Annotated in this window: 98 protein-coding genes (2 of these 98 running past the window's edge); 52 read left to right on the top strand and 46 right to left on the bottom strand. The window is 63.0% G+C overall.

Going from position 1 to position 115,343, the window contains the following annotated elements; translation table 11 throughout:
• Positions 1 to 1,277: the 3' portion of a glutamate--cysteine ligase gene (locus AAFP32_RS15460; RefSeq protein ID WP_350269880.1), read on the top strand. Its footprint begins 202 nt before the window's first position; the window shows 1,277 of its 1,479 coding nt (coding positions 203-1,479); its start codon lies beyond the left edge, outside the window; its stop codon occupies positions 1,275 to 1,277.
• 29 nt (positions 1,278 to 1,306) lie between these two features.
• On the opposite strand, the gene AAFP32_RS15455 is transcribed toward AAFP32_RS15460, so the two are convergent.
• A complete protein-coding gene (locus AAFP32_RS15455; RefSeq protein WP_350269879.1) occupies positions 1,307 to 1,603 on the bottom strand; it encodes a cupin in 297 nt (98 codons plus the stop codon).
• 126 nt (positions 1,604 to 1,729) lie between these two features.
• Here AAFP32_RS15455 and AAFP32_RS15450 point away from each other — a divergent pair, with 126 nt between their 5' ends.
• Genes AAFP32_RS15450 through AAFP32_RS15440 form a run of 3 tightly spaced genes read left to right on the top strand, consistent with a single transcriptional unit; the run spans position 1,730 to position 4,494 of the window.
• On the top strand, positions 1,730 to 2,302 hold the full coding sequence (locus AAFP32_RS15450) for a peroxidase-related enzyme (RefSeq protein WP_350269878.1): 573 nt from the start codon (positions 1,730 to 1,732) through the stop codon (positions 2,300 to 2,302).
• Between the two features lie 9 nt (positions 2,303 to 2,311).
• Entirely contained in the window at positions 2,312 to 3,517 is a 1,206-nt protein-coding gene (locus AAFP32_RS15445) for a pyridoxal phosphate-dependent aminotransferase (protein ID WP_350271510.1), read from the top strand.
• Positions 3,514 to 4,494, top strand: coding sequence for a DMT family transporter (locus AAFP32_RS15440; RefSeq protein WP_350269877.1), 981 nt, complete (start codon positions 3,514 to 3,516; stop codon positions 4,492 to 4,494). The genes AAFP32_RS15445 and AAFP32_RS15440 overlap by 4 nt, the downstream gene beginning before the upstream one ends.
• Before the next feature lie 16 nt (positions 4,495 to 4,510).
• On the opposite strand, the gene AAFP32_RS15435 is transcribed toward AAFP32_RS15440, so the two are convergent.
• The 3 genes from AAFP32_RS15435 to AAFP32_RS15425 form a co-directional block, all read right to left on the bottom strand.
• Entirely contained in the window at positions 4,511 to 4,870 is a 360-nt protein-coding gene (locus AAFP32_RS15435) for a metalloregulator ArsR/SmtB family transcription factor (RefSeq protein WP_350269876.1), read from the bottom strand.
• Between the two features lie 100 nt (positions 4,871 to 4,970).
• The gene (locus AAFP32_RS15430) at positions 4,971 to 5,951 is read right to left on the bottom strand and encodes an ABC transporter substrate-binding protein (RefSeq protein WP_350269875.1); all 981 of its coding nucleotides are present in this window, start codon (positions 5,949 to 5,951) and stop codon (positions 4,971 to 4,973) included.
• 3 nt (positions 5,952 to 5,954) lie between these two features.
• Positions 5,955 to 6,542 (bottom strand): peptidoglycan-binding protein, encoded by a 588-nt coding sequence (locus AAFP32_RS15425; RefSeq protein ID WP_233429470.1) that lies wholly within the window; start codon positions 6,540 to 6,542, stop codon positions 5,955 to 5,957.
• Between the two features lie 174 nt (positions 6,543 to 6,716).
• Here AAFP32_RS15425 and AAFP32_RS15420 point away from each other — a divergent pair, with 174 nt between their 5' ends.
• The 5 genes from AAFP32_RS15420 (at position 6,717) to AAFP32_RS15400 (ending at position 11,159) form a co-directional block, all read left to right on the top strand.
• Entirely contained in the window at positions 6,717 to 6,932 is a 216-nt protein-coding gene (locus AAFP32_RS15420) for a hypothetical protein (RefSeq protein WP_145996986.1), read from the top strand.
• Positions 6,933 to 7,083: 151 nt separating this feature from the next.
• The gene (locus AAFP32_RS15415) at positions 7,084 to 7,797 is read left to right on the top strand and encodes a HEAT repeat domain-containing protein (protein ID WP_350269874.1); all 714 of its coding nucleotides are present in this window, start codon (positions 7,084 to 7,086) and stop codon (positions 7,795 to 7,797) included.
• A 162-nt stretch (positions 7,798 to 7,959) separates the two neighbouring features.
• A complete protein-coding gene (locus AAFP32_RS15410) occupies positions 7,960 to 9,015 on the top strand; it encodes a MerR family DNA-binding transcriptional regulator (RefSeq protein WP_350269873.1) in 1,056 nt (351 codons plus the stop codon).
• Positions 9,016 to 9,024: 9 nt separating this feature from the next.
• Complete coding sequence (locus AAFP32_RS15405; RefSeq protein WP_350269872.1) at positions 9,025 to 10,506, top strand: LssY C-terminal domain-containing protein; 1,482 nt, start codon at positions 9,025 to 9,027, stop codon at positions 10,504 to 10,506.
• Between the two features lie 131 nt (positions 10,507 to 10,637).
• Complete coding sequence (locus AAFP32_RS15400; protein ID WP_350269871.1) at positions 10,638 to 11,159, top strand: SRPBCC family protein; 522 nt, start codon at positions 10,638 to 10,640, stop codon at positions 11,157 to 11,159.
• A 63-nt stretch (positions 11,160 to 11,222) separates the two neighbouring features.
• Here the strand turns inward: AAFP32_RS15400 and AAFP32_RS15395 are convergent, their stop codons facing one another.
• Positions 11,223 to 13,154: an acetate--CoA ligase gene (locus tag AAFP32_RS15395; RefSeq protein WP_350269870.1), complete on the bottom strand. Its 1,932-nt coding sequence runs from the start codon at positions 13,152 to 13,154 to the stop codon at positions 11,223 to 11,225.
• A 200-nt stretch (positions 13,155 to 13,354) separates the two neighbouring features.
• On the opposite strand from AAFP32_RS15395, the gene AAFP32_RS15390 reads away from it, so the two are divergent.
• A complete protein-coding gene (locus AAFP32_RS15390; protein WP_350269869.1) occupies positions 13,355 to 14,095 on the top strand; it encodes a hypothetical protein in 741 nt (246 codons plus the stop codon).
• 29 nt (positions 14,096 to 14,124) lie between these two features.
• Here the strand turns inward: AAFP32_RS15390 and AAFP32_RS15385 are convergent, their stop codons facing one another.
• The 4 genes from AAFP32_RS15385 to AAFP32_RS15370 all read right to left on the bottom strand — a co-directional run bounded on the left by AAFP32_RS15385 (position 14,125) and on the right by AAFP32_RS15370 (position 20,163).
• Positions 14,125 to 15,093, bottom strand: coding sequence for an NAD-dependent epimerase/dehydratase family protein (locus tag AAFP32_RS15385; RefSeq protein WP_350269868.1), 969 nt, complete (start codon positions 15,091 to 15,093; stop codon positions 14,125 to 14,127).
• A gap of 9 nt (positions 15,094 to 15,102) precedes the next feature.
• Positions 15,103 to 17,907, bottom strand: a complete 2,805-nt coding sequence (locus tag AAFP32_RS15380; RefSeq protein WP_350269867.1) for an alpha/beta fold hydrolase — start codon at positions 17,905 to 17,907, stop codon at positions 15,103 to 15,105.
• A gap of 7 nt (positions 17,908 to 17,914) precedes the next feature.
• Entirely contained in the window at positions 17,915 to 18,943 is a 1,029-nt protein-coding gene (locus AAFP32_RS15375) for a 3-oxoacyl-ACP synthase III (RefSeq protein WP_350269866.1), read from the bottom strand.
• Between the two features lie 128 nt (positions 18,944 to 19,071).
• A complete protein-coding gene (locus AAFP32_RS15370; protein WP_350269865.1) occupies positions 19,072 to 20,163 on the bottom strand; it encodes a hypothetical protein in 1,092 nt (363 codons plus the stop codon).
• A 214-nt stretch (positions 20,164 to 20,377) separates the two neighbouring features.
• Here AAFP32_RS15370 and AAFP32_RS15365 point away from each other — a divergent pair, with 214 nt between their 5' ends.
• On the top strand, positions 20,378 to 21,181 hold the full coding sequence (locus tag AAFP32_RS15365) for a 3-oxoacyl-ACP reductase (protein WP_350269864.1): 804 nt from the start codon (positions 20,378 to 20,380) through the stop codon (positions 21,179 to 21,181).
• Positions 21,182 to 21,382: 201 nt separating this feature from the next.
• Here the strand turns inward: AAFP32_RS15365 and AAFP32_RS15360 are convergent, their stop codons facing one another.
• The 4 genes from AAFP32_RS15360 to AAFP32_RS15345 all read right to left on the bottom strand — a co-directional run bounded on the left by AAFP32_RS15360 (position 21,383) and on the right by AAFP32_RS15345 (position 25,389).
• The gene (locus AAFP32_RS15360) at positions 21,383 to 22,348 is read right to left on the bottom strand and encodes a hypothetical protein (protein ID WP_350269863.1); all 966 of its coding nucleotides are present in this window, start codon (positions 22,346 to 22,348) and stop codon (positions 21,383 to 21,385) included.
• Between the two features lie 264 nt (positions 22,349 to 22,612).
• Positions 22,613 to 23,182 carry a dienelactone hydrolase family protein gene (locus AAFP32_RS15355; protein WP_350269862.1) on the bottom strand — a complete coding sequence of 190 codons (570 nt, stop codon included), beginning with the start codon at positions 23,180 to 23,182 and terminating at the stop codon, positions 22,613 to 22,615.
• Positions 23,183 to 23,247: 65 nt separating this feature from the next.
• Positions 23,248 to 24,831, bottom strand: a complete 1,584-nt coding sequence (locus tag AAFP32_RS15350; protein ID WP_350269861.1) for an FMN-binding glutamate synthase family protein — start codon at positions 24,829 to 24,831, stop codon at positions 23,248 to 23,250.
• A 162-nt stretch (positions 24,832 to 24,993) separates the two neighbouring features.
• On the bottom strand, positions 24,994 to 25,389 hold the full coding sequence (locus tag AAFP32_RS15345; RefSeq protein ID WP_350269860.1) for a TM2 domain-containing protein: 396 nt from the start codon (positions 25,387 to 25,389) through the stop codon (positions 24,994 to 24,996).
• A 160-nt stretch (positions 25,390 to 25,549) separates the two neighbouring features.
• Between AAFP32_RS15345 and AAFP32_RS15340 the strand changes: the two genes are divergently transcribed.
• Both AAFP32_RS15340 and AAFP32_RS15335 read left to right on the top strand, forming a co-directional pair.
• A complete protein-coding gene (locus AAFP32_RS15340) occupies positions 25,550 to 26,830 on the top strand; it encodes an MFS transporter (protein WP_350269859.1) in 1,281 nt (426 codons plus the stop codon).
• A gap of 32 nt (positions 26,831 to 26,862) precedes the next feature.
• Complete coding sequence (locus AAFP32_RS15335; RefSeq protein WP_350269858.1) at positions 26,863 to 27,720, top strand: enoyl-CoA hydratase-related protein; 858 nt, start codon at positions 26,863 to 26,865, stop codon at positions 27,718 to 27,720.
• 34 nt (positions 27,721 to 27,754) lie between these two features.
• Here AAFP32_RS15335 and AAFP32_RS15330 read toward each other — a convergent pair whose 3' ends face one another.
• Positions 27,755 to 28,453 (bottom strand): NUDIX hydrolase, encoded by a 699-nt coding sequence (locus AAFP32_RS15330; RefSeq protein WP_350269857.1) that lies wholly within the window; start codon positions 28,451 to 28,453, stop codon positions 27,755 to 27,757.
• Positions 28,454 to 28,741: 288 nt separating this feature from the next.
• Here AAFP32_RS15330 and cls point away from each other — a divergent pair, with 288 nt between their 5' ends.
• Complete coding sequence (gene cls, locus AAFP32_RS15325) at positions 28,742 to 30,238, top strand: cardiolipin synthase (protein WP_350269856.1); 1,497 nt, start codon at positions 28,742 to 28,744, stop codon at positions 30,236 to 30,238.
• A 186-nt stretch (positions 30,239 to 30,424) separates the two neighbouring features.
• Here the strand turns inward: cls and AAFP32_RS15320 are convergent, their stop codons facing one another.
• Positions 30,425 to 30,829, bottom strand: a complete 405-nt coding sequence (locus AAFP32_RS15320; protein ID WP_101620590.1) for a hypothetical protein — start codon at positions 30,827 to 30,829, stop codon at positions 30,425 to 30,427.
• A gap of 182 nt (positions 30,830 to 31,011) precedes the next feature.
• Positions 31,012 to 32,034 (bottom strand): agmatine deiminase family protein, encoded by a 1,023-nt coding sequence (locus AAFP32_RS15315; RefSeq protein WP_350269855.1) that lies wholly within the window; start codon positions 32,032 to 32,034, stop codon positions 31,012 to 31,014.
• 253 nt (positions 32,035 to 32,287) lie between these two features.
• Here AAFP32_RS15315 and AAFP32_RS15310 point away from each other — a divergent pair, with 253 nt between their 5' ends.
• The 3 genes from AAFP32_RS15310 to AAFP32_RS15300 all read left to right on the top strand — a co-directional run bounded on the left by AAFP32_RS15310 (position 32,288) and on the right by AAFP32_RS15300 (position 35,667).
• On the top strand, positions 32,288 to 33,463 hold the full coding sequence (locus tag AAFP32_RS15310; protein WP_350269854.1) for a CoA transferase: 1,176 nt from the start codon (positions 32,288 to 32,290) through the stop codon (positions 33,461 to 33,463).
• Positions 33,464 to 33,761: 298 nt separating this feature from the next.
• On the top strand, positions 33,762 to 34,553 hold the full coding sequence (locus tag AAFP32_RS15305; RefSeq protein ID WP_101620593.1) for a DUF5819 family protein: 792 nt from the start codon (positions 33,762 to 33,764) through the stop codon (positions 34,551 to 34,553).
• On the top strand, positions 34,543 to 35,667 hold the full coding sequence (locus tag AAFP32_RS15300) for an HTTM domain-containing protein (RefSeq protein ID WP_350269853.1): 1,125 nt from the start codon (positions 34,543 to 34,545) through the stop codon (positions 35,665 to 35,667). The genes AAFP32_RS15305 and AAFP32_RS15300 overlap by 11 nt, the downstream gene beginning before the upstream one ends.
• A gap of 126 nt (positions 35,668 to 35,793) precedes the next feature.
• Here the strand turns inward: AAFP32_RS15300 and clpB are convergent, their stop codons facing one another.
• Both clpB and AAFP32_RS15290 read right to left on the bottom strand, forming a co-directional pair.
• Positions 35,794 to 38,394, bottom strand: a complete 2,601-nt coding sequence (gene clpB / locus AAFP32_RS15295) for an ATP-dependent chaperone ClpB (protein WP_350269852.1) — start codon at positions 38,392 to 38,394, stop codon at positions 35,794 to 35,796.
• 227 nt (positions 38,395 to 38,621) lie between these two features.
• Positions 38,622 to 40,199: a Na+/H+ antiporter gene (locus tag AAFP32_RS15290; RefSeq protein ID WP_350269851.1), complete on the bottom strand. Its 1,578-nt coding sequence runs from the start codon at positions 40,197 to 40,199 to the stop codon at positions 38,622 to 38,624.
• 158 nt (positions 40,200 to 40,357) lie between these two features.
• Between AAFP32_RS15290 and AAFP32_RS15285 the strand changes: the two genes are divergently transcribed.
• A complete protein-coding gene (locus AAFP32_RS15285) occupies positions 40,358 to 41,137 on the top strand; it encodes an enoyl-CoA hydratase (RefSeq protein ID WP_350269850.1) in 780 nt (259 codons plus the stop codon).
• Positions 41,138 to 41,214: 77 nt separating this feature from the next.
• Positions 41,215 to 42,147: an NAD(P)-dependent oxidoreductase gene (locus AAFP32_RS15280; RefSeq protein ID WP_350269849.1), complete on the top strand. Its 933-nt coding sequence runs from the start codon at positions 41,215 to 41,217 to the stop codon at positions 42,145 to 42,147.
• A gap of 41 nt (positions 42,148 to 42,188) precedes the next feature.
• Here AAFP32_RS15280 and AAFP32_RS15275 read toward each other — a convergent pair whose 3' ends face one another.
• From AAFP32_RS15275 to AAFP32_RS15235, 9 genes are all read right to left on the bottom strand, one after another.
• Positions 42,189 to 43,001 (bottom strand): SDR family oxidoreductase, encoded by an 813-nt coding sequence (locus AAFP32_RS15275; RefSeq protein ID WP_350269848.1) that lies wholly within the window; start codon positions 42,999 to 43,001, stop codon positions 42,189 to 42,191.
• A 2-nt stretch (positions 43,002 to 43,003) separates the two neighbouring features.
• Positions 43,004 to 44,824 (bottom strand): FAD-binding dehydrogenase, encoded by a 1,821-nt coding sequence (locus tag AAFP32_RS15270; protein ID WP_350269847.1) that lies wholly within the window; start codon positions 44,822 to 44,824, stop codon positions 43,004 to 43,006.
• Positions 44,825 to 45,218: 394 nt separating this feature from the next.
• Positions 45,219 to 46,157, bottom strand: coding sequence for a prephenate dehydratase (gene pheA / locus AAFP32_RS15265; protein WP_101620598.1), 939 nt, complete (start codon positions 46,155 to 46,157; stop codon positions 45,219 to 45,221).
• Complete coding sequence (locus AAFP32_RS15260) at positions 46,154 to 46,969, bottom strand: glycosyltransferase family 2 protein (RefSeq protein WP_101620599.1); 816 nt, start codon at positions 46,967 to 46,969, stop codon at positions 46,154 to 46,156. Before AAFP32_RS15260 ends, pheA begins: the two co-directional genes overlap by 4 nt.
• Positions 46,970 to 47,044: 75 nt before the next feature.
• On the bottom strand, positions 47,045 to 47,923 hold the full coding sequence (locus tag AAFP32_RS15255) for a DUF5926 family protein (RefSeq protein ID WP_350269846.1): 879 nt from the start codon (positions 47,921 to 47,923) through the stop codon (positions 47,045 to 47,047).
• A gap of 57 nt (positions 47,924 to 47,980) precedes the next feature.
• Positions 47,981 to 48,898, bottom strand: a complete 918-nt coding sequence (locus tag AAFP32_RS15250; RefSeq protein WP_350269845.1) for a RelA/SpoT domain-containing protein — start codon at positions 48,896 to 48,898, stop codon at positions 47,981 to 47,983.
• A 121-nt stretch (positions 48,899 to 49,019) separates the two neighbouring features.
• Positions 49,020 to 49,604, bottom strand: coding sequence for a hypothetical protein (locus AAFP32_RS15245; RefSeq protein ID WP_350269844.1), 585 nt, complete (start codon positions 49,602 to 49,604; stop codon positions 49,020 to 49,022).
• A 98-nt stretch (positions 49,605 to 49,702) separates the two neighbouring features.
• Positions 49,703 to 50,149 (bottom strand): hypothetical protein, encoded by a 447-nt coding sequence (locus AAFP32_RS15240; protein ID WP_350269843.1) that lies wholly within the window; start codon positions 50,147 to 50,149, stop codon positions 49,703 to 49,705.
• Between the two features lie 309 nt (positions 50,150 to 50,458).
• Positions 50,459 to 51,250: an exodeoxyribonuclease III gene (locus tag AAFP32_RS15235; protein WP_101620603.1), complete on the bottom strand. Its 792-nt coding sequence runs from the start codon at positions 51,248 to 51,250 to the stop codon at positions 50,459 to 50,461.
• 152 nt (positions 51,251 to 51,402) lie between these two features.
• Between AAFP32_RS15235 and AAFP32_RS15230 the strand changes: the two genes are divergently transcribed.
• Together AAFP32_RS15230 and AAFP32_RS15225 are read left to right on the top strand one after the other, a co-directional pair.
• The gene (locus AAFP32_RS15230) at positions 51,403 to 52,227 is read left to right on the top strand and encodes a thioesterase family protein (protein WP_350269842.1); all 825 of its coding nucleotides are present in this window, start codon (positions 51,403 to 51,405) and stop codon (positions 52,225 to 52,227) included.
• The gene (locus tag AAFP32_RS15225; protein ID WP_350269841.1) at positions 52,224 to 52,997 is read left to right on the top strand and encodes an SDR family NAD(P)-dependent oxidoreductase; all 774 of its coding nucleotides are present in this window, start codon (positions 52,224 to 52,226) and stop codon (positions 52,995 to 52,997) included. Before AAFP32_RS15230 ends, AAFP32_RS15225 begins: the two co-directional genes overlap by 4 nt.
• Before the next feature lie 328 nt (positions 52,998 to 53,325).
• Here AAFP32_RS15225 and AAFP32_RS15220 read toward each other — a convergent pair whose 3' ends face one another.
• From AAFP32_RS15220 to AAFP32_RS15200, 5 genes are read right to left on the bottom strand one after another with little or no spacing between them, the layout of a single operon-like run.
• Entirely contained in the window at positions 53,326 to 53,910 is a 585-nt protein-coding gene (locus AAFP32_RS15220; protein ID WP_350271509.1) for an alkaline shock response membrane anchor protein AmaP, read from the bottom strand.
• A gap of 5 nt (positions 53,911 to 53,915) precedes the next feature.
• Complete coding sequence (locus tag AAFP32_RS15215; RefSeq protein WP_101620607.1) at positions 53,916 to 54,485, bottom strand: DUF6286 domain-containing protein; 570 nt, start codon at positions 54,483 to 54,485, stop codon at positions 53,916 to 53,918.
• On the bottom strand, positions 54,482 to 54,850 hold the full coding sequence (locus AAFP32_RS15210) for an Asp23/Gls24 family envelope stress response protein (protein WP_350269840.1): 369 nt from the start codon (positions 54,848 to 54,850) through the stop codon (positions 54,482 to 54,484). Before AAFP32_RS15210 ends, AAFP32_RS15215 begins: the two co-directional genes overlap by 4 nt.
• A 4-nt stretch (positions 54,851 to 54,854) precedes the next feature.
• Positions 54,855 to 55,037, bottom strand: coding sequence for a hypothetical protein (locus tag AAFP32_RS15205; RefSeq protein WP_350269839.1), 183 nt, complete (start codon positions 55,035 to 55,037; stop codon positions 54,855 to 54,857).
• Between the two features lie 14 nt (positions 55,038 to 55,051).
• On the bottom strand, positions 55,052 to 55,519 hold the full coding sequence (locus AAFP32_RS15200) for an Asp23/Gls24 family envelope stress response protein (RefSeq protein WP_350269838.1): 468 nt from the start codon (positions 55,517 to 55,519) through the stop codon (positions 55,052 to 55,054).
• A 162-nt stretch (positions 55,520 to 55,681) separates the two neighbouring features.
• On the opposite strand from AAFP32_RS15200, the gene AAFP32_RS15195 reads away from it, so the two are divergent.
• From AAFP32_RS15195 to AAFP32_RS15185, 3 genes are read left to right on the top strand one after another with little or no spacing between them, the layout of a single operon-like run.
• Positions 55,682 to 56,245, top strand: coding sequence for an RNA polymerase sigma factor (locus tag AAFP32_RS15195; RefSeq protein WP_350269837.1), 564 nt, complete (start codon positions 55,682 to 55,684; stop codon positions 56,243 to 56,245).
• Positions 56,242 to 56,736: a hypothetical protein gene (locus AAFP32_RS15190; RefSeq protein WP_350269836.1), complete on the top strand. Its 495-nt coding sequence runs from the start codon at positions 56,242 to 56,244 to the stop codon at positions 56,734 to 56,736. Before AAFP32_RS15195 ends, AAFP32_RS15190 begins: the two co-directional genes overlap by 4 nt.
• The gene (locus tag AAFP32_RS15185) at positions 56,729 to 57,106 is read left to right on the top strand and encodes a hypothetical protein (protein ID WP_350269835.1); all 378 of its coding nucleotides are present in this window, start codon (positions 56,729 to 56,731) and stop codon (positions 57,104 to 57,106) included. Before AAFP32_RS15190 ends, AAFP32_RS15185 begins: the two co-directional genes overlap by 8 nt.
• Before the next feature lie 130 nt (positions 57,107 to 57,236).
• Here the strand turns inward: AAFP32_RS15185 and AAFP32_RS15180 are convergent, their stop codons facing one another.
• Positions 57,237 to 57,515 (bottom strand): GlsB/YeaQ/YmgE family stress response membrane protein, encoded by a 279-nt coding sequence (locus AAFP32_RS15180; RefSeq protein WP_350269834.1) that lies wholly within the window; start codon positions 57,513 to 57,515, stop codon positions 57,237 to 57,239.
• 339 nt (positions 57,516 to 57,854) lie between these two features.
• On the opposite strand from AAFP32_RS15180, the gene pyrE reads away from it, so the two are divergent.
• From pyrE to AAFP32_RS15160, 4 genes are all read left to right on the top strand, one after another.
• Positions 57,855 to 58,421, top strand: a complete 567-nt coding sequence (gene pyrE / locus AAFP32_RS15175; protein WP_350269833.1) for an orotate phosphoribosyltransferase — start codon at positions 57,855 to 57,857, stop codon at positions 58,419 to 58,421.
• Positions 58,422 to 58,588: 167 nt separating this feature from the next.
• Positions 58,589 to 59,470, top strand: a complete 882-nt coding sequence (locus AAFP32_RS15170) for an ABC transporter ATP-binding protein (protein ID WP_350269832.1) — start codon at positions 58,589 to 58,591, stop codon at positions 59,468 to 59,470.
• On the top strand, positions 59,470 to 61,050 hold the full coding sequence (locus AAFP32_RS15165) for a sodium ABC transporter permease (protein ID WP_350269831.1): 1,581 nt from the start codon (positions 59,470 to 59,472) through the stop codon (positions 61,048 to 61,050). Before AAFP32_RS15170 ends, AAFP32_RS15165 begins: the two co-directional genes overlap by 1 nt.
• Positions 61,047 to 61,676: a TrmH family RNA methyltransferase gene (locus AAFP32_RS15160; protein WP_350269830.1), complete on the top strand. Its 630-nt coding sequence runs from the start codon at positions 61,047 to 61,049 to the stop codon at positions 61,674 to 61,676. Before AAFP32_RS15165 ends, AAFP32_RS15160 begins: the two co-directional genes overlap by 4 nt.
• A gap of 362 nt (positions 61,677 to 62,038) precedes the next feature.
• Here AAFP32_RS15160 and AAFP32_RS15155 read toward each other — a convergent pair whose 3' ends face one another.
• The 3 genes from AAFP32_RS15155 to AAFP32_RS15145 all read right to left on the bottom strand — a co-directional run bounded on the left by AAFP32_RS15155 (position 62,039) and on the right by AAFP32_RS15145 (position 64,948).
• Positions 62,039 to 63,187 carry an acyl-CoA dehydrogenase family protein gene (locus AAFP32_RS15155; RefSeq protein ID WP_101643544.1) on the bottom strand — a complete coding sequence of 383 codons (1,149 nt, stop codon included), beginning with the start codon at positions 63,185 to 63,187 and terminating at the stop codon, positions 62,039 to 62,041.
• Positions 63,188 to 63,226: 39 nt separating this feature from the next.
• A complete protein-coding gene (locus AAFP32_RS15150; protein WP_350269829.1) occupies positions 63,227 to 64,420 on the bottom strand; it encodes an acyl-CoA dehydrogenase family protein in 1,194 nt (397 codons plus the stop codon).
• A 339-nt stretch (positions 64,421 to 64,759) separates the two neighbouring features.
• Entirely contained in the window at positions 64,760 to 64,948 is a 189-nt protein-coding gene (locus tag AAFP32_RS15145) for a hypothetical protein (protein WP_350269828.1), read from the bottom strand.
• Positions 64,949 to 65,142: 194 nt separating this feature from the next.
• Between AAFP32_RS15145 and AAFP32_RS15140 the strand changes: the two genes are divergently transcribed.
• From AAFP32_RS15140 to AAFP32_RS15100, 9 genes are all read left to right on the top strand, one after another.
• A complete protein-coding gene (locus AAFP32_RS15140; protein ID WP_350269827.1) occupies positions 65,143 to 67,728 on the top strand; it encodes a LuxR C-terminal-related transcriptional regulator in 2,586 nt (861 codons plus the stop codon).
• Entirely contained in the window at positions 67,725 to 70,382 is a 2,658-nt protein-coding gene (locus tag AAFP32_RS15135) for a LuxR C-terminal-related transcriptional regulator (RefSeq protein WP_350269826.1), read from the top strand. The genes AAFP32_RS15140 and AAFP32_RS15135 overlap by 4 nt, the downstream gene beginning before the upstream one ends.
• Positions 70,383 to 70,667: 285 nt before the next feature.
• Positions 70,668 to 71,750: an ATP-grasp domain-containing protein gene (locus tag AAFP32_RS15130; RefSeq protein ID WP_350269825.1), complete on the top strand. Its 1,083-nt coding sequence runs from the start codon at positions 70,668 to 70,670 to the stop codon at positions 71,748 to 71,750.
• Positions 71,751 to 71,821: 71 nt separating this feature from the next.
• The gene (locus AAFP32_RS15125; protein WP_350269824.1) at positions 71,822 to 73,066 is read left to right on the top strand and encodes a hypothetical protein; all 1,245 of its coding nucleotides are present in this window, start codon (positions 71,822 to 71,824) and stop codon (positions 73,064 to 73,066) included.
• Between the two features lie 241 nt (positions 73,067 to 73,307).
• The gene (locus AAFP32_RS15120; protein WP_350269823.1) at positions 73,308 to 75,992 is read left to right on the top strand and encodes a helix-turn-helix transcriptional regulator; all 2,685 of its coding nucleotides are present in this window, start codon (positions 73,308 to 73,310) and stop codon (positions 75,990 to 75,992) included.
• 202 nt (positions 75,993 to 76,194) lie between these two features.
• Positions 76,195 to 77,307 carry a sugar transferase gene (locus AAFP32_RS15115; protein ID WP_350269822.1) on the top strand — a complete coding sequence of 371 codons (1,113 nt, stop codon included), beginning with the start codon at positions 76,195 to 76,197 and terminating at the stop codon, positions 77,305 to 77,307.
• Between the two features lie 17 nt (positions 77,308 to 77,324).
• Complete coding sequence (locus tag AAFP32_RS15110; protein ID WP_350269821.1) at positions 77,325 to 77,912, top strand: hypothetical protein; 588 nt, start codon at positions 77,325 to 77,327, stop codon at positions 77,910 to 77,912.
• 176 nt (positions 77,913 to 78,088) lie between these two features.
• Positions 78,089 to 79,741 carry a polysaccharide biosynthesis tyrosine autokinase gene (locus AAFP32_RS15105; RefSeq protein WP_350269820.1) on the top strand — a complete coding sequence of 551 codons (1,653 nt, stop codon included), beginning with the start codon at positions 78,089 to 78,091 and terminating at the stop codon, positions 79,739 to 79,741.
• Positions 79,738 to 80,376: a low molecular weight phosphatase family protein gene (locus tag AAFP32_RS15100; protein WP_350269819.1), complete on the top strand. Its 639-nt coding sequence runs from the start codon at positions 79,738 to 79,740 to the stop codon at positions 80,374 to 80,376. Before AAFP32_RS15105 ends, AAFP32_RS15100 begins: the two co-directional genes overlap by 4 nt.
• A gap of 94 nt (positions 80,377 to 80,470) precedes the next feature.
• Here AAFP32_RS15100 and AAFP32_RS15095 read toward each other — a convergent pair whose 3' ends face one another.
• The gene (locus AAFP32_RS15095) at positions 80,471 to 81,712 is read right to left on the bottom strand and encodes a lipopolysaccharide biosynthesis protein (RefSeq protein ID WP_350269818.1); all 1,242 of its coding nucleotides are present in this window, start codon (positions 81,710 to 81,712) and stop codon (positions 80,471 to 80,473) included.
• Positions 81,713 to 82,003: 291 nt separating this feature from the next.
• On the opposite strand from AAFP32_RS15095, the gene AAFP32_RS15090 reads away from it, so the two are divergent.
• Positions 82,004 to 83,464, top strand: coding sequence for a polysaccharide biosynthesis tyrosine autokinase (locus tag AAFP32_RS15090; RefSeq protein ID WP_350269817.1), 1,461 nt, complete (start codon positions 82,004 to 82,006; stop codon positions 83,462 to 83,464).
• Positions 83,461 to 84,555 carry an EpsG family protein gene (locus AAFP32_RS15085; protein WP_350269816.1) on the top strand — a complete coding sequence of 365 codons (1,095 nt, stop codon included), beginning with the start codon at positions 83,461 to 83,463 and terminating at the stop codon, positions 84,553 to 84,555. Before AAFP32_RS15090 ends, AAFP32_RS15085 begins: the two co-directional genes overlap by 4 nt.
• Positions 84,556 to 84,594: 39 nt before the next feature.
• Here AAFP32_RS15085 and AAFP32_RS15080 read toward each other — a convergent pair whose 3' ends face one another.
• Both AAFP32_RS15080 and AAFP32_RS15075 read right to left on the bottom strand, forming a co-directional pair.
• Positions 84,595 to 85,668, bottom strand: a complete 1,074-nt coding sequence (locus AAFP32_RS15080) for a glycosyltransferase family 2 protein (protein WP_350269815.1) — start codon at positions 85,666 to 85,668, stop codon at positions 84,595 to 84,597.
• Entirely contained in the window at positions 85,658 to 86,728 is a 1,071-nt protein-coding gene (locus AAFP32_RS15075) for a glycosyltransferase (RefSeq protein WP_350269814.1), read from the bottom strand. Before AAFP32_RS15075 ends, AAFP32_RS15080 begins: the two co-directional genes overlap by 11 nt.
• A gap of 323 nt (positions 86,729 to 87,051) precedes the next feature.
• Between AAFP32_RS15075 and AAFP32_RS15070 the strand changes: the two genes are divergently transcribed.
• From AAFP32_RS15070 to AAFP32_RS15055, 4 genes are read left to right on the top strand one after another with little or no spacing between them, the layout of a single operon-like run.
• Positions 87,052 to 88,983 (top strand): SDR family NAD(P)-dependent oxidoreductase, encoded by a 1,932-nt coding sequence (locus AAFP32_RS15070; RefSeq protein WP_350269813.1) that lies wholly within the window; start codon positions 87,052 to 87,054, stop codon positions 88,981 to 88,983.
• On the top strand, positions 88,980 to 90,113 hold the full coding sequence (locus AAFP32_RS15065) for an aminotransferase class I/II-fold pyridoxal phosphate-dependent enzyme (RefSeq protein ID WP_350269812.1): 1,134 nt from the start codon (positions 88,980 to 88,982) through the stop codon (positions 90,111 to 90,113). Before AAFP32_RS15070 ends, AAFP32_RS15065 begins: the two co-directional genes overlap by 4 nt.
• Positions 90,110 to 91,111, top strand: coding sequence for an LCP family protein (locus tag AAFP32_RS15060; protein WP_350269811.1), 1,002 nt, complete (start codon positions 90,110 to 90,112; stop codon positions 91,109 to 91,111). Before AAFP32_RS15065 ends, AAFP32_RS15060 begins: the two co-directional genes overlap by 4 nt.
• Entirely contained in the window at positions 91,108 to 93,372 is a 2,265-nt protein-coding gene (locus tag AAFP32_RS15055) for a LuxR C-terminal-related transcriptional regulator (protein ID WP_350269810.1), read from the top strand. The genes AAFP32_RS15060 and AAFP32_RS15055 overlap by 4 nt, the downstream gene beginning before the upstream one ends.
• 61 nt (positions 93,373 to 93,433) lie before the next feature.
• Here the strand turns inward: AAFP32_RS15055 and AAFP32_RS15050 are convergent, their stop codons facing one another.
• The 4 genes from AAFP32_RS15050 to AAFP32_RS15035 all read right to left on the bottom strand — a co-directional run bounded on the left by AAFP32_RS15050 (position 93,434) and on the right by AAFP32_RS15035 (position 99,970).
• The gene (locus AAFP32_RS15050; protein WP_350269809.1) at positions 93,434 to 95,188 is read right to left on the bottom strand and encodes an FAD/NAD(P)-binding protein; all 1,755 of its coding nucleotides are present in this window, start codon (positions 95,186 to 95,188) and stop codon (positions 93,434 to 93,436) included.
• 1,325 nt (positions 95,189 to 96,513) lie between these two features.
• Complete coding sequence (locus AAFP32_RS15045) at positions 96,514 to 98,220, bottom strand: ABC transporter permease (protein ID WP_350269808.1); 1,707 nt, start codon at positions 98,218 to 98,220, stop codon at positions 96,514 to 96,516.
• On the bottom strand, positions 98,217 to 99,236 hold the full coding sequence (locus AAFP32_RS15040; protein ID WP_350269807.1) for an ABC transporter ATP-binding protein: 1,020 nt from the start codon (positions 99,234 to 99,236) through the stop codon (positions 98,217 to 98,219). Before AAFP32_RS15040 ends, AAFP32_RS15045 begins: the two co-directional genes overlap by 4 nt.
• Entirely contained in the window at positions 99,233 to 99,970 is a 738-nt protein-coding gene (locus tag AAFP32_RS15035) for a TetR/AcrR family transcriptional regulator (protein WP_101643499.1), read from the bottom strand. Before AAFP32_RS15035 ends, AAFP32_RS15040 begins: the two co-directional genes overlap by 4 nt.
• Before the next feature lie 93 nt (positions 99,971 to 100,063).
• Here AAFP32_RS15035 and AAFP32_RS15030 point away from each other — a divergent pair, with 93 nt between their 5' ends.
• Positions 100,064 to 100,204, top strand: coding sequence for a hypothetical protein (locus AAFP32_RS15030; RefSeq protein WP_350269806.1), 141 nt, complete (start codon positions 100,064 to 100,066; stop codon positions 100,202 to 100,204).
• Positions 100,205 to 100,359: 155 nt separating this feature from the next.
• Here AAFP32_RS15030 and AAFP32_RS15025 read toward each other — a convergent pair whose 3' ends face one another.
• Positions 100,360 to 101,679 carry an MFS transporter gene (locus AAFP32_RS15025; protein ID WP_350269805.1) on the bottom strand — a complete coding sequence of 440 codons (1,320 nt, stop codon included), beginning with the start codon at positions 101,677 to 101,679 and terminating at the stop codon, positions 100,360 to 100,362.
• 166 nt (positions 101,680 to 101,845) lie between these two features.
• On the opposite strand from AAFP32_RS15025, the gene AAFP32_RS15020 reads away from it, so the two are divergent.
• Both AAFP32_RS15020 and fbaA read left to right on the top strand, forming a co-directional pair.
• On the top strand, positions 101,846 to 103,729 hold the full coding sequence (locus tag AAFP32_RS15020; protein WP_350269804.1) for a BCCT family transporter: 1,884 nt from the start codon (positions 101,846 to 101,848) through the stop codon (positions 103,727 to 103,729).
• A gap of 259 nt (positions 103,730 to 103,988) precedes the next feature.
• Complete coding sequence (gene fbaA / locus AAFP32_RS15015; protein WP_101643492.1) at positions 103,989 to 105,011, top strand: class II fructose-bisphosphate aldolase; 1,023 nt, start codon at positions 103,989 to 103,991, stop codon at positions 105,009 to 105,011.
• 143 nt (positions 105,012 to 105,154) lie between these two features.
• Here the strand turns inward: fbaA and AAFP32_RS15010 are convergent, their stop codons facing one another.
• Positions 105,155 to 106,693, bottom strand: coding sequence for an alanine/glycine:cation symporter family protein (locus AAFP32_RS15010; protein WP_350269803.1), 1,539 nt, complete (start codon positions 106,691 to 106,693; stop codon positions 105,155 to 105,157).
• 331 nt (positions 106,694 to 107,024) lie between these two features.
• On the opposite strand from AAFP32_RS15010, the gene AAFP32_RS15005 reads away from it, so the two are divergent.
• The 4 genes from AAFP32_RS15005 to AAFP32_RS14990 all read left to right on the top strand — a co-directional run bounded on the left by AAFP32_RS15005 (position 107,025) and on the right by AAFP32_RS14990 (position 112,756).
• Positions 107,025 to 108,656 carry an ABC transporter substrate-binding protein gene (locus AAFP32_RS15005; RefSeq protein ID WP_350269802.1) on the top strand — a complete coding sequence of 544 codons (1,632 nt, stop codon included), beginning with the start codon at positions 107,025 to 107,027 and terminating at the stop codon, positions 108,654 to 108,656.
• A 190-nt stretch (positions 108,657 to 108,846) separates the two neighbouring features.
• A complete protein-coding gene (locus AAFP32_RS15000; protein ID WP_350269801.1) occupies positions 108,847 to 109,938 on the top strand; it encodes an ABC transporter permease in 1,092 nt (363 codons plus the stop codon).
• Positions 109,938 to 110,969 (top strand): ABC transporter permease, encoded by a 1,032-nt coding sequence (locus AAFP32_RS14995; RefSeq protein ID WP_350269800.1) that lies wholly within the window; start codon positions 109,938 to 109,940, stop codon positions 110,967 to 110,969. The genes AAFP32_RS15000 and AAFP32_RS14995 overlap by 1 nt, the downstream gene beginning before the upstream one ends.
• The gene (locus tag AAFP32_RS14990; protein WP_350269799.1) at positions 110,969 to 112,756 is read left to right on the top strand and encodes an ABC transporter ATP-binding protein; all 1,788 of its coding nucleotides are present in this window, start codon (positions 110,969 to 110,971) and stop codon (positions 112,754 to 112,756) included. Before AAFP32_RS14995 ends, AAFP32_RS14990 begins: the two co-directional genes overlap by 1 nt.
• A 300-nt stretch (positions 112,757 to 113,056) precedes the next feature.
• Here the strand turns inward: AAFP32_RS14990 and AAFP32_RS14985 are convergent, their stop codons facing one another.
• Positions 113,057 to 113,719 (bottom strand): TetR/AcrR family transcriptional regulator, encoded by a 663-nt coding sequence (locus tag AAFP32_RS14985; protein ID WP_101620759.1) that lies wholly within the window; start codon positions 113,717 to 113,719, stop codon positions 113,057 to 113,059.
• A gap of 354 nt (positions 113,720 to 114,073) precedes the next feature.
• Between AAFP32_RS14985 and AAFP32_RS14980 the strand changes: the two genes are divergently transcribed.
• Both AAFP32_RS14980 and AAFP32_RS14975 read left to right on the top strand, forming a co-directional pair.
• Positions 114,074 to 114,676, top strand: a complete 603-nt coding sequence (locus AAFP32_RS14980; RefSeq protein WP_350269798.1) for an NAD(P)H-dependent oxidoreductase — start codon at positions 114,074 to 114,076, stop codon at positions 114,674 to 114,676.
• Positions 114,677 to 114,869: 193 nt separating this feature from the next.
• Positions 114,870 to 115,343, top strand: partial view of a 3-hydroxyacyl-CoA dehydrogenase gene (locus tag AAFP32_RS14975; RefSeq protein WP_350269797.1) — the 5' portion only. Its footprint extends 288 nt past the window's final position; 474 of the gene's 762 nt are visible here — the first part of the coding sequence; the start codon lies at positions 114,870 to 114,872; its stop codon lies beyond the right edge, outside the window.

Here is a 115,343-nt window from a genome sequence, read left to right as displayed (position 1 = left end):
AGCACCTCGGCGACGAATACCAGTCCGAGATCGGCGGCTTCAACCTCGAACTCAACCATCCTGTGCTGCAGGTCGCCGGGCGCGGACTCAAGACTCTGGAGTCCGGAGTCGCACATCGGCTGGAGAGGGCCCAGAAAGCCGCCGAGGCGGAAGGGCTGAAGGTCGCATCGATCGGAACGCTGCCGACGCTTTCGACCCAGTTCCTCACCGAGTCGACGTGGATGACCGATGAGAACCGGTACGCGGCTCTGAGCAATTCGGTTATCGATGCGCGCGGCGAATACGTTCGCATCGAACTCGACGGTGAGGAGAAGTACAAGCACGAGTTCTCCGACATCGCGCCCGAAGCCTCATGCACTTCGATGCAGCTGCATCTGCAGGTCGCGCCCAACAAATTCGCCGAGGCGTGGAACGCGTCTCAGGCGATCGCTGCAGCACAGGTCGCAATGGGCGCGAACTCCCCTCTGTTCGTCGGCCGCAGGCTTTGGCACGAATCCCGGATCCCCGTGTTCAGCCAGTCCATTGACACCCGAACCCCGGAACTGGTCAATCAGGGGGTACGTCCGCGGGTGTGGTTCGGTGAACGCTGGATCACGAGCGTATTCGACCTCTTCGAGGAGAACGTCCGCTACTTCCCGCCGCTGCTGCCGGAGATCAAGGACTTCGTCGAGTTCAGCTCGGCCGATGCCCCGAAGCTCTACGAACTCAATCTGCACAATGGCACAGTGTGGCGCTGGAACCGGCCGATCTACGATTCCTCCGACAGCGGAGCGCATATCCGCGTGGAGAACCGACTGCTGCCGGCTGGTCCCACACCGGTCGATATGGTCGCCGACGCCGCCTTTTACTACGGTCTCGCAGAGTTCCTCGTCGGAGAGAACCGCCCCGTGTGGTCGCGGATGTCCTTCCGCGAGGCCGAGGAGAACTTCTTCGCCTGCGCAAAGGACGGCATCAATGCCCGCGTGACCTGGCCGAAGATCGGGCACATCGACGTCGCAGACCTCGTCCTCGACGTTCTCATTCCGCAGGCGCGCAGGGGACTGAACCGACTGGGCATCGACAAGGACGTCATCGAAGAGTACATGTCGATCATCGAAGGGCGAGCCGAACTGCGTGCCAACGGAGCGACCTGGCAGCTGCAGATGCTTGACCGCCTGGCCCCGAACAGTGACCCGGACTCACCGGAGCGCCGAGAAGGGCTCAAAGCGATGATGGACGCCTACGTGAAGAACCAGGCCTCAGGCGAGCCCGTCCACACCTGGGACGTGCCCGCCTAAGCACTGCTATCTCGGCGATTCTGCCTGAGTCAGAGGCGTTCGATTTCGACGAAGACGACATCGGCGGTACCGCCGGGGTTCGAGACTTCATGCTCAGCACCTGCGGCACGGGTGTAGCTGATTCCTGCTTCGAGTTCGGCGTTGATCTGCGTGCCGTCCGAGTTCTTCACAACCATCGTGTCGGTGACCATGGGCACGACGACGTATTCGTACTCGTGCTTGTGCATCGGGATGACGCCATCGGGTTCGATCGTCCATTTCGTTGCTCGGAAGACTCCGTTGTCGAGCTGAACCTCGCCGGTCGAGCCGGTGTTCTCGTCGCTCATGATTGACACTCCTTATGATCGTCATCGATGGTCTGCACCTCACCCTAGCCCTCAGCACGGCGGCATCCCAGCCCGGTACGTGACCCGGGGCACACAGGAAGCGCGTCGACGGTTAGCATGAGCAGTATGCGTTACCCACTGGCTGACATCGACGATGTCGAAGACGATATCCGCGAAACCATCCTGGCCGTGTCCGAGAAGTCGGGCTTCGTGCCCAACGTCTTCCTCTCCTTGGCCCGCCGCCCCGCGGAGTTCCGTGCCTTCTTCGCCTACTACGACGCTCTCATGGAGAAGGAGACAGGGAACCTGACCAAGGGAGACCGGGAGATGATCGTCACGGCCACCTCGGCGGTCAACAACTGCCTCTACTGCGTCGTCGCGCACGGAGCCGTGCTGCGGATCATGGAGAAGAAGCCCTTGGTCGCGGACCAAGTGGCTGTCAACTATCGGCAGGCCGACATCACCGACCGCCAGATGGCGATGCTCGACTTCGCAATGACGGTCTGCACAGAGCCCTGGGCGCTCGGTGACGCTGATTTCGCAGCCCTGGCCGAACACGGATTCGACGACGAAGATGCCTGGGACATCGGTGCGATCACCGGATTCTTCGGCCTGTCCAACCGGATGGCCCACATCGGTTCGATGATGCCCAACCCCGAGTTCTACCTCATGGGACGCGTCCCACGCGAGAGGAAGTGACCAATGACCATGAATACCCAAATGAGCGCACCCCGCGTCTCTGATCGAGCCGGCCTCGTCCAGCCCTTCGCCGCCATGGACATCGTGTCCAAAGTCCAAGAGATGTCGCGCTCGGGTCGGGACACCATCGCCATGTGCTTGGGTGAGCCGACCCAGGGTGCGCCGGGACCGGTGCGCAGGAGGGCTGCCGAGGTGATCACCGACGGCACGAACCTCGGCTACTCCCCGATCTTCGGCATCCCCGAACTGCGCGCAGCCATCGCCGGGCATTACCGCGACTGGTACGGCGTCGAGGTGCCCACCGAACGCATCGCCATCACCACGGGCTCCTCCGGTGCCTTCCAGACGGCCTTCCTGACCTGCTTCGATGCGGGTGATCGCATCGCGCTCGCCCGCCCGGGCTACGGCGCATACAAGAATATCCTCGCCGCTTTGAACTGCGAGACCGTCGAACTCGACTGCGGTGGAGACCACGGCTTCCAACCCACTGTCGAACTCCTCGAGCAGGCACACGCGAAGGCCCCACTCAAGGGGCTCATGCTCGCATCGCCGGCGAATCCGACGGGCACGATGATTTCAGGCGACCACCTCGGCGAACTCGTCTCCTGGTGCGCCGAACACGGCGTGCAGGTGATCTCTGACGAGATATACCACGGCATCAGCTACATCGGCACGCGTGGTGAGACCGCGTTGGCCCACGATGACAATGCCATCGTCATCTCCTCGTTCTCGAAGTACTGGGCGATGACCGGGTGGCGGCTCGGTTGGGCGATTCTGCCCGAAGAGCTCACGCACGCTGCCCAGAACGTGACCGGAAACCTGTCGCTGTGTGCCCCGGTCCCCGCACAGCATGCGGCCGTGGCTGCCTTCACCGAAGAGTCCTACGCTGAATGCGAAGCGGCGGTCGAATCCTTCGCCCGCGCCCGCAAGCACGTTCTCGACGCCACTGCTGACCTGGGGTTTACCGATATGGCGCCGCCCGATGGGGCGTTCTACATGTATGCCCGCATCGACGAGATCCTGCAGCGGTCCGGCGCCGGTATCGTCACCGCGACCGATTGGTGTCAGGTGCTCCTCGAAGCCACCGGAGTCGCCCTGGCCCCGGGTGATGACTTCGATTCCTTCAACGGGCCCCGCTCGGTGCGGCTGTCGTTGGCCGTCGGCGCGGACAAGACCGCCGAGGCGCTCGACCGGATCCTCGACTTTATGAGATGACTCCGAACTCGGCCGCGGCCCACGACGGGGGACCGTTTGCGGACCCATCTGTGTCTTCGCGCTCACCAACCGCCTCAGATCCGCTCTCGCCCACTGGTCTGCCGACGTTGGGCATCATCGTCTCTGCGCTGCTCCTGGGCTCGGCGGGCCTGTTCGTCATCCTCGCCGAGGCTAGTGCCCCGACTGCGGCATTCCTGCGCTGTTGGATCGCTGTCATCGTCCTGGCACCCCTGGCCATCCTCGAACTCCGGCATCATGGGCTCCTGCCGTCCAAGGCACTCGTTGTCGCAGCGGTCTCGGGTGCGGCTCTGGGCATTGACTATGTGCTGTGGGCCCAGAGCGTCCTTGATGCGGGAGTCGGTGTCTCTACGGTGCTCATCAGCGTCCAGGTCATCGTGTTTCCGGCACTGGTGTGGGTCTTCGGAGGATCGCGCCCGGGCTGGTTGTTCATCGCGTGCATCCCCGTCATGATCATCGGCATGCTGCTGACCGGAGGCGTCTTCGGTGCCGATGCGGGAGCCGCGAACCCGGGGCGTGGTGCGGTCTTCGGAGTGCTGTCTGGAATTCTCTACGGCGTCTACATCTTCGGCATCCATCACTGTCGGAAGGCGGCACCGAACTTCGTGGTCGCACCCGTGGCTGTAGGCACCGTTGCGGCGGGAGTGATGACGGCGATCGCCGGTGTCGCACTCGGCGGGCTCGATTTCGACCTGGGCTGGGACGGGTGGGCGTGGATGGTGGCGTTGGCCGTTTTCGGCCAGGCACTGTCATGGGTGCTGTTGAGCATTTCGAGTCCGCTGGTGACGGTGCCGCGAACGGCTGCTCTCATGCTGCTCCAACCGCTGTCGGCCGTGGTCCTGGGCGCGCTCATCGGCGGAGAGCGACTGCAGCCGGCACAGTGGATCGGTGCGGGGCTGGTCGTCATCATCGTCTGGGTCGTCGGCGGTGGCCCGGAGGCGCTGCGCAGGAGGCGGTGACTTATTCAGGTACCACTCAGTGCTCGTGACCTTCGACGGTATGGGCCAGGGCATCGAGGATGATGTGGGCGACGTGGTCGTCCTTGAGCGAATAATAGGCTTCGCGGCCGATCCGGTTGACCTCGACGAGGTGGAGGCCGCGCAGGAACTTCAGATGCTGAGACACCAGGGGCTGCGAGAGCTCGGTGGACTCGACGATGTGTGTCACTGTCGCCTCACCGTGGGCGAGGACCAGCAGCATCTTCAGCCGCGACGTCGTGGCCAGTGCTTTGAACAGATCGGCGGTCTCTGAGATGGCTTCGAGATTGTCCTCGGGGTTGCGCAGGAGCTGCTCAACTGCGGCATTGACCGGGGTGGGATCTGAAGTGGAGGCCATGGATAGAGATTACCGGAAATTCTGCGCCGAACCCGCGTCTGCATCACAGCGGGCGGACACGCTGTAGGCACGCGGGCGACGAAAGACTCGCTCCCAGAGCTCAGAGGACGCCCTGTTCGGCCTTGCCCAGATCGTCGGGGAAGCCCTGCAGCAGCCAGTCATAGCTCAATGGCGACAGGTTGGTCAGGGCTGCGAACGTGTTGTCATCGAGCACGGTGTAGTGCTTGCCGCGGATGACCTTGACTTCCCGATAGAACGGATCCTCCAGCTCGTCTTCGTCCAGCATCGTCTGCCCGACATCGGGGAAGTGGATGAGGAGGACATCGGCATCGAGCTGGTCGACCTGAGGCTTCGTGACCGAATGCTTCTTGGCAGAGTAGTCCTCTGCCGCGGAGTTTTGGAACATGCCGATGCCGGTGAAGAAGCTGTCGTCGCTGCCCGAATACGACAGGTAGTCGATGGAATCGGCTGTGACGTCGGCGCGGGCATAGGTCGTGTCTTCGAATTCGAGGTGGTGGGCGGCGACCTCCTCGGCCTCAGCGTTGATGTCATTGACGCTGGACTCAGCCTCTTTCGCCTTGTTCAATGCAGTGGCGACGGCGGCGGTGCGATCGGTCCACGTCGCATCGTCTTCGGCGGCAACGACGGGCGCAATATCGGAGAGCTCGTCGAAATGCTCTGCGACATCGTCGAGACCGGTGGCGAGGATGACATCGGGTTGTGCTTCGCGGATCGCCTCGACATCTGGACCCTTCTCCGCGTCATACAGGGCCGGAGTGTCCCTGCCGGCATCATCAAGGGCCTCTGCGGCCCAGGGGCTGGCCTTCTTGTCTGACAGCGCCGGTGCGACGACCGGATCCTCGCCGAGCGCCACGGCGATGTCGAAGTCAATGGAACTGGTCACAGCGATCTTCTCCGGCTGTGCTGTGATCGTGGCACTGCCATAGGGGGAGTCGACGGTCTGCGGGTAGGGGCCGTTGGCGTGGCTTGCCTGATCGGGAAGTAGTGAGCATGCGCTGAGCGACAGGGCCGTGCCCAGTCCCAGCACGGCCAGGGTCAGTGGCTGGTGTGCAGTTCTCACCGTTCAGCTTAGGGCTTCGACGTCGTTCTGAGTGCCGATGAGGTCGTCGGCCAGGGACTCCCACTGCTCATAGGCATCAGGCAGACCGGATCGCTGTACGGCCTGTGCTGCTTCGGTGGGGCTCATCGTGTGCCAGTCTTCGATCTGCTCGAGACCAGGGTTCTCGATGTCCGGGTTGATTCCGTAGAAGGACTTCGTGGCGTAGATGGGATCGTTGAGGTGCTCCGGTTCGCCCCAGCCCTGCGAAGGGCGCTGCTGGAACAGGCCGATCGAGTCGCGGTCACCCGAGTCGAGGTTCCGCAGCGAGGATTCCTGGAGTGCGGTCATGAGGGCGATTCTGATCGCCCGGTCGTCGAAGTCCCCACCACGGCCGATGCCGATGATGAGTCGGGCATTGTCGATCTGCTGCTCGGTCAGTTGATTCACTGAAGCCATCTGCATCTGCCTGAGCGTAGTCGAACCGAAGGAGACAGGTGAATTGACGATGATGACGGCGGCGACGACCAGGGCCATCACCGCTGCCCCGAAGCCGATCAGGGCACCACGAAGCACGGACCGAGATCCGTTGCGGTGTCGAGTCTGTCCAGCCATGAATATAACGATAATGCAACAAACTGACGGATGCATGTGCCCACGCCGTGCCTCTTGTCACAGGACGGTCACGGAAATGAATTCCTTTGGGTGGTCCGACGGTGACGCTTCGTGTTCCAACTCTGCGTCATTGTGTGGGGATGTGTCCGTGGGGACGCCGTTTAAGATCGGACTATGGTCTTTGTGAGACGACGCAACCCGAGATCCCGACTCTTCGGGTGTCTGGTGGGTGTGATCGCGGTGGTCACCATGGTGATCGTTGTCATCGCCGTCGTCGCCACGGTGGTCATTGTGGGCGCTGGCAGCGACGGTTCGGGTGAGGGCTCGAGCGGTGATGGTGCACCAAGCAGCGCGCCGGCCTCCAGCGGGCACTGGTCGAACGGCGGGTGAGTGGTCGGGGCGGCTCATTTCTCGGCACTGGTGCCGACGACTGATCTCTGCACAGGATGACGCGGATCCCATGAACTTTGCCTGTCATCTCGAACCGGCTTGACCTTGACACGATGTCAGGGCCTTCACTGGTTTCAAGGAGGTGGACACCATGACCAATCCACACAGCACCGATACATCCGCGCAGCACGTCTCGCAGCCCCAGGTGAAACAGGAGCTCGTCATCGCAGCGCTGTCATCGCCGAATCCACAGCAGCGACTGCAGGCGGCGCTGTCCGTCGGAATCGCAGCCGAGGACCGCCACCTCGGCGTTCTCATCCAGCGGAGCGGAATCGAGCCGGACTTCTTCGTCCGTGACATGCTCACCTGGGCAATCACTCGGATGCCTGCCGAGGCGACCGTTTCGCTGCTCATCGCCGAGCTGGGCTCCGATGTTCCGCAAGCCCAGAGTCAGGCACTGCACACATTGTCGAAGATCGGTGACCCTCGCGGCTGGGAGGCCATGGACCCGGGAGTCATCGGAGACGGGCTGATCGCTCATTCCGACACCGAGGTGGCCCGCAGTGCGTGGAGGGCCGCCGTGGCACTTGTTCCCGGTAGTGACCGAGAGCGGTTGGCCTTGTCCCTGGTCGCACAGCTTGGACTGGGCGACATGGAGACGCAGAAGAGCCTGAGTCGAGCCATCGTCTCCCTGGGTGAGGACCTCGTGTCAGTGCTCGATGGAAGACTGCAGGCAGAGGAAGAAACAGTGCGGACACACGCCATGGCGACCCGGGACATGTTCACCGATCCGGACGCCGGTTTCGCTCACGCCTTGAGCGAAGCCAAGCGCATGGTCGCACTGGGGTCCGAGGAGTCAGCATAGGTCGACTGTGGGAAGGGTCGACCGAGGTGGTGCTGCCCGGGCGGGGCAAGCTCGCGCAGCGCTGCGTGCGACACCTCGGGCTCCTTCCTCATGAGCCGGGTGCGTTGATGATGGAGCCACGACAGCGTGACCTGTCTATAGTGGAAACGGGAGGGGGTGCTGATGCTGATCGGCGAAGTGGCCAAAAGGTCAGGCGTGAGCGCCCGGATGCTGCGGCACTACGAATCCCTGGGTCTGATCGAACCCAGTGAGCGCACCTCGAGCGGGTACCGGGAGTACTCCGCACCCGATATCGGGCGAATATTCCATGTCGAAGGGCTGCGCAAACTTGGCATGTCGCTGGCAGAGATCGGAACCCTTCTCGGTGATCCTGCGTTCGATCCCGGTCGTCTGATTCGCGAGCTGGTTGAGACGTCGAGGACACGCATCGCGGTCGAACAGCAACTGCTCTCCCACCTCGAGCGAATCGACCGCCTCCACCATGCCGACGGTGAAGCTCTGCTGCTGACCATCGATCTCATGCGCTCCCTCGAATCCGGCGACGTCATCCAGCGGCACAAGGCGGCACTGGGCAGCGGCGTCGACGGAACTGTACCCGTCGAGTCCCTGTCCGCAGCCGTTCTCAACGAGTCTGTGCTCAATGCCGCCGGAGCCATGCGCTGGGCCCTGGCACAGTCGGGACCTGAGGCGGTCCGCTACTTGGCGAAGGGAATGGACGACCTTTCCGTCGCGGTCCGTCGCAACGCACTGCAGGCGCTCGACGAGATCCGCCGCACTACTGCGAAGGAAGAGCTCGGGCCCGTGGCTGAGGCGACCATCACCGCATCCCTGCGCTCCGGCCTCGGTGATACGGACCTTCAGGTGCGCAGCGGCGCCGCACTCATATTAGGGCAGATGGGGGATCCTGTTGCAGTCTCGGATCTGCTCGAAATCGCGATGGACGGACCCAAGGACATCGAGGCCGCGGAGGCGCTTGCCGCCTTCGTCAACGAGGCCCCGGAGGACGGGCAGCGTGCTGAGGTCGCGACACGGATCATGTCGGATCTGCGTCGGCATGCCCGGTCGCCAGAGGCGAGGGTGCGGTTCCGAGTGCTGCAGGTCCTGATCGAGATTCCGGGCGCCGAGGTCGATGACTTCATTGCCGAACTCAGCTCCGATGAGAGCCTCGAGGTCGCAGCGACGGCGACCGCGACCCTGAACCGCCGCCGCGATCACTAAGCTTGGCCCATGACCTCTGGAACTGCGACGCCCGAATCAGGCCCCGATTTGGGGCACGGCGGCTCGGGTGCCTCCCCGAAGAGACGGCAGCGGCAGTCATTCGCATTCCGGCGCCACCGTTTCACCGTCACCGGGGTCCTCGACTATCTCTTCTTCCTCTTCGGAGGTGCCTCGTCAACGTGGTTGGCGATGCTGATCCTGTTCAAAGGGTTTTCTCTGGGGTGGTGGCAGGTGCTGACCCTGCTTGTGTTCTGGGGAGTGGTCTCGTACTTGGCGCTTCCGCGGCTGCATCGCATCCTCTCTCAGATCTACGTTCCGAACTACTTCATCGGTCGAGCTCGGACCTCGGACGGATTGCTCGGTGACCCGGTCAACCTCGCATGGCGCGGCGATGAGACGCAGATCCATCACGCCATGAAGGCTGCCGGCTGGATTCTTGCCGATGACATCACGCCGGCCTCAACCTGGGAGATCATCAGATCCACTCTGACCAGGCGGAGCTATCCCAAGGCGCCGGTGTCGCCCCTGCTGCTGTTCGGCAGGCGGCAGGACTTCGCCTATCAGCAGGAGGTCGACGGCGACCCGGGTCAGCGCCACCATGTGCGGTTCTGGAAATGTCCCACCGGATGGATGCTGCCCGGTGGGCATCAGGCGGACTGGTTGGCGGCGGGCACGTATGACAAGAGCGTCGGGATCTCGCTGTTCACATTGCAGTTCACTCACAAAATCGAAGAGAACACCGATGTCGAACGTGACTACATCGTTGACACGGTGGCTTCGACCGATGACGCGATCGTCGTCCAGCATATCCAGGACTTCTCGACCGGTTACCATTCACGCAACGGCGGCGGGGATGCGATCATCACGGACGGGGATCTGCCGATCATCGAAGCCACGGAGGTGGTTGCCGACGAGTCCGACTCTCCCGACCGGCTCGAACTGGCGCTCGATGCGACCCAGATCTACGCCGATGCACGGTCGGTCAGAGAGGTGACGAGGACCCTGTGGCACAGGCGGCCCCTGCAGACCGTCGTCGGTGCCGCACTCGTCCTGGTCCTGCTCATCTTTCAGGCGTGGGATGTGCTGGGCACAGTGCTTGACTGGGACGGACTGCGCACCGAGGTCGTGGACAGCAGTGCTGACATCGAAACCTTCGGCGGCGAAACGGCAACACGGATCGTGGCGGGAGCTCTCATCGGAGCCAGCCTCCTCATCGGCTGCCTGCAGGTGATCGCGAGCATCTCCGTGTTCCGGGGCAGCAATCGGGCTCGACTGTGGATCCTGACCCTCTCCACGGTGTCCGTGATCGTGTCGATGACGAACTACTTCACCGGAGACCGCGACCTCGCGACCAACATGTACGCACTGATGACGATTGCCATGCAGGTCGCCGTGATGCTGTCGCTGTCAAGCGATTCTTCGCGGCTGTTCACTCGTTTCAGCACCGCAGAGCTGCGAGCCGAACGTCAGGAACGGGCACTCGAGGACTGAGTGCATGTCAATTCAGGATTCGATGGCACAAAAGTTCGCGGACTGGGCAGGCTGTGTATCCTGACAGCGACTGCATTTCGGTGGCGCGAACCTGCTATCGGAACCGGACCCCAGCGAAGAGGCGGAACCCCATGACCGAACCGACATCCAACTCATCTGCTTCCGGCGATGGAGCCAGTGCCTCCGACGCCTCAATCTTCGACACGATCGACCCGGCTCTCAAAGTGGTCAGTGCGGAAATCGAGATCGCCGCACCCGCCTCGGAGATCTTCGAGCTCATCGCGGACCCAGTCCGGCAACCCGAATGGGACGGCAACGACAACCTGGGCACAGCCGCTCAGGGGCAGAGGCCGACCAGTGCCAGCGGGTCCTTCATCACCACTCTGAGCAAGGGCGTGGACCGCGAGAACCACATCGTCGACTTCGAGGAGGGCAGGCTCATCGCCTGGAAGCCCTCCGAAGTCGCCGGTGAACCGTTCGGCCAGAAATGGACGTGGGAGATCGAAGCAAGAGGCGAACGCTCAAGTCTGGTTCGCCAAACCTATGACTGGACCGAGTTGAGAGACCCCCAGCGACTGCCACGCGCGCAGTCGACGACGACCGAGAGGCTGCTGGCGTCGCTTGAGGGGCTCAAAGCACTCGCCGAAGGCTGAACCGAACCGCTCCTCACCGAGGCCAGCCATCTGCCAGCCATCTGCCAGGCGTGAGACGAGTGCTCAGCCTTGCTGGAGCACAGACTCCAGGGCCTCGAGCACCGCAGGGTCCTCGATCGTCGAGGGCACGGCCGGTGAGTCGACTCCGTCGGCGATCTCCCGCATCGTCTTGCGCAGGATCTTCCCCGACCGAGTCTTCGGCAGGGCAGAGACGATATCGACCTGTTTGAACGCGGCGACGGGGCCGATCTCCTTGCGCACCAGCGCCACGAGCTCGGCGATGATCGTGTCCGGATCGGCCACCTCGGCGGAATCGCCGAGAACGACCAGCGCGCGCGGGCTCTGTCCCTTCGTGTCATCGTGAACACCGATCACAGCGGTCTCCGTGACCGCAGGATGGGAGGCGATGACGGCCTCGATCACACCCGTGGACAGGCGGTGGCCGGCGACGTTGATGACATCGTCGGTGCGGCCCATGACGAAGACGTATCCGTCTTCGTCGAGGTACCCCGAGTCACCGGTGAGGTAGTAGCCGTCGAATGCTGATAGATATGAGGACACGAATCTGGAGTCATCGCCCCAGACGGTGGTCATCGTTCCCGGCGGCAGGGGCAGCTTCATGACGATGAGGCCCTCCTCGCCGGCTGGCATCGGTTTCCCGGAAGGATCGAGGACTTCGACATGGAAGCCCGGTACCGGCTTCGTCGGGGATCCGGCCTTGAGCGGGAACTGGGTGAGGCCGAGTGGATTGGCCGCGATCGGCCAGCCGGTCTCCGTCTGCCACCAGTTGTCGACGACGGGGATGTCCCGTCCTGTCGCCTCGGCGAGGATGTTCGTCGTCCACTCATAGGTGTCCGGGTCGAGGCGTTCACCGGCCAGGAATGAGGCTCGCAGGCTGGATAGGTCGTACTTCTTGATGAGTTCACCGTTCGGGTCTTCCTTGCGGACGACGCGCATGGCTGTCGGGGCCGTGAAGTGGACGTTGACCCCGTGGTCTTCGATGATTCGGAAGAAGGTGCCCGCATCGGGGGTGCCGATCGGTTTGCCCTCGAATAGGACCGATGTGACTCCGGCCAAGAGCGGGGCGTAGACGATGTAGGTGTGGCCGACGACCCAGCCGACGTCGGAGGCGGTGAACATCGTATCGCCGGGGTTGAGACCGAAGATGGTGGGCATCGAGAACGCCGATGCCACCGCGTAGCCGCCGGAGTCGCGCACGATGCCCTTCGGTTTGCCCGTCGTGCCGGAAGTGTAGAGGACGTAGAGTTCGTCGGTGGCCTTGACGGTGACCGGATCTATGCCTTCGGGAGTGTTCGCGAGCAGTTCGGCGTAGTCGACATCGTTCTCACTCATCTCGCAGCGGTGCTCGTCGCGTTGGACGATGACGGTGAACTCGGGCTTGTTCGCAGCGATGTCGATTGCCTCGTCAACCATGGGCTTGTATTCGAGTATGCGGCTCTTCTCGACCCCGCAGGAGGTGGAGATGATGGCTTTCGGGGAGGTGTCGTCGATGCGAACGGCCAACTCGTTGGGCGCGAAGCCGCCGAAGACCACCGAATGAATCGCGCCGATGCGAGCGCAGGCGAGCATGGCGACGGCGGCTTCGGGGACCATTGGCATATAGATGATGACCCGATCGCCCTTGACCACGCCCTTGTCAGACAGAGCTCTGGCGAAGCGGGAGACCTCGCCGAGGAGTTCCGAGTATGTGATCGTACGAATCGTGTCGGTGACAGGCGAGTCATAGATGATGGCCGCCTGATCTCCGCGCCCGGCTGCCACATGGCGGTCGACGGCGTTGAAGCACATGTTGAGTTCGCCGTCGGGGAACCACCGGTAGATCGGGGCGTTGGCGTCATCGACGGCCCGAGTCGGTTCGGTGACCCAATCGATGTGCCTCGTGGCCTGGTTGAGCCAGAACTCTTCAGGATCGGCATCGATGGCAGCGATGACATCGTCGTAGCTTGGGGATTGGTCCTGTGCGATCGTGTTCATGGTTCCATTGTGACGCATGGCACGTGACCTGCCGAGGAGGGTGGAGGATCGTGTGTGGTCCCGGTCGGTTGTGTACGAGTCGTTTCTGCACTGAAGACGATGTCGTTGACCATGCTCGTCGGCAGCAGACACGGGTGTGTCACGACAGGTATTGTGGCGGCTTTCGGTGATTGCCTGCGTTGACAGGGCACAATGGGGGCATGAGATATCTTGTTGCATTCGTCATCGGCATCGGCGCTCTGTTCGGGGTCAATTCCTTCACCGGAATCTTCTCGATGCCGCGCCCCTGGGGTTCGCTGTCGATGGGCGCCACCGTCGGAATCACGATGGTAGTCGTTCTCCTGATCTGGGAAGTCGTCAAACCCAGCCATAAGGATGCCGCACGGGCAAAGCCGGCGATGAGCGAGGAGGAGCGTGCGACTGCACGCGCCGAGCGTCGCTCTCGCTTAGCCGCCGAAGCGGGTGTGAGCCTCGACGACAACGAATCAGACGACAGAGCCACGGCGCCGAAGACAGAAGATACGGGCGCCGAGGCGAAGACTGCAGCTCAGACCACTGTGCCAGAAGCGAATTCGGCCGATGAGACTCCTGTGGCAGCGGCCCCGCCGGTGCGCTCGGCAGGGGAGGACGACACGTCAGCGGAAGCTGGGGAGTCTTCGATCGAGGCAGAGCCGGATGACGGTGACGATTCGCGAGACCAGCTGAACGAGAACGACGTCGCCCAGGACGAGGCGGAGACTCTTGACGAGCCGGAGACTCTTGCACCCGAGGAGTACGACGAACAGGCAACGGGATCATCACTGGAGAGCCCTCCGACCGGAGAGCCGGGAGTCTCCGTCGACTCGCTGGAAGACGCAGAGTCGGCAGGCACCGATGGGGCCTCCGATGATGATCCCGCAGGCGACGAGTCCACGGCCGAAGAACCCAACTCGAAACGCTAAGCGCCGCGAGGTCCGTGCGCCGACTGCACCTATTTCGTGTAGTGAGCGGCGAGGAGCTCTAGCCCCTCCTCGATGCTGACCCGCGGCTTCCACCCCAGAACCTCCTGGGTGCGCCGCTGGTCGAACCAGTGCGCCGTTGAGAGCTGCTCGGCCAAGAACCTCGTCAGGGGCGGCTCGTCATCATGCTCGCCCAGATCCCACAGTTTCTCCACGACCGAACCGGCCGCCAGCGCAGGACCCACGGGAATGCGCAGTTTCGGCACCTCAGCGCCACCGGCGATGGCGATCCGTGACATGAGCTCCCCGATGGGGCGCGGCTGACCGTTCGTCACCACCAGCGACTCACCGTGCGTGGATGCGACGGCGTCGACGGCCGCAACGATCGCCTCGACCGCATTGTCGACGAACAGAGCGTCGACGAGCGGGGCACCCGATCCGAGCACCGGCATCCGGCCGGCCCGAGCACGATCGATGACACGTTCCGTCAGCTGCGTGTCACCGGGGCCCCACATCAGGTGCGGGCGCAGGACGAGGACCTTGAAGTCCTCAGAATCGGCAGCCAGGGCGATGAGTTCACCGGCGGCCTTCGTTCGCGCGTACTCACCGCGCGCCAGCTCGGGTGAGGCGGGACCTGCACCCTCGCCGATGATCGAGTCGCCGGTGTGGGCCACCGACGGGGAAGAGATGTGGATCAGACGCTGCACACCGGCTGCCACAGCAGCATCGACGAGGGTGCGCGTACCTCCGATGTTCACGGCCTCGAACTCACTGGGGTCGCCCATCATCGATACCTTCGCCGCCAAATGCACAACCGCCTCGGCGCCGGTGAGGGCTTCGGCGACACTGCTCGGATCGGTGACCGACCCGATGACGTCGTGGGCACCTGTCACCGAGGAGGGCCGGCGCTGCAGAGTCGTGACCTGGTGGCCGCCGGCCACCAGTGCGCGAGCGACGGACGAACCCAGGAGTCCGGAGGCGCCGGTGACGGTGATCTTCATAGGAACTCCTCAGACCTTGGTGCGCACCGAACCGCCGGACAGGACGTGATCGGTCCAGGTCGCCAGGCGGGATCGGTCGATCTTCGAATTGTGGCGGATGTCGGTCGGGAACATGGGGGCGACGAGGACCGCGGTGAGGTCGTGACCGAGAACCTCGGCAACCAGCTCCCGCAGCCTCGACGTCAGGTCCAGCGGTGCCAGACCGGGGGAGAGATCGGTCCCTTCAGCGTCGAGGACAGCCACCAGCGACTGCGTTCCGGCCGGGCCGATGCCCACGATCGAAGAGCGACTGACCTGCTCGTCGGAATCGATGAGGGCCTCAAGGCCACCGGGGCCCACCGGTCCGCGAGGCGTGGTGACCGCATGCTGCAGACGACCTTCGAGCCAGACGCGGCCCGCGGCGTCGATGTGGCCGATGTCGTTCGTCCGGTGCCATGTCCGACCCTCCAGGTCATCCCGAGCCGAGGCAGCAGTGGTGGCCCAGAGGTTGTCGTAGCCGGACTTGATATGGGCGGCGCTGACGACGAATTCACCCAAGTGACCCTGAGCATCAACGCCTCGTTCCAGCACATCTGCAGCCGAACCTGAGTCGTCGATCGGGGCCAGCGCCAGTTCGACGCCGTCGATGGGTCGGCCCACGCACACGCCGAGGTTGGGCGTGGCATCTGCCGCCCTGACACCGGCATGGTCGATGTCGGTGAGCAGGAGGCCCTCGGTCATCCCATACGGGGAGTGGATGCTCGCGTTCGGGAACACCTCGGCGATGGAATCCATCAGTCCCAGGGGCACGGGTGCCCCCGCAGAGAGCACGAGTTCGACCCGTGCACATGCGGCCTTCTGCTCCTCATCCAGGTCGGAGGCAGTGGCCGCGACGTTCTTGTACGCGGCGGGTGAGGCGAAGACCATCGTGGAATGACCGGCGATGATCGCATCGGAGATGGCGCTGGCTGTCAGCGTCTTCGGTTTGGTCACAGACATGTCCGGAGTCACCGAGGTGGCCCCGATGGCCGGTCCCAGAAGGGCGAAGGGCGGGAAGCCGGCGACCAGGCCGGTACCTTCGCGTACGTCGAAGACTCGGGTCAGAACTGCCGCGAGGGCGGAGATGTCGCCGTGGGTGTAGCGCACGCCCTTGGCTGGTCCCGTCGATCCGGAGGTGAAGAGGATCGCCGCATCGTCGGTGGCTGCCGGAGTGGGCAGCTGCGCGTGGTGTGTGGTGCGCGAGAGTGCTGTCAGGCTGGTCTCGACCTTGAATAGTTTGGCCGCCACCGAGCCCAAAGGGGACACGGAGATGCGGCGGCCCGGCCAGTTGAAGGCACGGGCAAGGCCGAGTCCCGGCAGTTCCCCGATGATCCACTGCGGATCCGCCGAGCTCGTCGCCCGGGTCATGCCCTTCGGCCCGAGCCCGGCATCGGCGACGACGGCGACTGCGCCGATCTTCAGGCAGGCGTAGAGGGCCGCGGTGAGGTTGTTGCCGGGCGGGACGAGCATGGAGACTCGATCGCCGGGACGCACGCCGAGTTCGAGCAGACCGCCCGCGATGCTCGTCGTCACGTGCCAGAGGTGGCGCCAGGTGATCTGCTGCACCGGGGTCTGTGCGAAGTCCACCGAGGCGATGGCTTCGTCATCGTGGCGTGCGTCGAGGATCGATGTCACCCCACGGGCAGGGGCGGCGGTCGCGTTCTCTGCAACGGTTGCCTCAGACGCAGCGGTCGCGTCCGAAGGGGCATTCGCTCCGGTGCCGCCGGCGGGGAATCGTGTCTCAAGCCAGTCGGTGACGACGCCGGCCACGTCGTAGTCCTCGCTGACCAGGTGCGAGCCCAGTTCGAAGCGGTGCACGTCGGCCTGGGGCAGGCGCTGACGCAGATCGCGCAGATAGCGCTCAAGGAAGACCGGGTCCTTCGGTCCCCACACCAGGAGGGCAGGATGATCGAAGGCCGCGATGTCGGCGCCCACGCGCTGCAGCTCGGAATAGGACGGGTGGCTCTCATCGACGGGGATGTCGGCGACGAAACCACCGATCCCGTGGCGTCGGGAGGCACTCTCATACGGGGAGCGGAACGCATCCTTGATCTCGGGATCGAGATCGCCGAGGCTCATCGTCACCCGCAGGAACCCGTCGGTGACCACAGTGGCAGTCGGCAGCATGGGTCCGGCCAATGTTGCCCGCAGAGGTGCTGGGATCGGCGCATCCTCGGGTTGGTGGACGGCCGTGTTCAGGCTGATCGAGGCGGACACGCGATCGGCGTTGCGTGCTGCCCACCCCAGGGACAGGACGCCTCCCCAGTCATGACCGATCGTCACGATCGGATGTTCGGCGGATGCAGCTGTGTCGGCGGACGCAGCCCCGTTGCGCCCGGTGCTCGCGGCGTCTGCAACCCCGTCCTGGGGCGCGGCACTGCTTGCCACCTCGGCGAGAAGAGGGGTGACGACGGCGTCGAAGTCATCGATGCGCTGGGACATGCGGCGCACCTCGGCGCCGTGAGGAGTTGGCAGCGAATTATGGGCCAGCCGCTCGGAGAAGCCCATGTCGAGCTGGTCGGGGGCGATGAGCCGCCACACACGTCCACCGGACCGGGCTGTGTCCACAGTCGCCTGGGCAAGGTGTCGCCACAGGTACGACCAGGTCGGATTGCCGTGGAGTGCAAGTATTGTGCCGCTGGGTTCGAACCCGTTGGTGCGCAGCACCTCGAGGGTGTCGAGGACGTGGAAGGAATGAGGTCCCTCGGGTGTCTTGGCCTCGACGATTCGGGACCAGGCGGGGTCCCACTCGGGCAGCTTCGGGGGAGCCTGAGCCGGCCGTGCAGGAAATCTCATTGAACCTCTACCACTCGATTTCGGTCATTGCGGTGTTGAGTCCCGACCCGACTCCCATGCACAGGATGCGGTCGCCGCGTTTGAGGTGTGATGCCTCACGGCTGAGCGTGATCGGCAGGGAAGCCGGTCCCACATTGCCCAGTTCAGGATAGGTGACCGGAATTCGATCGGGATCGAGATTCGCGGCGTTCGTGATCGAATTGACGTGTACGTCGGAGACCTGGTGCATGATGTAGCGATCCATCTCGCGCCAGTCCCATCCATCTTCATGGGCTTCCTCCCACGCGGCGACGACGAGTTCCATGCCCCCGGCCAGCAGGCCCTTGGTGTCGGTGAACATTCCGTTGTGATCCCCCACGCACAGTTCGTGGTGCTGAGTGGCGGCCCGGGTGATGCCGCCGAGGATGCGGTGGCCGTTCGGATGCTTGTCGGCCGGCCCGAGGACCGCGGCGGAGGCACCGGATCCCAGCGTCAGGGAAGCGAACTCGTTGAGGTATTCCTCGCGGCTGATGCCCGGGCGGGTCAGCCGACGCAGCGTGGCCTCCTGGACGCGGGAGGCGTCTTCACCGGCGACAACGAGTGCGTATTCGATCTGGCCGGCGTCGATCATGTTCGCGGCCAGGGTCATTCCGTTGACGAAGCCCAGGCAGGCGTTGGCGATGTCGAAGTTCATCGCCCGCGAGCCCAAGCCGATGCCGGCGTGGACGCCGACGGCCACGGAGGGTTCGAGGTGCTCACGCGTGACCGAAGTGTTGACCATCAGTCCGATCGAGTCGGGGGAGACCCCAGCCTCGGCGAGGGCCTTCTTGCCGGCGGCGATCGCGCCATCGGCGAACTGGCTCGGCTCATCCCAATTGCGGCGTGCGTTGACACCGGCGACGCGTTGGAGAAGACCAGTGGGCAGATTGAGGGTAGACAGGGTATCGGCGAGGCGCTCGTCGAATTCTTGAGAGGTCACAACGTTGGGGGCGAGGATCTCGGTCAGGCCGAGAAGCGCCACGTTCGAGTGCCGGAATGTTGCGTTGCCATTCGCCAATTGAGGTTCTCATCCCTTTGCGGGTCGTTCGTCGTCGTCTGCTGAGGGCCGATGCGACGCGCCCTTGAGGTGCGCCGCGACGGAGGAAGTCCGGAGACTATCTTATATCCCCGAGGCTGAATTGTTTCTCAGCGAGTGAACCAGGTGAATCCGTCATAGGCCATTCCGGTCGCGCAGAGGACCGCGATCCCGGCCAGAATGATCGACGTCACCGTATGCGAGACCTTCGAGGATTGGAAGCGAACGGCACGCGAATGGGACATGGGGCGGTCGGTGACGAAGCGTCCGAACTGAACGAAGATGCGCCAGTCCATGACGTCGATGAGCGACTTCGCTGCCAGAGTGAAGACGATGATGCAGCCGACGCCCATGAGGAGAAGGAAGATGAAACCCATGAACCCGAACTCGCGGAAGAACTCGACGACGCGATCGGCGATGGCGGTGGCGAAACCGGTGAATCCTTCGCTGAAGGGCAGCGCGTCGAAGGAATCGGTGATGCGGCCCAGGGTGAATCCGTCGCGCTCGGTCTGCTCTGCGCCGATGAACATGGCGACAGCGGCGGCCAGGGCCACGAGGAGGTTGATGATCGTGATCGTCGAATTGTCCGGCCAGAATTCGAGGGACTTCAGCGTGTAGATTGATGCCAACGCCACGCAGATGATCGCACCGGCCAAGGCGCCGACCGTAGCGGGGAGGAGCAGATTGTTGAAGAACACGAACGCGATGACGGCGATGAGGGCGGCGCCGAAGATATACGTGAACACCGCCAGAGTGTCACCGTTGGACGAGGTGGCCGCGCGACGGTTCGCCTCGATCATCTGCCCCGACTGCCCGATGTTGTCTCTCAGCTCCGCCTTTGTGGCGCGCGAATCGGTGTCGGCCCCAGTCGCCGGCAGCACACGAGTCTCGTCTTCGCTCATGCCATAGACGCGTTCGGGCTGATTGTAGGAGCGAGTCGACTGGTCGTAGGCCTGAGTCGGCTGGTTGTAGGCGCGCGTTGGCTGGTCGTAGGAGCCGCCTCGTGGTCGTGCGCCCGGCCCCGAGCCCTGCTGGCTGTGCCCACCGGGGCCGTGCCCGGGCTGTTGCGGCGTCTGCCCACCCTGGGGTCGACGCTGCGGAGCCGGTTGCCATCTGCCGATTCGAGACGCGATGAGGTAGACGATGAGCACGACGAGTGCTGCAAGGACTCCGATTGAGATGCTGGCGCCGAGCTCGCTCATGAGGGACTTCCTGGGGATGGACAACGATGGTCGTGTGCTCAGTCTAAGGAGGATTGGCCAGGTAATCACGTTTGAGCGCCGCAACATACCCGGTGGAGGGCGAAGTCGCGCCCGCGAATGGAATCGGTGCCGCACCGCGCGGGTAGGGTGAGATCACGACCGGATATGACCTCGGCATCGTCGAGGACCGCCCAGCATTCGAAGGAGAATCGCGATGAGCAACGCCCAGGCATTCACGACATCGGCCATGCCCTTGGACCAGCAGATCGTCCTCATCACCGGGGCCGGACGCGGGGTTGGATCATCAATCGCGAAGGCCTTCGCCCATGAGGAATCGGCGCTTGTCATCAACTATCGCTACTCCGTCGAAGCCGCGGAGGAGCTCGCCGAGGCGGTCCGTGCCCGAGGCGGACGTGCCGTGGCCGTCGAGGCCGATGTCACCGACTCGCGAGCCGTCGATGCGATGTTCAGGACGGCGCAGGAGGAGTTCGGGGCTCCCGTATCGACCGTGGTCAACAATGCCCTCGTCGATTTCTCCTTCAACGGTGACGAAAGGCAGCCGGCGGATGAGATCGACTTCTCCGATTTCACAGATCAGTTCCGTGGTGCCGTCGGTGCCGCCCTCAACACCGTCCAGGCCGCGATGAGCGGATTCCGCAAGATCGGCTCCGGGCGGGTCATCAACATCGGTTCCAACCTCGTCCAGAACCCGGTCGTGCCCTACCACGACTACACCGCAGCCAAGGCGGCGCTGCTGTCGCTGACCAGGACCTTTGCTAAGGATCTAGGGCCGTCCGGGGTTCGGGTGAACATGGTCTCCGGCGGTCTGCTGCGCACCACAGATGCCTCCTCGGTGACCCCGGAGGAGGTCTTCGACCAGATCGCGGCACAGACTCCGCTGGGTCATGTGACGACTCCGGAGGAATTCGCCTCGGCGGTGGTGTTCTTCGCTTCACCAGCCTCACGTGCGGTGACGGGCCAGAACCTCGTCGTCGACAACGGGCTGGTGATGGACTGAAACGATAGCGTCCGACCTCCCTGAGCGATAGCGCCCGGGTGCCACCCTCAGCTGTCGACCTCAGCTGTCGACCTCAAGCCAGGAGCGATTTCGCACCCGCCAGATACCCGGCGATCATCGCCCGCGCCACGTCGAGGGCAGACCTCACCGCCGAGGGCAGACCTCACCGCCGAGGACCGAATTCACCGTCGAGGGCCGACCTCAGGTAGTCTGCCCTCGATGGTGCGGTCGGCTTTCGGCAATGTGCTTCTTTATCGCAGAAAACATGTCACTGCGGAACAGGTCGGCCCAGACCAAATTGAACACCGTGAAACCGGCATTGGTGAGTCGCATGTGCCGAGCGTGGTTGTCCTTGCTTGCTCGATCCGGTCCATTCTCGTTGAGGTAGTACTTCCCCAGTCCATGGAACTCCACGATTAGGGGGAGTCTTGCGTGTTTGAAGTCGCATCTGCCGAGAAATTTCCCTGCGCGATCGTGCGCCGTCACCTGCGGGATCATGTCTGGGATGGAGAATCTGTGGAATTTCACCGCACAGAGTGACTCGCCCTGGGACTCGTGCAGCGGATCAGACAGTTCAAGGCCTTGTTTCGCAGCTCTGCAGCCTCTTCGACGAATCTTCATCTGATCGAGAAGCTCAGGCTTGCTGATATCCCTGACCCGAAGGGCCTCGGAGATCATCGGGACCGATATCTCCAACGGGTAGTCGTGAGCGATATCGGAGAGCGTGCGCGACAGATCTGTGACGGCAAATTCGCCGACGGTGGTTCGGTCTGCCAGCGGAACCGTGCGGTCGTAGATGCGCAGCGTCGTGAAGTTCTCATGATATCCGCGGCGGATGATCTCAGCTTGGTCGGTCGCCGGGAAGGGCGGATAAATGCCGTGAATCAGTGCAGCAGAGATGTGGGAGTAGACGTCACCGGAGCGGAGTTCATCCAGTCGCGAGCGAATCAAAGGTTTGAGGCTTTCACTTCGATCTCGGATGTCACCGAAGGCCTGGGGATATGCGATCGGCTCGGCGGTGGCAGACGAGTGCAGAATGGCATGTTGCGGTGAACTGCAAGGACGGGCCACGGCATAATGCCCACGCCGAATCTTTCGCAGACAACATTGCTGCGCCCGGCGGACATCGTCGTCGGTCAAGCCGAATCTGAGCAGATCCTGCTTCATGTAAACCTGAACCATTTAACGATAATGACATCAAGACGCATTAAACGCAATGAAAAGGCACGAAACGACACTAAGGAGTTCGCCGATTCCGCCCTGCCTGCGGCCACGCAATCGCCGAGAGCAGACCGCAGCGGCGACGGGCGACTTCAGGGAGTCGGCCTTGGCCGCTGCGGTCGGCCCTCGGCGCTGCGATCTGCTCTCGAAGTTGATTGCTTGGTTGCTTGGTTGCTTGGGTGGTTCTTTGGGTGGGGCGAGTCGTGGGAGTCAGACCCGTTCGAGGAACGCCAGACTGCGGTCGAGGAGCAGCTGCGCACTGTCCTCGCGATAGTCGTCGACCAGTGGGTCGCTGAAGAGATGGGTCGCTCCCGGGTAGAGGAAGTACTCCGCCTGGGCACCTGCTCGGGCGGCTGATTCCATCAGGGTCTCCGGTGTTCCCGCATCCCGCCACTCGTCGTCGACGGCGAAGTGGATCTGGACGGGCACATCCTCCTGCCACCGTGTCGGCTTGGGGAAGCCGCCACCGTGGAAGAGGAGCGCACCGCGTGCACGTGAATCGTTCTTGCCCATCTGCTGGGCGATGCCGGCCCCGAGTGAGAGGCCGGCGAACACAATCTCATCCGGCAGATCAGCACACGCCGCGGTCACCCGATCGACGAGCCGTGAGAACCCGACCTCTTGCGCGTGGCCGACCCCTGCATCGGCCGAGGTGAACGTGTGCCCCTCATAGAAGTCGGGGGCGACCACGCCATGGCCCGCAGTGGTGTAGCGCTCGGCGATCGCATCGATGCCGGGAGTCTTGCCCAACGCGGAATGGAGCAGAACGAGGGTTGTCATGGCGGTCTCCTGTCTCGTCAGTTGAATCCAGTTCGGGCCGTAGCTCGGGCAGCAGCTCGGCTGACTCAGCGGCTGTGGCCGTGCGGGATGGCGAAGGAGTCGGCTTGGGCCGTCTTCCAGTCATCGGCCCAGTCGTCGGGAGCGCCGTTGAGCAGTTCGCCGGGCTTGAGCCAGTCGTAGAGTCGGGCATAGGACCACGACTCGGACGCCGAGACGTTGCGGCGCAGCATCGTGGGCTCCAGCTCATTCGGGTGTGTTGCCCCCATTGATGCCATCAGGCGCACAGCCTCGGCGACGGTGCTCTCATGGTAGTTCTTCACACGGGTCGACTTGTCGGGGACATCGATGGCGCGGGCCCGGCGAGGATCCTGCGTGGCTACGCCGACGGGGCACTTGCCCGTGTGGCAGACCTGAGCCTGGATGCAGCCGACGGCCATCATCATGGCACGGGCCGAGTTCGTGAAATCCGCGCCCTGGACGAGGCGCTTGACGATATCGGAGCCGCTTGCGATCTTCCCGGACGCGCCGACCTTGATCTGATCGCGCAGACCCGCACCCATGAGCGCATTGTGCACGATCATCAGGCCCTGCGTCAGCGGCAGGCCGACGTGGTCCTCGAACTCCAGTGGTGCCGCACCGGTGCCGCCCTCGGAGCCGTCGACGATGATGAAGTCCGGCGTGATCCCGGTTTTGACCATCGCCTTGCAGATGGCGAGGAACTCGGTGCGCGAACCCACGCAGAGCTTGAAGCCGGCGGGCTTGCCGCCGGAGAGCTCGCGCATCTTCGCGATGAACTGCAGAAGCTCGATCGGCGTGGAGAACACCCGGTGATTCGGTGGACTCACACAGGTCTTGCCGACGGGGATGCCGCGGATCTCCGCGATCTCCTCGGTGACCTTCGGTCCCGGAAGGACACCGCCGATGCCGGGCTTGGCGCCCTGTGAGAGCTTGAGTGAGACCATCTTGACCTGCGGGTCCTGTGACTTCCTGGCGAAGACCTCCGGATCGAATTCGCCTTCGGGCGTTCTGGAGCCGAAGTACCCCGTGCCCAGTTCCCAGATCAGGTCGCCGCCGAACTCCTGGTGGTAGGGCGAGATCGAACCCTCCCCGGTGTCGTGGGCGAAGCCGCCCATGGCGGCACCCTTATTCATGGCGCGCACCGCGTTGTTGCTCAGCGACCCGAAGCTCATGGCCGAGACGTTGAGCAGAGAGATGTCATAGGGCTGCGTGCATTCCTTGCCGCCGATTCGCACCCGGGGCGGGGTCGGGGAATTGGTGATCGGAACCGTGGAGTGCATGAGGGCTTCATAGCCCGTGCGGTTGACGTCATGCACGGTGCCGAAGGCATGTTCTGAGTGCTTGCCTTTGGCGCGTTCGTAGATCGTCGTGCGGGTGTCACGGCTGAACGGGCGCCCATCCCAATTCCGTTCGATGAAGTACTGCTGAATCTCGGGACGAATCGATTCCAGCAGGAACCGTGCGTGGCCCGCGATCGGGTAGTTGCGCAGAATCGAGTGCTTCTTCTGGGTTACGTCCCAGGCGGCGAGGGCGCCGAGCCCGAGCGCTGAGACGGCTGCGGCGGCCTGAGCTGCCCGTTTTCCAGTCGAGTCATTGCTGACCAGACGAACCCTGGGGAACTGTCGTTGCATTGAGCCTCCTCGGTCTGTACTTGATGCGAGCCTAGACCGAGATGACGGGGATTTCAGGAAAGGGTGGGCTAAATTCCGGGAAACGTGCACGGTGGCGTGTCCTCAGAGCAGCAAGGTGCAATGTTGGCAGGACAGCTGGGGTCCTGGCAACGGTCAATGCGCTCAGAAAGGCTGGGTCAGCAGCCCAGCGATGACCTGGTCCAGCCGCAGGGAATAGCCGACGATGAGGAGGAGACCCGTCGCGATCCACGCGATCTCCTTCGAGGAGTCATAGCCGCTCAGGGGACGATCGGAATAGCGAAGACCGCCGGCCATGACGATGACGAGGTCGGCGATCCACCACAGGCCCAAGCCGCCCAGGGTCACGAGCTTGAGTCCGCCGGTGGCGAAACGGCCCGTGTAGAAGCGGTCGGCACCGAGGAATCCCAGCGTCAGTGACAGGACCCAGGTGACGAAGAAGGAGCGATTGGCGTGTTCCTGCGCGGACCCGTTCACAGAGTCCGGCCGTTGACAGGAGTCGCTGGAAGGCCGGTCGGGGGCCAGAGACGACACGGGCACGGTCTTCTCCTTCTCATGCTTTGCCGCTCTCCGTGATGCGGTGGGCGTACCGCGAAGAGCCGGGGGACGGGCGTCAGGTGGGGGACCTGAGTACAGCCTAGGAAACCCATGGGTGTGTGCGCATTGGGGTTTTCCTCAGTGTCGGCATAGCGTGGGGTTCATGAGTACTGGTGAGCCGAGCGCGACGAGTACTCGGCGAACCACCGCGGCAGTGTTCTTGGCCGGAGTCTCTGTCTTCCTCGTGCTCTACGAGACGCAGGGGCTCCTCCCGGCCATCCGTGGTGCCTATGACATCGATGCCCCCACAGCGAGTCTGACGGTCTCCGCCACCAACGTCGCCATGGCGGTCTTCCTCATTCCGTTCTCCATGCTGGCCCCGCGCATCGGGCATGCCAGGCAGATCGCCGGCGGCGTAGTCCTGGCCGCGCTCCTCGCACTCCTTCTGCCCTTTATGCCGAGCCCCGAACTGCTCATCGTCGTGCGCTTCCTTCAGGGTGTGGCGATCGCTGCCGTACCTGCCACCGCGATGGCCTATCTTTCGCTGCGACTGCCGGCGGCGGCGCTGCCCGGCGCGATCGGCGTCTACATCGCCGGCAATACGATCGGTGGGCTCTCGTCCCGGCTGCTGACCGGTCTTGCCGCTGAGATCCTGGGTTGGCACGGCGGCCTGGCGTTCACAGCGGCAGTCTCGCTGGTCTTCGGAGTCATCGTCGTCTGGCTGCTCCGCCACGATCTGTTCACCACCACGCGGGCGATCGCTGCACGGGAAGCCTCGGCGACCGCGGCGGAACCGTCGACGGCTAAGCAGTCTTCGGCGGTCGAGTCGGACACCTCGGCGGTCGCGGACTCGGTCCAGCCGCCTCGGCGCGCGATCATTCCGCTGGGATCGGGGCTGTGGCGAATCTACCTCACTGGCTTCCTGTGCATGATCGTCTTCGGTGGGTCCTTCACGATGCTCGGCACCCGGCTGCAGCACGATCCCTGGGGTCTGAGCGAAGGTGCGGTCGCCCTGTTCTTCCTCATCTACCTGGTCGGCACCCTCGTCACCACGTATTACGGGCGCTTGGCCACGAAGTTCTCGCGCACCTCGCTGACGCTGATAGGGATGGTCATGGCGCTTGTCGGCGCCGGGCTCACGCTCGTGAACTCTCTGCCCGTGATCATCATCGGCATGTCCCTGCTCACCGGCGGCTTCTTCCTCGGTCACACAGGTGCATCCGCATCAGCCAGCGCCTCACGGCCCGGTGTCGACTCCACCCGGTCAGCGGCCATCTACCTCACCGTCTACTATCTGGGCACCAGCCTGGGAGCCTGGCTGTCGGCGGTTCTGTTCACCGATTTCGCGTGGCCGGGTGTGGTCGTCATGTGCATGACCTCATTGCTCGCCGTTCTGATCTTGACCCTGAGCGGGGCTTCGATAGGGTTCAAGAAACGCAGCTGATCATTCGTTCAGCTTAAGAACCGGAGGACTTCATGCCCCACGCAGCACATTCGAACGTCACCTATACGATCGATCGGGGCGTCGCCCACGTGGAGATCGATCGCGCTGAGAAGCTCAATTCACTGACCAGAGAGGTATTCGAAGACCTCGTCGAGGTCGGCCGTGCGCTCAAGGAATCGACTGAGGTCAGGGCCGTCGTGCTCTCCGGTCGCGGGCGTGCTTTCAGTGCCGGGCTGGACTTCACCGAAATGTCCCGGCTCGCAGATGAGGGCACGGCAACCGCTTCCGCCGCCGAGGCGGGGGTGGGGAATGCATCACCGACCGGCAGCGCCGTCGACGTCAGTGAGCGCCTCGGATCCGCTCGGGCGCTGGCCCAGAAGGCCGTGCATGTGTGGTCCCTGATCGAGGTGCCCGTCATCGCCGGACTCAGAGGCCCGGCTCTCGGCGGCGGGATGCAGATCGCGTTGGGCACCGACATTCGCATCGCCGGCCCCGACGTCCAACTCTCGCTGATGGAGATCAAATGGGGGATCATTCCGGACATGTGCGGGACTCAGCTTCTGCCGCGCCTGGTCGGGCCCGGAATGGCGAAGAAGCTCATCGCCACAGGTGAGGCCATCGGAGCCGAGGAGGCGCTGCGGATCGGTCTCGTCGAAGAACTGGCCGAGGACCCGGTCGCGCGGGCACTCGAACTTGCCGCCGACATCGCGGGGAAATCACGCTCGGCACTTGTCTGGGCGAAGAAGCTCGTCGACCTCTCCTATGAAGCCGACTTGGCCACTGGCCTCGATGCGGAGCAGGAGGCGCTGGCCTCGCTCATCGGCACCGATGAGCAGCGCGCGGTCGTCACAGAACGGCTGGCGCGCATGGCCAAGAGGTCGAAGGGCTGAGGCGAGCGAATCGGCTGTGGCGGCCGGCCGTGGTTCAGCCGTGTTTGCCGGGGAACTCCGGGCGGACGGGGTCGATGGTCCGGTCAGATCCTACCGCCTCGGCGACGGTGTCGAACGTATCGAGTTCGCGCAGCAGCACGAGTGTCGGGCGCATCAACTTGAGACGCTCCTCGGTCTCGGCGGTCAGAATCTCGCTCACCGACATCCATTCACTCGCATGCGCCTCGGTGGTCTGATGTTGAGCTGACTCAACGTCACCGGCCGAGAGCGCGTAGAAGTAGGTGTCGAATCGTTTCGGCCGCCCAGCCGGGGTCACCCAGTTCGCCCACGGCTTCAGTCCCGCCGGGTCAAGCACGGCACCTGTCTCCTCTTCGACCTCACGCACAGCGGCGGCGAGCAGGATGCGCCAACCGTCGGTCACCTCGGCGATGGTGGAGTCCTTCCACGCCGCCTGATGGGTCTGCGGGTCGGGGACCTCGATTGATGTCCCGGTCTGCTCATCGATGGGATCGACGCGACCGCCGGGGAAGACGACTACGCCGGCGGCAAAGTCCATCGTCGACACCCGGTGCTGGACGAAGACCTCGAGCCCGGTGCTGCCATCACGGATCATGAGCACGCTGACGGCGGGTCTGACCGGCACGGCCGTCGGGTCGGGGACATCGGGTCCGCGGCTGGAGGAATCGGCGAGGTCCGAACGGTCGGACCCCTCGGGGGAGATATCTCGAATCACTGTCAGCACCTTCGCTTATGTGTCTGGTCGTCACCTCTCATTATGACGCTGACTGCTGCGTCGGGCGGAGGTGGGGTGGGTGCCCGGCGGGGCCAGAACGGGCGTGGTCGGGTCGCGAATGACCTCCGTCACTGTCTGCCGGGGCGACCATCTGAGGATTCATGCGGCAGGATACGATGGTGCCGGAGGAGAACGACGGTGAACTTCTCAAGTCAGCTTGAGAGCTGAATCTTGAGAATCGGCGCACGCGCCGGTCGTCGACAGCCCGCAGACCGGAAGAGTGCGGAAATGAGCGGATTGGAGAGCTATCCTTTCTTCACGATCGACCAGGCGTGGCCCAACTGGCTGATTTTCACACTCCTGGCGATCGACATGATCATCCGCATCGTCGCGCTGGGCTGGATTCCGCACAACCGCAGACCCTCGGTCGCACTCGGCTGGCTGCTCGCGATCTTCCTCATCCCCTATGTCGGAATCCTCGCGTTCCTGCTGCTCGGCTCCTCCAAGCTCCCGAAGCGGCGGCGGGACAAACAGGTGCTCGTCAACGACGTCTTCCGGGACCAGACCGATGATCAGGCGATCATCGGCGACTCGGCCCACATGCCGGAACCACTGAGGACGGCAGCGCAGCTGAACTACGATCTGGGCGCACTGCCGATGACGCACGGCAACTCCTTCGAACTCCACACCGACAACCACGCATGCATGGAGGCGATGGCCGACCAGATCGACGCGGCCACGAGGTTCGTCCACTTCGAGTTCTACATCGTCGCCATCGATGACACGACGAGGCGGCTCCTCGAATCGCTGTTGGCGGCGCACGCGCGTGGGGTGGAGGTCCGAATCCTCATCGATCATCTGGGCTCGCTGGGATATCCGGGCTACTCGGAGCTGGTCAAGAGGCTCAACTCCTCGGGAGTGGCGTGGCGCCGGGCCCTGCCGATCCGCCCCTGGAAGGGCGAGTACCAGCGACCTGATCTGCGCAATCACCGGAAGATCCTCGTCGTAGATGGAGTCCTTGCCTTCACCGGATCACAGAACATCATCGACCGGTCGTATAACAAGCGGCGCAACCGGAGGAAGGGCTTCCAATGGAAGGATCTGTCGCTGAAGTGCACCGGCCCAGTCGTCGATGAACTCGATGCAGTCTTCGTCACGGACTGGTATTCGGAGACGGGCGAGCTCTTCGACGAACCCTCACGGAGAGAACCCCAGGCACCGCAGAACGGTGGTATCCAGGCGCAGGTGGTGCCGTCGGGGCCAGGGTTCGAGGATGAGAACAACCTGCGCTTGTTCAACCACCTCATCTACAATGCGAACCGCAGCGTCGTCGTCTGCTCACCGTACTTCGTGCCCGACGAATCGCTCATGCACGCGCTCACGACTGAGGCCCGGTCCGGAGTCGACGTGCGCCTGTATGTGGGAGAGACGAGCGACCATTGGGTCACGCAGCGGGCCCAACAGTCCTACTACGCCGATCTGGTGCGAGCCGGTGTCCGAATCTTCTTGTACCACGCCCCGACCGTCCTGCATTCGAAGTTCCTCCTCATCGATGATGAAGTGTCGATCATCGGGTCGTCGAACATGGATGAGCGATCGTTTGCGATGAACATGGAGGTCACCATGTTCATCGTCGATAAGGAGTTCACCCAGCGGATGTACGACCTCGAAGCGCAGCGCTACGCCCCGAACTCCGTCGAGCTCGACGCCGAACGTTGGAACGATCGGCCGCTGCTGCACAAATATGTGGAGAACGTCGCCAGACTCACGAGCTCACTGCTCTAGGCTCACGAGCTCACTGCTCTAGTCACGTTGCTGAGGGCTCGTGGCGTACTGCGCCGGACATGACAACGCTCCCGCACATTGGATCAGCGTGCGGGAGCGTTGTCACCTGCTGCTCGCGATCGCGGTTCAGCCGCCGTGGGTAACAACCCTCGAGCGGTGCAGGTGAGAGCCTCAGATGTGAGAGCCTCAGGCGTCTTCAGTGAGTCCGGCAGGGCCTTCATCGTCGATGTCGCGCATGGGGTCAGCGATGACATCGTCCTTGGCCTCCGCGGCGCCCGTGGGCTTGCTGCCTGCAGTGCCAGTGGACTTGCTGTCCGTGGCGTCTGCACCAGCTCCGGTGGCTCCTGTGCCTGTCGCACCTGTCCCCGCCGCGGAGTTGACCTTGTCGGCTGCCGTCTGGACGGCATCGGCGACGGCCGGGGACTTGTCGCGGATCGACTGGTTGGCCTTCTCAACGGTGTCCTGCACTCGCGGGTCGGTCCAGAGATCCTGTGCCTGGGCCTTAAGCTTCTCGTAGCTCTGACGTCCGGTGCGTGATCCGAGTACGTAACCGACTCCCAGACCAGCCAGGAGAATCAATCGCTTCTTCATTTTCCTGCTCTCCTTCTCAGCTTGCCGTGACTGCATGCAACACGTGTGAGTGCACAGACCGACGATGATCGACGGTCGTGCGCATCGGCACTGTGTCCTGGTTCACCACCATATACTGCAGATGGTTCCTCAGTGAAAGAATACAGTCTCAGGTTTGGGGAGAAGAGACAGTTCTTCGGTGATCAGCCCACTGTGGGCTGCTGCTGGGTGATGCAGTGGATTCCGCCGCCCCGGGCATAGAGTTCGCGAGCATCGACGCCGACGACCTTGCGTCCCGGGTACACCTTCTCGAGCACGGAGACCGCCTCGGCATCCATCGGATCGTCGAAGGTGCAGGCGATGACCCCGTCGTTGGTCACGAGGTGGTTGACGTAGGAGTAGTCGACCCACCCCTCATCATCGCGCAGTGCTTCGGGGGCGGGGATCGTCACGACGTCGAAGGGCTGCCCCTCGGCTGTGGTCTCGGTGGTGAACTGAGTCTTGAGCGCCTGACTGAATTCAAAGTCCGGGTGCTCGGGATTGCGCTGATCGTGGATGAGGATGACGCCCGGGCTGGGCATGGCCGCGACGATGTCGACGTGGCCGCGGGTGCCGAAGGTCTGATTGTCGCGGTGGAGGCCGTGCTCGAGCCAGATGACTTTCTTCGCCCCGACCGTGCGGGCGAATTCGGCTTCCACGTCGGCCTCGGTCAGGTCGGGGTTACGGCCCGGATCCAACTGCACGCTGCGCGTGGCCAGAACGGTGCCCTGCCCGTCGACGTGGATGCCGCCGCCTTCATTGCGCAGCTGGGAATCGATGATGGGGACTCCTGCCTGGTTCGCGACGAAGCGGCCGATGTGCTGATCATGATCCCATGTCGCCCACTCCTGGGCGCCCCAGCCGTTGAACACCCAGTCCACTGCGTGCAGTGCACCGTTGTCGTCAACTACGAAGCTCGGGCCGATGTCGCGCATCCAGGCATCGTCGAGTTCGGCATTGACCACAGTGATCGGATGGTTGATGCCCTCGCCGAGGTGGCGGCGGGCATTGTCGGTCTGCGACGTCGAGACGACAACAGTCACCGGGGTGAACTCGCTGGTGGCACGCGCCACCGCGGCCCAAGTGCGGCGAGCCGCCTCGGCCTCTTCCTCGGTATCGCCCAAGGCATAGCCGGAGGACGGGAACGCCATCCAGATGCGGTCATGGGCGGCTGTTTCCGCGGGCATATGAAACGTCATCGTTCATCCCTTCGTGTCTGAGCGACTGTTGAGCCTCGTCGTCTGTTGAGCTCTGCAGCTCCGTGAAGCTTCCCCGCTGCTGCAGGCGGCAGTTGGCTTGTCCCGAGTGTAGCGAGGTTCGGCTCCTGGGGGTCAACGGATTCCGCACCTACCCGGACGGGGTGGGAGGAGTCCGTATAGTCTGGCGTGGAAGACACAACGCTTGGGTATCAGGGCTCGAACGCGCCATGGGAGGCAGCACGTGGAACAGCAAGATCTGCAGGAATTGTTCGGTCGGTCTGGGACCGGTCCGTTGGCGGGAGTGGTCGTCGCTGACTTCTCACGTGTGTTGGCGGGGCCCTACGCGACGATGATGCTTGCCGACCTCGGCGCCACGGTCATCAAGGTCGAGGGAAGGACCGGCGACGATACACGGCACTGGGCGCCACCTCGGCGAGGCGATGATGCGACGTATTTCCTCACGGCGAACCGAAACAAGCACTCCGTGGTCCTCGATTTCAAAGACGGGGGGGAGCTGGCCCTGGCGCAGGAGCTGGCTAGGCGGGCCGACATCCTCGTGGAGAACTTCAAGGCCGGTGGACTGGCAAAGTACGGGCTCGACTATGACACCGTCAAGATTCAGAATCCGGGCGTCATCTACGCCTCGGTGACCGGGTTCGGGCGTGACAACCCGCAACCCGGCTACGATCTGCTGATCCAGGGACTGTCCGGCTTCATGAGCGTCACAGGGTCGCAGGAGTCGGGTCCGGTGAAGGCTGGCGTGGCGGTCGTTGACGTGTTCACCGGTCTGCACACCACGGTCGGAATCCTCGCGGCACTGGCCCACCGCAAGGACACCGGCGAGGGGCAGCTGGTGGAGACGAACCTCCTGTCCTCGGCACTGTCTGGGCTGGCGAACCAGACCTCGGCATATGTGGCCGGGGGTGTCGTCCCGCAGGCAATGGGCAACGCCCACCCGAGCCTGTACCCCTACCAGCCGATGCCCACGGCCGAGGGGCAGATCATCATCGCTGTCGGCAACGACAACCAGTTCCGTTCACTGGCAGCGGTGCTGGGCCATCCCGAGTGGGCTGAGGATGCACGCTTCGCGAACTTCTCCGACCGCAACGAGAACCGTGGCGAACTCGAACCGGAACTCATTGCCGCGCTGAGTGAGAAGACGAACCAGGAATGGTTCGACATCCTGACTGCTGCCGGTCTGCCGTGTGCTCCGATCAACACGATCGCCCAGGGTGTCGACCTGGCGACCTCGCTGGGTCTTGAGCCCGTCGCCGAGGCGGGGGCCGGGGATCGGGTGATCCCAACGGTGGCCAATCCGATCCGCTTGTCCGAGACTCCGCCGAGCTACGATCTCGCTCCGCCACAGCTGGGGGACAGCACCGAGGTGGTCAAGGACTGGTTGCGCAGCCAGCGCTGAGGGCAGTCATTTCACCGTCACTACCGGGGTCATGCTCAGAGTCATACCCAGTGTTGCTGCACGGAAGTTCTGCCAGACGTTCTGCCGGACGTTCGGCAGGCGTTCTGTCGGACGTTCTGCCGGAAGTTCTGGCAGGTTGGGTTCGTGAAACACCAGGGCTGCTCGGGCTGAACTTCCGGATTCACTGACGTACCCTGGAGTCTGTATGAATGCACCCTAGTCACTGGGGAGATCCTGAGCAGTCCACTTCTGGTCACGGCGGATTTCGCAAAGTGGCGCACCAGACTCCAGGACTGAGATGGATACAGACAAGACTGAGACGAAGTCCGCCAGACGGTCGGTCGTCAAGCGCGCGCTGATGGTTGTGGCCATGCTGCTGACAGCCTTTCATCTGCTCGCAAGCTTCCTCTGGATCGCTCCGTCGTCGACGGCGCGAGAGGTGATCCCCGGGGACCTTCTCTCCGAGTACATGATTCCGCTGTGGGGTCAGTCGTGGAGTGTATTCGCTCCCGAGCCGATCAACGGCGACTACTACTTCGATGTCCGCGCGGTCGTGAAGACTGCCGAGGGCGGTGAAGAGGTCACGGATTGGGTGCGCGCCACGGATGTTGAACTCGATCATTCGACCTACAAGCTCTTCCCTCCTCGCTCCGCCGGTCTGGGCGTCGGGGTCGCCTCCGACATCAAGGGATCGTGGGAGGACCTGCCCAACGACCAGAAGGCGATCGTCAAGCTCGACTACTTCAAGGGTGATGACTCTGTCGACCGGCTGACGACGAAGCTGGGGGACTACGAAGATCCCGACGGTGCTGTCGACGGATACCTGGAGAGCGAACATCTGGCCACGGCCTATGCGACACAGGTGGCCAGAGCGATCTGGGGTGAGGACGTCCAGCGCGTCCAGTACCAGGCAGCCCGACAGAATGTAGTGCCGTTTGCACAGCGCAACAACGACGATGCGAAACGGCCGAACATTCAGCCGGTGCCGGTCGGCTGGCGAGCACTGGTGGCCGAACCGCACCAGTCCGATGTGGAGTTCGCCGAGTACTTCTGTGCCTCCGACAAAGTGAGGTGTGCAGATGAGCAGTGACAAGAACACCCGGGTCAAGGGTGAAGAGATCGGCGTGCAGGAGTCGAAGTCCGGGGCGACCTCCTATTCGGCAGTGGATCCGAACGAGCGCATTCCAGTCGCTTCCCGCGTCCTGGGGAGCATCTCGCGCGGCTGGGACTGGCTTGAGGAGATGCTCACCGGTCGCTATCACGCAACGTACGGTCTCGCGGTGACCCGTATCCTCATCGGCCTGACCGGACTCGGCCTGCTGCTGACGAACTTCAGCGCCCGGCACTATGCCTTCGGCGTGGGCAGCGCCTGGAACGGGGAGATCGCTGACCCCAAGAGCGACTTCCCGAACATCTGGCTGTTCTCTCTCTTCCACCGTGCGGTGACCAACCCGCCGTTGTTCACCGCCATGATCATCGGTCTGGCCATTCTCGCCGTCGTCATCATCCTCGGATGGCGGACTCGCATCGTTCTGCCGTTCTATCTGGTCCTGTGGGTGAGCTTCATCGAGCTCAACGACAGTGCTGGCGATCAGGGCGACAATGCGTATCGCATGTTCATGATCGCGATGCTCTTCGCCGACACCACCAGGCGGTGGTCCTTGGATGCCAAGCGCAAGAGACAGCAGAACCCGGAGTTCCCGGAAACCGACGGAGGCAGCTATCGCTGGGCCCTCATCATGGCCAACAACTTAGCGATCGTCGTGCTGGCCTTCCAAGTCTGTGCGATCTACATGTCGGGCGGTCTGTACAAGGCCGGCGGTGCCGCTTGGCAGCACGGATTCGCGGTGTACAACCCGCTGCACACTCAACAGTTCGGAACCTGGCCGGTGCTCTCGGACCTGCTGACCGCCTGGGGTCCGATGGTCGTGGCCATCTCCTGGGGCTCGGTCCTGTTCCAGTGTGCGTTCCCGTTCATGCTGTTCAACCGGTATACGCGAATTGTGGGCTTGTTGGGCATCCTCTCCTTCCACCTGGGAATCGCCCTGCTGATGGGACTGCCCTGGTTCTCGCTGACGATGATTGCCGTCGATGCCATCTTCATCCGCGATCGCAGCTTCGAAAAGCTCCACAAGCTGGTGAGTCGCTGGTGGAAATGGACCTCCGAAGGGATGGAACGTGCGAAGGCGAATGCCTCGCGCTAGTCGCCTGCGCGCCGCACGAGCCGTTGTTTCCTGAGCTCGCAGGGAAAGGGCCCCATCGAAGTTTCAGAGCTCCGCTTTAAAGCAGTGCTCTGAAACTTCGATGGAGCCCGTACCGTTTGAGGCGGACTATCGCTTCGGGCGCAGCTCCAGGCCTTTGGACTCCGGATCCTCGGGCAGACCGATGACGATGTCATCGCCGTCGACCACGTCGCCGGACAGCAGAGCGCGGGCCAGTTTGTCTCCGATCTCGCGCTGGACCAGCCTGCGCAGGGGGCGGGCGCCGAACGCAGGATCGTAGCCCTCGAGCGCGAGCCAATCCTCGGCGGCATCCGTGACCTCGAGCGTGATTCGCCGTTCGGTCAGGCGAGACGCCAGACGCTGGATCTGCAGGTCGACGATGGAGGACAGCTCCTCCGTGCTCAGTGCGTCGAAGAGCACGATGTCGTCAAGACGGTTGAGGAACTCGGGCTTGAACGTCGAATGCACGACGCCCAACACAGCATCCTTCTGCTCCTCGACACTCAGAGACTGATCGACGAGGAACTGCGAACCCAGGTTCGAGGTCAGAATCAGAATCGTGTTCCGGAAGTCGACTGTGCGCCCCTGACCATCGGTGAGACGACCATCGTCGAGAACCTGCAGCAGGATGTCGAAGACACTCGGGTGTGCCTTCTCCACCTCGTCGAGGAGGACGACGGAGTAGGGGCGACGGCGCACAGCCTCGGTGAGCTGGCCGCCCTCGTCGTAGCCGACGTAGCCCGGAGGGGCGCCGACGAGACGTGAGACGGTGTGCTTTTCGCCATACTCGCTCATATCAATGCGGATCAGGGCCTTCTCATCGTCGAAGAGGAAGTCCGCGAGGGACTTCGCGAGCTCGGTCTTGCCCACGCCGGTGGGGCCGAGGAACAGGAACGAGCCCGTCGGACGGTCCGGGTCGGCGATGCCGGCACGTGAACGACGGATCGCATCGGACACCGTGGCCACGGCGCTCTTCTGGCCGATGAGACGCTTGCCCAGCACATCCTCGGCGCCCAGCAGCTTCTCGATCTCGCCCTGCATCAGACGTCCCGCCGGGATGCCCGTCCAGGACGAGACGACCTCGGCGATGTCATTGCTCGAGACACGATCACTGACCATCGGGTCGGTCTCGGTCTCGGCGTTGGCTTCCTCCGCCTCGGCGAGGTCGATCTCCTTCTGCACGGCAGGGATCTCCCCGTAGAGCAGACGCGAGGCCGTTTCCAGATCCGTGTCGCGCTGAGCCTTGTCAGCCTGAGAGCGCAGCTCGTCGAGCTTCTCCTTGAGCTCGCCGACCCGGTTGAGACCAGCCCTCTGGGATTCCCAGGTGGCCTCGAGGGCGTGCAGCTCCTCCTCCCGATCGGCAAGATCGGCACGCAGGGCGCCGAGGCGCTCCTTCGAGGCTGTGTCCGTTTCCTTGGACAGGGCCATGTCCTCCATTTTCAGCCGATCCACCGCACGCCGAAGCTCATCGATCTCGACGGGTGCCGAGTCGATCTCCATGCGCAGACGGGACGCGGCTTCGTCGACGAGGTCGATGGCCTTGTCCGGCAGCTGACGGCCGGTGATGTAGCGATTGGACATGGTGGCCGCGGCGACGAGTGCTCCGTCGTTGATCGAGACCTTGTGGTGGGCCTCGTAGCGTTCCTTGAGCCCACGCAGGATCGCGACCGTGTCCTCGACGCTGGGTTCGCCCACGTAGACCTGCTGGAACCTGCGTTCCAGGGCCGGATCCTTCTCGATGTTCTCGCGATACTCGTCGAGTGTGGTCGCGCCGACGAGGCGCAGTTCACCGCGGGCGAGCATCGGCTTGAGCATATTGCCCGCGTCCATGGCGGAGTCTCCGGTGGCGCCGGCGCCGACGACGGTATGGAGCTCATCGATGAAGGTGATGACCTGGCCATCGGCGTTCTTGATCTCCTCGAGGACGGCCTTGAACCTCTCCTCGAATTCGCCCCGGTACTTCGCCCCGGCCACCATTGCGGACAGGTCCAGGCTGATCAGCGTCTTGTCGCGCAGGGACTCAGGCACGTCACCGGCCACGATCCGCTGGGCCAAGCCTTCGACCACGGCGGTCTTGCCGACGCCGGGGTCGCCGATGAGGACGGGGTTGTTCTTCGTCCGTCGCGAGAGGACCTGGATGACCCGCCGGATCTCCTTGTCACGACCGATGACCGGGTCGAGTTTGCCCTCACGCGCGGTGGCTGTGAGGTCGAGGCCGTACTTCTCCAGCGACTGCATCGTGTCCTCGGGGTTCTCCGAGGTGACCTTCTTTCCCCCGCGCAGTTCGGGCAGCGCAGCCAGCAGAGCGTCGCGGCCGGCGCCGGCGCGGCGCAGCGCCTCACCGGCTCCGTCCTGACCCGCGGCGGCCGCGAGCAGCAGGTGCTCCGTGGACACGAACTGATCGCCGAGGCTGGTCATCTCCTCCTGCGCGAGGTTCATCATCTCGAGTCCGGAACGCGACAGCCCCGGCTGGGACACGGTCTGACCGCTGACGGTGGGGAAGCCATCGATGGTCGAGCGGACCGAATCCAGAACGGACTTCGGGTCGGCGCCGACCTTTGTCACCAGGTTTGAGGCCAGTGAGTCCGGCTGCTCCAGCAGAGCCGCGACCAGGTGGGCGGGCTCGATCTGATTGTTTCGCCGAGCCACGACGTCATTCATCGCGGACTGAACCGTCTCGCGTGATTTGGTTGTCAACTGTGCGTCCATGCGCATCTCCTTCACAAGTGTTCTTCGCAACTGTTCCGTGTACAGGAATTGATCTCGAAGAGTTCAACACCGATAAAGTTGAGTCTATTCCACTCAACTTTGAAAAGCGAGAGAACCCGAGCCGTTCGGCGCGCACATCACCACGGTGAAGCCCGGCATGTGTCATTACGGGGAAGCCCGGCAGGCGTCAGCTCAGGAGTACACGCGTCACCTCAGGAGTACACGCGTCACCTCAGCAGCACGGATTGGAGGTCGAAGCGGCGCAGCACCCTGTCGGCGATCTCCGGGTCGGTGCCGCGTTCGCGCCGGGCCTTGAGCACTTCCGTGCGGGCGGACTGCAGTGCCTTGGTCTGCACCTTCACCATCGCCTCGCGGTGCTCCCTCAGCGTTGCGGCCTGCTCCGAACTGACCTGGTCGTCCGAGGTTCCCAGCAGCTGCGAGTAGAGGACCTTGAAGCGTGCGCGCAGAGGCTCGGCCACCTCCTCGGGCAGGCTGTCGTCGTTCTTGATCTGGTCGATCGCGGCCTTGTACGCACGACGCGCGATCTCCGCCGAATCCTCACGCTCCTTCTGCGCCTCGTCGTCGATGCGAAGGACGGTGACGATGGTGGGGAAGGTGAGGCCGGCCAGGACCAGAGTCACCAGTAGGATCACGGCGGCCGCGACGAGGATCGAGGAGCGGCCGGGGAACGGCTCTCCGGTCGCGGTGGTTGCAGGAATCGACAACGCCAGAGCAATGGTGGCCAATCCGCGCATCCCGCCCCAGGTCATCAGCATGGCATCCCTGACATTCAGCGGTGCTGCGTCCGGGTCCTCGTCCTTCCGCCTGGTCTCGAGCACCGTCCCGATGAGCAGCCAGCCGAACCTCACCGCGATGATGACGCCGGCGATGGCGAGCCCCACGAGCACGGCTTCTCCGAGCCCGGCCTGTTCGGTTTCGACGACCATGCGCAGGTCTAGGCCGATGAGCCCGAAGGCGATGCCGGTGATGAGCATCTCGAGGACCTGCCACGTCGAGGCCTGGGTGACGCGTTCGGCTGAATTGCCCTCGACATCGCGCCGGCGCACCTCGAGTGCGGCCACGACGACGGCGATGACTCCGCTGGCGTGGAAATGTTCGGCGATGAGGTAGACGCCGAAGGGCAGCATCAGCATCAGCGAGGAGCGGGCGATCGTATGATCGATCTTCTCCATCACCGACCACACGATGAATACCACGACGAGGCCGATGGTGATGGCGATGACCGCGGAGATGAGGAAGGACAGGGCCAGCTGCCCGAAGTCCACCTCGGTGCCGGACATGGCCGCCGCCATCGCGGTCTGGAAGATCACGAGGGACGCGGCATCGTTGAACAGCCCCTCGCTTTGCAGCGTGGACATGATCCGCCGAGGTATCGACACGGTTCCTGCGACCGCATCGACGGCGACGGGGTCTGGTGGGGCGAGCATTGCTCCCAGCGCCACCGCAGCGGCGATGGTGATCCCGGGGATGAGGAGGACCGCGGTTCCGGCCACGGCCGCCACCGTGACGCCGACGAGCGCGACCGCCATGCCCAGGATCGTGCGCCAGCGGATGGCGAAGAGAGCCCAGGAGGTCTTCTGGGCGGCCGCGAACAGGAGGGGCGGCAGGAACAGGGGCAGGATGAGTTCGGGGTCGATGGTGATCTGCGCGAATGTGGGGATGAATGCGCCGGCGATGCCGATGACCACCATGAGTGCAGGCCAGGGGAGGCGCAGCTTCTGGCCGAGGCCCACGACCACGCTGGTCGCGGCACCGAATCCGATGATCATCAGCAGGGTGGTCATGGCCGTCTCCTCGGTATGGTTGGCATGTGCTGCGCGCTCGAACAATGGCATCGATGTCAGTCAGCATCGTCTCCACGAGGGGCGCCAGGTCAGGACCTCGAAGGAAATCGATGCCAGGTTTCCGCGCCGGACCAACGATATTTTGGCAGAATACTGTTATGTCTGACTCAATTGTATTGTCTGTGGCCGACGACGCAGTCGCGATGATTTCGATCAATGAACCGGAGACTCGCAATGCGCTGTCGCGTTCGGTGATGAATGAGCTCATCGGCACCCTCGCCGAGGTGGGGCAGCGCACCGATGTCCGTGCAGTGATCCTGGCCACCGCAGGACATGTCTTCAGTTCCGGCCATGATCTCACGGAGATCCGTGGGGCCGAGCTGGAATCGCAGCAGGAGACCTTCGCGCTCTGCTCTGAACTCATGCAGCTGATTCAGTCGATCCCGCAGCCGGTCATTGCACAGGTCCAAGGTGTGGCGACCGCAGCCGGCTGCCAGCTTGTCGCCAGCTGCGACCTGGCGGTGGCGGCGCACTCGGCTCGCTTCGCCACACCGGGGGTGAAGATCGGTCTGTTCTGCTCCACGCCCATGGTGGCGCTGACTCGGGCGGTGCCGGCGAAGACTGCGATGCGGATGCTGCTGACCGGAGACTTCCTCAGCGCTGGAGATGCGCTGACGTTCGGATTGGTCTCCGATGTGGTTGCCGATGACAAGCTGGAGGCCTCGACCGTCGAGCTGGCGCGGAAGGTCGCGTCAGCCTCGTCGGCTACAGTGGCAGTAGGCAAAGCAGCGTTCTACGAACAGCGTGATCTGCCCCTGGCGGACGCCTATGCGCACATGTCGGAGGTGATGGCGCGCAATGCCGTCGCGCCTGACGCGCAGGAGGGCATCGACGCATTTCTGCACAGAAGAGAACCTGCGTGGCAGCATCGGGACTGACAGTGTGATTTCCTATGACTGTGTACTCGTTCGGATGAACCGGATGAGACGCTGCAGACGATGATGGAGGATCAGACGTGGCGGTAATCGTGACCGGAGCCAGCGGCTTCATCGGTGGCGCCATCGCCCGTGCCCTGACAAGCAGAGATGAGACCGTCTACGCCTTGGGGCGACGCGATCCGGAGATCCCGGGTGTGAATTTCCAGGCCTGGGACCTCACAGAGCCCGCCTCCGAAGCAGTGAAGTCCCTGGCGTCGAAGACCTCAGCGGTCTTTCACTGTGCAGGCATCTCTGAGGTCAGCGCCGACGATGATGAGCTGTACTCGGTCAAGGTCACCGGGACCCGGAACGTGCTCGACGCATTCGCGAAGGCGCGCATCGTGCACATCTCCTCCACGACGGTCTACTCCCCGAACAAGCCTCACGCGGACCTGTGGGAAGAAGCCGGCCCCAAGGACCCCAACGACTTCCATGACGCCTATTCGAAAACACATGCTCTGGCAGAGCAGCTCGTGACGCGGATCCGCCCCGACGCGGCCATCCTTCGGCCAGCCGCGGTCTACGGCCCCGGCGAGACCATGCTGATGCCGCACCTGAGCCGAGTGGCAAGGAAGGGAGTCCTGCGACTTCCCGGCCGCGGCAGGCAGAAGATCACCCTGACCCACATCGACAACCTGGTGCGAGCGGCGATCGCCTGCGTCGACGTGCCTTCGGCCTCGGGCCCGTTCAACATCGGCGATCCGACTCCCTACAAACTCAAGGATGCGGTCTCCACTCACTTCGCCCGTATGGAGTACGAACCTGTCGTCATCGAAGCGATCGCGAAGGACAAGGCGCTGTTCACCGCGAAGTTGGGGTTGAAGATTAAGACGTTCTTCCATCGGGGCAATCGGGCGGAGCTGTTCTTCGTCGAGTACCTGCAGCACGATCGCACGTACAATCTCACTCGTCAGCAGCGAGTGCTCGGAATCTCCACGACACAGTTCCTCTTGCCGTCACGGTTCCAGTAGCCGCCCTCGGTCAATAGCCGATCGCAGTGGCCTCGCAGTCATCATCGGTTGAGACCGTGCCGGCCTGCGATGATCCGTGACACCACACTTCGTGGAAGTGCCCGTTTGAGCAGGAACGGCAGCGGCGACCTGCTGCCCACAGCATAGAATTCGCGGGGTCTGGCTGTATCGATGGCCTTGACGATGACTGCGGCGACGGTCTCGGGCGAGATTCCCCGCCGCTCATTGTCGTCGAGGTGGCCCAGCATTGTGGTCACATCGTCGGTGTAGACGGAGCCGGGGGCGAGATATTTCGTCCGCCGGTTGCCGATTCCGGTGGCGATGGACCCTGGTTCGACGACGCTGACCCACACCCCGAACGGTGAGAGCTCTTGGCGCGCGGCCGTGGCGAATCCGCGCAGGGCGGCCTTGGACGCGACATAGGAGCTGCGATGTGCCAGGGGGAAGCTTGCGAGCATGGAACCGACCATGATGATCCGGCCGTGACGCCGCTTGCGCATGCCGGGCAGGGCGAGTTGGCTCAGTCGCACCGGCCCGATGACATTCGTCCGAAACAGGCGGTTGATGGCCTCGGGCGGAAGCTCTTCGAAAGGGCCGGACTGGCTCTCGCCGGCGTTGTTGACGAGAACGTCGACCTCGGCGAGCTCGTTCCCGAGGGCCTCGACGCTGTCGGGATCGGCGAGGTCCAGGCGAAGATAACGCACGCCGGGGACCCGCTGGGACTTCCCGACCCGTTCCGGGTCTCGACTCGTCGTCAGGACCGTGTAGCCTCTGTCTGCCAGCATCCTGACCAGTGCGGCACCGATGCCGGAGGAGCCGCCTGTGACGAGCACAGTGAGATCCGTATCAGCCATGGTCAGCGCCCCGCTCGATCCACTTCAGCCCCCTCGTCCTCGGATGCGGTCCGGCCGGCTCCCGAGCTTCTCGCCACCGATCGTCCGGCGCGCATTCCGGAGAAGATGCACCCACCCAGGAAGGTTCCTTCCAGCGCGTTGTAGCCGTGCATTCCTCCACCGCCGAAGCCCGTGACCTCACCAGCGGCGTAGAGTCCGGGGATCGGTGTGCCGCTCGCCCCGATGACCTGAGCATCGAGGTTCGTCTCCAACCCGCCCAGCGTCTTGCGGGAGAGCAGACTCAGGCGCACCGCGATGAGCGGTCCGTGGGCCGGGTCGAGGATCTTGTGCGGTTTCTGCACCCGCACGATCTTGTCGCCGAGGTAGTTCCTGGCGTTGTGGATCGCCTGCACCTGCGCATCCTTGGAGAATGTGTGGTCCATCTGCCGATCACGTTCGACGATCTGGTCGACGAGGTGGTCATGATCGATGACGGGCCCCCGGGAGCGTTCGTTCATCCCGGTGACCAGGTCTTCGGTGGTGTCGGCGACGACGAAGTCGGGACCGAATCGCTTGAATGCTTCGACCGGGCCGGGCGCATCGGAGGACCGAACACGGTCGAGTGTCACACGCCAATCCTTCTTCGTGATGTCGGGGTTCTGCTCCGAACCCGATAGCGCGAACTCCTTGCGGATGATCGACTCGTTGAGTACGAACCAGGAGTAGTCGTGACCGGTCGACAGAATGGTCTTCATGGTCCGGTTGGTGTCGAACCCGGGATAGTTCGGCGCGGGGAAGCGATTGCCTTCGGCGTCGAACCACAGTGACGAGGGTCCCGGAATGATGCGGATCCCGTGGTTCGGCCAGACTGGATTCCAGTTCTCGATGCCCTCCGTATAGGCCCAGATACGGTCCCGATTGATCAGGCTCGCACCCGCGTCCTCAGCAATGGAGAGCATGCGACCGTCGACATGGGCGGGAACTCCGGCAAGCATCGTCTGCGGGAATTCGCCGAGGCGCTCAGCCGGCCAGTACTGGCGCATCAGTTCGAAATTGTGCCCGATGCCGCCGCTGGTGACGATGACCGCAGGGGCACGGAGTTCGAAGTCTCCGAGCTCCTCGCGGTTCGATGCGATCCCTCTGCCGGTGTGGCTGGGGGCCAACGTCCGTCCGCGAACCCCGACGACCGACGCACCATCGCTGTTGCCGCCGTCCTCGACAACGAGCTCATCGACACGATGCCGGAAACCCATCGTCACGAGGCCTGCGGATTCCGCCTGCTCCACCGGTTCGCGAAAGACCCGGACCACTTCAGGGCCGGTGCCCCAGGTGAGGTGGAATCTCGGCACGGAGTTCCCATGTTCGGAAGACCCGGACCCGCCTCTTTCCGCCCAGCCGACGATCGGCGTCAGGCGCAACCCCAGATCATGCAGGTAGCGGCGCTTATCTCCGGCGGCGAACTCAAGATATGCCTCGGCCCACTGCCGGGGCCAATGATCCTCGTCCCGGTCGAAGCCAGCCGAGGTGGCCCAATCCTGGCGCGCCAGGTCGAGAGAATCGTGGACACCGAGCCGGCGCTGCTCGGGAGAGTCGACAAGGAATAGCCCACCGAGGGACCAATTGGCCTGACCTCCTAGGTTCGCACGATTCTCCTGGTCGAGAATGAGTACTCTCTTCCCGGCGAGACTGAGTTCATGGGCGGCGACGAGTCCCGCCAGGCCGGCCCCGACGACGATTGCGTCGTAATCCTCGGTCCCGTCGGGGGCAAGAGCTTTCTCGGAGGTGAGGGCCTCGTCAGAATTGAGAGCCTCGTCAGGGGCGGCGGTCGGAGAGGTGGTTCCCATGGGCGACTCGTTCGTCGATGTGTGGGTGGGACCTGGTGCTGCGAATTCTTGGGGCCGTGCGACCTGGTGCTGCGAATTCTTGGGGCCGTGCGACCCGTGCATACTCAGACTACTGTCCGCCGCGTCCCCCCGGGATGCCATCGGCCTATTTCAGTTGGCCACGCCGCAGTTCAAAACCGTTCGATCCCAGACAACGACCGTCACAGGGAACTGACGTCCACACAGCGGCCATCAATGTGGACTCGCGTTCGATGGTGGCAGGAATATCGAACGCGAGTCCACATTCACGGCGGGTAGGCGGTCCGGGTAGGTGGTCCGGGTAGGCGGTCCGGTCAGGCAGCCAACGCGTGCGGGTGAACTCAGACGCACTTGGCGAGCTCGAACGGGCCGCGACTTAGCCGTTCAGCGTCGAATCAAGCCAGTCAGCGGCGGCAGTGAAGGAGTCGTCCGTCGTCGTCGGGTCGAGGGGCGCCGTGGTCTTTGATGCACTGGGATAGCTGCCGAGGAACCTCAGGCTTCGGGTCACTCGGTGGACTCCCTGCAGAGCATCAGCCATTCTCGCCTCGTGCACATGGCCCAGCAGGTCGATCGAGAACTGATAGAGCCCGAGCCCGTCACCGGTGGGCCGAGATTCGATGCGTGACATGTTCACACCACGAGTGGCGAACTGCTCGAGCATATCCAGCAGCGCACCGGCGCGGTCGGAGCGCAGTGAGGCCACGACTGTTGTCTTATCGGATCCCGTCGGCGCGGGAATGGCACCGGGACGAGTGACGACGACGAAGCGGGTCTCGGCGTCCTGGCGTTCTCCGATGTCATCGGCGAGGACCTCGAGGCCATAGCGCTCGGCTGCCAGCGCGGGGCACACGGCTGCCACGTGGTCGGCGGCGTCGTTGGCCAGGTCCCGTGCGGCTGCGGCCGTCGAGGAGGTCGGGAGGTAGACGGCATCGGGGAAGTTCGCGGACATGAACGTGCGCACCTGTGCCTCCCCGTGCGGGTGGGAACCGAATGAGGTCAGCGTGCTCGGGTCCGTTCCCGGCTTCACCGCCAGGACGAAGCGCACGGGCACGACCACCTCGGCGACGATCTGGAGCTGACCGTGATCGGTCAGGGCGTCGATGGTGGCGGGAACACCGCCCTCGATGGAGTTCTCAATCGGGACGACCGCCGCCAGACAGTCGCCGTCGAGGACGGAGTCCAGGGCCGCGGCTGCGTTGCGCATCGGCTGGGTTGAAGCACGCGAGCGCAAGCCGTGGGAGTCCAGATACTGCAGAAGTGCTGCCTCGGTGAATGTGGCTTCAGGGCCCAAGTAGGCGTAGCGATCGGCGCTCACTTCGACGACTCCTTCTGGGCGCGCAGCCTCTTGTCGCGCAGCTTCTTTGCATGGAGGCGGCGCGTGACAATGGCACGCGCGACGTCGCGGTACTGGGCCGCGCGGTGCATCTGTGCCTTGAGATTCTTGCCCGTGACACGATGGTGCAGCTCGCATTCGACCTCTTCGACACGCAGCCCGGCATTGACGACGTCGATCGTCATGGCCGTCTCGACACCCCAGCCGGCGGCGAAGGGCAGCGCTGCGTCGAAGGCCTCACGGCTCAGGCAGCGCATTCCCGACAGGGGCTGGGTCGCTTCGAATCCGCTGAGTTCGGCGATGCCCTTCTTCGCGAGTCCGACGACGAAACCGAATCCGCCGCCCTTGCGTTTCTGCGCGGGCAGGACCGCAATCGTCATATCGGCCTCCCCGGCGAGGACAGGTGCGGCGAGCGGGGCCGTGTTGAGTGCTGAATCCTCCAGGTCGCCGTCGATGAAGAGGAGGGCGCGATGGTCCGGGACCTGGTCGGGATCCGCATCGGAGATCTCACGATTGCGGATCGCGAACGCGCCGGTCATCATGGCCGCAGCCTTGCCCTTGTTCTTGCGGTGGGTGACCACCTCGGCGCCGGCCCTGCGAGCTAGGGCGCCGGTGTCATCGGAGGAACCGTCATCGACGACCATGATGATGTCGACACCGGGAATCTGCTTGGTGCTTCTCACAGTCGCAGCGATCCGATCGGCTTCGTTCATCGCGGGGATGACCGCAGCGATCGCGCGCGGAGCAGTCGCGGGGGAGGCATCAGGGTGTGCGGGATTCGACTGTTCGGGCATGGAAACTCTTCTCCTGTCCGCCGTCACCACCGGCGAAGTCGCATTGTGACTCGCCGGTGGCCGTGGCGACGGAACTCAGTGGATGGTCAGCTGGCGAGCAATGATGCCCGAGCGTGCACGGCGTGCTTCGGTGGTCAGAGACTCGCCGGAGTTCAGAGCCGCGTCAAGGCGCTTGCCGAACTCGGCGATGGGCTCTTCGATGTCATCGACCTGCGTGCCGAACTCGAGTTCCCAGACGGGCACGACGATGCCGTGCGCGCGGAAGTATCCCAGGAATGTTCCCGGACCGCCGAGGTCGTTGAGGCCCTCGACCTGCAGGCTCGCGAGAGCGTCGACGATCGAATCCTCGCCCTCGGGACGAGCCCAGCGAACGTAGGTGCGGCCGGACATCTCGGTCCAGTAGGCGGACTTCACCGAGGCGATCTTCTCCGTGGGAGAGATGGAGTCGTTGGCCTGTTCGAGGGCTGCTGCGACGTCGGAGTCGGTCTCGGCTTCCGGCAGCTTCCAGTTTTCGAAGGTCTCGAGCACGCGGATGTCGAACGGGTGGTCGGTGTCGAGGATGTCCTGGAGACGCGGTCCCTGACCGGGTTCGGTGGTTGCCTCGATCGTGGTCCCAGGCGCAGCCTCGACCGCGGCGAGGATGCCGTGAGCGACATCGCGGGAGGCATCGGTGGAGGACACCGGGACCTGCATGCCGGCCAGGATCTCGCCGTCCTCACGGTGCCAGGCCTGCCATGCGGCGGGCAGCAGAGAGGTGACGGTGATCTCCTGACCACCGAACTCCTCCTTCAGCTTCGCTGAGGCGGTCGCCGCCGGCACCAGCTCCCGCAGGCAGATGAGGTCCGCCTCGAACGGCAGGCCCTCGAACGGACGCGCAACGAAGGCCGTGGCCTGTGCACGTGCCAAACGCTTGGCAATGAGATCTTCCTTGGAACGCTTCGACTTCTTACCCATGGAAAACAAGTCTAGTCGGTCTGGCGACTGAGGACGCATCCCGTTCGCCGAGGCGAATCAGCGTTGCAAAGCGACCGGGATGAAGTAGCGGGTGGTGTTCGACTCATCCATCGTCACCTGCAGTTTGTCACCCCGGTTCGGGAAGGCCGATCTCTCGGGATTCTGCGGCGTGAGTCCCAGGTTCTCCAAGCGGATGATCCCGTGCCGACCGACCTCGTCGGCGGCGAGGACATAGGAATGATTGAGCTCGCGGATGGTGACCTCCATCGACGGGACCTCAGCTGTGGCCTCGACGTTCGTGACCGTCCGGGGCGGTGAGGCGTTCCCCATTCCCAGATAGGCACCGACATCGTCGGCGATATAACCGGCAACCACATCGGCCTGGGCCAGAAGCCCGGAGAGGACGACGGAGAGCCGCTCCTGCTGGGCATCTGATTTCAATGCCTGACCGGGTTTGAACAGATGTTCCTCGGCGAGCACGCACCACGCATCCTGCATGACTGTGCGCAGCTGCAGTTCAACGAGCACCGACGGCTCGGCGTCGAAGGGAACTTCGATGATGAGATGGCGCCCACGGTAACCGGAGGGTTTGGGCTGGGCGGAATAGTCCCGCACCTCGGCGACGGAGAGATTCGATTCGTCATTGCTGTCGGTGAGGAGGTCCCACAGTGCAGTCTGCTCACGCTCGGTGCGGCATACAGCACGGGCACCGACGACATCGATGACCTGGTTCTCGACCTCGACGGCCTCATGGATCTCGTCATTGGCATCGGCGAGCTTCCGACGCAGCTTCTCCCCGGCCCGAAGCCGGTCTTTGATGCGTCCGCTGCCGACGGTGACTCTCTCGCCCGACAACAGCGCGGAACCCGAGCACGCGGCCTCGACCCAATCGTTGACCGTCTCCAGGGCGGCCCTCCACGTCGACTCGCGCCTCTCGTAGGCTTCGTCGACCAGTTCGCGGACTGTTGCTGACATCCTCGTCACCTTCCTAGCTCCTGTTTCAACTTCACCAGAAGACGAGGTGGATGTCCATGCTTTCCTCACGAAGCTTTCCTCGCGAATGATGCGCGCTCTCCTCGGGGAGGCAGCTCAGGATTCAGCCAACGGAGGGAAGGTACCCGTATTCGTAGCCGCGAGCCAGCGCATCCCGGCGATTGCGGACGCCGAGGTGCGCGTAGAGGTTCGACGGTTTGTTCTTGACCGTACCTTCGGCGAAGTGGGCGTCGTCGACATGGGGATCGTCAACGGAGCCAGGGTCGTTCGCGAAGACCGGAGCGATGGCACCGCTGGAACTGCACTGGATCGACTGATCGCGCAGGGAATTGGGAACCAGCACCACAGGGATGAGACTGGCAGTCAGCCTGCAGTACTCGAGGGCGTCGAGAAACGCGGAATCCGACTCGACCAGTTCTCCGCTGCCCAACAGGCTGGCGGCCTCAAACGTCCGTGCAGTGGCCTTGGCATGCAGATCGAGTGACTTCTGAGACAGAACTCTGTTCGCCGGCTGCGCCGCGGTCCTATGTTCCCCGATGCTCAGATGGAGCTGGGCTCTGGCTGTGAGGTCGCCGACGAACATGGTGGTGATCCCACATTCGAGGTGGAATCGTGCTTCGCAGAGCCGGCTGGGAGCTGACTGGAAGCGTCGGCTGTCGCTGATGAGCTCCTGGGCAGGTCGGGCCACCTGAAGCTCCTGGCCCGACTGGCCCAGAGATCTGTCATTGCGCTCCAGTCTCCGGCATCCGCGACCTGCAGGAGAACCTCGTCGAAGCCCCCGGTGTGTTAGACGGCCGGGGCCTTCAGCCACTCGGCTGCTATCGCACCCAGCGCGCGTCGGGACAGTGATTTGCTGTGTCGATCTTCGGCGTCGTAGAGCCGTCGCAAGATCGTCAGATGGGCAAGCCTCAGTTCGGGGCTGTCCGGCGCCTGGCATCTGATCTGAGTCCGAACGTCTGCGGAAGGGAGATCCGAGTAGTGGTCGGCATCGACTGTCGAGAGGTCACGTCCCATTGAGTCGGCGCCCTGCAGAACGGCCTGGCCTGCCAGGAGGTGGCCAGACGTCCGCCGGAACAGACTCTTCCACACGGGGACGGGCAGCTCGGGTGCGAAGTCGGCGAGGCGAGTCGCGAAAGAGTGGGCTGTCGTCGCGCGCTCGCCGGGAAAGACGCCGGTATCGGGCAAGGAGGGCGTCGGAGGGACGGGAACACCCTGGTCAGTGCAATCATGCATAGTGGGGACGTTTGGATGCGGGGATGCGGGGAATGCGATATGGGACTAAGGGGATAAGGGGACTATCTGCCACGGAGTAATGTATCTGCGCTCTGTGAGCGAATCCTGGCAGCCAATGTGACGGCTATGTGATTTTCACCCAGCCCGTGGTCAACGATGACTGTGTGACTTTTCGGGGAGTGAGCAGGGGCTCGATGTTCTTCAGGATCACCTTTGACGTGGTGTTTCGTCAAAACCGATCGACATCGCCGCAGGGGATCGCCGAGGCAGCTGTGGGGTGCGGTCGCAGGCGTGGGGTGAAGCCGCTGCTCACACCTCGTAGTCGACGATGACAGGAGCGTGATCGGACGCCCCCTTGCCCTTGCGCTCCTCGCGGTCGATCTCCGCACCAGTGGCATGGACCGCCAAGGACGGTGAGGCGAGTTCGAAGTCGATGCGCATGCCCTTCTTCTTGGGGAAGGCCAGCCGCTGGTAGTCCCAGAAGGTGTAGACCCCAGGGCCGGGAGTGAACTGCCTGGTGACCTCGCGCAGCCCTGCTCCCAGGAGGGTGTTGAAGGCCTGGCGCTCGGGTTCGGACACGTGGGTGGCTCCGTCGAACTCCTCCATGTCCCAGACGTCTTCATCCAAGGGTGCGACATTGAAGTCGCCGCACAGGACGAGCTTCTTATCAGGAGCATCGCGCAGCTGCGCAGAGATGTCGGCGGTCAGTGCCCGATACCATTCGAGCTTATAGGTGTAGTGCGGATGGTCGAGTTCGCGACCGTTGGGAACATAGAGAGAATATACTCTGACTCCGCCGCAGGTGGCTGACAGGGCACGGGCCTCGACCACGGGCTCTTCGCCGAACGAAGGGATGTCTGCGAAGCCTATCTCGGGGTCCTCAAGACCCACTCGAGAGGCGATTGCCACGCCATTCCACTGATTGAGGCCGTGGAAGCTGACCTCATAGCCCCGGGAGGTGAACAGGTCCTTCGGGAACTGTTCGTCCTTGCACTTGAGTTCCTGGATAGTCAGGACGTCGACGTCGGAGCGATCCAGCCAAGCACCGATTCTGTCGTGTCGGGCGCGGATCGAGTTCACATTCCAGCTCGCGATTCTCACCCTCCCACCCTAAGCCGTCCTGCCGGCAGGCCCAAGCTCGGCAGCCAGAAGGGCCTCGGCAGGCAGAAGAAGCCAGCAGGCAGAAGAGCCCAGATGGCGCACTCGCTGGCCCCAGCGCCTCGGTGCTGATCCGATACCGATAATCTGGGGTCATGCCTGAAGCACTCAACGAACACCTCGGCCACGATGGTGCCCCCTGCCCCGACTCCTACTATGTGCGCACGGCACCGGAGACCTTCGTCTCGACGCTGCACAGTCAGGGAGCGTGGCAGCCGGGCGAGCAGCATCTGGCCCCGGCCGCAGGGCTGGTCTTGGCAGAGATCGAACGCCGACTGCCCTCGGACAAGATGGTCTCGCGGGTCAGCTTCGACATCCTCGGCGTCATCCATTCGGGCGAGTTCACGATCGACGTCAACGTCATCCGACCTGGTCGGACCATCGAACTCATTGAGGCCAGCATGCGCCACGGTGAGCGCACGAGTGTCCACGTCAGGGTCTGGCGCCTGCTCCCCAGCGACACCGCGAGTGTCCTCGGCGACGAGTGGCCGACTCTGCCGGACCCCGATGACGCTCCCGTCACCCCATTCACTGGGCGGTGGGGCGGAGGATTCATCGCCTCGCTCGACGGCGGCCAGTTCCCAGATGCCCGGCCCGGTTTCGCCCGGTCCTGGATCCGGACCCCGTATTCCCTCGTCGACGGTGAGGACGACCCTGCGACCGCGGCGTTCGTGAAGCTCGTCGACACAGCCAATGGTCTGGCCGTGAGAGAAGACCCGAAGATGACGTTCTTCCCCAACGTCGACCTCACCATCCACCTCACCCGCGTCCCTGAACCCGGTTGGGTCGGCTTCGACACGAAGGTGGCGTTCGGACCCACCGGGGTCGGTGCGACCACCAGCGTCCTCAGCGACGTGAACGGGCCGATCGGCACCGCAGCACAGTCGCTGACGGTGCGTGTGGGCCAAGGCGCGAAGTGACGAGACCGCGCGCACTCATCACCGGTGCCAGCTCAGGGCTGGGACGCGGCTATGCTCTCAGCCTCGCCGCCGATCAGTATGACCTCGTTCTCGTGGCCCGCGATGAGGCCCGTCTACGGGAGCTGGCGACGAGCATCGAAACCGAGAACGGCACCCACGCCGAGGTTGTCGTGGCCGATCTGTCCACCCGATCCGGCATCGACCTCGTCCGCACCGTGATCGAGACCTCGCGGATCGATCTGCTGATCAACAACGCCGGATATGGACTCAAGCATGGTCTGCTTGAGTCAGAGATTTCGGAACTCGAGGACCAGGACATGGTGCTCACCGGAGCGGTGCGCGAACTCTCCCTGGCCGCGGTCAAGGAGATGCGGACCAGGGGCAGGGGCGGCCTGATCAACGTCTCATCCATGGCGGCCCTGACGACGATGGGGCAGTATGCGGCGTCGAAGATGTCGACCCTGGTCTTCACCGAGGCACTCGCCGGTGAGCTGCGCGGCACTCCGGTGACGGTCACCGTCGTACTGCCTGGTTTCATCCGGACCAGTTTCCATGAACGCCTCGGCGTCGAACGACCGGGGCCTGGTTGGATCTGGCTGAGTGTGCAGCGGGTCGTCGCCACATCCCTGCGCGATGCGCGAGCCGGCAAAGTGGTCTCGATCCCTGGGGCGAGCTATGGTCTGGCGGCCAGAATCGCCCGCTTCGTTCCCCGCTCTCTGGTGCGCTGGGGATCGACCGGATTCTCTCTCAGCAGACGAGACGATCACTGAGATTGCAGCAGCGGGATTGCGACCCGTCATATGAAGTTGAGTCTTGAATCATTTTCGATGAGCCCTGTGACCTGGGCTTCTGTCATGTGCGTCGAGTAGATGACCCGCGCCATCGCGGTTCAGACGGGGGCAGAACAATCTTTACAAGTAGGATCGATGTGTGATCCAATAATGGTGTTCGCCCGGTGGGGATCGGGTGGACACAACGGACGTATGGGGATGCGTCCGGGTACTCGAGGGGAGTGCTGCGAGGGCCCCGGGATGTCGCGATTACGCGCCCCGGGGTCTTTGTCATTCACATCGGGGTACCTTGTGTCTAGTGTCGTTGTCATAGTCGGACACTGCGCTGCCTCCTCTGACGTGACCGGGCGATGCCGATCTCCACGCCCACAGCGGACAGCGGGACGCCAAGCGCCTGACTGCAGTTGCGGGTCACGCGATCGGCGATATCGTTGACGACCGCATCGATGTCCGCGCGCTCATCGACATCGACATGGAGGATGAGCTCGGGACTGCGAGCCGTTCCTCGCAGGATGGCCTGGGCGTCAACGACCGCAGGGGTGAGATCGAGATCGTCGACCACAGCCGCAGCGACGACATTGGCGTTGACTGTGGTCACTCCGGTTCGGGCATCTTCCTGCATGCGCAGGGGTTTGGCGGAATCCTTCCGTGGCACCTGTGCGGCGAGCCAGCGGACGCCGATGACCGCGAGGATCACTGCCAGCACCAGAGCGATGACCGCCGAGAACGGCAGTGCGAAGACGACGGCGACAGACTGCAGCCGGCTCTCGGGGGTCAGCCCGGGAACAAGGGCTGTGGCCAGGCCGAGGCTGATCGAGAGCGCGGCGAGCCCGACCACGAGGCAGAGCAGACCGGCGATGATGAGACCGGTCCTGTTGGCCCCTGCCGCCATGCGTCTCACGCCTGCCTCCTCAGTGTGCGCACCTTGACTGTCGGCGTGCGGTCGAATGCGATCTGGCTGAAACGCTGTGCGACAGCGGCATCGACATCTGTGCGGATCTGGTCATTGTCACGCACGGGAGTGGAGAAGGTGACGTTCGTCGACGACGCATTGGACGAGGCGCGCACGCTCGAGACGCCGTCGACGGAGTCTGCGGCGGCAGCAGCCAGGTTCGACAGTGCCGTCGTCGGCAGAACGACCTCGAAGCGTGCGATGTGCTCGGGCGCCTCGGCACGGTAGCCGGCGAAGCGCTTGGCGCCGGGAGAAATTCCCGCGATCGTGAAGATCAGTCCCAGGACCACCAGGACGACTCCAACGGCGATGATCGCCGCGGCGCCCCACTGTGCGGCACCTAAGTCGTTGAATACGGAGAACCCGGACGATAGTGCCGAGTCCCCAGATCCGCCGACGGAAATTGCGGCGATCGCGGCCCAGGCGAGGCCCGCGCCAATGGCCAGGATGAGGATGGCGACGATGACGGCAGGGACGACGCGTGCCGGACGTGCCCGAAACAGGCGTGGACTCATTGCAGGTTCCTCACTGAGTTTCCGGATCCCGAGAGCTGGGGTCTGAGCCATTTGACCGCGACGTCGACCTGGCGCACGCTGACTCCTGTGAGAGCTTCGACATCGGTGCTCAGGCGACGGCGGACCGATTCGGTCGCCTCGGCGATGGGGGAGGGGTATGTCAGCCCCAACTGGACCTCGAGGGTGCAGCTGCGACCGGAAAGCCTCACATCCACGCTGGGGCGGCTGTCGAGGTCAGCGTTCGAAACGAACCCGAACAGGCCTGACTTCGTGCCGCCGACCCCGGGCAGGCCCTTGAGGATCTGGGAGGCCGTCTTCTCGATGACCCGGTCAGCGATGGTGAGGCCACCACGTGATGAAGCCACGATGCTACCTCCGGGTCGTCGAGCGCGAACTGAGCGCGCTGAGATCGAGGCGTCCATCGAGGACGAGGCCGATGACCAGGCCGAATCCGCCGCAGATGGCGACGATGAGGAACCCGAGGAAGCCTCCGAAATACGCAACGATGCCCAGCGTCAGTCCGACTAGCAGTCCGATGAGTGTTTTCGACATGTCTGTCCTTCGCCTCAGTTGAGTTCGACGGTGTCGCCGGTGCTCTGCTGGTCATCGTCGTCACCGGGGAGGTGGACGTCGGTGACTTCGATGTTGACCTCGACGATCTGGAGTCCGGTGCCCTGTTCGACGGCGCGGATGACGTTGCGGCGGATCGCCTCGGCGACGTCGACGATCGAGGTTCCGTACCCCACGACGATGGTGAGGTCGATCGCGGTCTGCTTCTCGCCCTTCTCGACGGAGACTCCGCCGGAGACGTTGGTCTGTGAGCCGGGGATGCGGTCGGTGAGGGTGTCGAAGGCGCGGCGTGCCGCGGTGCCCATGCTGTAGACGCCGGGAACCTCGCGTGCGGCGATGCCGGAGAGTTTGGCGACGACGTTCTCGGCGATCGTGGTGTTGCCCATTTCGGTCACGAGGGGGCTGCGAACCGAATCCTCGGTCTTGGACTGCTGGGAAACGGTGGACTGCTTGTCTACAGACATTTTTCGTTCCTTATCGTTTCGGTGGTGCTGTCATCACTACGGACGCGAACGGTCAACGATCCTCACGCATGTTCGGCAAAGATTCCTCTTGCGAGTTCACAATGGACATTCCGCTGCGCGGTTTGTGTGCTCTCTGCGACTGTGGTCGCATACGATGTGGAAATGACAAGGCACGATGATCGGTTCGATATCGTCACCCTCGTCGTGCGCGCGAGAGAGGGCGATATCGATGCCTTCGAGGCGTTGGTTGACCGGTATGAGATGACGCTCCTGCGGTTCTGTCTGCGCACGCTCGGTGATCGGCAGGACGCGGAAGACGTTGTCCAGGACACGCTGGTGCAGGCGTGGAAGTCGATGAACACTCTGGCCGAACCGGCCGCTTTCGGCACGTGGATCTACCGACTTGCATCGAACAAGTGCACCGATCTGCTGCGTCGGAGGATGGCCAGGCCCTCGGACGCGCAGGATCCCGACGACATGAGCATCCACGCGGACGGGCGGGCATCGGTGGAGAAGTCCGTAGAAGCGCGCACCGCTCTGCAGCATTTCTCAGACGTTCTCCAGACGCTTTCATCAGAACAGCGGGTAACCTGGGTGCTCCACCAGATGGAGGGCCTCAGCTACGCCGAGGTGGCGATGACTCTGGGCATCAGTGAAGGCAGTGTGCGTGGTCGTATCCACAGAGCCCGAACTGCCATCATGGAGGGGATGGAAAAATGGACATGAATGAGCATGTCGGCTCCGGCGCTGAATCCGACCAGACGAGTGCCGATTCCCATCGGGAGTCAGACGCCCAGCTTCGCGGTGTCATCGACGAATACATGAGCGCGTTCCAACCCGAGCCCGAAGACGCTGCAGGGGTGCGTGAGCGCATCCTTCAGCTGGTCAGAGACGACCTGTACCGGGGGCCCTCGACCAATCTGGCGACCGAGCAGGGGCACCCGTTCTCGATCTCCACCGCCTCGGTGCGGTCGATTGTGCGCAGCGCCGTTGATTCGGTGGACGGGATCCGGGCCCGCAGCGTCGACGTCGAGCCTGCCGGGGACCCTGAGGGAAGTGCGGCGGCGGTGTCGCTGACAGTGGCCATGCGCGCCGGCATCTCCTTCACCTCCACCGCCGAGGCGATCCGAGGATCCGTATCCGCCGCGGTTCTGGCCGAGTTGGGAATCCCCGCGGCCCGGATCGATATCAATGCTGAGGATGTGTACGTTGACTGATCGTGGCGAGGCGAAGGACCTCAACCCTGTGGGCAACGGCAGTGGGGACGAGGCTGTGGAGTCGGCGCGGTTGGCGGACTCTGTGACCTCGATCGCCGGTGTCAGAGCCCTGGCGCCGGGACTGCGTGATCTCGTCGCCACCGCCACGGCGAAGGTGCTGCGGCGGGCCGGCGGTGAACCAGTCGGCGTCGACGTGACCCGAGGTGGCGATGGGGTGAAGGTGCGGATCGACGCCCACCTTGATCGCACCCGGTCGGTCGCCGAGGTCGTCGACGAGATCTTCTCCGTCGTCGAAGCCGACATCGCGTGCGGTCCCGTGGAAGCCGACGGACGACTCGACATCGACCTGCGCGTCGTCAGCCGGGGGTAGTCGCGTCGCCGTCCATTGGCCACGGTGGGTGAGTGCACAGAGGGCCGGAATCCAGTGCTGGGTTCCGGCCCTCTGTGCACTCTGGGAGGGAACTCGACAGTTCACGAGTCCCGCATGAGTCAGGTGATGATCAGGCGGTTTTGCTCTTCTTGCCCATCTTGTTGGTGATGAAGCCCCAGATGAGGAGGACGATCAGCGAGCCGCCGATCGCACACAGCCAGGTGGAGAGCGAGAAGAACTTGGTCATCTCGGCACCGAAGATAGCGCCGCCGATCCAACCGCCCAGCATGGCTCCGATGACGCCGATGATGAGAGTGGCGATCAGGCCACCGCCCTGCTTGCCAGGCAGAATCGCCTTGGCAATGGCACCGGCGATGAGTCCGAGAATCAAATATGCGATGAAACCCATGAGGTTCACATCCCTTCAGAAGTAGCTGATGATCGGGCCTGTCGAGTGGATCTGTCTCTAACGGTAGATCCGATTCTCGTGCAAGGTGGAGTTTCGCCCGATTCTTTATGACATCGGTACAGACGTGGCCCGGGTCGAAACCTCACGAACGGACCCGATTCGAATGCGGTGATCCCCATCACCACTGCGCAGGATGCCCGCCGGAGCCCGCGACAACCTCGGCGAACGCCGGCCCCGGCCAGGGCTGCCGAGGCCGGCGACAACCTCGGCGAGGGGGCTGCTGGACATGTGTGGCAGCCCTGGTCTGCACACCGGGATGGGCCGTTTAGACTTGAACGCATGACCGATAGCGCAGACACCCGCCGACAGTTGCTCGACCTCATCGACGAACTCGCCGTGGTTCGTGGCAAGGTGACCCTCTCATCAGGCAGGGAAGCTGACTATTATCTGGATCTGCGCAGGGTCACTCTCGATCATCGCTCCGCGCCCCTCATCGGTGATGTGGTGCTCGACCTCCTGGCTGCTGAGGGCCTGCTCGAGAAGGTCGATGCCGTGGGCGGACTCACGATGGGCGCTGACCCGGTCGGAACCGCCGTCATGCACCGCTCCGTCGTTCGCGGCACTCCGGTGGACTCCTTCGTCGTCCGCAAGGAGGCGAAGAAGCACGGGATGTCCCGTCGCGTTGAGGGTCCAGACGTCAAGGGCAGACGGGTCGTCGCTGTCGAGGACACCTCGACCACGGGCGGTTCCGTGCTCACCGCGGTTGAAGCTCTCAAGGAGGCAGGCGCCGAGGTGGTGGCTGTGGCCGTGGTCATGGACCGTGGCACGGGGGCCAAGGAACGGGTCGAGGCGGCAGGCGTTTTGTATCTCACGGCGTTGACGACAAGCGATCTTGGGCTTGACTGAGACATTCGTCCGGACTTCACGGGCGGATCTCCGCCCGTCGGTCACCAGCTGGGACTCGACTGGCAATTCTGTCGAAATCAAGGTCCTGGTTTGAAACATCGTGGTCGATTCAACACGATAGATGAGACACTCCCACAGTACTGCTTCAGGAAAAGTAAGGATGACGCGTGCTCACACTGAAAGAGGTTTCCCTGCGCAAGGGAAAGCGAACTTATCTCGACGAGGTGAGTTTCACTGCGCAGGCAGGTCGGATCACCGCAATCGTCGGAACCCGTTCGGCCGGCCGGACCGAGTTGGTTCGCGTCATCATGGGGCTGATCTCGCCCGATGAGGGCACCGTCAAGCTCGAGGACTTCGAACTCGACTTCGGCGATCGTCAGAACTTCGGATATCTGCCCGCCGAGCGCGGCGGCTATCCGAATATGCGTGTGATCGATCAGATCGTCTACCTGGCGCGTCTGCACGGCATCACCCTCGGCGCTGCCGAGCGCAATGCGCTGAGTCTGCTCTCGCGCCTCGAACTCGCCGATCGCGGTTATGCGCCGCTGAAGAATCTCAGCGGCACGGAGATCGCCCGCGTCGACATCGCAGCCACTCTGGCCGCCGACCCCGACGTCGTCGTCATCGACGATGCCTTCTCCGGGCTCGACTCAGAATCAACCGAACTTGTGATGTCCCTGCTGCGCGCCCACGCTGCCTCCGGGGTGCCCGTCATCCTGGCCACCGACAATTGGGAGGCCGCGCAGGCCTATGCCGATGACGTGGTCGTCCTCAACCAGGGAAAGACCAGCGTGTCCGGCAGCGTGCAGGAGCTGCGCTCGGACGTGAAGTACCGTGTGGAGCTCGCCGACGCCGAGGCAGCCGCCAAGTCATTGGAGAAGCGCGCAGGCATCAGCGACGTTGCGGTTCTCGATTCCGCAGACAACGTCGTCAGCTTCCGGGCCGCCGATGCAGGCTCGGCCGCACAGACCGTGGCAGCACTGAACGGTGTGAAGAGTTTTGAGAGTGTTCGCCCGACATTGGCCGAGCAGTACAAGGAGGCTTTGTGATGGCAGGCAAGGGTGAAGGCCAAGACGGGGACTCCCCGGAGCCGTTGGTGTCGAAGGGCACTGCGGGCGAAGGCATCGATGATCTGGGCATTCCGGTCGGTGATGAAGTCACGGTGACCGAGAACGATGCGGACTCCGCGCGGGGCACGAAGCCTGCTGCGACTGCGGACGACGAAGTGGATGACACAGCCGACACCGCTGACGCGAGCGATGCGGATGCGGTGGCAGCCGATGACGGACTCAATGAGGTTCCGTTCGAACTTGCCGAGGATGGGCCCTCGGCCGATGAGCTTCCCGAGACCGGGCTGGTCTCCGAGTTCGTCGATGTGAACAAGCGTCAAGCCGCTTGGCTGGTGTCGAACCGAGAGAGTTCGACCGCGCTGCGCAGCCCCTTCTTCCTCGTCACCGGTGCCGTTATCGTGCTCGGAATCGTCGCTGCGATCATCTCCGGTGTTGTCGCGGGATCCGACTCGAAGTCGGGCACCCCGACCATGGCCATGGTCGGTGTGGGTGAGCAGGCTGCCATGTACGAGCAGCAGCTGGGTGTGAAGATCACCGACGTCAAGGACGCTCAATCCGCAGAGAAACTGGTCAAGGAGGGCAAGGTCGATGCGGCCTTCATCCAGGACCCCAGCGGACAGGCACAGCCGACGATCATCGCTTTGGACGAACAGCCCGAGGCGCTGCTGGAGAAGCTGGCGCCGAAGACTGAGGCCACACTGCTGAACTCACCGGCGGTCGGCGACGAGGTGGCCACCCCGGTGCTGTGGGCCATGGCAGTCTTCGCACTGCTCGTAGTGGCCACACTCGGCACCGCGCTCTATCAGAACCTGCGTCTGGAGAAGCGCAACCGGATCACCGAGATCATCGCCGCCACGATCCCGCCTCGTGCCTCGGCATCGGGTCGGATCACGGGCATGCTCTCCCTGACCGCTGTGCACCTGGTCGTCGCGATCGTCGTGACCGAACTCGGTCTTTCCATCACAGGCAAGACCTCACTGGCATTCGCCATGCTTCCCGGCCTGGGCTGGTTCGCGCTGACACTGCTGTTCACCGCCTGGACCATCTACGCGCTCCTGCTGTGGGCGTCGACCGTGTCCGGCAGCAAGGCGCGCAAGACCTTCGTGTCGATCATCGGAGTTATCACCGTGGCCGGCTTCATTGCTCCCGTCATCGTGGGAGCCACGGGAATGACTGCCAAGGTGCTCTCGTGGACGCCGTTCACCTCGCCACTGGGAATTGCCGGACGCTTCTTCGGAAGTCCACCCGAATGGTGGGAGGGTCTGGTCGCCGCCGCCATTGCTGCACTGGTGGCACTCATCATCCACTCGTTGGCCAGCAGTGCCTACGTTCGCGCGGTGCTCACCGGCGGCGGACGTGGTGGCAGGACCGTGAAGATGAGCAAGCGTGCGCAGAAGGTCTCCGTCGGCTCAGCCAGCGACAAGAAAGCTGGCTCGAAGGATGCTGCGGCAGAGTCGGACGCGGACTCCGACGACGTGATCGTTTCGGACTCCGACGACACCTCGGCGAAGGCCGCGAAGGTTGACGAGTCAGCGGATGAAACCGACGACAAGAAGTGACTGAAGACAGCACACCACAGGTGGGGGTCGGTCCGTGGACCGGCCCCTGGCCTGTGTCTGAGCACTTTGACCCCGAGCTGCTGGCTGAGGGTGACCGCCGTAATGTCGTCGACAGATATCGCTACTGGAAGCTTGACGCGATCGTCGCCGATCTCGACACGACGCGGCACGAATTCCACGTTGGTGTGGAGAACTGGCAGCACGACCTCAACATCGGTTCGGTGGTCAGGACGGCCAACGCCTTCAACGCCGCCGCGGTGCACATCGTGGGCAGAAGGCGATGGAATCGGCGCGGGGCGATGGTCACCGACCGGTACCAGCACATCATCCACCACCCGAGCATCGACGACCTCCTGCAGTGGTGCACCGACACCGACGTACCGCTGATCGGAATCGACAATTTTCCGGATTCGGTGCCGTTGGAGACCTATGACCTTCCACGACGCAGCCTGCTGCTGTTCGGGCAGGAAGGGCCGGGCCTGAGCGAGGAAGCGCACCAGGCGAGCACGGCAGTGCTCTCGATCGCACAATACGGTTCAACGAGGTCCATGAACGCGGCAGCCGCAGCGGCGATCACCATGCACTCCTGGGTCCGCCGCCATGTCTACGACCAACCGGTGGCCTGAGCGGGCTCGAGCTCTCCGCTGTCCAACGCGCAGTATCTGCGGCCCAACGCACAGCCTCTGCAGTCGATCTGGCAGCCGGTACCCGGTCACCCGTGGTCGATAACCTCCAACTGTTGGTATGTTGTGGTCGATCTCCGCTCCGGAATCGACCACAACATGCCAACCGTTCTGCTTTTTGCGCAGCGGCGGCCGACTAGAGCACAGACGAAGGGCGGTCCGTGTCGGCTCCAGTGATGGAAATGACACGGACCGCCCTTCGCCTGTGCGACTGGCTCTATTTCGTTCGGCTGCCTCGGCTGGGGCTCGCGGCCGGCTTCATCCGAGGCTCGCAGCCGGCTTCATCAGAGATCGGCTGCAGAGCCTCAGCTGAGGTCGGCAGCGTGTGGCTCGATGAGCCCACCGATCTCTGCCAGCTCGGCAGTCAGCGAATCAGCATCGTCGAAGGTGCGTGAGATGACGGTCAGCCGCTTCGCGTAGTGGCCGATCGGGTACTCCATCGTCATGCCGATGCCGCCGTGCATCTGAATCGACTCCTGGCTGATGGTGCGAGCCGACTGATCGATGATTATCTTGGCAGCGATGACATCACGGTGGCGGTCCTTCTCGGAGCCGGCTTCCTCGTTGGTGACCGCAAGACGGGAGAACAGTGCCATGCTGCGCGCATACTCGAGGTCTGCGTAGAGGTCGGCCGCACGGTGCTGCAGGGCCTGGTTTGCGCCGATCGGGGCACCGAACTGCTCACGCGTCTTGAGGTACTCCGCTGTCATCGTCAGCGAGGCTTCCATCACGCCGACTGCTTCGGCCATGATCGCAGCGTTTGCTGTGTCGAACACTTCGGCGACGACAGCATGTGCGTCGGCGGCACCGAGGCGCTGGGCCGGTGCATTGTCGAACTTCACGCTGGCGCTTCCCTGTCCGTCGGCCTGACGGTGAGCGACACGGCTGACTCCGGACGCCGAGGCAGCGACCAGGAACAGTCCCAGATCGCCGTTCTCTGAGGCGGTGACGATGAACTGGTCGGCGACGTCGCCGCCGAGCACGCCGTTCTTCTCACCACTGATCGTGAAGGAACCGTCAGCTCCTGCAGCGGCCGTGGTGGAGGGGGTGTCGACCGCGTAGCGCAGGCCGGGCTCGAGGGCCGCGAAGGCGAGGAAGGTCTGGCCTTCGCAGACTGCGGGCAGGATCTCCTGCTTCTGCTCCTCGGTGCCCGCAGCGGCGATCGCATTGGCGCCCAGCACGGCTGTGGCCAGGAACGGCTCGAGCACGAGTGCGCGGCCGAATGCTTCCAGGACCACAGCAACCTCGGCGAAGGTCATTTCTGCCCCGCCGTAGTTCTCGGGGATTGCCAGGCCGAGCAGGCCCATCTCTGCGAACTGCTCCCACTTCTCGCGGGAAATGCCCTCCTCGCTGTGCAGGATGGCTTCGCGGGTCGCGGTGTCGTACTCGCTGCGCAGATACTTGTTCAGAGTGCTGGCGAGTTCTTGCTGAATGTCGTTGAGTTCAAGATCCATTGTTGTCCTCTTCTAAAATGTCCTGGGGTCCTGGGAACCTCAGAGACCAAGCAGTGCTTTCGAGATGATTCCGCGCTGCACCTCGGACGAGCCGCCGTAGATGGTGACCTTGCGGGTGTTGAAGTACGAGGGAAGGGCGTCGACGGCTCCGAGCGGCAGATCGGACAGGCCCTCGCCCTGGGCGCGGTCGGTGACGAAGTCGAGGCCCTGCGGACCGAGGACGTCGACGAGCAGCTCACTGATGTCTTCCTGCAGCTGTGAGCCCTTGAGCTTGAGCACGGAGGAACGTGGATCCGGTTTGTCCGATCCGGCGGCCTGGGTCGAGAGGATTCGCAGCTGAGTCATTTCGAGAGCGGTGAGCTCGGCTTCGATCCGGGTCAGGCGGGCGGAGAACAGCGGGTCGTCGAGCAGAGTCCCGCGTGCCGTCTTCGTCACCGCGGCATAAGCCTTGGCGCGAGCCAGGTTGACCTTCGAACCGCCGATGCGGGCGATGCCGGTGCGCTCGTTGCCGAGCAGGAACTTCGCGTAGGTCCATCCCTTGTTCTCTTCGCCGACGAGGTTCTCGACGGGGACCTCGACATTGTCGAAGAACACTTCGTTGACCTCATGGCTGCCGTCGATGAGCTGGATCGGGCGAACCGTGACGCCGGGCGTCTTCATGTCGATGAGCAGGAACGAGATGCCTGCCTGCTTCTTCACGTTCGGGTCGGTGCGGACCAGGTTGAACATCCAGTCGCCGTACTGGCCCAGGGTCGTCCAGGTCTTCTGCCCGTTGACGATGTACTTGTCTCCGTCACGGACTGCTGAGGTCTTCAGTGATGCGAGGTCAGAGCCGGCATCAGGTTCGGAGAAGCCCTGTGACCACCAGATGTCGATATTGGCGGTGGCGGGTAGGAAACGCTCCTTGATCTCCTGACTGCCGAAGGTTGCGATGACCGGGCCGACCATGGAGACGTTGAAGGGAAGCGGCTGTGGAACGCAGGCCAGCTGCATCTCTTCGAGCCAGATGTGGCGCTGCACTGGAGTCCAGTCCTGGCCACCCCATTCGACGGGCCAGTTCGGTACGGCGTAACCGTGCTGATTGAGGATCCGCTGCGAAGTGACCATGTCCTCTTTGGTCAGCTCCTGGCCGGTGGCGACCTTGAAGCGCAGCTCCTCGGGGATCTCCGTGCGATAGAACTGACGCATCTGCTGCGCGAACTCGCGCTCCTGCGCATTCAGCAAGGTGTCCATGAAAACTCCTGATTGATCGTTCGGTAACTTAGTTCCAATAGTACGTTTCGGTGTTCACGGTCACAAGTGGATGGAGAGGCAGGTGTTGCGAGGGGCAGTTGGCCATGGAGGTCAGGGTCATACTGTCTTCTGCTGATGCTCAGTGGCGGTGCATTCGTTCGAGCAGGGCATCCGGATGGTGTGATCAGGCGGAGATGTGCGTGCCTGGGATGTGATGGGCCTGAAGCATTGCCGGTTCGTGACCTTACGCGACCGGGAATATTACAGATCCTTAACATTACTGTGCTGGGTCCGCGGCCAGTCATGAATCGGATCTACTATATGAACAATACCGCTCCATCAATCGAGAGTGATCGGACGAGAAGAAGCAACAGGTAATGTCGCATAATTGAGTGATTCCCCCAATGTCCACTCGATATGCTCTTTTTGAGAGAAGTGAACGGGATGAATATCGTGTCCCAGAATAATTGCACATTCATAGGCGAATTGTGTGAGCCTCTCCTCGTGGCTGGTGGTTGTTTGCGCCATCGTGAGTTTCTTCCCCCGGCGCGGTGCAGTCGCCGAATTGCCTCTTTCATCGCGCCTGCACCTGCGGCTGCAGTTTTGGCTGGGCCGGGCGAGCAGCGCTGTGGGTTCGCGTCGATCCGGTCGGCCGATCAAGGACTGCAATCCGAGCAAGCGAGCGTGCTGAAGTGAAATCGGAGACGACTTCGCTTCAGTTCGTGCGTGCAGCACAAAGTGGCAGTCGGGCAGAGATCGTGGAGATCACCAGGAGCCTGGCGAATCCCGATGTCTATGGTGCGCTTGTAATCGGCGCGTCCGGAATGGGAAAGACCACGGTCATCAATGGGGTTGCCGCGAACGTGGCTCCCGAAGTGCCCGTCTTTCGGTTCCGGGGCTCGAGCCTGATCGCTTCCAGGAATCTGGGCATCTTCGAAGTTCTGCTTTCCAGTGAAGGCGAGCAGACCCCCGAAATTGCTTCGGGTGGTGCTGCATTGTCGATCATCGGTCGGATTTTCGGGCGAGGGCACATTCCAGTTGTGATCATCGACAATGCAGATCAAGTCGATGAACATTCTCTCTCGATCGTCTCTCAGCTGGCTGCTGCAGGTCGGATCAAGCTGGTGGCTGCGGCCGAAACGATCAGGCCTCCGGTCGATCTGCTGGCGGCGCTCTGGGCCGCCGGCAAGGTTGTGCGCACGGATCTTGAGGGACTGGACGAGGCTGCGATCGCAGCCATCGCCCGGGAAACGGGGCACAAGCTCGATGATAGGACGATTGTCGCCTACCGGGAGAGGTCGCGGGGCAACCCCCGGATGCTGAGGAAACTCATCGTCGGCAGGGCCGCGAGTATCGATTCCCAACGCGGGTCCGGCCATCGTGCGTTGTGGAATGTGCTGCCGGTGCAGAAGCGAATTCTCGAATCGATCGCGATGGCCGGGGTTCTGCCGTATGAAGCTCTGCGGAGCATGTGTGAGCCGGAGCTTCTCGACAATCTGGAGGAACGCGGGATCATCAGCATCACCAGAGGCAGGCACGCCGAGGTGGCGGTGGTCGAACCGGCAGTCGCTCAGATCCTGCGTGACAGCGTCCGGCCATCTCAGAGTCTGCAGCTGCTCAGGGAGATCACTCCGATTTTGGAGACGATGCCCCTTGTGGGAGCTGCGCTGTTCGGGCAGGTGAGATGGACTCAGGACTGGGGGGTCCCAGTTGACTCAGACAAGGTTCTCGGTGCCGCACTGTGGGCGAATGAGCGGGGAGACTTCGCTGCCGCGATCGACCTGCTGCGTGGCTCGAGTTCTGAGGACCCTGAGATTTATCTCGAACTGGCGCGTGCGGAACGAGGTCGAGGAGATACTGTCGAGGCAGAGCTGATCGTCGATCGGCTGGTCTCCTCACCTCGGGCGGGCGAGGGGGCCGACAGATACCTCTCCCGCTTGGCGTGTCTCGAGTTGAGATTGACCGACCCGCGAGAACCACACATTCTGCGCACCGAATGGGTCCGCGACCGATTGCGAGGCGCCGTCGACACCGGTCGCTTGGATGTCACCCGGGCCCAGTTCGATGTGCGTGGAGGGCGTTTGCAGGAGGGCCAGGAACTGTCTGAGCGCGTCTTCCGCAACCGCGACTGTCTGCCCCGGCACCGACAGCGTGCCTGTTCGCTTCTGGGCAAGATTGAAATCATGCGGGGCCGAATCGAGCGAGGGCTGGAGTATCTGAATCAGGCCGAGATGATGTTCAGTCTGCCGGACACGACCAGCTTCGAGGTGGAGGACTCTGCGCCGCAGATCTTCATTGGTCGCTATCTGGCCGGAGACTGGGACCGTGCTCGCACGACCTTGCAGCGACTGACTCCCCTGCGTGCTGATTCGTCCTCCTCTACAGCTCTCGTCGACTTGTGGACCGGGCACATCACACGAGCGCAGCAGACCCTGGACAAAGCTTTGGCGAATGGTCCCGAGCGTGGAGGCGAATACGATCTCATGCAGGCCGCCCTCCACCTGGCAGAAGGGCTTCTGCAGATGCGTAAGAAATCGACTCGGAGCCCATCGACAACGGTGCCGGACGATCGGATCGCCCGTTTTCGCAAGGGTGAGCGGACTGGACGCAGTTTCGTCACTGGCACCAAGGAGCCGATCGACGGCGTTCCTCGCGCCGATTACGACTGGTGCTTGGACTATCTTGCCGATCTGCTTGAGCTCGAGGCCCTAGCGCTGGCCGCCCCTGAAAAGATCGCAGACGAGATGCACCGCCTTGGTGCGGAGGCTGCGGAGCGTGGGGCCCATACTCTGGCTGCCTACGCATGGATGGAGGCGAGCCGACATGGCAACCCAGCGGCGCGGGCGAATCTGCTCAGCACTGCTGAAAACGTGGATGGCGATCTTGGGGGTTTGGCGTCCGCGGTTGCCAAGGCCTGCCTCAGCGATGACTACGAGGCAGTGATCGACGCCGCAGATGAAGCACTGAGCTTCGGCGCTGTCGTGATGTGCGCCGATCTGGCACGCTCGGCGCGTGACAGGGCTGTACAGAGTCGCGACTCGGCTGCCATCAAACATGCTCGGGCGTTGCTGGACTCGAGCCTGCGCGCGATCACCTTTGATGCTGGCGGTGCCGAGCTGTGGGCGATACTCACCGAGATGGAGAAGCAGCTGGTGGCCGGTGTGACTGAGGGAGCCAGCAACTCAGAGCTCGGAGCTCGGCTGCATCTTTCGGTGCGGACAGTGGAGTGGCACCTCGGCCGTCTCTATCGACGTCTGCACGTCAGCGACCGTCACGAACTCAAGCAGATCGCGCGGAGTCTGGCATGACCCGGCAGCGATCTTTCAGCCCTCCGCCGCTCTTCGGCCGTGCAGACGAGCTTCGAATCATTGAGGAATCGCTGACCGATTCGTCCATGGTCGGCATCCTCGTAGTAGGGGATGTCGGCATGGGGAAGACACGCTTGGCGGAAGAGGTGCATCGGCGCCGAGGTGGGAAGGAGCACTGGCTGCGCGCCGATCGTGTGCTCAGAGAGATTCCGTTCGGAGTCTTCGGAATGATCGTAGACCTCGACGAACCAGGTGGTCTGCCGGGCCGAGTCATATCGGCGGTGACCGGGGACGACGCGGTGCCGGTTGTATACGTTGACGATGCGCACTATCTCGATGAGTACAGTCTCCGCATGCTCACACAGCTCGCGGCCGCCGGTACGATCAGACTGGTGGCGACGACTGGCCACTCTGTGGGTGATGAGTTCTGGCCATTCGCCGACTTGGTCGACGAACAGGTGCTTGCACAGTTGGTGCTGGAGCCGCTCACTCCGGAGAATCTGCGTACTGCAGTCGAATACAGCTTCGGGGGGATCGCCGCGCAGGGTGTCATTGACATCATCGATTTCCATTCGGGACGCAACCCAGGCCAGTTGCTGGAGCTTCTCGAATACTGCCGCAGGAAGAATCGCCTGTTGTCACGCAACGGCGTTCTTGTGCTCGACGGACTCGACATCGATTTCGACGCACGGGCACGCGACTTCGCCCGCATCGACCTTGACCAGTATTCGATGGCAGAGAAGGAAGCTCTCGAACTGGTCATCATGGCTGGTGAGATCGACATCGATCTGATGCTTTCGATCGGACTCGGATCAGCAGCCGACCGTCTGGTCGACGTCGATGAGCTGCGCATTCTTGGAGACACCACTCGCGTCTACGTCGCACGCGAACACCACGCTTCGGAGACGATTCGATACAGCGCCCCGATCGGCCGGAGCCGGAAGTGGTACGGCATAGTCCGTGACTATCCCGATCAGCCCAGTCGACGGTCTCGGATGCTCAGGACGGAATGGGCCCTGGAATGTGGGGTTGCCGTGGACGAACGGCAAGTCATCGATGCTGCGCTGATCGCAATCGAGGCAAGCGACTGGCACCGAGCTCTGCGGATCATGTCCGATGTTCCGACTGATCGGCTGAGCGCCCCAGAGCTCTACGAACTGGCGTGTCTCTATTGCAACGTCGGGCAGGTGGCGTTGGGTCTCGATCTGCTTGCTCATTGTCTGCACAAAGCATGTTGCCCGGGACTCGTCGTCACCGCGGCAGTGCTCTGGGCCAACCGCAAGGTCACGCACAGGTCAGTAGCGCTCGAGGCCTCCGACTTCACGGCGGCACTCGACAGGATCGCTGCACACGAGCGAGACTGCTGCACGGAAGAATCCTGTCGTCTGAATGAGAAGAGTCCGGATCAAGAGACGACGAGGAGATTCGCTGCTGAAAGTCTTGACGACGCGACAGCGAGAGCCCTGCTGCAGATGCTCGAGTCCGTTGGGGGCACTCATGGTCAGCAGGACGGAGATCTGCTGCGCCAGCAGGCTCTCGATGCCACTCTGCCGGACGTGTATCGGATGGGCGCGGCGCTGTTCTGTGCATCCCTCGATCTGGAGCAGGGGCGAACTGGGCGGGCGGATGAAATTCTCACCCTGATGAAACGAGAACTGCCCACCGTGGGGATGGGAACCGTGGTCCTCAGAATGCTCGACGCTCGGGTACTGATGGAACACGGCGACTTGAATGGCGCTCGGCGATCACTGCAGATGCCGCAGTCAAACGATATCGCCCATCTCGCATCTCAGAGTGGGACCAGTGACATGATGGCGGCAGAGCTCTCTTTGCTCGAAGGTAACTTGGACGCGGCACTGCGATCGGCTCGGGCCGGTGTCGAGGCGCTGGATCACTGGAGGCAGTTCTCATTGCTCGCTGCGGCTCTGGGCGTAGCGCAGTACGTTGCCACGCTCAGCGGCGAGACGGACTTAGCCGAGGACTTCGATGCTCGGTTCGCCCGGTTGGCGCACTCTGGCCTGCACGTCGAGTCCAGGCGAGCGCTGGTGTTCACTCTCATCTCCCGGTGGCTGCGGACATCTGATCCAGAATCCGAGAGGCAGCTGCGGCAGCTGCTCGACGATGCGGAACGGGATCAGGCATACGGTCTGTCCGCACAGATTCGCCTTCTGCTGTTTCGCCACTTCGGCGAAGTCGATATTGAAGAGATGCGTCGTGTCTCCAGATTGGGTGAGGGACCAGCATTCCGAACCCTTGGAGCGGTGGGGGAGGCACTGTGGGAAAAGGACGCTGCGGCGCTGCTGAGAATCGCTGATGCCGAACGCTCATCCGCCCCTGACATCGCTGCCAGATGCGTGCAGATGGCCAAAGACCGCCTTCACCACCGCGGCAGCGTACCGTACTCGCGCGGATCCAACGACCTGTCCGTGGAGTTGACGGAACGGGAGCGAGAGATCTGTGGCTTCCTCGTCAGGGGTATGTCGAACGCAGAGATAGCGGAGCGGCTCGGAGCTGCTGTGAGGACGGTGGAAGGCCATGCTTACCGTCTGTATCAAAAGCTCGGTGTCACCCGCCGTCATCAGGTCGCCGAGGCTCTGGCGCGACTGAACATCGAGGCTGTGGGAGCCGCGAAGCAGGAGTCTGAGAACTCCTAGTCTCACACCGCCCATGAGATCGGGTGAGGGGGTCGAAGTGGGTCCGATCGAAGCAGTTCGCAAACTGCTTTCGGGAAACCGCAAAGTTATCAATTTCCACTCATGGGGTGGGTGCAGTGAAGCTAATATGAGTTGACATCGGGATGGTTTGCATTGGCTTTCGGAATCGAACTGAATGCGTCATTCCGAGTGAATGTTCGGGTCATTGCGGCAATTGTGCATTTCGGTGCGGAGCAAATGTCCGGTAATCCCATTGTAGCGGGACAGTGTTTTTAGGAGGGCGAGTTGACAGCTGAATCTGTGACGATAGTGATCGGCTCCGCAGGCCGACGGCTCTATCTCATTGACTGGTTTCGCGCCGCATTCGACACGTTCGGTCTCAACGGGCGAATCATCGTCGCGGAGAACGACCCTTCTAGTGCTGCTGCGTCCTATGGTGATGAGACCCGCCTGCTGCCGAGATACAGTGACCCAGGCTATGGGGATGCGATTTTGCGTCTGATTGACGAAGTCGAGCCGAGGCTCTTCTTGTCGGCGAACGACTACGAGCTGATGCAACTCCATGTGAACACGGGAATCGCGGATTCTCTTCGTGACCGCGGCGTTTTCGTTCCCGGAGTGTCTGCCGCATGGCAGGTCGGCTGCGCCGACAAACTCCGGATGGCGCAGATGCTCGAGGGAGTTGACGTCCCGACGCCGAAGACGGTGATGGGCAGCGATCTGGACAGCCTTCTCGCAGATGCGGGAGAGCGCGACGAATTCGTGGTGAAACACCGTTTCGGCAGTCGTTCCTCCGGTTTGGCGGTGGTGGCCCGAGGCGAGGTCGATGAAGCTGTGGCGAATTCTGCAAAGAGTGTTCCACCACGTGCCGATCGTACAGACCCTCGGGACGATGTCATCGTCCAGCCAAGGATGCCGGGCAGCGAATACGGTGTCGACATCGTCTCCAGCCTGCTGGATCCGGGCCCACTCACCGGGGTGTTCGCGCGCCGCAAGCTGCGGATGCGCGCCGGCGAGACAGACAAGGCGGTCACAGTTGACCCCGGGCCTTTCCGAGAAGCCTCGGGAAAGATCTCTCGTTCGGCCGGGCTGTCCGGACTCATCGATGTCGACATGTTCCTTGACGATCAAGGACGGGCCTCGGTGATCGACATCAATCCTCGATTCGGCGGCGGATACCCGTTCGTACATCTGGCAGGTGCTGATGTTCCGCTCTACTACACGGGCCAGATCTTCGGAATCCCGGTTGACGAGGGGTGGAATCAGTATGAGGCGGGCGTCGTGTCTGCGAAGTATCAGGAAACTCGCGTGACGGCTCGCGGGTCCCGGGAGGGCAACGACTCATCCACCTCAGTTGAACACACATAGACGGTGGGCGAGAGCGGTGGTGGCGCAATGTCATCGACTGAAGCGTCCAGACTCGCACAGGAAAGGCAGCTGTGACCTCTACAGAACATCCACGGATCGCAGGGCCGTCGACACCGGCCTTCGTCATCGATGAATCAGCACTCAACCTTCTGGTCAATCGATTTCAGAACGCATTGGCGAAGCATTGGCCTCATTCCGTCATGTCGTATTCCGTGAAGACCAACCCACTGCCTTGGCTGCTGACCTATATGAAAGGGCAGGGCGTCTGGGCTGAAGTCGTCTCGGACTCCGAATACAGACTGGTGCGCGCAATCGGCTTCGAACCGGAGCAGATCGTGTACAACGGCCCTGTCAAGAGCCGTGCAGTCCTCCGGGCTGCCCTGCGCAACGGTTCACTCACCAACCTCGACTCCAAACGGGAGGTCAGATGGGCGGTGGAGCTGGCTGAGGAGGACTCCCGTCTGGATGTGCGAGTCGGCCTCAGGGTCAATTGGGATCTCGAAGCACTGTGTCCGGGCGAAAGCACAGTGAACGGAGAGATGAGTCGGTTCGGTTTCGACTTCGACAATGGCGATCTCGAGGCGGCGATCGCAGAGTTGTCTGCTGCGGGTGTGGCTGTCGGCGGCCTCCACATGCATCGGAATTCCCGAACGAAGAGTCTGCAGGTGTATAAAGCTGCCGCCGGAGTCGCCGCCGAGATCATCTCGAAACTCGACCTCGAGCTGGACTGGATCGATATCGGCGGTGGCTTCTTCGGAAGTCTCAACGACACGACGGGGTTCGATGACTACATCTCCTGCATCCGTGCAGAACTCGCGGCGGTCGTTGACCTCAACCGAACTCGGCTGGTCGTCGAACCGGGGGGTTCGGTGATCGCCAACCCGGTGGAGCTTCATGCGCAGGTGCTCGATACCAAAGACATCGGACGACAGCGTTTCGTCATCACCGATACCAGCAGGACTGACATCGATCCCCTCTTCCGGAAGAAGGCCGTCTACGACATCGACACCGGGGCCGCTCCGGGAACGAGCCATCCCGAGCAGGTGATCGCCGGATTCAGCTGCATGGAGGACGATCGTCTGATGGTGTTGAAGGACTCTCCGAAACTCGTCGAGGGAGACCGGATCGTGTTCAGAGGAGTTGGTGCGTACACCATGTCCTATGGGTCTTCGTTCATCGAATTTCCGCCAGCAGTCTATGTTCGCCACGAGAACCAGATGATGCTGGTGCGACGTGCCGGGCAAGTCGAGGACTACCTTCAGGGCAATATGTGGGCAGACGGGCAACTGCTGCCCACAGCTGCTCAACCCGAATAGTCTGCGATAGGGAAATTGCGTCCTCAAACGCTGCCGAGACCGCGAGAACTGCCGCCGATTTTGACTGAGTAGCAGAACCAGTACTGTCTTCGTCGTGACTGAGTACTGACCAGAATATGTCCGGGCATGACCACCTATCTGGGTGCTCTCGGCGACGGAATCATGAGGGCATGGACAACAACTGGCCGTTGCGCGAGCAGCTGAGGAACGACGAAGATTCAGACACTGGGCGGAACACATCATGTATGCGTTGATCCGCCGCGCCGAGCTTGATCAGCTGGGCAACCTGCTTGATCGTCACAGTGCGGCCGCGGTCATCAGCCCACCGGGTCTGGGCGGTGATGAGATGCTCATGGTTTTGGAAGCTGAGTCGACTGTCCCTGTCATCCGAGTACCCAACGGCCGGACGGAGTTCGTTCGGACCTATGCGGGCTTGGAGATCCTTCTCGCCTCGCTGCGCTCGCTCAAACTCGGGGACTTCGAATCGACGGAGCTGGAGAGCCGGCTGAGAGCAGAGAATTCCGACAGCCCAGAGTCGGTTCGGGAGATTGCGGACGAGGTCACTCGGCTGATCGGCAGCATGGAATCGGAACACGGCGTTCTGGTCATCGTCCCGGGAGCCGACGAGTTGGACCAGCCCTCGCAGCTCGTCCTCGGTCATATGCTGCGGCGGATGGCAGGGCATAGAGTGAAAATCGCAGTCTCGACCGGGGCACTGTCCCCGACCAGTCTGCTGGCCGGTGTCCCCAGCGTGGAGCTGCGGCATCTGAGCGACAGTCGAATGCACGAGCTGGCAGAAGAGCTGACATCCGGACGTGTTGCCGCTGGAGTCGCCGCTGTGGCAGTGCGGACCGCCTCGGGGCGCCCGTCGGCTTTGCACCAGTTGCTCGAACGCCTGCCTTCGAACCAGATGGAGGGATCGCAGGCGCTGGACCTGCCATTGCGCTTGGGGCCGAATGCTGACGGGATGGTCTCGGCTGCGAAGAACGGCCTCGGTGATGAGGCCGAAGTGCTGCTGGGTCTCATGTCATTGGCTCCGCTGTCTCCGCGGCCCGCAGTCCTCGGAGCGTCTCGAGAAGCACAGGAATGGTTCTCGGAACTTGAATCCCGGGGCACGGTCGAGAAAGACGGTGTGTACTGCCGCTTCTCGGAGGAGCTGGCTCGTGTCTGCAAACATCGGACATTGAGTGTTGATGAGCGCTTAGCTGGTCACTCGCTGCTCGCGCAGCGGTGCGAGGAGGGCTATCCCGAACTTCACCATTGGCATCGGTCCTTCATCGATGCCACAGAGGAGACTCCGTGTCAGCTTCTTGCTGATTCCTGTGCACTGGTTTCGGAGGGACTGGACTGGGCCGGAATCGAGTTCGCCGAACGAGCTCTCGCTCTCAGCATGGAACTCGGACCGGTCTCCACGCTGCTGAATGATCTCGCTGCGGCTCTGATCGACCGTGGGCAGATCGATTTCGCACTGCGCTACCTCACCTACGCTGCTCGAAGCACAGATGTGAGAGTCCTCGTCCGAGCTCGCACGCTGCGTGTGTGGGCCGAATTCCTCGTCCAGCAGTCTGTACCTCTGCGTCTGCGCAACCAGTGGAGCCGCAGCGAAGTCACAACTGCGCCCGCCGAGGTGGCCCATCTGCAATTGGTTATCGCCCTGTGCCATGCGCTGAGGAGAGAAACAGCCGAGGCACACGAGCTGTTGGACAATGCGAGCAACCTGAGCGCTCACTTCGATGATCGATCGCTGCGGCTGTACCGTTCTCTGGACGTTCTGCTCGAATGTGGGCGGGGTCATGACGACCGTGCAATGGAGGACTTCAGGGCGCTCGACGTGGCCGAAGATTCGGACCCGGTCTGCCTGCTCCTGCTCTCCATGGGCCTAATGGCAGCTGAGAACTACGACTCGGCCCTCGCGACGCTGGACTGTCTGGACACGTGTGGGGCACGGGAGCCCATTTGGGACACACAGTCCAAGTGTGTGCGCGCCGAGATCGCGATTCGCCGAGGCGATATCGGCCTGGCCATCGCGCTCATCGATAAGTGCGCGGCCTCGGATACCTCCGGTGGAATGATTCGACGAGATCGTCAGCTGCTGTTGCAGTGCTGGAGTCTTCTTGCGCAGGGTCGTGCCAGTGACGCGGAGACGATCGAAGCGGCGCTGACGGTGCACGCCATGGCCTCCCAGAACCACAGTATTATGGCTGAACTCAATGCGATCCAGGGCAACTATCTGCTGCGCATGGGTCTTCCCGCCGAGGCAGTGCGCCATCTGCATCGCTGCGAAGAGTTGGCCATGCGTGAGCTCAACCCCAATGTCATCCGCTATGAACCGGATCTCATAGAGGCCCTGATCGCCACCGGACGACGAGAACATGCGGGGATGCTGATCCGGGTCTTTCACGGCAGAGTCGAGAGGGTGCCCTCACGTTGGGCGGAACTCGCGCTCGAGCGCTCGCGCATCCTTCTGCTCCCCGAGGCTGCGGGGCTCGAAGCCATGGGCCGGCTGCTCGGCTCGTGGCGCCCCGAGGACTCACAGTTCGATAAGGGAGTGACTCTCCTGGTGATGGCCAATCGTCTGGCCGAATCCGGTGCTCATGGGGGTGCGGCCGAGCGGGCACGCCTCGCGGTCGGAATCTTCCGCGAGGTCGGTTCGGACCATTTGGCCGACACCGCTCTACCCGACCGGACGGAAGCCCGAACGGAGCCGGCGCACAATAGTCTGCTTGACCGATTGAGCACAGATGAGCGGGCAGTCGTCGATCTGGTGCGGGAGGGCCTGAAGAACCGGGAGATCGCCCCGCGGATATTCGTCTCCCTGCGCACGGTGGAACTGCGGCTGACCTCTGTGTACCGAAAACTCAACGTCACCTCGCGGACCGGACTCATCGCTCGGTTGGCCAATGGCGCCGGACTTCCCGTGGCCTGACGCCGATGGTGACCGCAGGAACTCGACGGTCCCCCGCAAGCCTGCAGCAAGACGAGGGGCGGCACTGCCGTGCATGTCCAGTCTGAGAACCAGACGAGAGTGAGGAGTGAGTCAGTATGACCAGCGAAACGAGCTGTGGCCCTGAACAGGGGCCCTGCACCGCAGCAATATACACCGTGCCACGAGCTGGGGGAGCGCTGAGATGATCGGATATCACCTCGTCAAAAGACTGCTGGACATCCTCGGCGCTTTGGCCGCTCTGGTTCTGCTGGCACCGGTCATCGCCGTTGTCGGTGTCCTGGTCCTCCTCTGCCTCGGCTCGCCGATGTTCTTCACGCAGGAGCGAGTGACGAAGGGCGAACGGGTCTTCCGGCTGTGGAAATTTCGCAGCATGCTCAACGCCGACCCTGACCGGGGACTTGTCTCCGATGGACAGAGGATGACTCGCTTCGGTCGGATGCTGCGGGCGAGCAGCTTGGACGAACTGCCCAGTCTGTGGAATGTGCTGCGTGGCGACATGAGCCTGATTGGTCCGCGTCCATTGCCCACCTGCTATCTTCCGCATTATTCGGATCAGCAGCGTCGTCGACATCAGGCGCGTGGAGGGCTGAGCGGATTGGCCCAAGTCAGCGGTCGCAATAGTGTGCGCTGGGATGACAGATTCGACCTTGACGTCGAATACGTGGATACGGTGAGCTTCGGCCTCGATCTGCGCATACTCATGCGCACAGTGAGAATCGTTCTGCGCGCCGATGGGATCAGCCAGGACGGCGAAGCGACAGCGGAGAATTTCGGCGGCACCTTGAAATCGGACCTGTTGGTGTTTGAGCAGCGCACCCGGACCGAGACCATCACGACATGGGCGGTGAGCAGCACCGCAGGCGAAGAGATCGGATACTGCGAGATGACGGCCTTGAACGCGAACTCGCTGCTCATCCGTTTCGACGACTGGTCGGAAGCGGAACCGGATGTCGAGATCCGGAGAGAGGTCGTCAGGCTGTTGACCAACCGGACGCGGGCAACCGAGGCCGATTTTGCCGTGTGTGCACTCTTCGCCGACAGCCCGAATCGCTCGGTTCTGACTGAGGCAGGATTCTACGAGATCGCTGACCCTGACGAACAGCTGAAATTCGGGCACCAGCCCGCAGCCGGCCGGATCGTCGCCGTCTGCCGGCTGTGGCCGAATGAGACTGCCGATGCTGATTGGAGTCGATTCATTCCTCCTGGTCGCGTGCAGGCCGGGGTAGGTCGCGGAAGTTCGGCGATGCAGGGCCTCCCGAAGCCGGATGCAGGCCAAAGGCGAGCGCAGCTGTGAACGGAGACTGGGCTGTGATGCCAGCAGGCTTTCGGATACTCGTCGTCGGTCTGGGCAATAGCTGCCGTTCTCCATTGGCAGCCGGGATGCTGCAACACGAGCTCGACACCGAGGCTCCGGGCGAGTTCACTGTGTGCAGCGCGGGAACACAAATCACTCCGGGGCAGCCAGCAGCAGTGGAAGTGTTGAGACTGGCCTCACGCCGGGGCATTCGTCTGCACGGGTTCGTCGTCAATCAACTTGACGAGGCGATGATCTCTGAAGCCGATCTGATCCTGGTCATGGACAGAGCACTCAGACGCGAGGTCGTGAAGGTGAGTCCACGGGCGTTGCGGACCACGTTCACCCTGCGCGAGTTCGCACGCATCCTTCCCACTGTGCGGCCCGAGCAGCTGGCAACGCCGACCGGAAGGTGGCAGTCCCTTGTCGCTCTTGCGCCCCGCTATCGAACTCCTCCGCCGGGAGATGCAAGCGATGATGATGTCATCGATCCGCGCAATCGGCCGGCGAGGGCATACGAACGGATGAATACGCAGATCGTCTCCGCCATCGACGTGATTCGCGAATGGGAAGTGCACAGATGCGCTCCCGAAAGCAGAATCTGAGAATCCGGCTCTGCTGACTTCGCCGGGGTCGGGTCTGGGAGCAGCGTCTGCATCCGCAGGGTCGTTGCGGGACGCCGCAAGCTCTGTGGTGACAATGACCGTTCTGATGCCGCCGACAGTACAGTTGGGCCAAATATCACTGCAGCTGTTCCCCTTTCGATCTGATAGGACCCGAGATGAGCATCATCGACTTTATGCGGATTGTGCGGAAGAACATCGTCCTGCTGATCGTGATGATTGCGACAGGCGGTCTTGGCGGTGTGGGGGTCTTTCTCCTGCTCCCCGATGAGTACACCTCGCAGACCGAGCTGTTCGTGTCCACGGTCGAGGCCTCGAACCCAGATCAGAAGCAGATTGCGTCTGCCTTCGTCCAGGAACGGCTGCGAACGTATGTTGAGCTTGCTGATTCCCGACGTGTGCTCGAGCCGGTTATAGGGGATCTGGACTTGAAACTCAGCCCCGAGAAGCTGGCTGACTATGTTTCGGCCTCTTCCGATCACGGGACCGTGCTGCTCACTGTCAGCGCAAGGGCCACGACACCGGGCGATGCCGCTCGATTGTCCGAGGCGGTCGCAGGCAGCCTCACCACGACGATCACCGATCTCGAGTCCCGTCACGGCAAGGCGCAGTCTGGTATCCGTCTGGCTGTGGCAAACGATGCGAGTCTTCCCTCGACGACGAGTGGGCCGGCTCTGTGGCAGTGTGCAGCTATCGGAATCCTGTTGGGGGCGGCACTGGGCATCGCGCTTGCGCTGTTCCGCTCGGCCGTGGATTCAAAAGTCCGCGATATCGCCGGCATCCGCGAAGTCACCGCTGCGCCGATTCTCGCTTCGGTGCCTGTGCGCAACGAGTCCTCAACACGCCCCGAGCCGACAGCGAGCTACCAGGATACTCCTTATGCAGAGGCGATTCGGCGCCTTCGCGCCAACTTGCGATTCGCTCGAGTCGAAGACTCGAACAACGTCATTGCCGTCACCTCATCGGTGCCCGCTGAAGGGAAGACATCGACCAGTGTGCAACTGGCGATTTCGCTGGCACAGTCCGGGCAGAGAGTGGTTCTGGTTGATGTCGACCTGCGCCAACCTGCCGTAGCCGACAGACTTGGACTAGAGAACTCCGCGGGGCTGACAACAGCCCTTCTGAGGACCGCAGATGTTCACGATCTGCTGCAACCGTGGGGCCAGGATGAGCTCTATGTGCTGACTGCAGGCGACAAGGTGTCCAACCCGGTGGAACTCATCGACTCGAAGTCAATGTCCAAACTAATGACGGTTCTGTGCAATGATTTCGACACCGTCATCCTCGACTGCCCACCAGTGCTCCCGGTCGCGGACGGACTGCTGTTGGCCAAGATTGCCGGGCGGATCATCCACGTCATCGCGGTGAATGAGAGTTCACGCAATGAGCTGGAGGAAGCGCTGAGCGATCTGTCCGTGGTCGACACGCCGCTCAGCCTCGTCGTCAACAAGGTTCCCTTGGGGCATTCCGACCTGACCGGATACACGAAGACCTACTCGGCGCTGGTGCCGGCAGGTGGCTTGTCCCGTGCAGCCGGCCACGCCGCGACGGCCATTGGGGAAGGGACGTCCCTCAACGAACGAACGGAGCCGGTCGGATGGCTGCCGGGAGGGTTCGGTGCCAAGCAGTCCACGCGCACACCTCGAGTGTGGCCCGGAAGCCGGACCCGGTCGAGCGCACAGCGAGCCCGGGGATCCGGGCGCTTGACAGAACGCTCCGATCGATCTGGCAAAGAACCCGATCAGCCGGACACCGGAGCAGTCCAGGCGACCAGGATAATCGGGGTAGGAGAACGGACCTCGGAGCAGTGACGACCAGGGGTGAGCCGACCGACTCGATTACTCGGTCCGCCGAGGCTGGCCGCAGCGAAGCTTTCAGAATCCTCGTCGTCTGCACCGGAAATCTGTTTCGTTCGCCGCTCGCCGCCGGACTGCTCCAACAGGGGCTCGACGAAGTCGCTCCCGGTCGGTTCGCCCTCGACAGTGCAGGGACCGCGGGCGTGGTCGGGGTAGGGGTGACCGATAATGTGGCCTCTCTTGCGGCAGACTGGGGATTCGACCTCAGCGAGTTTCGCGCCAAACGTCTGCAGCGCGCCCATGTCATCGACGCGGATCTGGTGATCGGCTTGGAGCGGTGGCATCGGAGCCAGGTGGTGACCCTTGAACCGCGCGCACTCAGACGAACCTTCACACTGCGAGAGTTCGCTCGCATCATTCATCCCCTTGCGAGTGACGAGGAATCCGCGTACCGACAGCGCTGGGAGAACCTGGTCGCTCGGGCACAACGCTCCCGCATGCCAGCTCGCGGTGGGCCTGACTTCGATGATGTGGTTGATCCGCATGACGAATGGGACGTGCTCAGCCCGGTGATGATCGACCAGATGCTTCCGAGCGTGTTTGAAATAGTCGACTGGGAGTACCGGAACGGCAAACTCAGCCGGGCCTGAAGCTGTGCCCCTGTCGTTTGATTTCGTCGCTCCGACCGTTCGATTCCGTCACCCCGATCGCCCGGATCCGTGGCTATGACTGTCGCGGCCTCGGTCAGAGTGAGACTGGCGATGACTCGCGACGGGGTCGGGAACAGTAGAACTCGCCCATCAGGCGTGTCAGCGAGCCGATGAACACTGCGAGACATCCCGCTTCCACAGCGGCCATTCCAGCCAAGCCGGCGATGCCGCCGCCTGCGAGAACTGTGCCGATCGCAGCAGCGCCGACGAAGAAGGTCGCCCAATAGCGGTTGAGGACAAGCAGATTCGCCGATGCCAGATAGGTCGGCAATGTGCAGAGCGCTGCCAGGGCAAGGAAGAGCACAGCTTCTCGGGAGAGGATGAAATCGGCACCGTAGATAGTCGACAGCAGCCATGGTCCGATGAATAGTGCAAGCACGACGAAGGGGACGAGACTGGTCAAGGCGATCGCGCACAGCCGCTTCACTCTGCGTCGCAGAATCACGGGGCCCTCGTTGTCGTGGATGGTGCGAAAGGCCGGCAACACCACTGTTTCGATCGACGCGCCGACCAGGTTGGCGAAGACGACGAGGTAGGCGGCCGAAGCGTAGCGTCCGACGTCGCTGGGTGATCCGAACCAGGTGACCACGGCAAGCGGCACATAGGACAGCAGGGAATAGACTCCCTGCATCAGCGACATCGGGACTCCTGCGGAGATGAGCGCACGAATTTCGTCACGTACCGAGGTCCGTGACTCTACGGCATCTGGAGTTTCGGGTGGTTTGGCGGATGCGACCCAGATGGTGACCAGGGCGCCCGCGCCTGACACCACTGCAGCGGACCACAGTGCGGTGACGACTGATCCGGTCATGAGGATCACCGCGGTGACCGTGATTGCGCTGACAGTGGCCACGCCGATGAGGATGAGACCGAAGGCGAAGAGACGCTCGGTCTTCTGCAGTCGGGCATAGAACAGATCACCGATCGAATCGCTGACCTTGATCATGAGCAGCGGGACAGCGAGCTCAGAGTCGATCTGAGCAGGCCCGACGACGACCAAACCGGTGATGATGAGGATAGACAGACCGACAGTGGACAGTCGGCATCCGAGATAGATGCGCCAGCGCACAGTCTGCCTCAGGGTGACGAAGAGGTTGCGCAGACCGAGCTGCGTGGCGATGAATACCGGTGTCATGATCGCGATCAGCGTCGAGTAGTGGCCGACGGCGATCGGTCCGCTCTGCTGAGCGAACAGCCACACCAGATACCACTGGGCGCCGGCAACCGCGACATTGCCCAAAGTGACCAGCGCGAAAGAGGATCGGGAACTGTGCATCGGTGACTTCCTCCTCGGCGGTGGGCGCGGCCCCAGGATGACGAAGGCCAGATTCCAGTATGGTCCCCGCCGGCGCTTCCGCGGCCGGCTTCGCGGTCGGATTGCGGATGTGCTCCTGACATCTGCGGCATTCCGTGCATCCCTCGCGGTGAACCGTAGTCCGGGTCGGGAAGGGATCCTTCTCTGGCTAAGTCTCACTAGGCTGAGAGTGCAAGTACGAGTCCTGGACATCGAGCTGAGCTGCGATGTCGTCTCATGCCGGTTCTCCGGCCCGACCGAAGCTGATCTCTGATGAAACTCCAGCAAATTCTGCACCTCCTCCGCCGTCACATCGTGCTGCTCATGCTCACCGTGGTGGCCGGCGGATTGGGCGGATTCGGGGTCTCGGCCCTACTCCCGCCAACGTATTCGGCACGCACCGAGCTGTTCGTGTCTGTGCCCACCTCAGGCGATCCCTATGAGATGCGCATGGCTTCGGACTTCATCAAGGAGCGGATCCAGACCTATGTGGGCATGGTCGGCAGCGAATCCGTCCTCGAACCCGTGATCTCAGACTTGGGACTCGACACCACTCCGGAAGCGCTGGCCAGCCAGGTCGAAGCATTCAGCGACCCTGAGACCGTCCTTATCACCGTTCAGGCTCAGGCCGAGGATGCACACGGTGCGGCTCGGTTGTCGACTGCGGTGGCCCGCAGTCTGACGGAGAGGATCGGACTCCTCGAAAATCCGGGGAAGACCGATACAGCTGCCATCAATCTGATCGAGGCGAATACGGCGGTGGCACCGGAGAGTTCGGACGGCCTACCGCAGTGGGCCTCCGTGCCCATCGGTGCACTGCTCGGTCTGGCGGCAGGCATCGCCATTGCAATTGTGCGCGGAACATTAGACAGTGTGGTCCGGACGAAGGACGACCTGGCAGCAATCACCTCGGCGCCGTTGATGGCATCAGTGCCGGAGGATCGCGCCATCGTCCACGAGTCCGCCATGGGCGGACCAGCGATTCCAGGTATCCGAAGTGAGTCGATTCTTCGGCTGCGGACCAATCTCCGATTCGCCCACATCGACGAAGAGACCATCGTCCTTCTCGTGACCTCGGCGCAGCCGGGGGAGGGCAAGACCACGCTCAGCCTCGACCTCGCCATCGCGAGCGCACGGGCTGGGCAGAGCGTCGTCCTCGTTGATGCTGACCTTCGACGACCGAGTGTGGCCGCACGATTGGGGCTGGAGAACGCGGCCGGCCTCACGACTGCCTTGGTCGGAGGCCTCGACCTCAGCGAATTGCTGCAGTCCTGGGGCGATCACGACCTCAGCGTGCTCACGGCCGGAGAGATTCCGCCCAACCCCGCGGAACTGCTCGAGACCCGTGCGATGGCAGAACTGGTATCCGAACTGGCAGGCAGATTCGACCTCGTCATTCTAGACGGTCCACCGCTGCTGCCTGTGGCAGACAGCCTCGTCCTCTCCCGACTGGCCAGCAGGACCCTTCTCGTCGCGGGCGCTGGGAGGGTGAAGTCCCGAGCCGTCGCAGAATCCGTCCGGGCGCTGGACGAGCTGGGGGCTCCGATCGGTCTCGTCCTCAACAGGGCCGATCTGTCCGCAGCAGAAGCCGACCGGAACCGGACATACGGAATCCAGTCCGAGCAGTCGGAGCCGCAGATGCACTCGGCGCACGGTGCCCCCGCCCAGACATCGGAGCCGCCGACCAGCCCTCTGCCGTTGATCCACAACGACGGAGGCTCTGAACGATCATGATGGCCATCTGGTTCGGGTTGACGACTGTCTGGGTCCTCATGCTCGTTCTGAGCTGGAGAGTCCCGCAGCTGCGGCATTGGAGCAATGCTCTGCTTCCGCTGATTTCGCTGGTTCTGATCAACACCATCGTTGCGGCACTGGGGAACTACGACATCTCCGACAAGGCGATCTACTCGACGGAGTTCCAGATCCTCAGCTTCGCCCCCACAGGCGAAGTCTTCTACACCTATGACAGCGAGGGCCGCGAACCTGCCTTCCTCCTGTTGGGGTGGCTCATCGGTCTCTTCACCCACGACCCGAAAGTCTACTTCTTCGTCGTTGCACTGCTCAGCTCGATTGTGCTGGCCCTCGCCCTGCTCTGGCTGCTGAGGTCGACATGGCAGGTCACCGTCGTCTACTACATCACCTTCTGCTTCGGCTTCTTCACCGGGTATTCGAGCTATCTCCTTCGGCAGGGGCTGTCTCTGCTGTTCATCCTGCTTGCTCTGGTCTCGATCTGCCGGCAGGCTCGCCTGTGGCAGACTCTCGTGTGGCTGGCCATTGCCTCACTCTTCCACTGGTCGGCAATTCCCGCTGCCCTGCTGCTGCTCGGCATCCGCTATCTGCCGAAGACCTCTACCGCCTTCCTCGTGGGAGTTTGGGCGGTGTTCTCTCTGCTGTTCCTCACAGGACTCAACGCGGCCCTGTTGGCACCGTTCGCCGCCGGTTCGGAGGAACTCGAAACCTACACCGATCCTGAGAATGCTGACCTGTACACAGGCGGAACGAACAGATTGGACTTCTGGATCCTCGGCCTCTGCGTCCTGGTCATGGGCTACGTTGTGCTGAGGACGATCGACGGCCTGCCTGACTGGTACCGACACCTGTTCCACGCCTTCGTCATTCTCAATACGTACTACCTGGCGCTGGGATTCGTCTATTACAGCGACAGAGTGGCCGCTTATTCCTGGTCGATCGTGCCCTTGATCGTGACGATCCCGGTGCTCTGCCTGAAGGGCTGGAAACAGGGACTGGGAAGTGTCGCCCTCATGGTCACCTTCCTCGGCTGGAGCCAGTACATCGGCGCAATGGACACGCTGCTCAACACCTGAATTTGGACACGCCGAGCAACACCTATCGCCCGCGTCGGTTCAGCGAATTGCCACCCAGCGTCGTCGGCTCAGTGAATCGCCCCGCCGGTTCGCCGCTGCGAGCAGTCCGGTGAGGAGGAACAGCACCCGATAGTCGAGCAGATTGTAGACGGTGCCGAACATCCGCTGAACGGGTCCCAGACCCCTGACGCCCACACGCGTTGCTGCACTCCGATATGCCTTGGCCGCTGCCAACTTCTCGTGCAGAGGGAAAGGGCACTGCTGGTGGTGGAGATCCCTGGTTGAGGAGACCGCATTCTTGGCCCGGATGTATCCGGCCGCGGCGATGAGGTCGGGTGAGCTCAGGTCCGAGGCGAACTGCTGCAGAGCGTCATTGACGAGCATCAGCTCATCATGTTTTCCGGGAATGAACCGTTTGGTCACCGACGCCGAATTGTCCCGCCTGTAGTAGTAACCCAGCAGAGGTAGGTGGCTCCCAGCCGAGGCGGCGCGAGCGAAGGAGAGATTGAACAGCAGATCTTCGCCAAGGTGGACCCCGGTAGGGAAACGCGCCACTGATCGGGCCAGAGCTGCAGAACGGTAGGCCTTGTTCCACACCGTATTGAACGATTCGTCGATGATCTTCGGGCCCAGATAAGACGAATCGAGGACCGGATGCGGCCGTGTGCACAGGGTCTCTTCGCCTACACACCTGTGCCGGGCAATGAGTGCAGCCTCGCGGGCATCGGCGATGTCGGCGGGGTTGCTGCTGGTCTCGAAGGTGACCACGTCGACGGCGGACTCCGAGCAGCCTGCGACAACTTTGAGCAGACAGGGGCTGAGCAGCTGGTCGTCGGCGTCGACGAACATGATCCATTCGCCCCGCGCCTTTGCGAGCGCGGCGTTGCGTGCCGCTGAGGCGCCGGCATGGTCGGTCTGTAGACGAGTGATCCGCGGGTCCCGAGTGCCGAAGTCCTCGAGGATCGCCCGGGTTCCGTCGGTGGATCCGTCATCGACGACGATGAGTTCAAGATGCTCATGGCACTGAGCGAGTACCGACCGCAGGCAGGCAGCTAAGTATTCCTCGCCATTGTGGACGGGGATGATGACGGAGATCAGTGCATCATTCGACATGGCGATTCCTCTGCGCCGTGGACGTTCTCGGCGCGCTGTCGACGAAGGTGGGCAGGAAGTTCCGGATCCCATCGGCAGCATGTGAGTAGTCGAGGAGGTTTCGGTCGAAGGCCAGGGGCTGGCGCAGGCGTCCCGATTCCCAGTCAGCGGCGATCCGTGCGGCAAGCTCTGCCGCTTCGCCGTCAGCACTCAGCTGAGCCAGGGGAACGTCGCGTACACCCTTGACATCGAAGGCATAGCTTCCTCGGCCGATCGCGAGACTCTCCAACATGACACGTGGCAGGCCCTCCCACTGTGCTGTATGCACCAGAGCGTGACTCCTAGCGAGGGCCGCGGCCGCGTCACCCGGACCATCCGCGGAGACGATCCCCGACAGGCCCCGGTCAGAGATTTCGGCGCGGATCTGCGTGCGGAAGTCTCCCTCGCCGAGCATCTCGAGATGGAACTCGAATCCTCGCCGATGCAGTTCGGACGCTGTGTCCAGGGCCAGATGCGGGCGTTTGCGAGTGGAGAACTCACCGATCCAGCACAGCCGAAGCGGACCGCTCGGCAGGTCTTGAACGGGGTATCGGAGCAGGTCGAGGCCGACCCCCGCGGACAAGTGCAGCCGACGACCGTCGTTGAGGCGGTTGGCGAACCAGGTCTGGTCGTCCGAATTGATCGAGATGATGCCGGCGGTGCGCGGTAGGAGCATGCGCTCAATGATCGGCCACACCCGGTCCCCGAATGAGCGGGCCTCGTTCCAGTGCAGCCCGTGACAGAAGTAGACGACAGGGGCTCTCGTCCCTGCCAGTCTCACCAGCGCCGATGCGGTTGCCGAGTTCGTGACGATGACATCGAGATCTTCGCCCTCCGACCAGCGCCGCAGGGCGGCCAGGGCTCGAACCATTCCCAGGTCGGGGCGGCGGGAGAGCCCGGGAATCAGAGTCGCCTGAGACGAAACCATCGAGGTCCCGGCTGCGAAGCTGACTTTATGTCCATATGATCGCCACGACTCTGCGATCTCGATGAAAAAGGAGTCCAGCATCCCACCGGTGCTGGCCAATAGGCCGATTCTCACGCTGCGTCACCGTCCCTGATCTCTGCTCTCGCTGACAATCTCAGAATAGGAGAGTGCCGTATGCGAAATCGCTGGAATCCCAGCCGACTACGGTCATCCGCAGACTCCGTGCGGTCAACCGTCGAGAGCGGCATCGCAGGGTGTCCAGGTGTCCGGCGGCCGATGTGAGGGGGCGTGAACCGTGAGTCCCAGGTCATGTCGGGTAACTGAGTATCGGGAGCCAGTGATGACCCGATCATGACAGAGTAGTGACACACGGCTGTCCGGAGGTGACCCCCTATTGGCTGTGTGACGGCTGAGGAATCGTGGGCCTCGTGAAAACAATGAATGAACTCCCAAGCCCCTTACCGTCCGCCGATGACGGTCCTCGTCGTCGGCCCTATTCCAGCGCTCTCGGCCTGGCCTGCCTCGACGGGTCAGCCCTCATCATCTCGTGGTTCCTCGTCGTCTCCCTGTTCGGGCGCGTCTGGGGCGGCGAGTTTCTTCTTCTGCTGCCGATACTCGTCATCGGTCAACTCAGCCTGGGCTACCTGCTTTCGCTGTATCGGAACCGGTACCAGCTCGGCTCAGACCGTGAACTGCGAAATCAGGGTCTGGTTGCAGGCATCCTCTTCACCGGCGCTGCTCTGATGGGGGCAGTCCCGGAATACCGGGAGGACATCCCTTGGCTGCTTCTGGCTCTGCTCTTCGCCCAAGCGCTCATGATCTTCATCAGGCAGCTCGTCCGAGTCCTCCAACAGCTGAGACTTGTGCCTGTGGCTGGTGAGCCGGTCATTGTCGTCGGCGCAGGAGACCTCGGTGCCTCCCTGGTCTCCCAGATGATGGCGGATCCGCTCAGCCCCTACCGTCCCGTGGCCATCATCGACGATGACCCGGGCAAGGCCCGGCAACTCATCCACGGTGTTCCCGTCCGGGGCACGATTTCCTCCGTCGCCGAGGTGGTCGCCGCTTCGCATGCCGCCGGAGTCATCGTCGGCATCGCCGATGCGCCGGCACAGGTGTTCACTTCACTGGTTCAGCGCCTGGAGCCGGAGACGACTTGGGTGCGCGCGGTGCCCTCGCCCTTGTACATGCTCTCATCGGACATCGGGCTCTCCGATATCCGCGACCTCGACGTCACCGATCTCATCGGCAGACCCGCCATCGAGCCCGAGAGCGAACAGATCTCCCGTCTCGTCGAAGGGCGTACCGTGCTCGTCACCGGTGCCGGCGGCTCCATCGGATCCGAACTGTGCAGGATCATCTCGCGGCACTCCCCGAGTCGGCTGATCATGCTCGACCGTGATGAGTCGGAGCTGCACTCCCTGTGCATGAGCCTCGAGGGCAGAGCCCTGATGGACTCTCCCGACCTCGTCCTCGCCGACATCCGTGACCCACAGGCGCTGGATCACGCCTTCGCCAAGCACAAGCCAGACATCGTCATCCACGCGGCCGCGCTCAAGCATCTTCCGATGCTCGAAAGTTATCCCGCCGAGGGGTGGAAGACCAATGTGCACGGCTCGTTGAACGTCCTGCGCGCAGCCCAGAAGCACGGTGTCGGCAGATTCGTCAACATCTCCACGGACAAGGCAGCGAACCCCAGCAGTGAACTGGGACGGTCGAAGTTCGTCGCGGAACGCTTCACCGCCCACTATGCCGCCGTCACGGGCCTTCCCTATGTGTCGGTGCGGTTCGGAAATGTCCTCGGCTCGCGTGGGTCGGTGCTCATCTCCTTCGCCGATCAGATTCGTCGCGGCGGACCGCTGACCGTGACACATCCGGACGTCACACGGTTCTTCATGACCATTCCCGAAGCCTGTTTTCTGGTGCTGCGAGCCGCAGCCTTGGGCAGCAGCGGCCAGACGCAGGTCCTCGACATGGGCGAACCCGTCCGCATCGTTGATCTGGCGAAACGGGTGATGGCCCTGACAGGGCGGTCGTGTCCCATCGTCTACACCGGCCTGCGCACGGGGGAGAAGCTGCACGAAGAGCTGTTCTCTCCCGAAGAGCTCGATCGCAGCTCTGCCAACGGCGTGTCGTGGACTGTTGAGGTCTCACCCTTGGACCCGACTGCAGTCCCCCTCCCGGAAACCACTCTAGAGAACATCCGCGACTGCTATGTGGAGACTGTGGACGGTGTAAATGCCGAGGCGTCCACCGCAGCGTCGACCGCCGTGCCCACCGCAGTGACTTTCGAGAAGTTGCCTGCCGTCGAAGAGGCCGTAATCGGCCAGGCAGCGGGTAGTCTCGACCTGGCGGGGACGAGCTGGTCATGATGGCGACCCGTATTCCCCTGTGCATCCCATCTGTGGGAGCGAAGGAAGAAGGAGCGGTCGTCGCCGCACTGCGATCCGGCTGGGTGGCTCCAGCCGGTCCGCAGCTTGATGAGTTCGAATCGTGCTTGGCCACCGTCACCGGCCGCTCTCATGCCGTGGCAGTGAGTTCTGGAACCGCTGCGCTGCATCTGGCCCTGCTGGTGCAGGGGATCGGGCACGGAGACCGCGTTGCGGTGTCGACGCTCACCTTCGCCGCGACGGTCAATGCCCTCCACTACGTCGGCGCCGAACCGGTGTTCATCGACTGCGATGACACAGGTCTCATGGACGTCGCAGTGCTTGAGGCCGCCTGTGCCGATTCCCTCGTCACAATGCGTCCGATCCGTGCAGTGATGCCCGTCGACCTCTATGGACGCCCTGCAGACTACCTGCGAATCGGGCAGATCGCTGCGGCCTATGATGCTGTTGTCATCTCCGATGCCGCCGAGTCGCTGGGTGCCAGCCTGGGTGGGGAACCGGCCGGATCGTTCGGCGAGGTCGCCGCGCTGTCCTTCAACGGCAATAAGATCATCACCACTTCCTCGGGTGGTGCAGTCCTCTGCTCCGACCCAGAAACTGCCGCACGTGTGCGCTATCTCTCGACCCAGGCACGGCAGCCGGTGGTGCACTACGAACACACCGAGGTGGGATACAACTACCGTTTGTCCAACCTTCTTGCAGCGCTCGGTTTGGCCCAGCTCGAGAGGCTCGAGGAGATCGTGGCGATCAAACGCTCCCACCACCGGGCGTATGACGAAGCGTTGAGAGAGGTCAACGGGATGCGACTCCTCGATGCCGCTGACGGCAACTGCTGGATGAGCGTGCTCATCGTCGGGCCCGAATCAGGCACCGATGCTTGGTCGCTGAGCGAATCCCTGCTGCGCTCGGGAGTCGAAACCCGCCCGGTGTTCAAGCCCATGCACCTCCAGCCCGTCCACGAAGGCTGCGATCGGCGCTACATCACGGGACGCGCAGAGGAGCTGTTTCAGACTGGACTGGCACTCCCGTCGAGCACGGAGCTGCCCCCGGAAGACCGTAGTCAAGTGGTTGCGGAGATTGCAGCCCTCATCGATGAGGCAGTCAAAGTATGAAGAAGCAGACATTCATCATCGGGGCGGGCCTTATGGTCGTGGTCCTTCTCATCTTCGGAGCCGGAGTCGGTGCGTACACCGGGTATCTGGGGCTGTCCTGGGATTCAGGGACCGCGAAAATTGACGACCCTGCTCTGGCGAAACAGCTGCAGACATCGAAGCAGCAGGACAGTGACGATGGGCCGGAGGCAATCGACATTCTGTTCCTCGGCACCAATGCCATGGAGTCGGCTCCGGGGCCCGCGGATTCAACTGCTTCCACTGGGTTCCTGACTGACATGATCATGGTGGTCCATATCCCCGCCGATCGCAGCGGGGTCCAGCTAGTATCCATCCCGAACGACACCTGGGTGCGGGTACCCGGCCACGGGCAAGGCACGGTCGAGTCCTCTGCCGAAGACGGCGGTCTGCCGCTGGCTGTGCAGACGATCTCCGAGTTCCTCGCCGTCGACATCGACCATGTCGCTGTCGTCGACCTCGCTGGGCTCAGTGCTCTGACCGACCTCGTCGGCGGGGTGGAAGTCGAGTCGTCGACGGCATTCGAATCCGGAGGCCATGATTTCAGAGTCGGGTCCAACACACTTGGCGGTGAAGCTGCGCTCGCGTTCGTCTGCGAGCGCACAGCATTCCCGAAAGGTGACCTCCAACGAATCCGCAATCAACAGGAGTTCATCCGTGCAGTCGGTACTCAAGTGGTGTCGTCGGATTACGAGTTCAACCCGGTGAAGATGTCTGAACTGATCCGAGTGCTCAGTCCTTTCCTCACCGTGGACTCCGGACTCAATGCCAGCAAGCTGGTCAAGTTGGGGACCCAGCTCAAGGGGATAAGCGAGGACGATTTCGACTTCGTCACCGCTCCGACAGAGGTTCCCGTCGTCACTGATGGCGACGGAGTGCGACTGACCGCCGACCGCGGCGGCCTCGAGAAGCTGAAGCAGGCGATTGCCGATGACACCGTCTCCGACTATAGCTTCCGCGCGGAAGACAGGCACCGATGATCGACCAAGCTGCGAAGAAGCTCACCTCTGCCCAGCTGCAGGCTAAATTCGATCTCGACGCAGACGCGGCGCAGATCATCCACACTGCCAGCGGGGGCTGGGAGTCTTTTGCAGGTGTTGCCGTGTCTGCGGTTCAAGCCACAGGGCGGAGTTTGGAAGAGTTGCTGGGCTCGGCCGGACTCGCGGACTTCGTCGTCTCCGAGACGAATGACTTCTCGCTTCCGCTCTCGACGTCCGATCAGCATGCACTCGAGGTGCTCTCGCTCCTCGCCGAATTCGACGAAGGAGTCGCCCGGATCGCGTTCGAAGTGTCCGCTGAGCGGTGGACGAACCCTGCCTCGGTTGATGTTCCGACTGTGCTGCTGCGGCTGCAGATGTCCGGCGCGGTGACGGCTGGACCGGAGGAATCGCAGTGGTTCGTGCCTCTCCTCATCGCAGCCTGGGCACGGAAGAGTCTGATCGAGGAAGGGGCGGAAGGTATCTCGGCAGAAGTCGAGAAGTCACTGGCAGAAGCCTTCACATCGCAGCTCGAATTGGCGAGCTCTCCCGATTCGCTGTTGGTGGACAACGCCCTCGTACTGGCGCGGCGTGCGCGTGCGTGGGAGTTGCTTGACCGCATATTCCTCGCCTGCGGATATCCGCTGTTCTATCGCCACCATCGATCAAGCGTAGCGGCGTTCGCTCAGTTGCCCGCCCCCGCGCTGCGTGCTGTCCCGGAATTGAGAGAGGTCACCACGGTGGCCACAATGATGCAGGAGGCACTGCTCGACGCCGGTCCACTCACCGAGGCTCCTTCGAGCCTGCTGCTGAGAGAGCTGGTCGCTCACCTCACGGCTCCGGGAGCGCTGCGTCGCGATCTAGGGGCAGAAGACGATCCGATCGGGCAATTCGCTGAGCGAGTGCTGCTGGGTGAAGCAGGCGCTCCATCGCGTTTCCACGCGGTGATGAGTGAGATGACTCGCCTCGGCGCTGGCGGTCAGCATCATGCTGCGGCCGCGGCTGGTGCAGCTTGGGTTGCTAGTGGAGTGGCGCGACGTCCGCGCCGGATCGTTCGCCTGCATGCTTCGATCCACAGTGTGCTCGCGTGTGAGCCGGGACGCGCCTTGGCGCTGCTGAGGTCGATTGAGGATGAGGTGAAGGAGGACAGTGTGGTCGGGGACTTCCTCTCTCCCGCGGTCACGGCCTGGACGGCTCTGGCTTCATATCTCGCCGGTGATCATGAACGTGCTGACGCTGAGATCGTCGAATTTGCTCGTCTCGACGCCCCGCCGTTTGTGCAGGAGCAGAGCTTCCGGCCGGCTGCTCTGATCGTGGAGGCCTATCGCAGCATCGACAAGCTGGATTTGAGCGCAGCGGAGGAAACAGTGCGGCGAATGCGCGACTACTCGGAGATGGCTGACCTGTGGTTTCACGTGCCGATCATTGAAAGGATGCTGTCGCAGCTGGTGGCGAGCTCACGGTCGGCTCTTCTGAGGTCAGAGGAGTCCATCGATATGCACGCTCATGGCGTCTGCGCGACCGGCGGAGCAGCGGAGATGCTCATGGCTTCGCGCATCGGCATGCTCATCAGCCTCGGTCAGCTGCATCGGGCCGAAATATTGTTGGAGAAACTGTCCGGCATTTCGGGAGTCAGCCAGGTACTGTTTGCGCGTAGCGAGCTGGTGGCCGGACGCAATGAAGCTGCTATCCGCATCGCTGAGGCGCAGTACTACGAGAACCACGTAGACACACGCGACCGAGCCGAACTGACGGGAATCAAAGCGGCGGCGCTGTTGCGCGTCGGTGATCGGGAAGCAGCACGCCTGGCGTTTGTGGAGCTGTTGGAACTCTCCGTCTTGCTGGGCACAGTGCTGCCGATTGCGCGGTTGCCCGTGGCCGAACGGCAGGAGCTCATGCGCATGAGTGCAGATGAGCCGATCTGGCAGAGTATCACGGAGGTCCTTGTGCCGCTGGCCCACTCAGCGAGCCGCCGATCTTTCGACAGCGAATCCCTTGCCGTGTGCATGGACAAGCTGAGGAACCTCGGTGAGGCAGTGGTCGGGCTGGTCGACTTCCCGATGCTCGGACGCCGTGAGATGACTCTGCTGGAAAAGCTCGATCAGGGGGCCAGCGTCGCTGAGATCGCCCGCGATCTGCTGTTGGTCCAGGGGACTGTGAAGAACAACCTCTCCTCCCTCTATCGGAAGCTCGGAGTCAGCGGACGGGAAGCAGCAGTCACGCGCGCTCGGGTGCTCGGCTACCTCGGTTCCGAGGGAGGCTAGGTGTGTTGACCCGTGAGGCAGCGACGAATGCCATCGATGTCATCGACATCAGGGCACGGTCTCAAGGCGCGAGCAGGGGCTGTCTCATCGAGCGTTTGCTGATGGTTTCGGTGACGAGGCTGTCGGTCACTGCGTCCGCGAGTTGGATGATCCGGGCCACGCTTTCGATGTGCCAGTAGGCTGAGCCCCCGTGATGGTGACCGGCGATCAACGGTCCGAGGACGAAGATGCCCGGTGCGGCCTGGAACTTTTCGTCGAGGGAGAGCCCTGTCCTCGCCGCTGAGGCACGGACGGTTCCCGATCCGAGCATCTGCCGAAGGAGAGGAGAACGGGTGTCCGTCACCCGCTCGAATCCGGTCCCATTGACGATCACAGCGTAGCCGTGGTCCGGGTTGCGCTGGGCGTCGTTGCTCGTTACCTCGTCGCCCGGGTTGGGTGCCGACCCTGGGAGCTGATCCACAGTGGCGAACAGCATGTCCTCGCGAACATGCGCTTCGCGGAAGCGCCCGGGAATACAGGTGATGGACCCGTCAGCGATGCCGTCGGTGAGGAAGTCGAGCGAATCGCCGCCGGCTCGACGCAGCAGGTCTGAGATGGCGACTCCATGGTCGGTGGCCATTGAGCACAGCTCGAAATCGTCCATATACCGCAGGGATGAGCCGACCGCAGTGATAAGCGCCGCGATCGTCGAGTTGACGTTTCCCTGGGAGATCGCCGCGGTGAGTTCTGCGCGGACTGCGGCATGCAGGTCCCGGGCGCGCAATGGGGCTCCGGCCTCGGCGGTCGCGAACAGGTGGTCGAGGATCGGAGTCGAGGCCTGCTCACCCGGCAGGTCATGGTGCCAGTAATGAGGTCGCCCCCGTGAAGAGAGGATGGAGAGCCGGGTGCCGGTGTCCTGCCTGAGCCTGTGCGAGGCGAGCAGGAACTCAAGCGCGTCGGCATTGCCGCCGATGAGCAGGATTGTCCGCTTCTCAGCTGGCAGCGACTCAAGCCGAACCCTGATCTTCTCGATCACGTGCTCGATCTCAGGAGTGTGGATATCGGCGACCAGTCCCGTGTCGAGAAGGTCGTCGACTGTGGCCTGACCACCGTCGACGCTGGCCAGGCCGCCGTCGACTGTGGCCGAATCGGCGTCTGTTGTGGCCCGCCCGGCATCAACTGGGGCACCGGATACGGCGAGACTTCGCACAGGGGGCGAGCCGATGGCCAGCAGCACGGAATGAGCGTGGACCTCGAAGAGAACCTCGCCGTCACTGTCGCGCTCACGCAGATGAGCACCACCATGGCCGTCGCCGATCACCTCGTTGACATCGGCGTGAAGGAAGTCGACTTCGACGAGTCGTCGGGCTGCTTCGACGGCGCGTTCAACCAGCTCCGACAGATACTGGCCATAGAGCCTGCGCGGAAGATAGAGATCGTCCCACCGTCCTGCACGCACCTCGTCCTCATGGCGGAGGATCCAGTCCCGGTCCATCAGCTTGGCCAGGGTCGAGTCAGGGGTTCGGCCGTCTGTCGCCCAGTCGAGCATCTCCTCTCGTCTCTCCTCCAGCCAGCCGATGAATTCGCTGCGCTCACGGTCGGGGAGGAAGCTCTCCAGCGCAGAGATCAGCAGGGAAGACCTGCCGGACCGGTGACCGTAGGGAATGCCGGAGTGAAACTGCTGATCGCGCTCGATCACAGCGATGCGGATCATGTCATCGGTTGATGACATCCGGTCGGTCAGAAGGGCGAGGGTCCGCAGCAGCCCATGGGTGCCCGAGGCTCCTGAGCCGAGGACTGCAATGTCCGCTTCATATGCTGAAGGATTTCTCACCATTGGGACTTCTTTCGTCGTAATGACACGCGGTGAACCCATGGTAGACCGTGAGGAAGTAATTTATGGTGACGAATTAGTTTCAATTGGTGTTGCCTCTGCCCTTTGGGATCGTCTGCCGGTCAGGCCTCGGACGCACACGGCGACGGCGACTTTCCGTTGCTCGCCGTGACAGCGCGGACTGTCCTGACGGTGATGGTCAGCGGGGACCCTGAGCGCACAGATCGGCGCTTGACTCGCCTGGCTGAGGAGTTTGCCGCGCCTCTCATCGTCGACGAACTGGTCCGGTCGCACTCGTGGCATCCGCGCCGAGGACATTCGATCGACTCGACGTTGAGCGCGCGAACAAGGACCTGCAGCGGCTGGCCGTAAATTCGGAGAATTGGCCGCGATCAAAACTGCGGCCCTTCTGCGCCTCGACTGGGAGGTAGAAGTGGCAACAGTGTTCATCACGGCTGTCGGACACTCGGCCTGGGTGACGTCACTCCTGCTGATGGTGCTTCTGGCTCGTCAGGACCGGAACCGGCGCTTCGACCTCAGTTCGTATGCTGTGATCTTCGATGAGCTCTTCAGCCATTGTTCGGGCACTTCTCTGGGATAGAAGCGCGCTGACAACCGCGCTGCGGACGGTTCGAGGGATCGCAGCAGACCGTTTTCGGTGCCTCAGCTGCACCGAGTCTCAGCTGCTCGAGCTTGTGGCCCAAGGGTTCTTGATGATTCAGGTCTCGAAGATGTTGCATCAAAGTCTCAGCACGGAGAAGAACTGTTTCGTGGTGCTTGATCGTAGAATCGAAATTTCGAGCCAGGGCCACGTGGTCACCCATCTCGGACTTGAACTGCGCCGGTCCCGACGTCGGATCCGCCTCGTGCCGGGTATCGGTGACCCCGCCGGTAGAGGTTTTGACACCACAAGAGCACCCACCGACCGCGCTAGAGTCAGGCAGAAGCGGCCCAGAGAGCCTTCCCTCACGGTGTCCCACAGAGCGAGGAGGTAGGACAGAGGCTGCTGCGTGGACCAATTGCGATCGGCGATTTCCAAGACAAGGGTGAGCCTCCTCGCGGCCGCGCACCACCCGCCTGTTCGCAGTGTGTCTGCCAGTGCGCCAGCCGCCGAGTTCGATATTCCAAGCGTGGTTGCTACGGCGCCCTATTGCTGCGCCTGCTGATAACCGACATCTGGGTGCTGCCCGACTAAGCTCCAGTACTCATCAGTCGACAGCCTCCGGAGCCTGTGCACCAGGCCACGGTAGTCCTCGGGCGTGGCGGTCGTCTATACACCGTGGGCGAGCTCGTCCTGCGAATTCCGCGATGGCAGGCAGGCCAAGGGGTCAGGCCGTGATGAGATCTCGTCGTCGGAACCCGATCACACCTAAGGCCAGAAGAACCGCGGTGGCCACAGCCAGGGCCACGACCGCACCTGCGGACAGATCTTGGGCCGGATACTGCCCGATGTGAACGAACACGGAGGTGTCGAGGACAGCATCGTCGAGGCGCATCATCTGTCCGAACAGGGCCATGCCGGCGCCGTAGACGAAGACGATCCAGGTCAGTCCCTGCAACCTCGGTGCGGCGCCGTAGAGTGCAAGGGCGAGCCCGAGCAGAGCCCACACAGATGCTGTCTGTGCGACGTGACCGAGGACCGCCGGTCCCAGCAGCGACCAATCACCGGTCGATGCGGCCGCACCCAGCCCCTCGGCGACTCCGGCCAGGGCCATCAGCCAGAGTGAGCCCAGCATCGTCACGAGCGTCCACGACATCACCCACCGGCCGCGCCCCACGGCCGTGGCGAGCACGGGTTCGGCCCGCAGCCCCGTCTCCTCAGCCCGCAGACCCGAGCTGGCAATGATTGCGTAGGCGGCGACGATCGTGGCGAAGTAGAGGGCCATGTAGCCCATGTAGCCGTCGACGATTCCGCGTGGGCCGCCCATGAGATCGAGGATCTCCGGCGGCATCCCAGCCGCACCGTCGCGCATGGTTCCGGTGAAGGACCCGAAGACCAGCGCCATGGCGAAGACCCCGATCGACCACCAGAACAGACTCGAACGCTGCAGCCGGAGTGCCAGCCCCGTACTTGTCGACAGTGCAGCTGAGGCGTGGGGCCGGCCGAGGCGGTCGGCGAAGATTCCTGCGGTCAGGTCACGGCGGGACTGCAGGAGCAGGCTCACGGGGATGAGGATGACGATGGCAACCACCGACAACAGCAGCGGAGTCCATCGGTCGAGCGTGTACGGGGCAGTCTGCTGCGACCAGCCCAGAGGGGAGAGCCAGGAGAGCCACTTCAGGTCGCCTCCCGAAACGGCCGACATGTCACCGAGGCCGCGGACGACGAACGCCGCAGCCAGCACAGCACCGGCCATGCCAGACGCTGCCCGAGCGAACGAGCTCAGTTGCACGGTGACACCCGTGATCGCTGCGAACACGCAGCCTGCCGCGCAGATGCTCGCACCGAAGAGGAGGGCGGAGGAGAAGGGGTCAGGGTAAGCCTCGGAGAAGAAGAATGCCAGGGTCATGAACAAGCCTGCGAAGAGGTTCATGACCAAGGTGAGAGCGAGTGCGGCGAGAAGCTGCGTATGGCGGCCGGTGACGTTCGCCCGAAGCAGCTCCGCCCGCCCGGTCTGCTCCTCGGCTCGAGTATGCCGAGTCATCGTGGTGATCGACATCAGCGCGGCACCGAGCATGAGGAAGATCCCGTACATGCCTACGACGAAACGAGGGATCGTGATCTCGTCCATTCCGTAACCCGGGCCGGTGATCAGTCCCATCACGGGATTCTTCGCGAACACCACCATCGACGCCAGGGTGTCTTCGTCCATGATCACTGCGATCGCATTGGCGAAGTAGGCGGTGAGGGCGGCGAGGCTGAGGATCCAGATGGGCGCTCGCCACCTGTCTCGTCTGCCCATGAGCCGCAGCAGGGTCCATAGTCCTGTCATCTCGGAGCCGGCGGAGTCTTTCGAATGACCGCCCCGGACGGGTTGGGCCAACCGTGCATCATTGCGGCGGGGGAGGCCGCCGGTACTCGCCAGCAGAGTCATGATCCCTCCTGGGCGAGGAGCCCCTTGCCGTAACCCGTATGAGGGCTCGCAGAGTTGCTGCGATCGGCAGGACCGGTGCCGGTGGGGCCGCCGTAATGACGCAGCAGAAGCTGCTCGAGCGTCGGCGGAGTCGCTGTCAGCGCCCGGATGTCGTGCTCGCCGAGAGTACGCATGATGGCGGGAAGCTCGGCGGTGTCGGCGCTGAAGTGCAGCCGCGCTCCCTCACGGACCAGGTCGTGGACTCCGCGCATGTTCTTCAGCTGTGGAATGTTAGATTCCACTTCGACGGTGACAGTTGTCCGGGAGAGGTGGCGCAGGTCCGACAGGGCCCCGGATTCGACGATTCGTCCCGACCTGATGATCGACACACGGTCGGCGAGTGCCTCCACCTGGGCGAGGATGTGGCTTGAGAGCAGTACTGTGCGACCTTCTTCCTTTGCCTCTCTGATGCACTGCTGGAAGACAGCCTCCATGAGCGGGTCGAGTCCGGCGGTCGGTTCGTCGAGCAGCAGAAGGTCGACGTGTGAGGCCAGTGCGGAGATCAGTGCGACTTTCTGCCGATTTCCCTTCGAGTATGTCCGCCCCTTCTTGCGAGGGTCGAGGTCGAAGCGCTCGATGAGCTCGTCCCGTCTGCGCGTGTCGACTCCGCCGCGCAGACGTGCGAACAGATCGATCGCCTCGCCGCCGGTCAGGCTCGGCCAGAGCTCGACATCACCGGGAACGTAGGCGAGCCTGCGATGCAGTGACACCGCTTTCGCCCATGGGTCCTGCCCGAGGAGGTCTATGCGACCCGAATCGCGTTTGAGGATGCCGAGCAGGATCCTGATGGCCGTCGATTTGCCGGCTCCGTTCGGCCCCAGGAACCCGTGGACCTCGCCCCGGGCGACGTCAAGGGACAGCCCGTCGAGCGCGCGGACGTGGCCATAGCTCTTGACCACGTCCCTCATGGAGATGGCCATGGAGCTGGTGTCGGCAACCGCCGAGGTGGACGGTGGGGTGTTCGTCGTTGTGGTCATGGTTGATCGCCTCCATTGGGGTCGGCGGGTTCTGGATCTGTGTCCCCAGCTTCGGTGGGTCCGGGCTCCCCTGCGGGAGTCGATGCAAGGGCGCCGTTGAGGTAGAGGTCGAGCAGATGCGGCGCGAGGCGTGTCATCGTCTCCGCTGTACCACTCGTGCCCAAGGACGTCTGCAGCCGTTGGGCGAGTATCGACGGGGCGAGGGCGAGGGTTGCGATCGTGGCCGCCTGGCCGCGAGGGTCGTCACTGTGTCGGAATGTGTACCCGGCGAAGCCGTGGGTGATGTAATCCTCGACGAGGTCGACGTAGTGCTCGAAATAGCGCTGACCGTGCTCGCTGGGGTCAAGCAGGGACTTCATGAGGTAGTCGATCTTCGTGCTCATGTTCGGGTCGTCGAAGACCATCTGCATGGCGTGGACGGCGTATTCGGCATTCTGTGCCTTCGACTCGGCGATCGCCGCGAAGACGTGATTGTCACAGGCCGTGCGCAGCCCGTCCTTCGAGCCGAAGTGGTGAATGACCAGCCCCGGAGAGACTCCCGCAGCCGAGGCGATGCTGCGGATCGTCGACTTCGTGAACCCATGTGTGGCGAACTCCGAAATTGCAGCAGTGCGAATCCGGTCCGCGGTCTCCGGAGAGGCATTGGGAGAACGAACCGGCTTTGCCTCTGCCGGTTCGGGGTTCTGCGCCGCTGTCGGCTTCTTCGAGTTCACTTCCTCATGTGCTGAATGCATGTTTAATATTAAACGCGTGTTCAGTCATGGGGTCAATGGGGCGAGTGGATTCCTTCGGAGCGAGCAGACGGGGAGTCGCCCCGGCGGTCGATGATGCGAACACGACGAGAAGCGCCGGGAGTTGTCCAGCCAGTTCGAGCAGGACTGGTTGCCGCCGAGGATTTCAATGTCGATGGGTCGATGCCCGACGGCAACGGTGTCTTCACCTTCAGCGGTATCGCCGGTGAGACGTGAGTCACCTGCGAATCGACTTTCGACTCTCCCGAGGGACTCAGCACGAGAATGCGAAACGGTTGGCAAGTTCTCTTCGATCTGAGACTCAATCATCGAAGACAACTTGCCAACCGTTGGCGCAGCGGCGGTGCAGGCTCCAGCGGCGGCGGTACGCCTCAGCGCTCGGTCTGTGCCTGCATCGACTTCGCCGGGGCGTCGGGTTTGACCGGGATGATGAGGAGTAGGCCGATGAACAGCACCAAGAGGATCCCCAGCGTGCCCGCCCGCTGGAAGCCGAGGATCGAGATCGAAACAGCGAACATCGCCGGTCCCAGGAAGCTCACAGCCCGACCGGTCGTGGCGTAGAGTCCGAAGTTCTCCCCGGCACGTTCGGGTGGAGTGATCCTGGCCAGGAAGGACCTGCTCGAGGCCTGTACCGGTCCGACGCAGAAGCTGAGCACAAGAGCGCAGATCCAGAACACGACGGGATCGCCGCTGAGGAGGATCGGCAGGCCACCGATGAGGATGATGATGAGTCCGGCGATGATGACGGGCTTCGGTCCGAGCCGGTCGTCGAAGAATCCGGCGATCATGGCGCCCGTGCCGGCCGCGACGTTGGCGGCCACGCCTAGGATGATGATCTCTGAGGGAGAGAATCCGTAGCTGCCGGCAGCCAGCACTCCGGCGAACGCGAAGATCGCGGCCAGTCCGTCGCGGAATACCGCCGAGGCGATGAAGAACCGCAGCGTTTGGTGCTCCTCCCTCCACATCCGCACCAGGCGGCGGACGAGCGCAGCATAGTCGGCGAGGAAAGCCCTGATCGGGCTCCCAGCCGAGGGGTTCTTAGCCTTTGCGCTTGGTGCGGTGAACAGCACCGGCAGGGCGAAGATCGCGAACCAGACCGCAGACAGGGCAGCGACGACCCGGAACCTCATACCGCCCTCATCCCCGGCGCCGAAGAGCCCCACCTCGGGCTGGATGATTAGGACAAGGAGGAGGACGAGGAGAACGAGACCTCCGGCGTAGCCCATGCCCCAGCCGAAGCCGGAGACCTTCCCGACGTTGTCAGGTTGGCTGATTCGGACCATGATGCCGTTGTAGGACACCTCGGCGAATTCGAAGAACACGCTGCCCATGGCGATGAGAAGAAGGCCCAGCCACAGGTATTCAGGGGAGTCTCGGACGAAGAAGAGTCCGAACATCGTGAGAATGACGATTCCGGTGTGGACTCCCAGCCACATCTTGTGCCGTCCGCCGGAGTCGGCTCGAGTGCCCGAGGCCGGTGCGACCAGGGCGATGATGAGCCCGGCTGCGGCCATCGACCAGCCGAGAGCTGAGGAGCCTGCCTCCTCGCTCGCCGCGACGCTCTTCGTCAGATACGGGGCGAAGACGAAGGTGATGATGACTGCGTTGAACGATGCCGATCCCCAGTCCCACAGGGCCCAACTCAGAATTCGGACACGTGCCCCCGCCGGCGATATCGGATTCGTCTGCATGACGCCACTGTAGATGAATCATTGTGGACGCTGGCGCTGGTGACCACGCCGACCGACGCCGTTTTCGTAGTGATTGTCCCGACAGTCTCCTGGGAATAGCTTGATAGCATCGGTAGATTGGGGCAGAGTGGGTAGGCGTTCACGTCCACACGATCCGAAAGGCCTCATGGATAACTCCGACGAGAAGGAGAACGTTGGGGCGGGAGAGACGTCCGCACCAACGCCGAAAAACGACATCGACAACCCCCACCTGCTGATCGATTCGCCTGATCCGATCCGGTTGCACCTGCCCAGCGATGTGTCGCTGGCAGATGCCGACACCGATGATGAGATCACCGCGAAGCTGAAGGCACAGGGGGTGCGCCTGGGCAAGGGCATGGTGGCTCCGGCCGTCTTCTGGCCTGCGCTGATCACCATCCTTGCTGTCGCACTGTTGGCGATCTTCCTGCCCGACGGCACCAATAGGGTGCTCACCAGTATCAACGGCTGGATTGTCGCGGACCTCGGTTGGTACTACATGCTGGTCATCGGCGGATTCGTCATCTTCTCGATCGTGATCGGGTTCTCGAAATTCGGAAAGATCAGACTCAGTCGTGACGATGAGAAGCCCGAATTCGGCGTCTTCTCCTGGTTTGCCATGCTCTTTGCCGCGGGCATGGGCATCGGCCTGGTCTTCTACGGCGTTGGCGAGCCACTGTCCTATGCGACTTCGGACCCTAAGCCGGGGTGGACGGGTGACGAGCCCGAGATTGCCAGACTGGCAATGGCGCAGACCTTCATCCACTGGGGACTGCATCCCTGGGCGATCTACGCCGTGATCGGTCTGGCCTTGGCCTATGCAATCCACCGTCGTGGACGTCCGGTTTCCATCCGGTGGGCGCTCGAGCCGCTGCTTGGCCATCGGGTCAAGGGCTGGATGGGCGATGTCATCGATATCCTCGCCATCTTCGGCACGGTCTTCGGCATCGCGACATCACTGGGCCTAGGAGTCCAGCAGATCTCGTCAGGGCTCAAAGAGATCGGGCTGGTCGGCGAATACGACAACACGCTCCTCGTCATCCTCATCGTCATCATCACGTTCCTCGCGACTCTGTCCGTCATCTCGGGCGTCGGCGCAGGAATCAAGTGGCTCTCGAACATCAACCTGTCGTTGGCGGGACTGCTCCTCATCGCTGTGCTGTTGCTGGGACCCACGCTGTTCCTGTTCCAGAACCTCGTCGAATCCTTCGGTGTCTACCTCGCGAACTTCTTCAATATGACCTTCGACGTCGGTGCCTACACCGGCGAAGAAGGTGCGACCTGGGCCTCGAACTGGACGATCTTCTACTGGGGCTGGTGGATCTCCTGGGCGCCTTTCGTCGGCGTGTTCATTTCACGCATCTCAAAGGGCCGGACCGTTCGTGAGTTCATCGCCGGTGTCCTGCTCGTACCGACAGTCGTCGGGTTCATCTGGTTCGCCGCACTGGGCGGCACGGGCATCTACCGGGAGCTCTTCGGCGACGGTGGCCTCGTCGATCCGGAAGAAGGCGTTGTCGCGGAGAAGGTTCTCTTCGATGTGCTCGGCTCGCTTCCAATGGGCAGCATCCTTTCTGCTGTGGCGATCATCCTGGTCGCGATCTTCTTCATCACCTCCTCGGACTCCGGCTCGCTGGTCGTCGACATGCTGGCGTCCGGTGGACATCCGAATCCTCCGGTGTGGTCGCGCGTCCTGTGGGCCGCGCTCGAAGGTGCACTGGCGATCGGACTGCTCGTTGCGGGCGGACTCGGCGCGCTGCAGGCGGCCTCGTTGGCTACCGCTCTGCCCTTCAGCATCATTTTGATACTCATTGCGATCGCCACCGTGAGGGCCTTCCAGATCGAAGCCAAGCGGACCAGAGAGATCGAAACCGGCCAGCGCTACCACGAGGTCGGTGAGCATATCGCTGATGACTTCGATGAGTACCTCGGCGATAAGGTCGATGCTCGCATCGACTACCGGCTGTCACGCACCAAGGGTGTGTTGAGCAGAGGGTCGAAGGAGGACCGCAGGCCCAGAGGCACTCGTCAGTAGGCGACTGCCCAGATAGGGTGACTGCCCGCTGAGGGCATTGCCCATGTCAGGGCATGCCCGCAGCGGCACGGTCAACACACCAGAGGCGACCCGGGTTCTTCCCGGGTCGCCTCTGGTGTCTGCGGCACCCACGCGGTCGGGGCCTGCCCCGAGTGAAAGTTCCGTGTACATCCCGATGTCTGCTTCTGCCGCCGACGGTCAGACCGAGTAACCTGGGAGCAACAGAAAGCGCATCACCACGAACGACCTAGGAGCCCATATGCCCATCGCAAGCCCCGAAGTGTATGCCGAGATGATCAACCGGGCGAAGTCCGAGGGCTTCGCCTATCCCGCGATCAACTGCACCTCATCCCAGACGATCAATGCCGCCATCCGGGGCTTCGCCGAGGCCGGGTCCGACGGCATCGTGCAGATCTCGACCGGTGGTGCCGAGTACATCTCGGGTCCGACGATCAAGGACCGTGTCCGCGGTGCGGTTGCGTTCTCGGTCTTCGCCGCCGAGGTGGCCAAGAGCTACGACGTCAACATCGCCCTGCACACGGACCATGCCCCGAAGAAGGAGGTCGAGGAATGGGTGAAGCCGCTGCTGGCCCTCTCGACCGAACGTGTGAAGAACGGCGGTGAGCCCTACTTCCAGTCACATATGTGGGATGGTTCTGCTGTTCCGCTGGGGGAGAACCTTGTCCTCGCCGAGGAGCTGCTCGAGCTCTCGGCGGCTGCACACTCGATCCTCGAGATCGAGGTCGGCGTCGTCGGCGGCGAAGAGGACGGCGTCGAGAACGAGATCAACGACAAGCTCTACACCTCGGTCGCCGATGGCCTGGCCACGGTCCGGGCCCTGGGCACCGGCGAGAAGGGTCGCTACCTCACAGCCCTGACCTTCGGAAACGTCCACGGCGTCTACAAGCCAGGCAATGTGAAACTGCGTCCCTCGCTCCTCGGTGAGATCCAAACCGATGTCGGTGCCGAGGTGGGCAAGGACAAGCCCTTCGATCTGGTCTTCCACGGCGGCTCGGGTTCGAGCACGGAAGAGATCGGCGAGGCGGTCCGCCACGGAGTGGTGAAGATGAACATCGACACGGACACTCAGTACGCCTTCACCCGGCCGGTGGTCGAGCACATGTTCCGCAATTACGACAGTGTGCTCAAGATCGACGGTGAGGTCGGAGACAAGAAGCTCTACGATCCGCGTTCCTATGGCAAGGCCGGCGAAGCGGCGATGGCTGCCCGGGTTGGTCAGGCGTGTGAGAACCTCGGTTCAGCCGGCACCAGCCTGAAGTAAGAGACACGGGCTCCGGAGGCGGCAGCACGAGCTCCGGCTGCTGACCGGTCCACGAACGAAAGCGAACCGACGGCACGAAGCCCGGGACACCATTGTCCCGGGCTTCGTTGTCTATTCACTTGTGTGTCGACGAGTGTCGAGCCTCAGCCCTTCCGGACTTCGGCGCCGGACTCGAGGCGAGAGGCACACACCTCCCAGAAGTCGGCATTGCGGATGTTGAGATCCTTCGGAACGAAGACGGGATCCAGTCCCAGCTTCTGTTGGCGTTCGAAGTCGCGCAGGAGTTTGAACGCCGGCTGCTGCAGGAGCAGAATCGCGATGATGTTCAGCCAGGCCATGAGCCCGACCCCGATGTCACCGAGAGCCCATACGCTGCCAGAGGCGGAGGTCGCACCGACAGCCACGGCGACGAGGATCAGCAGCTGCAGGACGCGTTTGCCGACAGCCAGGACCATCGGGTTCTTGACCCTGCCCAGCATGTGCACCAGGTTGGTCTCCGCCATGTAGTAGTAGGCGACGATCGTTGTCAGTGCGAAGAGGAAGATCGAGATCGCGATGAATCCGGCGCCGAAGCCCGACATCATCGAGTCCAGGCCCGCTTGGGGCCACTTCTCGCCTGGGGTGGCGGCGACCGACTCGACCATCTGGCCGCGACCGCTGCCGATGATCGTCTCACCGTCGGCATCGAAGACCTTGTACATGCCGGTCGAGAGGATCATGAATGCGGTTGCCGAGCAGACGAACAGGGTATCGATATAGACCGATCCGGCCTGGACGAGTCCCTGCTTGGAGGGATGTGAGACTTCTGCAGCTGCGGCGGCGTGAGGTCCGGTGCCCTGTCCGGCCTCATTCGAGTAGATGCCGCGCTGGACACCCCACTGGATGGCCATACCGAGGATTCCGCCGAAGGCGGCCTCTGGGCCGGCATCGATGCCGAATGCAGACGAGAACACGAGTTCGATCACCGGAATGATCTGATCCGCGTTGATGATGGTGACCGCGATTGCGGCGATGATGTAGACAACGGCCATGAAGGGAACCGCGAGTGAGGCGAAGTGGGCGATGCGCTTGATGCCGCCGACGATGATGAAGCCCATGATGATGACGAGGGCGATGGCAGTGGTCCAGGTCGGGACGTTCCAGGCGTTCTCGACCGCACCGGAAATGGCGTTGGACTGGATTCCGGGAAGCATGAAGCTCATGGCCATGACGGTGACGAAGGCGAACACCATGCCGTAGACCTTGAACAGGCCCTTCGCCTTGGTGTGACGGTAGGCCTTCTCGATGTAGAAGGCAGGTCCGCCACGGTATTCGCCCGATTTGGGGTCCTGTTCCTTGAAGACCTGGCCGAGGGTCGATTCGACATAGGAGGTGGAGGAGCCGAGGAGGGCAGAGATCCACATCCAGACGATGGCGCCCGGGCCGCCGAAGCCGATCGCGGTCGCAACGCCGGCGATGTTGCCGACACCCACGCGCCCGGCCAGGGAGATCGCCAGCGCCTGGAACGAGGACACGCCCTCGTTCGAACTCTTGCCACGGAACATCTGGGTGAAGATCGCTTTGATCTGCCTGATCTGCACAGCGCGGGAGCGGATCGTGAAATAGACCCCGGCTCCCAGGCACAGATAGACAAGGGCTGAGGACCAGATGATGTTGTTGAGCCAGTCGAGGACTGCGGACATGCTTCTCCTAACGGGGAGGCAAACGATGGGGTCAGACACTGAACGGTGAGAACACTTGTATGGGCGAACACGGAAAGGAGCATGAGTCTTCGCTGTGATCGACCTCATAAGTCAAACGGATTGTGACCCGCGACGCAAATTCATAGGCTCCGGCCCGAGAAGTCGGGGCGGACGACGATTTCACTGAGACCGACGTTATGTTTCAAAGTGGTGACAGAGTGGGTCGAATCATACGGTTCAGTTCACTATTTGGGACAGGATCCGTAAGATGTGATGCGGATCTCTCCGAGCAAAGACGACACGGAGAGCACTTTTGGATGACAGGAACACAATGAAACGTCGAACTGGTGCAAAGGCAGTGGCCATCGCCGCTGCCGGCGCTTTGCTACTCTCGGCATGCTCGACCTCGACCACAGGTGGAGACGGCGAGGAAGGCGGTAGCTCCCTCACCGTGGGAACTACGGACAAGGTAGTCGCCCTCGACCCGGCCGGTGCCTATGACAACGGAAGTTCGCTCGTCGAACAGCAGGTCTATCCGTTCATCCTGGCCTACAAGCCGGGCACCGCAGACCTCAACCCCTCCATTGCGGAGTCGGCGGTCTTCAGCGAGCCGACCAAATACGAGGTCAAACTCAAGGAAGGGCTGAAATACGCCAACGGGAACGAACTCACCTCTTCGGACGTGAAGTTCTCCTTCGAACGACAGCTGAAGATTCAGGACCCCAATGGACCGTCGTCCCTCCTCGGCGGCCTGAAATCGGTCGAGACTCCTGACGAGCAGACCGTGGTCTTCAACCTCAAACGCGAGAACGACCAGACCTGGCCGGGAGTCCTCGCCAGCGCCGCGGGACCGATCGTCGACGAGGACGTGTTCGAGGCGGACAAGATCACCGAGAATCAGGCAATCGTCGATGGCAAGGCCTTCGCGGGCCCTTACACCATCGAAGGGTTCAAGTTCAATGAACTGCTCACCTACAAGGCGAACGAGGACTACGAGGGCTTCATCGATCCGGCGAAGACCGAGACCGTGCAGATGAAGTACTTCTCGGATGCCAACAACATGAAGCTCGAGGTCCAGGAGGGCAAGATCGACGTGGCCTGGCGTTCGCTGTCGGCCACCGACATCGAAGACCTCGGCACGAAGGACGACCTCAAGGTGCACAAGGGGCCGGGCGGAGAGATCCGCTACATCGTCTTCAACATGGACACGATGCCCTTCGGCGCTAAGACTGACGACGCCGATGAGGAGAAGTCGTTGGCCGTGCGCCAGGCGATGGCCGATTCGGTCGATCGTCAGGCGATCGCGTCTCAGGTCTACAAGGACACCTTCACGCCGCTGTACTCTCACGTGCCCGAAGGACTGCCGGGTGCCGATGAGCCTCTGAAGTCGGATTATGGAGACGGTCAGGGAGCACCCGACGTCGACAAGGCGAAGAAGGCTCTGAAGGACGCCGGCGTCAAGACTCCGGTCAAACTCAACCTGCAGTACAACCCCGACCACTACGGTCCCTCCTCGGGCGACGAATACGCCCTGGTCAAGGATCAGCTGGACAAGACAGGACTATTCAAGGTCAATCTCCAGTCGACGGAATGGGTGCAGTACAACAAGGACCGCACCGCCGACTCCTACCCGATGTACCAGCTGGGTTGGTTCCCGGACTACTCGGACGCAGACAACTATCTCGTTCCGTTCTTCTACGACACGGACGAGACGCCGAGCTTCCTGGGCAACCACTACCGGGACAAGACGATGAACAAGGAACTGAACGCTCAGTCCTCCATTGCTGACGAGGGCGAGCGTGCGGACGCACTGAAGAAGATCCAGGGTCAGCTCTCCGAGGAGCTGCCGACTCTGCCGCTGCTCCAGGGCAACCAGATCGCAGTCTCCGGCAAGGATGTGAAGGGCGTCGATGACACCCTCGATCCCGCGTTCCAGTTCCGTTTGGCGCTGCTGAGCAAGTGAGAGCGCGCACGGCAATGCTTCGACGGTCAGTGTACTGACCCTCGACACGAGGTGCAGGTGAGCCGCACGGTCCACCTGCACCTCGTCGTGCGTTCGCACCTCGTCACCCGGGCGAAGACACGATCGATGCCCGATGCAATCCACGTCTGATGACGACACAACCGTCTACCGACGAAAGCCAAAGGAACACATGTCTGCAGCCACAAGCGAATCTGGGGCGGAGGCCGCCGAGACCTCGGTCGCGGTGAAGAAGCCCTCGGGAGGCGGATTGGGGCGCTACGTCCTCATCCGATTCGTCCTCATCATCCCCACCATCTTCATCCTCACCACACTCGTCTTCTTCCTCATGCGGATCACCGGCGACCCGATCTCCGCGTCGATGGGCGGGCGTCTGACCACGGATCAACTGGCCGAACGTATCCACGCCGCCGGTTATGATCGCCCGATCCTCGTCCAGTACTTCGAATACATGGGCAACCTGCTCAAGGGCGACTTCGGCACGGCGATCTCCGACGGACAGCCCGTGTCGAGCATTCTCCTCAACTACGGAACCGCGACGGTCGAACTCGTCTTCTACGCCCTGATCGTCGCCTTCATCCTCGGCATCCCACTGGGAATGCTCGCCGCATACCATCGGGACAAGGCTCCCGATGCGGCGCTTCGGATCCTCGCGATCCTCGGCTACGCCACCCCGGTCTTCTTCGCCGGCATGATCCTCAAGCTGGTCTTCGGCGTATTCCTGCCCATCCTGCCCGTCGCGGGCCGCGGCACCACCGAGACCGAATACATCATGTCCGGCGTGGTCGGGCCCACCCGGTTCTACATCATCGACGCGATCCGCATCGGCAACATCGAAGTCCTCGGAGACGTGCTTGCCCACGCGGTCCTGCCAGCGATCGCCCTCGGTGTTCTCACGGCCGGAGTCTTCCTCCGGCTCGTCCGCACGAACCTCATCGGCACCTTGGGGCAGCAGTACATCGACTCGGGCCGGTCCCGCGGAATCTCCGAATACCGTCTGGTCACCAAGCACGCATACCGTCCCGCGCTGATCCCGATCGTCACGGTCATGGGCATGCAGATCGCACTCATGCTCGCCGGTGCCGTGTTGACCGAGACGACGTTCGAGTGGAAGGGCCTCGGCTTCAAACTCGCCGAATATCTCACTGCCCGCGACTTCGTCGCCGTCCAGGGAATTGTGGTGTTCCTCGCCATCATCGTGGCGCTGACCAACTTCCTCGTCGACGTCGTCGCCGCTTTCATCGATCCCCGAGTGAGGTACTGATGTCCACTCCAGAGAACAACGAGAACGTCGCCGAGGCGGCTCCGGGCTCGGGTGTCCCCGCCATCACCAGCGATGACGTGGCCAAAAAATCCTGGTTCGCCCGACTGCCGATCGTCTCCCACCTGCGCCAGTCCGTCGGTCTGCAGCGGGGAATGCTCGTCACCGGGCTCGTCCTGTGCGGCATCGTCCTCATCTGCGCGATCTTCGCCCCGCTCATCGCCCCCTACGGCTTCAATCAGCTGGGCACCGCTGATGGCAACTTCGGTTCGAAGCTGCCGCCCGGCGGAACCCACATCTGGGGCACGACAGTCGGTGGCTACGACGTCTTCTCCCGAGTGGTCTGGGGCGCCCAGACCGCTGTTGCCGTCATCATCGTGGCCGTGATCATGTCGATCTTCGCCGGTGTCATTCTGGGGCTCGTTTCGGGCTACTTGGGCGGCTGGCTCGACCGGATCCTCGTCGTCATCGCCGACGCGGTCTACGCCTTCCCGACCCTGCTGCTCGCGCTTGTCATGTCGATCGCGATCTCCGGCGGTCAATCGAGTGCGTGGGGCGGCATCGCCGCGGCCGCGTTCTCGATCACCGTGGTCTTCATCCCGCAGTACTTCCGCGTCGTGCGCGCGGAGACCCTGCGCCTCAAGGCAGAGCCCTTCGTCGAGTCGGCGATCGTGCTCGGTGCCTCGAAGACCCGAATCATCTCGAAGCACATCTTCCGCAACGCCACGCGGACCCTGCCGCTGATATTCACCCTCAACTCCTCAGAGGCGATTCTGACCCTGGCTGGACTCGGGTTCCTGGGCTTCGGCATCGAACCCACCTCGGCGTCGGAATGGGGCTATGACCTCAACAAGGCACTGCCGGACGTGACCAGCGGTGTGTGGTGGACCTCGGTGTACCCGGGCCTGGCCATCGTGCTGACGGTCCTGGGCATCACCCTGGTCGGCGAATCGATGAACGATCTCAACGATCCCCGCCTGAGAGTGCGTCGCAAAGCGAAGACGAAGATCGCCAAGTCCGTGGAGGTCAAGTGATGAGTGAGAACGTGAAGACAGCCAGCCCAGACAGTTCTGGCAACAGCATCCTCGACGTCCAGGGGCTCGATGTCACCTTCTCCACCGACGGCGGCGATGTGCATGCCGTCAAGGATGTGAGTCTGTCGGTCGCCCCCGGTGAGGTGCTCGCGATCGTGGGCGAATCCGGTTCCGGCAAGACCGTGACCGCGCGCAGCATCCTCGGGCTCCTGCCCGAGACCGCCCAGCGCTCGGGCGCGGTCATCATCTCCGGCAAGGATGTCCTCAGCGTCTCCAGCCAGCAGCTGCGCGAGATGCGCGGAAGTGACGTGTCGATGGTGTTCCAAGAGCCGTCGACTGCACTCAACCCCGTCTACACGGTGGGCTGGCAGATCGCTGAAGGACTGCGCGCGCACAATCGGAAGGCGAGCAAGACCGAACTCAAGGCGAAGGTCGTCGCGGCGATGGAGCAGGTGGGGATCCCCGATGCGAAGAACCGCTTCGACTACTTCCCACACCAGTTCTCCGGTGGGCAGAAGCAGCGCATCGTCATCGCCATGGCGTTGGCGCTGGGAGCCAAGCTCATCGTCGCCGATGAGCCGACCACCGCACTCGACGTCACCGTTCAGGCCGAGATCCTCGACCTGCTGCGAGACCTGCGCGATGAGACCGGGACTGCGATCGTGCTCATCACCCACAATATGGGTGTCGTCGCCGATCTCGCCGACCGGGTCGCTGTGATGTATCGGGGTGACCTCATCGAGGTCTCGCCGGTCAAACAGCTCTTCAGCGATCCGCAGGAGCAGTACACACGGGACCTGCTCGGCGCCGTCCCGCGGCTGGGGTCGACGGTCGTCGGCAGCCGCAAGGCCGCCGCGGCCGAGGAACGTGAGGGCGACCGGACAGGGACCACCTCGGTGGGGGAGTCCGGAGACGTCGGTGACGAACGTGGGTCCGGCAGGGGTCGTGACGAACGGGACTCCATCGTCGTCGCACGCGACCTGGACATCGTCTATCCGGGAGGGCTCGGGCGCCCGGACTTCCAGGCGGTGAAGTCCGTGAGCTTCGACATCAAGGCCGGCGAGGTCTACGGTCTGGTGGGCGAATCCGGTTCGGGCAAGACCACGATCGGTCGTGCCATTGCCGGCCTGACCAGGGCCAGTGGTGGGAGCCTGCAGGTCCTCGGGCATGAAATGGTCGGGTTCAAGGAACGCGCATTCTCCCCGATCCGGCGTCGGATCGGATTCGTGTTCCAGGATCCTGCGGCCTCGTTCAACCCGCACCTGACGATCGGCGAGTGTGTGGCGGAGCCCTTCGCCATCCACAGGCGGGACATGAGCGCCAAGGATCGGTCCAAGCGGGTGCTCGAACTCCTCGACTCGGTGCAGCTGCCGACGGCCTATGCGGCCAGGTACCCGCACGAGATCTCGGGCGGTCAACGGCAGAGAGCCTCGCTCGCTCGAGGACTGGCGCTTGATCCTGAGCTGCTCATCGCCGACGAGCCGACTTCGGCCCTCGACGTGTCCGTGCAGGCCAAGGTGCTTGAACTGTTCGTCGAGCTGCAGAACAGGTTCGATTTCGCGGCCCTGTTCATCAGCCACGATCTGGCCGTGGTCGACATGCTCTCCGATCGCATCGGAGTGCTGTTCCACGGCGAGCTGTTGGAAGAGGGGACAGGCGAGAAGGTGCTCGGGTCGCCGAGCAACGACTACACGAAGCGACTCATCGCTTCCCTGCCCGTTCCGGACCCGGATGAGCAGGCGAAGAGACGCGAACTGGCCCGCAACCTGCGCACCGCCGCGGGCTGAGGCTCGGAGCGCACCGCCGCCGGTTGAGCGGAGCACTGCCGTCGGCTGAGCGGAGCACTGCCAGCCGAGGACCGCAGTCGCGGGCAGTCGTGCCGGGCCGACGTCGGCAACCTCCCGGGCGCTGAGCAACCTTCAGAATGAGTTCCCCACGGTCTCAGCAACACCACGGGCGCTGAGCAACCTTCAGCGGGGTTGCCCAGCGCCCGGGAGGTTGCTGAGGCTGTCGACCCGACGGAGCTGAGTGCAGATGCGGTGCATTATCACCGCATCCGGCACGAGCGAGCAAGTGACCGAGCGAGCTCAGGCCTTGTCGTCGGAGATGAAGTCGAGCATGCCTGCCTGACTGATCGGCAGTGCCAGCAGGCGGCTGAGCTCCTCGGCGCTGGGGTCGACGCCGAGGATGCGCAGCGAGTACTGCGTGAAGTCGCGTTCGATGGTGTCTGGTGTCAGATCACCGGTGGGGCGGTACCAAAGTGAGAGCGAGTTGCAGATCGAATGGATTGCACGTGTGGCAAGTTGCGCACTGTCGACGTCGAACGTACCTGCGTCGATGCCTGCCTGGACGATGTCGCCCATGATGACTCGTGCCTCGCGTTGAAGTTCCTTCACGCGGGCGGCATTGTCACCGGTCAGCCGTTCGGTGTCGCGCAGAAGCACCGTGGACACCGAAACATTCTCTATGCGGTAGCGGGCGAGGTAGCGCACCGCCACGGTCAGCTGCTCGGTGGGATCGTCGCCCACTTCGGCGATGACGGCTCGGCAGTGCTCGCTGTACCAGGTGTACGCCGTATGCACGAGCTCGTACAGAGCTTCCTGCTTGGACGGGAAGTAGTAGTAGAGTGCGGACAGACTCAGTCCCGCGGCCTGCGCGATATCGCGGATGGAGGCACCATCGAATCCCTTCGCGGCGAAGGTGTCCCGAGCCGAGCGGAGGATGTTGTTGCGGCCGTTGGTTGATCTCACGGTGCTTGTGCCCCCTTGCAGTCGGATATCGAACAATCTTTCACTTGCCAACCGAGAATACATGACGTTGCTCCGCGAATGGCTGTTTCCAGCCAGACTTCAGGGATCTCTGCGCTGCTGAGGCATGCGCTGGCTCTGGTCGACATGTGGAGGTCACCCCAGACCGGCGATTGAAAGTACTACCCCGAGCAGGCGCCTGAAAGCACCACCCGAGCAGGCCTTCGAAGATAACACCAATCACATCGCCGAGCGGGAATGATTGATGATTCAATCATGTTGGCAAGGTGTGGGTCGCACGGCCGAAGACTGCCGCTGCCGATCTCCTGAAGCCAACGTCACCTGACATCGCAGCCTATGAACAAACTGAGGACGGACATGCTCAACATCGCCATCATTCCCGGAACTTCGCGCCCGCAGGCACTCAACCCGCAGATCGTCTCCTGGGCCAAGGACCAGCTGGCCGGTCGCGAGGACGTGCGCGCCGAGGTCGTCGACTTCGCCGACTTCGATCTGCCGCTGCTCGACGAGGTCATCCCGGCTGGCGCGAACATGTACCAGAGCGACCACACCAAGGCCTGGGGCGCCAAGCTCGCAGAATTCGACGCCTTCATCTTCGTCACCCCTGAGTACAACCACTCGATCTCCGGATCGCTGAAGAACGCCCTCGACTTCGTCGCCACCGAGTTCAACCACAAGGTCGCCGGCATCGTGAATTACGGCGCAGACAAGGGTGTGCGTGCCGCAGAGCACCTGCGCCATATCCTCGCCAACTACAAGCTGGCTGTTGTGCGCGACCAGGCCTCCTTCAGCCTCTTCACCGATGTCGCCGATGGCACGTTTGCTCCGACTGACGTTTCCGCGGCCCCGTTCGCATCGATGCTCACCGACCTCGTGAGCTGGGGCGAAGCCCTGAAGTCAGTGCGCGAGGATTCCGCGTCCGAAGAGCAGGCCGCCTGACACTCACTTCAGTGCCCAGCCGCCGGTGAAGCAGCCCTTCGCCCGGTGTTGACGCATCAGGAGCCCGCCGGTCCGAGTGACCGGCGGGCTCCGTCGTTGAGTCCCGTCCGCCTGCCCCTGAGGTGACCCCGCCCACGGGCCTGAGTTAGGGTCGAATCAACACAACGTTCACTCAGTGATACGAAGGACTCTCATGGATCTCAACAACACAGTCGCTCTCGTCACCGGCGGCGCCTCCGGGCTCGGCCGCGCCACCACAGAACGACTCCTGGGCGCCGGCGCCCAGGTCGTCATGGTCGATCTCAACGCCGAGGTGGGCCAACAGGTGGCCGCAGAACTCGGCGAAGACGCCCATTTCGTCTCCGCAGATGTCACCAACGAGGAGCAGGTTCAGGCCGCCGTCGACACGGCGACCGGCCTCGGCCAGCTGCGAGTCGTCGTCAACTGTGCGGGAGTCGCGACCCCCGGAAAGCTCGTCTCGCGCAAGGGCCCGCTAGCCCTGGAAGCGTTTTCGAAGGTCCTCAATATCAACGTCGTCGGCACCGTCAACGTGTGTCGTCTGGCTGCAGCGGCCATGCAGGCACAGGAGACTGTGGGCGAAGAGCGCGGCGTCATCATCAACACCGCCTCGGTTGCGGCCTTCGACGGCCAGATCGGTCAGATCGCC

The organism is Brevibacterium sp. CBA3109 (genome assembly GCF_040256645.1).
GTDB lineage: Bacteria > Actinomycetota > Actinomycetes > Actinomycetales > Brevibacteriaceae > Brevibacterium > Brevibacterium koreense.
The sequence above is the reverse complement of the archived record's forward strand: the minus strand, read 5'-3'. Positions and strand labels throughout refer to the sequence as shown.

Coding starts and splice junctions, on each gene's coding strand:
- AAFP32_RS15370 (WP_350269865.1), bottom strand. CDS start 20,163: ATGAGCGAGCTCGGCGCCAGCATCTCAATCGGAGTCCTTGCAGCACTC.
- AAFP32_RS15030 (WP_350269806.1), top strand. CDS start 100,064: ATGCGAACACGACGAGAAGCGCCGGGAGTTGTCCAGCCAGTTCGAGCA.
- AAFP32_RS15405 (WP_350269872.1), top strand. CDS start 9,025: ATGACCTCTGGAACTGCGACGCCCGAATCAGGCCCCGATTTGGGGCAC.
- AAFP32_RS15415 (WP_350269874.1), top strand. CDS start 7,084: ATGACCAATCCACACAGCACCGATACATCCGCGCAGCACGTCTCGCAG.
- AAFP32_RS15350 (WP_350269861.1), bottom strand. CDS start 24,831: ATGCAACGACAGTTCCCCAGGGTTCGTCTGGTCAGCAATGACTCGACT.
- AAFP32_RS15255 (WP_350269846.1), bottom strand. CDS start 47,923: ATGGGTAAGAAGTCGAAGCGTTCCAAGGAAGATCTCATTGCCAAGCGT.
- AAFP32_RS15250 (WP_350269845.1), bottom strand. CDS start 48,898: ATGTCAGCAACAGTCCGCGAACTGGTCGACGAAGCCTACGAGAGGCGC.
- AAFP32_RS15080 (WP_350269815.1), bottom strand. CDS start 85,668: ATGTCGAATGATGCACTGATCTCCGTCATCATCCCCGTCCACAATGGC.
- pyrE (WP_350269833.1), top strand. CDS start 57,855: ATGACCGATAGCGCAGACACCCGCCGACAGTTGCTCGACCTCATCGAC.
- AAFP32_RS15410 (WP_350269873.1), top strand. CDS start 7,960: ATGCTGATCGGCGAAGTGGCCAAAAGGTCAGGCGTGAGCGCCCGGATG.
- AAFP32_RS15290 (WP_350269851.1), bottom strand. CDS start 40,199: ATGACCACCCTGCTGATGATCATCGGATTCGGTGCCGCGACCAGCGTG.
- AAFP32_RS15000 (WP_350269801.1), top strand. CDS start 108,847: ATGTCTGCAGCCACAAGCGAATCTGGGGCGGAGGCCGCCGAGACCTCG.
- AAFP32_RS14980 (WP_350269798.1), top strand. CDS start 114,074: ATGAACAAACTGAGGACGGACATGCTCAACATCGCCATCATTCCCGGA.
- AAFP32_RS15400 (WP_350269871.1), top strand. CDS start 10,638: ATGACCGAACCGACATCCAACTCATCTGCTTCCGGCGATGGAGCCAGT.
- AAFP32_RS15105 (WP_350269820.1), top strand. CDS start 78,089: ATGAGCATCATCGACTTTATGCGGATTGTGCGGAAGAACATCGTCCTG.
- AAFP32_RS15020 (WP_350269804.1), top strand. CDS start 101,846: ATGGATAACTCCGACGAGAAGGAGAACGTTGGGGCGGGAGAGACGTCC.
- AAFP32_RS15155 (WP_101643544.1), bottom strand. CDS start 63,187: ATGGATCTTGAACTCAACGACATTCAGCAAGAACTCGCCAGCACTCTG.
- AAFP32_RS15070 (WP_350269813.1), top strand. CDS start 87,052: ATGAATGAACTCCCAAGCCCCTTACCGTCCGCCGATGACGGTCCTCGT.
- fbaA (WP_101643492.1), top strand. CDS start 103,989: ATGCCCATCGCAAGCCCCGAAGTGTATGCCGAGATGATCAACCGGGCG.
- AAFP32_RS15425 (WP_233429470.1), bottom strand. CDS start 6,542: ATGGCTGGACAGACTCGACACCGCAACGGATCTCGGTCCGTGCTTCGT.
- AAFP32_RS15285 (WP_350269850.1), top strand. CDS start 40,358: ATGTCTGACTCAATTGTATTGTCTGTGGCCGACGACGCAGTCGCGATG.
- AAFP32_RS15205 (WP_350269839.1), bottom strand. CDS start 55,037: ATGTCGAAAACACTCATCGGACTGCTAGTCGGACTGACGCTGGGCATC.
- AAFP32_RS15150 (WP_350269829.1), bottom strand. CDS start 64,420: ATGGACACCTTGCTGAATGCGCAGGAGCGCGAGTTCGCGCAGCAGATG.
- AAFP32_RS15005 (WP_350269802.1), top strand. CDS start 107,025: ATGAAACGTCGAACTGGTGCAAAGGCAGTGGCCATCGCCGCTGCCGGC.
- AAFP32_RS15035 (WP_101643499.1), bottom strand. CDS start 99,970: ATGCATTCAGCACATGAGGAAGTGAACTCGAAGAAGCCGACAGCGGCG.
- cls (WP_350269856.1), top strand. CDS start 28,742: ATGAGCGGATTGGAGAGCTATCCTTTCTTCACGATCGACCAGGCGTGG.
- AAFP32_RS15195 (WP_350269837.1), top strand. CDS start 55,682: ATGACAAGGCACGATGATCGGTTCGATATCGTCACCCTCGTCGTGCGC.
- AAFP32_RS15215 (WP_101620607.1), bottom strand. CDS start 54,485: ATGAGTCCACGCCTGTTTCGGGCACGTCCGGCACGCGTCGTCCCTGCC.
- AAFP32_RS15090 (WP_350269817.1), top strand. CDS start 82,004: ATGAAACTCCAGCAAATTCTGCACCTCCTCCGCCGTCACATCGTGCTG.
- AAFP32_RS15340 (WP_350269859.1), top strand. CDS start 25,550: ATGAGTACTGGTGAGCCGAGCGCGACGAGTACTCGGCGAACCACCGCG.
- AAFP32_RS15395 (WP_350269870.1), bottom strand. CDS start 13,154: ATGAACACGATCGCACAGGACCAATCCCCAAGCTACGACGATGTCATC.
- AAFP32_RS15260 (WP_101620599.1), bottom strand. CDS start 46,969: ATGCCCGAACAGTCGAATCCCGCACACCCTGATGCCTCCCCCGCGACT.
- AAFP32_RS15230 (WP_350269842.1), top strand. CDS start 51,403: ATGCCTGAAGCACTCAACGAACACCTCGGCCACGATGGTGCCCCCTGC.
- AAFP32_RS15390 (WP_350269869.1), top strand. CDS start 13,355: ATGAGATATCTTGTTGCATTCGTCATCGGCATCGGCGCTCTGTTCGGG.
- AAFP32_RS15115 (WP_350269822.1), top strand. CDS start 76,195: ATGATCGGATATCACCTCGTCAAAAGACTGCTGGACATCCTCGGCGCT.
- AAFP32_RS15445 (WP_350271510.1), top strand. CDS start 2,312: ATGAATACCCAAATGAGCGCACCCCGCGTCTCTGATCGAGCCGGCCTC.
- AAFP32_RS15275 (WP_350269848.1), bottom strand. CDS start 43,001: ATGGCTGATACGGATCTCACTGTGCTCGTCACAGGCGGCTCCTCCGGC.
- AAFP32_RS15355 (WP_350269862.1), bottom strand. CDS start 23,182: ATGACAACCCTCGTTCTGCTCCATTCCGCGTTGGGCAAGACTCCCGGC.
- AAFP32_RS15385 (WP_350269868.1), bottom strand. CDS start 15,093: ATGAAGATCACCGTCACCGGCGCCTCCGGACTCCTGGGTTCGTCCGTC.
- AAFP32_RS15120 (WP_350269823.1), top strand. CDS start 73,308: ATGTATGCGTTGATCCGCCGCGCCGAGCTTGATCAGCTGGGCAACCTG.
- AAFP32_RS15200 (WP_350269838.1), bottom strand. CDS start 55,519: ATGTCTGTAGACAAGCAGTCCACCGTTTCCCAGCAGTCCAAGACCGAG.
- AAFP32_RS15335 (WP_350269858.1), top strand. CDS start 26,863: ATGCCCCACGCAGCACATTCGAACGTCACCTATACGATCGATCGGGGC.
- AAFP32_RS15025 (WP_350269805.1), bottom strand. CDS start 101,679: ATGCAGACGAATCCGATATCGCCGGCGGGGGCACGTGTCCGAATTCTG.
- AAFP32_RS15095 (WP_350269818.1), bottom strand. CDS start 81,712: ATGCACAGTTCCCGATCCTCTTTCGCGCTGGTCACTTTGGGCAATGTC.
- AAFP32_RS14990 (WP_350269799.1), top strand. CDS start 110,969: ATGAGTGAGAACGTGAAGACAGCCAGCCCAGACAGTTCTGGCAACAGC.
- AAFP32_RS15040 (WP_350269807.1), bottom strand. CDS start 99,236: ATGACCACAACGACGAACACCCCACCGTCCACCTCGGCGGTTGCCGAC.
- AAFP32_RS15085 (WP_350269816.1), top strand. CDS start 83,461: ATGATGGCCATCTGGTTCGGGTTGACGACTGTCTGGGTCCTCATGCTC.
- AAFP32_RS15060 (WP_350269811.1), top strand. CDS start 90,110: ATGAAGAAGCAGACATTCATCATCGGGGCGGGCCTTATGGTCGTGGTC.
- AAFP32_RS15420 (WP_145996986.1), top strand. CDS start 6,717: ATGGTCTTTGTGAGACGACGCAACCCGAGATCCCGACTCTTCGGGTGT.
- AAFP32_RS15305 (WP_101620593.1), top strand. CDS start 33,762: ATGGATACAGACAAGACTGAGACGAAGTCCGCCAGACGGTCGGTCGTC.
- AAFP32_RS15045 (WP_350269808.1), bottom strand. CDS start 98,220: ATGACTCTGCTGGCGAGTACCGGCGGCCTCCCCCGCCGCAATGATGCA.
- AAFP32_RS15010 (WP_350269803.1), bottom strand. CDS start 106,693: ATGTCCGCAGTCCTCGACTGGCTCAACAACATCATCTGGTCCTCAGCC.
- AAFP32_RS15240 (WP_350269843.1), bottom strand. CDS start 50,149: ATGCATGATTGCACTGACCAGGGTGTTCCCGTCCCTCCGACGCCCTCC.
- AAFP32_RS15110 (WP_350269821.1), top strand. CDS start 77,325: ATGCCAGCAGGCTTTCGGATACTCGTCGTCGGTCTGGGCAATAGCTGC.
- AAFP32_RS15360 (WP_350269863.1), bottom strand. CDS start 22,348: ATGAAGCAGGATCTGCTCAGATTCGGCTTGACCGACGACGATGTCCGC.
- AAFP32_RS14995 (WP_350269800.1), top strand. CDS start 109,938: ATGTCCACTCCAGAGAACAACGAGAACGTCGCCGAGGCGGCTCCGGGC.
- AAFP32_RS15065 (WP_350269812.1), top strand. CDS start 88,980: ATGATGGCGACCCGTATTCCCCTGTGCATCCCATCTGTGGGAGCGAAG.
- AAFP32_RS15165 (WP_350269831.1), top strand. CDS start 59,470: ATGGCAGGCAAGGGTGAAGGCCAAGACGGGGACTCCCCGGAGCCGTTG.
- AAFP32_RS15435 (WP_350269876.1), bottom strand. CDS start 4,870: ATGGCCTCCACTTCAGATCCCACCCCGGTCAATGCCGCAGTTGAGCAG.
- AAFP32_RS15190 (WP_350269836.1), top strand. CDS start 56,242: ATGAATGAGCATGTCGGCTCCGGCGCTGAATCCGACCAGACGAGTGCC.
- AAFP32_RS15220 (WP_350271509.1), bottom strand. CDS start 53,910: ATGGCGGCAGGGGCCAACAGGACCGGTCTCATCATCGCCGGTCTGCTC.
- AAFP32_RS15315 (WP_350269855.1), bottom strand. CDS start 32,034: ATGCCCGCGGAAACAGCCGCCCATGACCGCATCTGGATGGCGTTCCCG.
- AAFP32_RS15050 (WP_350269809.1), bottom strand. CDS start 95,188: ATGGTGAGAAATCCTTCAGCATATGAAGCGGACATTGCAGTCCTCGGC.
- clpB (WP_350269852.1), bottom strand. CDS start 38,394: ATGGACGCACAGTTGACAACCAAATCACGCGAGACGGTTCAGTCCGCG.
- AAFP32_RS15440 (WP_350269877.1), top strand. CDS start 3,514: ATGACTCCGAACTCGGCCGCGGCCCACGACGGGGGACCGTTTGCGGAC.
- AAFP32_RS15270 (WP_350269847.1), bottom strand. CDS start 44,824: ATGGGAACCACCTCTCCGACCGCCGCCCCTGACGAGGCTCTCAATTCT.
- AAFP32_RS15450 (WP_350269878.1), top strand. CDS start 1,730: ATGCGTTACCCACTGGCTGACATCGACGATGTCGAAGACGATATCCGC.
- AAFP32_RS15365 (WP_350269864.1), top strand. CDS start 20,378: ATGAGCAACGCCCAGGCATTCACGACATCGGCCATGCCCTTGGACCAG.
- AAFP32_RS15380 (WP_350269867.1), bottom strand. CDS start 17,907: ATGAGATTTCCTGCACGGCCGGCTCAGGCTCCCCCGAAGCTGCCCGAG.
- AAFP32_RS15320 (WP_101620590.1), bottom strand. CDS start 30,829: ATGAAGAAGCGATTGATTCTCCTGGCTGGTCTGGGAGTCGGTTACGTA.
- AAFP32_RS15300 (WP_350269853.1), top strand. CDS start 34,543: ATGAGCAGTGACAAGAACACCCGGGTCAAGGGTGAAGAGATCGGCGTG.
- AAFP32_RS15055 (WP_350269810.1), top strand. CDS start 91,108: ATGATCGACCAAGCTGCGAAGAAGCTCACCTCTGCCCAGCTGCAGGCT.
- AAFP32_RS15135 (WP_350269826.1), top strand. CDS start 67,725: ATGACCCGGCAGCGATCTTTCAGCCCTCCGCCGCTCTTCGGCCGTGCA.
- AAFP32_RS15455 (WP_350269879.1), bottom strand. CDS start 1,603: ATGAGCGACGAGAACACCGGCTCGACCGGCGAGGTTCAGCTCGACAAC.
- AAFP32_RS15180 (WP_350269834.1), bottom strand. CDS start 57,515: ATGGGTTTCATCGCATATTTGATTCTCGGACTCATCGCCGGTGCCATT.
- AAFP32_RS15145 (WP_350269828.1), bottom strand. CDS start 64,948: ATGGCGCAAACAACCACCAGCCACGAGGAGAGGCTCACACAATTCGCC.